This is a genomic window from Acidovorax sp. GW821-FHT10A04 (assembly GCF_059415825.1).
Window position 1 is genome coordinate 69,557 of sequence record NZ_JBWKNZ010000013.1, and the last position, 113,014, is coordinate 182,570.

98 protein-coding genes, 1 tRNA gene and 1 other RNA gene (1 of these 100 only partly in view) are annotated in these 113,014 nt (G+C 68.4%); 65 read left to right on the top strand and 35 right to left on the bottom strand.

Going from position 1 to position 113,014, the window contains the following annotated elements:
• Positions 1-366: 366 nt before the first annotated feature.
• Positions 367-451, bottom strand: a tRNA-Leu gene (locus AC07PF_RS24300).
• Positions 452-470: 19 nt separating this feature from the next.
• On the opposite strand from AC07PF_RS24300, the gene rnr reads away from it, so the two are divergent.
• Entirely contained in the window at positions 471-2,807 is a 2,337-nt protein-coding gene (gene rnr, locus AC07PF_RS24305) for a ribonuclease R (RefSeq protein ID WP_145698051.1), read from the top strand.
• A 53-nt stretch (positions 2,808-2,860) separates the two neighbouring features.
• On the opposite strand, the gene AC07PF_RS24310 is transcribed toward rnr, so the two are convergent.
• Positions 2,861-3,832 carry an alpha/beta fold hydrolase gene (locus tag AC07PF_RS24310; protein ID WP_494613572.1) on the bottom strand — a complete coding sequence of 324 codons (972 nt, stop codon included), beginning with the start codon at positions 3,830-3,832 and terminating at the stop codon, positions 2,861-2,863.
• A 79-nt stretch (positions 3,833-3,911) separates the two neighbouring features.
• On the opposite strand from AC07PF_RS24310, the gene AC07PF_RS24315 reads away from it, so the two are divergent.
• Positions 3,912-4,643 (top strand): helix-turn-helix transcriptional regulator, encoded by a 732-nt coding sequence (locus tag AC07PF_RS24315; RefSeq protein ID WP_494613573.1) that lies wholly within the window; start codon positions 3,912-3,914, stop codon positions 4,641-4,643.
• 21 nt (positions 4,644-4,664) lie between these two features.
• On the opposite strand, the gene AC07PF_RS24320 is transcribed toward AC07PF_RS24315, so the two are convergent.
• Positions 4,665-6,185: an NAD(P)H-hydrate dehydratase gene (locus tag AC07PF_RS24320; protein ID WP_494613574.1), complete on the bottom strand. Its 1,521-nt coding sequence runs from the start codon at positions 6,183-6,185 to the stop codon at positions 4,665-4,667.
• 228 nt (positions 6,186-6,413) lie between these two features.
• Between AC07PF_RS24320 and AC07PF_RS24325 the strand changes: the two genes are divergently transcribed.
• Positions 6,414-7,280, top strand: a complete 867-nt coding sequence (locus AC07PF_RS24325; protein WP_494613575.1) for a methylglyoxal synthase — start codon at positions 6,414-6,416, stop codon at positions 7,278-7,280.
• Positions 7,281-7,305: 25 nt separating this feature from the next.
• Here the strand turns inward: AC07PF_RS24325 and AC07PF_RS24330 are convergent, their stop codons facing one another.
• Positions 7,306-8,541: an FAD-dependent oxidoreductase gene (locus AC07PF_RS24330; protein WP_494613576.1), complete on the bottom strand. Its 1,236-nt coding sequence runs from the start codon at positions 8,539-8,541 to the stop codon at positions 7,306-7,308.
• 48 nt (positions 8,542-8,589) lie between these two features.
• Positions 8,590-9,924: an amidase gene (locus tag AC07PF_RS24335; RefSeq protein WP_494613577.1), complete on the bottom strand. Its 1,335-nt coding sequence runs from the start codon at positions 9,922-9,924 to the stop codon at positions 8,590-8,592.
• A gap of 167 nt (positions 9,925-10,091) precedes the next feature.
• Here AC07PF_RS24335 and rpsB point away from each other — a divergent pair, with 167 nt between their 5' ends.
• From rpsB to AC07PF_RS24415, 16 genes are all read left to right on the top strand, one after another.
• Positions 10,092-10,844 (top strand): 30S ribosomal protein S2, encoded by a 753-nt coding sequence (gene rpsB, locus AC07PF_RS24340; protein WP_007852278.1) that lies wholly within the window; start codon positions 10,092-10,094, stop codon positions 10,842-10,844.
• A gap of 104 nt (positions 10,845-10,948) precedes the next feature.
• A complete protein-coding gene (gene tsf / locus AC07PF_RS24345; RefSeq protein ID WP_007852280.1) occupies positions 10,949-11,878 on the top strand; it encodes a translation elongation factor Ts in 930 nt (309 codons plus the stop codon).
• Between the two features lie 62 nt (positions 11,879-11,940).
• On the top strand, positions 11,941-12,663 hold the full coding sequence (pyrH, locus tag AC07PF_RS24350; protein WP_007852283.1) for a UMP kinase: 723 nt from the start codon (positions 11,941-11,943) through the stop codon (positions 12,661-12,663).
• 60 nt (positions 12,664-12,723) lie between these two features.
• Entirely contained in the window at positions 12,724-13,284 is a 561-nt protein-coding gene (gene frr, locus AC07PF_RS24355; RefSeq protein ID WP_145698044.1) for a ribosome recycling factor, read from the top strand.
• A gap of 29 nt (positions 13,285-13,313) precedes the next feature.
• Positions 13,314-14,045 carry a polyprenyl diphosphate synthase gene (uppS, locus tag AC07PF_RS24360; RefSeq protein ID WP_007852292.1) on the top strand — a complete coding sequence of 244 codons (732 nt, stop codon included), beginning with the start codon at positions 13,314-13,316 and terminating at the stop codon, positions 14,043-14,045.
• An 8-nt stretch (positions 14,046-14,053) separates the two neighbouring features.
• Entirely contained in the window at positions 14,054-14,911 is an 858-nt protein-coding gene (locus AC07PF_RS24365; protein WP_494613578.1) for a phosphatidate cytidylyltransferase, read from the top strand.
• Positions 14,908-16,086 carry a 1-deoxy-D-xylulose-5-phosphate reductoisomerase gene (gene ispC / locus AC07PF_RS24370; RefSeq protein ID WP_007852295.1) on the top strand — a complete coding sequence of 393 codons (1,179 nt, stop codon included), beginning with the start codon at positions 14,908-14,910 and terminating at the stop codon, positions 16,084-16,086. The genes AC07PF_RS24365 and ispC overlap by 4 nt, the downstream gene beginning before the upstream one ends.
• Positions 16,087-16,148: 62 nt before the next feature.
• Positions 16,149-17,510, top strand: coding sequence for an RIP metalloprotease RseP (rseP, locus tag AC07PF_RS24375; RefSeq protein WP_494613579.1), 1,362 nt, complete (start codon positions 16,149-16,151; stop codon positions 17,508-17,510).
• Between the two features lie 45 nt (positions 17,511-17,555).
• Positions 17,556-19,853, top strand: coding sequence for an outer membrane protein assembly factor BamA (gene bamA / locus AC07PF_RS24380; RefSeq protein WP_145698041.1), 2,298 nt, complete (start codon positions 17,556-17,558; stop codon positions 19,851-19,853).
• Complete coding sequence (locus AC07PF_RS24385) at positions 19,853-20,374, top strand: OmpH/Skp family outer membrane protein (RefSeq protein WP_494613580.1); 522 nt, start codon at positions 19,853-19,855, stop codon at positions 20,372-20,374. Before bamA ends, AC07PF_RS24385 begins: the two co-directional genes overlap by 1 nt.
• A gap of 30 nt (positions 20,375-20,404) precedes the next feature.
• Complete coding sequence (gene lpxD, locus AC07PF_RS24390) at positions 20,405-21,385, top strand: UDP-3-O-(3-hydroxymyristoyl)glucosamine N-acyltransferase (RefSeq protein WP_007852302.1); 981 nt, start codon at positions 20,405-20,407, stop codon at positions 21,383-21,385.
• A gap of 16 nt (positions 21,386-21,401) precedes the next feature.
• Complete coding sequence (gene fabZ, locus AC07PF_RS24395; RefSeq protein WP_007852304.1) at positions 21,402-21,842, top strand: 3-hydroxyacyl-ACP dehydratase FabZ; 441 nt, start codon at positions 21,402-21,404, stop codon at positions 21,840-21,842.
• Positions 21,843-21,855: 13 nt separating this feature from the next.
• Entirely contained in the window at positions 21,856-22,653 is a 798-nt protein-coding gene (lpxA, locus tag AC07PF_RS24400; protein WP_494606227.1) for an acyl-ACP--UDP-N-acetylglucosamine O-acyltransferase, read from the top strand.
• Positions 22,654-22,675: 22 nt separating this feature from the next.
• Complete coding sequence (lpxB, locus tag AC07PF_RS24405; RefSeq protein WP_494613581.1) at positions 22,676-23,845, top strand: lipid-A-disaccharide synthase; 1,170 nt, start codon at positions 22,676-22,678, stop codon at positions 23,843-23,845.
• Complete coding sequence (gene rnhB, locus AC07PF_RS24410; protein ID WP_494606223.1) at positions 23,808-24,464, top strand: ribonuclease HII; 657 nt, start codon at positions 23,808-23,810, stop codon at positions 24,462-24,464. The genes lpxB and rnhB overlap by 38 nt, the downstream gene beginning before the upstream one ends.
• Positions 24,465-24,508: 44 nt before the next feature.
• On the top strand, positions 24,509-25,300 hold the full coding sequence (locus AC07PF_RS24415) for a TrmH family RNA methyltransferase (protein WP_494606221.1): 792 nt from the start codon (positions 24,509-24,511) through the stop codon (positions 25,298-25,300).
• A gap of 115 nt (positions 25,301-25,415) precedes the next feature.
• Here the strand turns inward: AC07PF_RS24415 and AC07PF_RS24420 are convergent, their stop codons facing one another.
• A complete protein-coding gene (locus tag AC07PF_RS24420; RefSeq protein WP_494613582.1) occupies positions 25,416-26,219 on the bottom strand; it encodes a hypothetical protein in 804 nt (267 codons plus the stop codon).
• A 464-nt stretch (positions 26,220-26,683) separates the two neighbouring features.
• Here AC07PF_RS24420 and carA point away from each other — a divergent pair, with 464 nt between their 5' ends.
• The 7 genes from carA (at position 26,684) to AC07PF_RS24455 (ending at position 34,574) form a co-directional block, all read left to right on the top strand.
• The gene (gene carA, locus AC07PF_RS24425) at positions 26,684-27,856 is read left to right on the top strand and encodes a glutamine-hydrolyzing carbamoyl-phosphate synthase small subunit (protein ID WP_494613583.1); all 1,173 of its coding nucleotides are present in this window, start codon (positions 26,684-26,686) and stop codon (positions 27,854-27,856) included.
• 20 nt (positions 27,857-27,876) lie between these two features.
• A complete protein-coding gene (locus AC07PF_RS24430; RefSeq protein WP_007852317.1) occupies positions 27,877-28,290 on the top strand; it encodes a hypothetical protein in 414 nt (137 codons plus the stop codon).
• A 10-nt stretch (positions 28,291-28,300) separates the two neighbouring features.
• Positions 28,301-31,549 (top strand): carbamoyl-phosphate synthase large subunit, encoded by a 3,249-nt coding sequence (gene carB / locus AC07PF_RS24435; RefSeq protein WP_007852319.1) that lies wholly within the window; start codon positions 28,301-28,303, stop codon positions 31,547-31,549.
• Between the two features lie 116 nt (positions 31,550-31,665).
• Positions 31,666-32,625, top strand: a complete 960-nt coding sequence (locus AC07PF_RS24440; RefSeq protein ID WP_494613584.1) for a helix-turn-helix domain-containing protein — start codon at positions 31,666-31,668, stop codon at positions 32,623-32,625.
• 126 nt (positions 32,626-32,751) lie between these two features.
• The gene (locus tag AC07PF_RS24445) at positions 32,752-33,480 is read left to right on the top strand and encodes an alpha/beta fold hydrolase (RefSeq protein ID WP_494606214.1); all 729 of its coding nucleotides are present in this window, start codon (positions 32,752-32,754) and stop codon (positions 33,478-33,480) included.
• A gap of 132 nt (positions 33,481-33,612) precedes the next feature.
• A complete protein-coding gene (gene greA / locus AC07PF_RS24450) occupies positions 33,613-34,089 on the top strand; it encodes a transcription elongation factor GreA (RefSeq protein ID WP_007852327.1) in 477 nt (158 codons plus the stop codon).
• Between the two features lie 20 nt (positions 34,090-34,109).
• Positions 34,110-34,574: a DUF4149 domain-containing protein gene (locus AC07PF_RS24455; protein WP_494613585.1), complete on the top strand. Its 465-nt coding sequence runs from the start codon at positions 34,110-34,112 to the stop codon at positions 34,572-34,574.
• On the opposite strand, the gene AC07PF_RS24460 is transcribed toward AC07PF_RS24455, so the two are convergent.
• Positions 34,575-35,345 (bottom strand): glycosyltransferase, encoded by a 771-nt coding sequence (locus tag AC07PF_RS24460; RefSeq protein WP_494613586.1) that lies wholly within the window; start codon positions 35,343-35,345, stop codon positions 34,575-34,577.
• 5 nt (positions 35,346-35,350) lie between these two features.
• Positions 35,351-35,827 carry a YhbY family RNA-binding protein gene (locus AC07PF_RS24465; RefSeq protein WP_007852340.1) on the bottom strand — a complete coding sequence of 159 codons (477 nt, stop codon included), beginning with the start codon at positions 35,825-35,827 and terminating at the stop codon, positions 35,351-35,353.
• Between the two features lie 33 nt (positions 35,828-35,860).
• On the opposite strand from AC07PF_RS24465, the gene AC07PF_RS24470 reads away from it, so the two are divergent.
• From AC07PF_RS24470 to AC07PF_RS24495, 6 genes are all read left to right on the top strand, one after another.
• Positions 35,861-36,523, top strand: a complete 663-nt coding sequence (locus AC07PF_RS24470) for an RlmE family RNA methyltransferase (RefSeq protein WP_494613587.1) — start codon at positions 35,861-35,863, stop codon at positions 36,521-36,523.
• Positions 36,524-36,729: 206 nt separating this feature from the next.
• A complete protein-coding gene (gene ftsH, locus AC07PF_RS24475) occupies positions 36,730-38,658 on the top strand; it encodes an ATP-dependent zinc metalloprotease FtsH (RefSeq protein ID WP_007852345.1) in 1,929 nt (642 codons plus the stop codon).
• A 169-nt stretch (positions 38,659-38,827) separates the two neighbouring features.
• Positions 38,828-39,667: a dihydropteroate synthase gene (gene folP, locus AC07PF_RS24480; protein ID WP_494613588.1), complete on the top strand. Its 840-nt coding sequence runs from the start codon at positions 38,828-38,830 to the stop codon at positions 39,665-39,667.
• Positions 39,668-39,734: 67 nt separating this feature from the next.
• On the top strand, positions 39,735-41,069 hold the full coding sequence (gene glmM, locus AC07PF_RS24485; protein ID WP_145698032.1) for a phosphoglucosamine mutase: 1,335 nt from the start codon (positions 39,735-39,737) through the stop codon (positions 41,067-41,069).
• A 4-nt stretch (positions 41,070-41,073) separates the two neighbouring features.
• On the top strand, positions 41,074-41,586 hold the full coding sequence (locus AC07PF_RS24490) for a GNAT family N-acetyltransferase (RefSeq protein WP_494613589.1): 513 nt from the start codon (positions 41,074-41,076) through the stop codon (positions 41,584-41,586).
• A gap of 212 nt (positions 41,587-41,798) precedes the next feature.
• The gene (locus AC07PF_RS24495) at positions 41,799-42,839 is read left to right on the top strand and encodes an amino acid ABC transporter substrate-binding protein (RefSeq protein WP_494613590.1); all 1,041 of its coding nucleotides are present in this window, start codon (positions 41,799-41,801) and stop codon (positions 42,837-42,839) included.
• A gap of 15 nt (positions 42,840-42,854) precedes the next feature.
• On the opposite strand, the gene AC07PF_RS24500 is transcribed toward AC07PF_RS24495, so the two are convergent.
• The 3 genes from AC07PF_RS24500 to AC07PF_RS24510 are packed head-to-tail and all read right to left on the bottom strand — an operon-like array spanning position 42,855 to position 46,713.
• Positions 42,855-43,985: a CaiB/BaiF CoA transferase family protein gene (locus AC07PF_RS24500; RefSeq protein WP_494613591.1), complete on the bottom strand. Its 1,131-nt coding sequence runs from the start codon at positions 43,983-43,985 to the stop codon at positions 42,855-42,857.
• A gap of 7 nt (positions 43,986-43,992) precedes the next feature.
• Entirely contained in the window at positions 43,993-44,967 is a 975-nt protein-coding gene (locus AC07PF_RS24505) for a Bug family tripartite tricarboxylate transporter substrate binding protein (protein ID WP_494613592.1), read from the bottom strand.
• Positions 44,968-45,003: 36 nt separating this feature from the next.
• Positions 45,004-46,713 carry an acyl-CoA dehydrogenase family protein gene (locus tag AC07PF_RS24510; RefSeq protein ID WP_494613593.1) on the bottom strand — a complete coding sequence of 570 codons (1,710 nt, stop codon included), beginning with the start codon at positions 46,711-46,713 and terminating at the stop codon, positions 45,004-45,006.
• 101 nt (positions 46,714-46,814) lie between these two features.
• Between AC07PF_RS24510 and AC07PF_RS24515 the strand changes: the two genes are divergently transcribed.
• Entirely contained in the window at positions 46,815-47,720 is a 906-nt protein-coding gene (locus tag AC07PF_RS24515) for a LysR family transcriptional regulator (protein WP_494613594.1), read from the top strand.
• A 12-nt stretch (positions 47,721-47,732) separates the two neighbouring features.
• Here the strand turns inward: AC07PF_RS24515 and AC07PF_RS24520 are convergent, their stop codons facing one another.
• The 3 genes from AC07PF_RS24520 to azu form a co-directional block, all read right to left on the bottom strand.
• On the bottom strand, positions 47,733-49,124 hold the full coding sequence (locus AC07PF_RS24520; protein WP_494613595.1) for a 3-deoxy-D-arabino-heptulosonate 7-phosphate synthase: 1,392 nt from the start codon (positions 49,122-49,124) through the stop codon (positions 47,733-47,735).
• Positions 49,124-49,393, bottom strand: a complete 270-nt coding sequence (locus AC07PF_RS24525; RefSeq protein ID WP_494606175.1) for a hypothetical protein — start codon at positions 49,391-49,393, stop codon at positions 49,124-49,126. The genes AC07PF_RS24520 and AC07PF_RS24525 overlap by 1 nt, the downstream gene beginning before the upstream one ends.
• A gap of 80 nt (positions 49,394-49,473) precedes the next feature.
• A complete protein-coding gene (azu, locus tag AC07PF_RS24530) occupies positions 49,474-49,938 on the bottom strand; it encodes an azurin (RefSeq protein WP_494606173.1) in 465 nt (154 codons plus the stop codon).
• Between the two features lie 195 nt (positions 49,939-50,133).
• Here azu and AC07PF_RS24535 point away from each other — a divergent pair, with 195 nt between their 5' ends.
• Complete coding sequence (locus AC07PF_RS24535) at positions 50,134-52,773, top strand: diguanylate cyclase domain-containing protein (protein ID WP_494613596.1); 2,640 nt, start codon at positions 50,134-50,136, stop codon at positions 52,771-52,773.
• 15 nt (positions 52,774-52,788) lie between these two features.
• Here AC07PF_RS24535 and AC07PF_RS24540 read toward each other — a convergent pair whose 3' ends face one another.
• A complete protein-coding gene (locus AC07PF_RS24540) occupies positions 52,789-55,017 on the bottom strand; it encodes an EAL domain-containing protein (protein WP_007847694.1) in 2,229 nt (742 codons plus the stop codon).
• A gap of 287 nt (positions 55,018-55,304) precedes the next feature.
• Between AC07PF_RS24540 and AC07PF_RS24545 the strand changes: the two genes are divergently transcribed.
• The 5 genes from AC07PF_RS24545 to AC07PF_RS24565 are packed head-to-tail and all read left to right on the top strand — an operon-like array spanning position 55,305 to position 60,800.
• Complete coding sequence (locus AC07PF_RS24545) at positions 55,305-56,132, top strand: GNAT family N-acetyltransferase (RefSeq protein ID WP_494613597.1); 828 nt, start codon at positions 55,305-55,307, stop codon at positions 56,130-56,132.
• Positions 56,132-57,010: a UDP-2,3-diacylglucosamine diphosphatase gene (locus tag AC07PF_RS24550; RefSeq protein WP_494613598.1), complete on the top strand. Its 879-nt coding sequence runs from the start codon at positions 56,132-56,134 to the stop codon at positions 57,008-57,010. Before AC07PF_RS24545 ends, AC07PF_RS24550 begins: the two co-directional genes overlap by 1 nt.
• Complete coding sequence (locus AC07PF_RS24555; RefSeq protein WP_007847687.1) at positions 57,007-58,098, top strand: glycosyltransferase family 4 protein; 1,092 nt, start codon at positions 57,007-57,009, stop codon at positions 58,096-58,098. Before AC07PF_RS24550 ends, AC07PF_RS24555 begins: the two co-directional genes overlap by 4 nt.
• A 39-nt stretch (positions 58,099-58,137) precedes the next feature.
• Complete coding sequence (gene ppk1, locus AC07PF_RS24560) at positions 58,138-60,336, top strand: polyphosphate kinase 1 (protein ID WP_494613599.1); 2,199 nt, start codon at positions 58,138-58,140, stop codon at positions 60,334-60,336.
• Positions 60,336-60,800 carry a SixA phosphatase family protein gene (locus AC07PF_RS24565; RefSeq protein ID WP_494613600.1) on the top strand — a complete coding sequence of 155 codons (465 nt, stop codon included), beginning with the start codon at positions 60,336-60,338 and terminating at the stop codon, positions 60,798-60,800. Before ppk1 ends, AC07PF_RS24565 begins: the two co-directional genes overlap by 1 nt.
• Before the next feature lie 53 nt (positions 60,801-60,853).
• Here AC07PF_RS24565 and AC07PF_RS24570 read toward each other — a convergent pair whose 3' ends face one another.
• From AC07PF_RS24570 to AC07PF_RS24585, 4 genes are all read right to left on the bottom strand, one after another.
• Entirely contained in the window at positions 60,854-61,381 is a 528-nt protein-coding gene (locus tag AC07PF_RS24570; protein WP_494613601.1) for a hypothetical protein, read from the bottom strand.
• Between the two features lie 52 nt (positions 61,382-61,433).
• Positions 61,434-62,912 (bottom strand): Ppx/GppA phosphatase family protein, encoded by a 1,479-nt coding sequence (locus AC07PF_RS24575; protein ID WP_494613602.1) that lies wholly within the window; start codon positions 62,910-62,912, stop codon positions 61,434-61,436.
• A 70-nt stretch (positions 62,913-62,982) separates the two neighbouring features.
• Positions 62,983-64,167: an ABC transporter substrate-binding protein gene (locus tag AC07PF_RS24580; protein ID WP_494613603.1), complete on the bottom strand. Its 1,185-nt coding sequence runs from the start codon at positions 64,165-64,167 to the stop codon at positions 62,983-62,985.
• 17 nt (positions 64,168-64,184) lie between these two features.
• Positions 64,185-64,676 carry a fasciclin domain-containing protein gene (locus AC07PF_RS24585; RefSeq protein WP_494613604.1) on the bottom strand — a complete coding sequence of 164 codons (492 nt, stop codon included), beginning with the start codon at positions 64,674-64,676 and terminating at the stop codon, positions 64,185-64,187.
• 194 nt (positions 64,677-64,870) lie between these two features.
• On the opposite strand from AC07PF_RS24585, the gene pstS reads away from it, so the two are divergent.
• From pstS to phoR, 7 genes are all read left to right on the top strand, one after another.
• Positions 64,871-65,911 carry a phosphate ABC transporter substrate-binding protein PstS gene (pstS, locus tag AC07PF_RS24590; RefSeq protein ID WP_007847680.1) on the top strand — a complete coding sequence of 347 codons (1,041 nt, stop codon included), beginning with the start codon at positions 64,871-64,873 and terminating at the stop codon, positions 65,909-65,911.
• Positions 65,912-66,040: 129 nt separating this feature from the next.
• Positions 66,041-67,003 carry a phosphate ABC transporter permease subunit PstC gene (gene pstC / locus AC07PF_RS24595; protein WP_238541777.1) on the top strand — a complete coding sequence of 321 codons (963 nt, stop codon included), beginning with the start codon at positions 66,041-66,043 and terminating at the stop codon, positions 67,001-67,003.
• Positions 67,000-67,896, top strand: a complete 897-nt coding sequence (gene pstA, locus AC07PF_RS24600) for a phosphate ABC transporter permease PstA (protein WP_494613605.1) — start codon at positions 67,000-67,002, stop codon at positions 67,894-67,896. The genes pstC and pstA overlap by 4 nt, the downstream gene beginning before the upstream one ends.
• 26 nt (positions 67,897-67,922) lie before the next feature.
• A complete protein-coding gene (pstB, locus tag AC07PF_RS24605; RefSeq protein ID WP_007847674.1) occupies positions 67,923-68,708 on the top strand; it encodes a phosphate ABC transporter ATP-binding protein PstB in 786 nt (261 codons plus the stop codon).
• A gap of 10 nt (positions 68,709-68,718) precedes the next feature.
• Positions 68,719-69,420: a phosphate signaling complex protein PhoU gene (gene phoU / locus AC07PF_RS24610; RefSeq protein ID WP_007847672.1), complete on the top strand. Its 702-nt coding sequence runs from the start codon at positions 68,719-68,721 to the stop codon at positions 69,418-69,420.
• 15 nt (positions 69,421-69,435) lie between these two features.
• Positions 69,436-70,152 (top strand): phosphate regulon transcriptional regulator PhoB, encoded by a 717-nt coding sequence (gene phoB / locus AC07PF_RS24615; RefSeq protein WP_007847669.1) that lies wholly within the window; start codon positions 69,436-69,438, stop codon positions 70,150-70,152.
• A 57-nt stretch (positions 70,153-70,209) separates the two neighbouring features.
• Entirely contained in the window at positions 70,210-71,562 is a 1,353-nt protein-coding gene (phoR, locus tag AC07PF_RS24620; RefSeq protein ID WP_145698019.1) for a phosphate regulon sensor histidine kinase PhoR, read from the top strand.
• Here the strand turns inward: phoR and AC07PF_RS24625 are convergent.
• The 4 genes from AC07PF_RS24625 to AC07PF_RS24640 all read right to left on the bottom strand — a co-directional run bounded on the left by AC07PF_RS24625 (position 71,519) and on the right by AC07PF_RS24640 (position 76,357).
• Complete coding sequence (locus AC07PF_RS24625) at positions 71,519-72,883, bottom strand: MATE family efflux transporter (RefSeq protein WP_494613606.1); 1,365 nt, start codon at positions 72,881-72,883, stop codon at positions 71,519-71,521. The two genes, phoR and AC07PF_RS24625, sit on opposite strands and share 44 nt — an antisense overlap.
• The gene (locus AC07PF_RS24630) at positions 72,883-74,592 is read right to left on the bottom strand and encodes a hypothetical protein (RefSeq protein WP_494613607.1); all 1,710 of its coding nucleotides are present in this window, start codon (positions 74,590-74,592) and stop codon (positions 72,883-72,885) included. Before AC07PF_RS24630 ends, AC07PF_RS24625 begins: the two co-directional genes overlap by 1 nt.
• 178 nt (positions 74,593-74,770) lie before the next feature.
• Positions 74,771-75,037: a type B 50S ribosomal protein L31 gene (locus AC07PF_RS24635; protein WP_007847661.1), complete on the bottom strand. Its 267-nt coding sequence runs from the start codon at positions 75,035-75,037 to the stop codon at positions 74,771-74,773.
• Between the two features lie 126 nt (positions 75,038-75,163).
• On the bottom strand, positions 75,164-76,357 hold the full coding sequence (locus AC07PF_RS24640) for a citrate/2-methylcitrate synthase (protein WP_494613608.1): 1,194 nt from the start codon (positions 76,355-76,357) through the stop codon (positions 75,164-75,166).
• A 96-nt stretch (positions 76,358-76,453) separates the two neighbouring features.
• On the opposite strand from AC07PF_RS24640, the gene AC07PF_RS24645 reads away from it, so the two are divergent.
• Complete coding sequence (locus AC07PF_RS24645; protein WP_494613609.1) at positions 76,454-77,842, top strand: CoA transferase; 1,389 nt, start codon at positions 76,454-76,456, stop codon at positions 77,840-77,842.
• A 72-nt stretch (positions 77,843-77,914) separates the two neighbouring features.
• Here the strand turns inward: AC07PF_RS24645 and rho are convergent, their stop codons facing one another.
• A complete protein-coding gene (rho, locus tag AC07PF_RS24650; protein ID WP_007847642.1) occupies positions 77,915-79,177 on the bottom strand; it encodes a transcription termination factor Rho in 1,263 nt (420 codons plus the stop codon).
• 261 nt (positions 79,178-79,438) lie between these two features.
• Complete coding sequence (trxA, locus tag AC07PF_RS24655; RefSeq protein WP_007847638.1) at positions 79,439-79,771, bottom strand: thioredoxin TrxA; 333 nt, start codon at positions 79,769-79,771, stop codon at positions 79,439-79,441.
• A 109-nt stretch (positions 79,772-79,880) separates the two neighbouring features.
• On the opposite strand from trxA, the gene AC07PF_RS24660 reads away from it, so the two are divergent.
• The 3 genes from AC07PF_RS24660 to AC07PF_RS24670 are packed head-to-tail and all read left to right on the top strand — an operon-like array spanning position 79,881 to position 87,339.
• Complete coding sequence (locus AC07PF_RS24660; RefSeq protein WP_494613610.1) at positions 79,881-82,427, top strand: PD-(D/E)XK nuclease family protein; 2,547 nt, start codon at positions 79,881-79,883, stop codon at positions 82,425-82,427.
• Entirely contained in the window at positions 82,424-85,936 is a 3,513-nt protein-coding gene (locus AC07PF_RS24665; RefSeq protein ID WP_494613611.1) for a UvrD-helicase domain-containing protein, read from the top strand. Before AC07PF_RS24660 ends, AC07PF_RS24665 begins: the two co-directional genes overlap by 4 nt.
• Before the next feature lie 38 nt (positions 85,937-85,974).
• Positions 85,975-87,339 (top strand): TIGR03862 family flavoprotein, encoded by a 1,365-nt coding sequence (locus AC07PF_RS24670; RefSeq protein WP_494613612.1) that lies wholly within the window; start codon positions 85,975-85,977, stop codon positions 87,337-87,339.
• Positions 87,340-87,379: 40 nt separating this feature from the next.
• Here the strand turns inward: AC07PF_RS24670 and AC07PF_RS24675 are convergent, their stop codons facing one another.
• From AC07PF_RS24675 to AC07PF_RS24685, 3 genes are all read right to left on the bottom strand, one after another.
• On the bottom strand, positions 87,380-88,123 hold the full coding sequence (locus tag AC07PF_RS24675; RefSeq protein ID WP_494613613.1) for a hypothetical protein: 744 nt from the start codon (positions 88,121-88,123) through the stop codon (positions 87,380-87,382).
• Between the two features lie 198 nt (positions 88,124-88,321).
• Positions 88,322-88,418, bottom strand: an RNA gene (gene ffs, locus AC07PF_RS24680) — signal recognition particle sRNA small type.
• An 80-nt stretch (positions 88,419-88,498) separates the two neighbouring features.
• Positions 88,499-88,912, bottom strand: coding sequence for a DUF4345 domain-containing protein (locus AC07PF_RS24685; RefSeq protein ID WP_494613614.1), 414 nt, complete (start codon positions 88,910-88,912; stop codon positions 88,499-88,501).
• A 70-nt stretch (positions 88,913-88,982) separates the two neighbouring features.
• Here AC07PF_RS24685 and AC07PF_RS24690 point away from each other — a divergent pair, with 70 nt between their 5' ends.
• Positions 88,983-89,582 (top strand): TetR-like C-terminal domain-containing protein, encoded by a 600-nt coding sequence (locus tag AC07PF_RS24690; protein ID WP_494613615.1) that lies wholly within the window; start codon positions 88,983-88,985, stop codon positions 89,580-89,582.
• On the opposite strand, the gene AC07PF_RS24695 is transcribed toward AC07PF_RS24690, so the two are convergent.
• Positions 89,569-91,134 carry a methyl-accepting chemotaxis protein gene (locus AC07PF_RS24695; RefSeq protein ID WP_494613616.1) on the bottom strand — a complete coding sequence of 522 codons (1,566 nt, stop codon included), beginning with the start codon at positions 91,132-91,134 and terminating at the stop codon, positions 89,569-89,571. The genes AC07PF_RS24690 and AC07PF_RS24695 overlap by 14 nt on opposite strands.
• 229 nt (positions 91,135-91,363) lie before the next feature.
• On the opposite strand from AC07PF_RS24695, the gene dnaX reads away from it, so the two are divergent.
• The 6 genes from dnaX (at position 91,364) to AC07PF_RS24725 (ending at position 96,711) form a co-directional block, all read left to right on the top strand.
• Positions 91,364-93,442, top strand: a complete 2,079-nt coding sequence (gene dnaX / locus AC07PF_RS24700) for a DNA polymerase III subunit gamma/tau (protein WP_494613617.1) — start codon at positions 91,364-91,366, stop codon at positions 93,440-93,442.
• 65 nt (positions 93,443-93,507) lie between these two features.
• The gene (locus tag AC07PF_RS24705) at positions 93,508-93,840 is read left to right on the top strand and encodes a YbaB/EbfC family nucleoid-associated protein (protein ID WP_007847962.1); all 333 of its coding nucleotides are present in this window, start codon (positions 93,508-93,510) and stop codon (positions 93,838-93,840) included.
• 222 nt (positions 93,841-94,062) lie between these two features.
• Positions 94,063-94,662, top strand: a complete 600-nt coding sequence (gene recR / locus AC07PF_RS24710; RefSeq protein WP_494613618.1) for a recombination mediator RecR — start codon at positions 94,063-94,065, stop codon at positions 94,660-94,662.
• A gap of 120 nt (positions 94,663-94,782) precedes the next feature.
• A complete protein-coding gene (locus tag AC07PF_RS24715) occupies positions 94,783-95,205 on the top strand; it encodes an MAPEG family protein (RefSeq protein WP_494606126.1) in 423 nt (140 codons plus the stop codon).
• A gap of 154 nt (positions 95,206-95,359) precedes the next feature.
• On the top strand, positions 95,360-96,412 hold the full coding sequence (locus AC07PF_RS24720) for an ABC transporter substrate-binding protein (RefSeq protein WP_494613619.1): 1,053 nt from the start codon (positions 95,360-95,362) through the stop codon (positions 96,410-96,412).
• 146 nt (positions 96,413-96,558) lie between these two features.
• Entirely contained in the window at positions 96,559-96,711 is a 153-nt protein-coding gene (locus tag AC07PF_RS24725; protein WP_145698004.1) for a DUF3096 domain-containing protein, read from the top strand.
• A gap of 152 nt (positions 96,712-96,863) precedes the next feature.
• On the opposite strand, the gene AC07PF_RS24730 is transcribed toward AC07PF_RS24725, so the two are convergent.
• Both AC07PF_RS24730 and gloB read right to left on the bottom strand, forming a co-directional pair.
• Positions 96,864-98,444 (bottom strand): transglycosylase SLT domain-containing protein, encoded by a 1,581-nt coding sequence (locus AC07PF_RS24730; protein ID WP_494613620.1) that lies wholly within the window; start codon positions 98,442-98,444, stop codon positions 96,864-96,866.
• Complete coding sequence (gene gloB, locus AC07PF_RS24735) at positions 98,441-99,217, bottom strand: hydroxyacylglutathione hydrolase (RefSeq protein WP_007847979.1); 777 nt, start codon at positions 99,215-99,217, stop codon at positions 98,441-98,443. The genes AC07PF_RS24730 and gloB overlap by 4 nt, the downstream gene beginning before the upstream one ends.
• Between gloB and AC07PF_RS24740 the strand changes: the two genes are divergently transcribed.
• From AC07PF_RS24740 to AC07PF_RS24755, 4 genes are all read left to right on the top strand, one after another.
• Positions 99,216-100,043 (top strand): class I SAM-dependent methyltransferase, encoded by an 828-nt coding sequence (locus AC07PF_RS24740; protein WP_145698002.1) that lies wholly within the window; start codon positions 99,216-99,218, stop codon positions 100,041-100,043. The two genes, gloB and AC07PF_RS24740, sit on opposite strands and share 2 nt — an antisense overlap.
• Positions 100,044-100,089: 46 nt before the next feature.
• Positions 100,090-100,539 (top strand): ribonuclease HI, encoded by a 450-nt coding sequence (rnhA, locus tag AC07PF_RS24745; RefSeq protein ID WP_035201835.1) that lies wholly within the window; start codon positions 100,090-100,092, stop codon positions 100,537-100,539.
• Positions 100,540-100,675: 136 nt separating this feature from the next.
• Positions 100,676-102,082: an efflux RND transporter periplasmic adaptor subunit gene (locus tag AC07PF_RS24750; protein ID WP_494613622.1), complete on the top strand. Its 1,407-nt coding sequence runs from the start codon at positions 100,676-100,678 to the stop codon at positions 102,080-102,082.
• 34 nt (positions 102,083-102,116) lie between these two features.
• Complete coding sequence (locus tag AC07PF_RS24755) at positions 102,117-105,266, top strand: efflux RND transporter permease subunit (protein WP_494613623.1); 3,150 nt, start codon at positions 102,117-102,119, stop codon at positions 105,264-105,266.
• Between the two features lie 15 nt (positions 105,267-105,281).
• On the opposite strand, the gene AC07PF_RS24760 is transcribed toward AC07PF_RS24755, so the two are convergent.
• Positions 105,282-106,697, bottom strand: a complete 1,416-nt coding sequence (locus tag AC07PF_RS24760; RefSeq protein WP_494613624.1) for a sigma-54 interaction domain-containing protein — start codon at positions 106,695-106,697, stop codon at positions 105,282-105,284.
• 156 nt (positions 106,698-106,853) lie between these two features.
• On the opposite strand from AC07PF_RS24760, the gene AC07PF_RS24765 reads away from it, so the two are divergent.
• On the top strand, positions 106,854-108,464 hold the full coding sequence (locus AC07PF_RS24765) for an AMP-binding protein (RefSeq protein ID WP_494613625.1): 1,611 nt from the start codon (positions 106,854-106,856) through the stop codon (positions 108,462-108,464).
• Positions 108,465-108,496: 32 nt separating this feature from the next.
• Complete coding sequence (locus AC07PF_RS24770; RefSeq protein WP_494613626.1) at positions 108,497-109,258, top strand: enoyl-CoA hydratase/isomerase family protein; 762 nt, start codon at positions 108,497-108,499, stop codon at positions 109,256-109,258.
• 29 nt (positions 109,259-109,287) lie between these two features.
• On the opposite strand, the gene AC07PF_RS24775 is transcribed toward AC07PF_RS24770, so the two are convergent.
• The 3 genes from AC07PF_RS24775 to AC07PF_RS24785 are packed head-to-tail and all read right to left on the bottom strand — an operon-like array spanning position 109,288 to position 111,388.
• Complete coding sequence (locus AC07PF_RS24775) at positions 109,288-109,929, bottom strand: glutathione S-transferase family protein (protein ID WP_494613627.1); 642 nt, start codon at positions 109,927-109,929, stop codon at positions 109,288-109,290.
• A gap of 35 nt (positions 109,930-109,964) precedes the next feature.
• Positions 109,965-110,873 carry a helix-turn-helix transcriptional regulator gene (locus AC07PF_RS24780; RefSeq protein ID WP_494613628.1) on the bottom strand — a complete coding sequence of 303 codons (909 nt, stop codon included), beginning with the start codon at positions 110,871-110,873 and terminating at the stop codon, positions 109,965-109,967.
• 11 nt (positions 110,874-110,884) lie between these two features.
• A complete protein-coding gene (locus AC07PF_RS24785; RefSeq protein WP_494613629.1) occupies positions 110,885-111,388 on the bottom strand; it encodes a YbhB/YbcL family Raf kinase inhibitor-like protein in 504 nt (167 codons plus the stop codon).
• Positions 111,389-111,560: 172 nt separating this feature from the next.
• On the opposite strand from AC07PF_RS24785, the gene AC07PF_RS24790 reads away from it, so the two are divergent.
• Entirely contained in the window at positions 111,561-112,043 is a 483-nt protein-coding gene (locus AC07PF_RS24790) for a VOC family protein (protein ID WP_494613630.1), read from the top strand.
• A 298-nt stretch (positions 112,044-112,341) separates the two neighbouring features.
• Positions 112,342-113,014, top strand: the 5' portion of a protein-coding gene (locus AC07PF_RS24795; RefSeq protein WP_494613631.1) for an MFS transporter. Its footprint extends 479 nt past the window's final position; only the first 673 of its 1,152 coding nucleotides appear in the window; it begins with the start codon at positions 112,342-112,344; its stop codon lies beyond the right edge, outside the window.

Genomic DNA, 113,014 nt, shown 5'->3' on the forward strand with positions numbered 1-113,014 from the left:
CAGGAGAGGACTCGAACCTCCACGATGTTACTCGCTAGTACCTGAAACTAGTGCGTCTACCAATTCCGCCACCTGGGCTTTCAGATCAGATTTGAATTATAGAACGTTTTTTGGGGCCGCCAGGAAAGTTGCCCATTTTTTTGAAAATAGTTGGTGGCTTGCGCTGTGTCGCGAGAGATTGCAGCGGGGTGCCGGAGGGTGTTTGCGCCGCACGTGAGCGTGAAGGGGTCACATGATTGTCGCGGTTCCGTTCCTTGTGCCACCTCGCGGCGAAGATGCCGCAAGGTGCAGAGCGGAAAATAAAAAAGCCGCTGTGGGTACAGCGGCTTCGATATTTTGAAAACCATCACCGGTTCTCGTTAAACTTGGTGCCCAGGAGAGGACTCGAACCTCCACGATGTTACTCGCTAGTACCTGAAACTAGTGCGTCTACCAATTCCGCCACCTGGGCATTTCAGGAAAGACTCAGATTGTATATCAAAAAATCCACCCCCGGCGCTACCGCTGCACATTTGTCGGACGAAATTGAAGGAAGCGTGCAGGGGCACCGTGATGGCCATGGTTTCGTCGTGCGTGATGACGGCGAAGGCGACATCTACATCCCCCCCAACGAGATGCGTGCCGTGCTGCACAAGGACCGCGTGCGCGTGCGCATCGTGCGCCAGGACCGCCGCGGCCGTCCCGAAGGCCGCGTGGTCGAGATCATCGAGCGCCCGCCCCAGCCCATCATCGGCCGCCTGCTGCAGGAAAGCGGCGTGTGGCTCGTCGCACCCGAAGACAAGCGCTATGGCCAGGATGTATTGATCCCCAAGGGCGCCACCGGCGCCGCCAAGCCCGGCCAGGTGGTGGTGGTCGAACTGACCGAACCGCCGGCCCTGTTCGGCCAGCCCGTGGGCCGCATCACCGAAGTGCTCGGCGAGGTCGACGACCCGGGCATGGAGATCGAGATCGCGGTGCGCAAGTACGGCGTGCCGCACGAGTTCTCGGCCGAGTGCCTGGCCCAGGCCAAGGAGCTGCCCGACAAGGTGCGCGCGCAGGACAAGAAGCGCCGCGTCGACCTGACCGACGTGCCCCTGGTCACCATCGACGGCGAGGACGCGCGCGACTTCGACGATGCCGTGTACTGCGAGCCTGCGCGCGTGGGCCGCGGCAAGGGCTGGCGTCTGTTGGTGGCCATCGCCGACGTGAGCAACTATGTGGAGACCGGCAGCGCCATCGACATCGATGCCTACGACCGCGCCACCAGCGTGTACTTCCCGCGTCGCGTGATCCCCATGCTGCCCGAGAAGCTGTCCAACGGCCTGTGCTCGCTCAACCCCGATGTCGAGCGCCTGTGCATGGTCTGCGACATGCTGGTCAACGCCAAGGGCGAGGTGCATGCCTACCAGTTCTACCCGGCCGTGATGCACAGCCATGCCCGCTTCACCTACACCGAGGTGGCGGCCATCCTGGCCAACACGCGTGGGCCCGAGGCCAGCAAGCGCAAGGAGCGGATCCCCGACCTGCTCAACCTGCACGACGTGTACCGTGCGCTGCTGGTGGCACGACGCCAGCGCGGCGCAGTGGACTTCGAGACCACCGAGACGCAGATCATCTGCGACGAGAACGGCCGCATCGAGAAGATCGTGCCGCGCACCCGCAACGATGCGCACAAGCTCATCGAGGAGGCCATGCTGGCCGCCAACGTCTGCAGCGCCGATTTCATCGCCCAGGGCGGCCAGCCCGGCCTGTTCCGCGTGCACGAAGGCCCCACGCCAGAGAAGCAGGAGATCCTGCGCAACTACCTCAAGGCCATGGCCGTGGGCATGACCATCGGCGACGATCCCAAGCCCTCGGAGTTCCAGGCCATCGCCGAGGCCACCAAGGACCGGCCCGACGCCCAGCAGATCCACACCATGCTGCTGCGCTCCATGCAGCAGGCCATCTACACGCCCGTCAACAGCGGCCACTTCGGCCTGGCATTCGAGGCGTATACCCACTTCACCAGCCCCATCCGGCGCTACCCCGACCTGCTGGTACACCGCGTGATCAAGGCCATCCTGGGCAAGACGCAGTACAAGCTGCCCTCGCTGCCCACGCCGGGCGAGGCCCATGCCAAGCTGGCCAAGCGCCTGGCCTCGCGCGTCGCCGCGCCTGGCATGAAGCCGCGCAAGGACGTGAAGCCCCCGAGCCGCGAGGTCCAGGCCTGGGAGGCCGCGGGCCTGCACTGCAGCGCCAACGAACGCCGCGCCGACGAGGCCAGCCGCGACGTGGAGGCCTGGCTCAAGTGCAAGTACATGCGCGAGCACCTGGGCGAGGAGTACAGCGGAGTGGTCAGCGCGGCGACGAGCTTCGGCATCTTCGTCACGCTCGATGCCATGTACGTCGAAGGCCTGGTGCACATCACCGAACTCGGTGGCGAGTACTACAAGTTCGACGAGGCGCGCCAGGAGCTGCGCGGCGAGCGCACCGGCATCCGCTACGCCATCGGCGCGCGGGTGCGGGTGCAGGTCAGCCGCGTGGACCTCGACGGCCGCAAGATCGACTTCCGCCTGGTGCGCGAGGGCGAGGAGCTCTTGGGCCGCGCGCTCAAGGACAAGGGCGTGTCTCAGGATGGCCCCGGTGGTTCCGGCAAGGGCCCGCGCAAGGGCGGCGGCGGTGGTGGCCGCTCCAAGCCGAAGGCGGCCGATCCCTCGGCCACCGAGATGGCATCGCTCACGCGCGAGCGTGCGGCGCGTTCACCGATCCAGGAACTCAAGGCCTCGGTGAAGAAGGCTGCCGCCAAGGGCAAGCCTGGCAGCAAGGGGCGCAAGCCGCGCCGTGGCTGAGCCAGGGGCACTCCGATGAACCGAACAGCCCGCGCCTGCGCGGGCTGTTTTTTTCAGGGCCGTGCGGCGCGCTGGTCCGGGCCCTGCGGCGCGGTCTGTTGCAGGAACGCGAGGTAGCGCTGCGCCGTGTCGGCCGGGGCTTCCATCATTGGCAGGTGGCCGATGCCCGGCAGGGGCTCGATGTGTGCCTGGGGCAGCAGCGCGGCCAGGGCCTGGGTGCCCGAGATGTCGAACACGCGGTCCTGCTCGCCCCACAGCGCCAGCGCAGGCTGCTGCAGCCCTGCCAGCCGCTGCCCCAGCAGGTAGCGGTCCTTGAGCTGGGCATCCCACAGCCGCGTGTTGGATGCCGCGTTGCGCGCCGCTGCCTGCTCGGTGGCGTGCAGGATGGGGTAGGGCAGGAAGGGGCGCTTTTCGAACACCAGCGCCATCATGGCCTCGAAGGTGGCGGCATCGGGGGCCACCAGCGGGCGCTGCCCGGCATCGATGAGCTGGTCCATGCGGCTGGGCCGGGGCGAGCGCAGCCCGTGCGGGGCACCGATGAATGCCACGCTGGCCACGCGCTCCGGGTGCTCGCGCGCCAGCAGTGCCGCGATGGTGCCGCCCATGGAGTTGCCAGCCAGGTGGGCCTTTTCGATGCCCCAGGCATCCATGAGTGCGACCAGCCGCGCGACGTGGGCCGCGTAGTCGTAGGGCAGGGCTTCGTCGCGCGTGCTCTCGCCAAAGCCGGGCAGGTCCGGCACGACCACGCGGTAGGTGGGTGTGAGCGGGCGTGCAAAATCCGCCCAGTGGTCCTTCTCGGCAAAAATGCCATGCAGCAGGATGACGGGGAGCCGGCCACCGGCCGGCGCAGCGCTGTCGAGGTAGTGCACCTCGTGCCCGGTGATGCGGGTCGTGTGGGCGGCCAGGCCCGACAGCTGGCGGTTGAGTTGCAGCAAGGGTTGTTGGAGCAGGGTCGGTGCAGCGTAGTAGAGCGCGGTGGTGGCCAGCACCAGTGCTGCCGCGGTAAAAAGGACAATGCGCTTCAAGAACAGGTCTCCGGTGGGTGGGGATCGATGAAGGCTACCGGGAGCATGGTTTGAAGACTTGCATGTTTGGGCTGCGCCAGTGCACAGCACGCTGACCCTGGGGGGCGACCGGGCCCTGTATGTGGGTGGCTTGCCGCCCACGGGTTGGCATGGCCATGCGGCGCCGGTGCTGTTGATCGGCCTGTCGGGCCGCTTCGCCCTGCATTTGGAGGGCGGGCGGGTGGAGCGCTGCCACAGCGCCCTGGTCGATGCCGGCGTGCAGCACCTGCTGGACCCCTGCGGCGAGCAGGTGGCGCTGATGTACCTGGAGCCCGACTCGCACGAGGCGCGCAGCCTGCGCCAGCCCTTTGCCGTGCACGGTGGCGTGATCCCGGACGTGGCCATCCCGGTGCGCTCGCGCAGCGCCATGGACGCCTACCTGCACCACTTCGATCTGCCGTCGCTGCTGCGGCTGCGCTGCGACCCCGGCAGGCCGCTCGATGTGCGCGTGCAGCGCAGCCTGCAGTGGCTGCGCCACCCAGGCGAGGCGCGGCTCGGGCGCGACGGCCTGGCATCGGGCGTGCAGTTGTCGGCATCGCACTTCAACCATTTGTTCCGGGCCGAGATGGGCGTCAGCCTGCGCAGCTACCGGGTGTGGTCGCAGGTGCGCCTGGCGATGGCGGGGCTGGCGACCAGCCCGCGCCTGACCGATGCCGCACTGCACGGTGCCTTCAGCGACTCGGCCCACTTCAGCCGCATGTTCCGCCAAACCTTCGGCATGACACCGTCGAGCGTGCTCAAGCCCCTGAAAGAAGTGCGGCTGGTGCCCTGAGCCCCGGCATCCCTTGCTTCTTCAGGGTGCGATGCGCCGGGCCAGTGCGCTGGCCGTGAGTGCTTGTCCGGCGGGCCACAGGTCCGCCGCCAGGCCATGGACGTAGACCGCCTCGCTGGCGGCGCGCAAGGCGCCGGCACCGGCGGCCAGGCGTGCACCCACCATGCCGGCCAGCACGTCGCCCGTGCCGGCGGTGGCCAGCCGGCCGTTGCCCGTGGGGTTGATGGCGGGCACGCGGTCGGCCGCGCTCACCACCGTGCCCGAGCCCTTGAGCACGGCCACGCAGTTGAACTGGGCGGCCAATTGCTGGGCGGCATCCAGCCGGTCGGCCTGCACCTCTGCAGTGGTCAGGCCCAGCAGGCGTGCGGCCTCCAGCGGGTGCGGGGTGAGCACGGTGGGCTGGCCGTGCTGGCCGCGCGCCACCACCAGGGCGTGCAGCGCGGCATCGCGCGCGATGAGGTTCAGGGCATCGGCATCGAGCACCAGGCGTGCCGCACGCGTGATCACCTCGCGCAGCACGCAGCCCACGGCCTCGCCGCCGCCGCAGCCGCACACCACGGTGAGCTGGTCCAGTTCCAGCGCGCCAAAGCGGCGCAGCATCAGCTCGGGCTGCTGCAGGTCCACCTCCAAATGGCCGGCATCCAGCAGGGCCACCAGCACACGGCCTGCGCCCTGGTGCAGGGCGGCCGATGCGGCCAGCAGGGCAGCACCCGCCATGCCCATGCCGCGCAGTGCCAGGCCTTCGCCGCCCACCACGGCCACGTCGCCATGGCTGCCCTTGTGGCTGGCATGCGCGCGCGGTGCGGGCAAGGGCGGGCCGGTGAGCCAGGCATTGGGGGGCTCGTGGCCGGGCGCCACGCCCAGGTCGTCGAGCCACACGCTGCCCGCCGCATCGCGCCCGGCGGCCGTGAACAGGCCGGGCTTGAGCGTGAGCAGGCTCAGCGTATGGCGTGGCGAGGGCGTGTGGTGCAGCAGGGCATCGGGCGCCAGGCCCGCGCCGAACTGGCCGGTGTCCGCACCGAGGCCCGAGGGCAGGTCCACCGACAGCACAGGTGCCGGGCTGGCCTGCAGTTGCCGCAGGCAGGCCAGCAGGCGTTCGTTGGGGGCGCGCGGTGCTGCGTTTGCTGCCGGGGTGGTGATGCCGATGCCCAGCAGGGCATCGATGCACAGGTCCGCGCCGGTCAGATCGGCGGGGGCTGCATCGGTCCATTCCACACCGGCGGCCAGGGCCCGTTCCCACGACTGGCGCGCGTCGGGCGGCGCGGTCTCGGACGTGCCCAGCCAGGTCACCACCACGCGGCGCCCGGCCAGGCGCAGGTGCATGGCGGCCTCCAGGCCGTCGCCGCCGTTGTTGCCCGCGCCGCAGGCGATCCACACCGTGCGCGCATGGGGTGCCAGGGCCTGCGCCAACCGGGCCACGGCCAGGCCGGCGCGCTGCATCAGCGTATGGGGCGGCAGGCCGGCGGCGGCTTCGCGCTCGATGCGGCGCGTGGCGGCGGTGTGGTGCAGGGCATGGGGGTGCCCGGGGGTGATGCGGTGCATGCGCGCATTGTGCGCCGTCAGGGCCGTGGGCGGGTCTGCCTGCGCCGGGGGCGGCCGGGCCCAATGTGTGGCATCGTACGCCTGCCGAGGCCATGGCCGCGCTGGAGGAGCTGGAGGAAACGGCCAGGCTCTGGCGGCTCTCGGGATTCGCCTGCACCCGTCTTGGGCGGGCGAACTGGCTGGTCTGCAAACTGCATTGGGAGCCCTTTGGTGACGACAACCCTTCCCTTGAGAACCTTTGGCCTGGCGGCACATCGCCTGCACCGCTCGACCGCCGATGGCGGCCTGGCCCGATGGGCCGTGGCGTCGCGGTCGGTGCTGCAGGAACTCCAGCTGGGCGTTGCCGCCGTGGGAGGATCGGCCGACGCCATCGAGCAACTGGCCCTGGCCGAGCACTTTCCGCGCCTCATGCGCCTGCCCTACGGGCGCGAAGGCGGCGTGATGCGCATGGTCTCGCGCATCGCGGGCGGCGTGCATGCCGAGCAGGAGCTGGCCGGTGCCATCTACCTGCTGGACCCGCTCGACCCCTCGTCCCTGTACCCCGAGGCGCAGGCCCTCAAGCGCCAGTGCATCTCGCATGGAAAGCCCCTGCTGCTGACCGTGGCGGCGGCCGCCGAATGGGTGGCCGTGGAGGCTGCGCTCCAGGCCGGAATCTCGCTGCGCCAGCGCCCGCCGGCCATGGTGCCCTTGATCGCGCAGCAGTCGCTGGCATTGATCGCCCACGACGCCCTCAAGTCGGCCATGGTGGACTTTGCGCACCGCCATTTCGACCTGCTCTCGCAAACGCAGGAGCGCTTTGCCACCGGCACCACGGGCGGGCGGCTCAACGAGATGGCCTGGTCACGCGGCTGGCCGCGCGAGCGGCCGTGGGTGCAGCCCCTGCGCAGCGGTCCGCTGGGCGGCGATGCGCAGATTGCCGAGCTGGTGCTCGACCAGCGCTGCGACAAGGTGCTGTTCTTCGAGGATGTGCATGTCGCGCGCCAGCACGAGGCGGACATCCAGCTGCTGGAGCGCGCGGTCTGCACCAAGAGCTTCGAGGCCGCCTGCTACCACACGCCGGCCATGGCCGATGCCTGGGCCCGCGCCTGGGCGTAGGCCGGCGCTGCCACCCCGGCGGGGCTCACCCGAAGCGCCGCATCCCCAGTCCGTCCAGGTCCACGGCGGGGCTGCGCTGGGCCACCAGGTCGGCAATCGCGCGCGCGCTGCCGCTGGCCAGGGCAAAGCCGCCCGTGCCGTGGCCGGTGTTGAGCCACAGGCCCGGCACGCCGCTGGCGCCGATCACGGGGGCACCGTCGGGCAGCATGGTGCGCGCACCGCGCCAGGCCTGCACGCCGGTGGACAGCTGTGCACCGCCCGGGAACCAGTCGTTGAGCGTGCGGTACAGGCGCGCCAGCGTGGGCGCGTGGTGCTCGGCGTCGGCGCTGCCCAGCTCCGCCCCGCCGGCCACGCGCACGCGCAGGCCCAGGCGGGTGATGCTGATCTGCTGCTGCACATCGACCACGCTGGCCTGCGGGGCGTGCGTGTCCTCGCGCAGCGGTGCGCTGATGGAGTAGCCATGCACGGCCGTCATCGGCAGCCGCAGGCCGAAGGCGGGCAGCAGGGTGGCCGAGGCCATGCCGGCACACAGCACCACGGCATCGAAGCGCTGCGGCGTGGCCTCGCCGGCGAGCACCACGCCCGTGGGGCTGGTGGACAGGCGCTCCACGCGCGTGCCAAAGGCAAACTGCACGCCACCGGCCTGCGTGCCCTGGCGCAGCAGCTGCGCAAACAGGCGGCAGTTGCCGGCGGCCGCGCCGGGCAGCGAGATGGCGCCGACCAGCGGCGTTTCAGGGCACAGGCCGGGCTCGAGCTTCTGGGCGGCGGCGGCATCGATCTCCTGCACGGCCACGCCTGCATCGCGCAGGCACTGCAAGGCCGGCTGCAGGGCGGTGCGGTCGTGCTCGGTGCGCAGCAGCAGCAGGCGGCCGGGGCTGGCCTCGAAGTCGAGTTCGTGCTCGGTGGCGATCTGCAGCGTGCGTTCCAGGCTGTACTGCGCCAGCCGCTCGAGGGCGGTGGCCGGGCCGGGGCCGCGCCTGGCCAGGCGTTTCCATTGCCACAGCCAGGAGACGTCGGCGCGGCCGAAGCCCGGGCCCAGGCGCACCGTGGACTGCGCCCCCAGCAGGCGTGGGGCGGGCGCCATGCCCGGCAGGGACCAGGGGGTGGGCAGCACGGGGGCCAGCAGGCCGGCGGGGGCGAAACTGGCGTCCTCGGCAGCGGCGTTGCGCTGCTCGAAGACGGTGACCTCATGGCCGTCGCGGGCCAGTTCGTAAGCAGTGGTGACGCCGATGATGCCGGCGCCCACGATGGCAATCTTCATGGGTGGGAGTATGGGTTGCGTTGGCCGGTTTCCGGCGAACGCCGGTCGCTATTTTTCTTGTAGTGCTTTTTCGATCTGCAGGCTGGCGTTGAGAACGCCGTCGTCGCGCATCGCTCCCTGCCAGACCATCAGGCCGACCGGGAGTTCCCCCTGCACGTGGCAGGGCAGCGACAGTGCGCAGCCGTCCAGCAGGTTCACCAGGCTGGTGTTGCGCAGCAGCAGGGTGTTGACGCGGAAGAACTCTTCGTCGCGCTCGCCGCCCGGTGCCACGCTGGCGATGGTGGGAGCCGTGATCGGCACGGTGGGCGAGAGCAGGGCGTCGTAGCCGTCGATGGCGGCGTGCATGCGCTCCTGCCAGGCGCGGCGCATGCCGACGAGGGCGATGTACTCCCATGCCACAAGCGTGGCGCCCTTTTCGATGCGGGCGCGCACCCGCGGGTCGTAGTGGTCGCCCTTGGCGGCCAGCAGTTCGCGGTGCCAGGCGTAGGCCTCGGGGGGCGAGAAGCCGTACGCGGGCTGCTGCGCCGCCTCGGGCAGGGCGATGGTGTCGATGCGCGCGCCGGCACTGCGCAGCGTGGCCAGGGTGCGCTCGAAGGCGCGGGCCACCGTGGCATCCATGCCGTCCAGGAACAGGGTGGTGGGCACGGCCAGCCGGTAACCGGCCAGCGGGGCGGGGCTGCGCGTGACGCGCGTGGCCGACAGCAGCTCGTGCACCAGGATGGCATCGCGCACGCTGCGTGTCATGGCGCAGGCGGTGTCGAGCGTGGTGGACAGGGGTACCGCGCCCGTGGTGGGCACCAGGCGCTGCGTGTTCTTGAAACCCACGATGCCGTTCAGGGCCGCCGGGATGCGGATCGAGCCGCCCGTGTCCGAGCCCAGGCCCACGAAGGCCGCGCCCGTGGCCACGGAGACCGCTGCCCCCGACGAGGAGCCGCCAGGCACGCGGGCTTCGCCGGGCAGGGCGCCGAAGCGCGCATCCCAGGCGGCGGGCGTACCGAAGTGGGGGTTCACCCCGACGCCGGAGAAGGCGAACTCGACCATGTTCGTGCGGCCGATGAGGCTGGCGCCGGCTGCCCGCAGCCGGGCAACTGCCGGGCTGTCCTGCTGTGCCGCGGGGCTGCCGGCGAGTGCGGTGGAGCCGGCCGTCGTGGCTTGGCCCGCGATGTCGAACAGGTCCTTGACCGAGACCGCCAGCCCGGCCAGGGGCTGGTCGATGGTGCCGGGTTGCACCACGGTGGTGCGCGCGGTGTCGAAATGGGTCTGCAGGAAGGTGTGGGTGTTGGCCGGTGCCTGTGCTGCGGCGATGCAGCGTTCGAGTTCGGTGGCCGGGGTGCTGGTGCCTGCCCGCAGCGCCGAGCGGGTGGCAAGAAGGTCGGGACGCATGGGTGTGCTAGAATCCTTGGGTTTTGCTGGGAGCAGTAGCGCTTTGCGCGTGGCTTGCATGCAAAACCAATCGCAAACCAGCCCTGTCAAGGTGTTGCAGCGGTCGTGGGAAACACGGCGTTGCAAATATTGGGGCTGATTTTAGACCTAACCTTTGGAGTATTTTTATGTCCGTTACCATGCGCGAAATGCTGGAAGCCGGTGTCCACTTCGGTCACCAAACCCGCTTCTGGAACCCCAAGATGGCCCCCTACATCTTCGGCCATCGCAACAAGATCCACATCATCAACCTGGAAAAGTCGCTGCCACTGTTCCAGGAAGCCCAGAAGTTCGCCAAGCAACTGGCTGCCAACCGCGGCACGATCCTGATGGTCGGCACGAAGCGCCAGGCCCGCGAAATCCTGTCCACCGAAGCGCAACGCGCTGGCGTGCCTTTCGTCGACCAGCGCTGGCTGGGCGGCATGCTGACGAACTTCAAGACCGTGAAGACCTCGATCAAGCGCCTGAAGGACATGAAGGCCCAGCTGGAAACCGGTCTGGACAGCCTGAGCAAGAAGGAGCAGCTCACGTTCACCCGTGAGATCGAGAAGCTCGAGAAGGACATCGGCGGCATCCAGGACATGGCTGCACTGCCCGACGCCATCTTCATCATCGACGTGGGCTTCCACAAGATCGCCGTGGCCGAAGCCAAGAAGCTCGGTATCCCGCTGATCGGCGTGGTCGACACGAACCACTCGCCTGAAGGCATCGACTACGTGATCCCCGGCAACGACGACTCGGCCAAGGCCGTGACGCTCTACGCCCGCGGCATCGCTGACGCGATCATCGAAGGCCGTGCCAACGCAGTGAACGAAGTCGTCAAGGCCGCCACCGGCGAAAGCAGCGACGAATTCGTGGAAGTGCAAGAAGCCGCCGCCTGATAGCCCGGCTGCGCGATCCGTCGCGAACAAAAGCGGGGCTCTGTTGGCCCCCTTTTTTTTAGCCCGAATCTGAACCCACTGAACTGAACACCGAAGGAACAAAGATGGCTGCAATTACCGCAAGCATGGTTGCCGAACTGCGCGGCAAGACCGACGCCCCGATGATGGAATGCAAGAAGGCCCTGACGGAAGCCGACGGCGACATGGCCAAGGCCGAAGAGCTGCTGCGCGTCAAGCTGGGCACCAAGGCCGGCAAGGCCGCCTCGCGCATCACCGCCGAAGGCGTGGTCGCCAGCTTCATCAGCGGCACCACCGGCGCCCTGGTCGAAGTGAACAGCGAAACCGACTTCGTGAGCAAGAACGACAGCTTCATCGCACTGGCCAACGCCGCTGCCGAACTGGTCGCCAAGCACAACCCCGCCGACGTGGCTGCCCTGGGCGCGCTGGCCTACGAGCAAGACAGCTTCGGCCCCACGCTGGAAGACGTGCGCAAGGGCCTGATCGGCAAGATCGGCGAGAACATGTCGTTCCGCCGCTTCAAGCAGTTCAGCGGCAGCAACAAGCTGGCCTCCTACCTGCACGGCACGCGCATCGGCGTGGTCGTCGAGTTCGAAGGCGACGAAACGGCTGCCAAGGACGTTGCCATGCACGTGGCCGCCATGAAGCCCGTGGCCCTGACCAGCGCCGACGTGCCTGCCGACCTGATCGAAAAAGAGCGCTCGGTGGCTGCTGCCAAGGCGGCTGAAGACAAGGCCAAGGCCGAAGCCGAAGGCAAGCCCGTGCAGTCCGACGAAATCGTCGCCAAGCGCATCGAAGGCGGCGTGCAGAAGTACCTCAAGGAAGTCTCGCTGTTCAACCAGGTCTTCGTGAAGGCTGCGGACGGCAAGCAGACCGTCGAGCAGATGCTCAAGGCCACCAACACCACCGTCAAGGGCTTCACCCTGTACGTGGTCGGCGAAGGCATCGAGAAGAAGGTCGACGACTTCGCAGCCGAAGTGGCCGCCCAGGTGGCTGCCGCCAAGGCCGCGGCCTGATCGCCGCCGACTCCCGCAACCACCCCACCAAAGCCCTGCACCACCTACCGGAGAAATTTCCCATGTCCAACGCCGCACCAGCCCACAAGCGCATCCTGCTCAAGCTGTCTGGTGAGGCGCTGATGGGTGACGACGCCTTCGGTATCAACCGCGCCACCATCGTGCGCATGGTGGAGGAGATCGCCGAAGTTACCCGCCTGGGCGTGCAGGTGGCGGTGGTGATCGGTGGGGGCAATATCTTCCGTGGCGTCGCGGGCGGCTCGGTCGGAATGGACCGGGCCACTGCCGACTACATGGGCATGCTGGCCACCGTGATGAACGCGCTGGCCCTGGCCGATGCGATGGACAAGCAGGGTTTGATCGCCCGCGTGATGTCCGCCATCGCCATCGAGCAGGTGGTCGAGCCCTACGTGCGCCCCAAGGCGCTGCAGTACCTCGAAGAGGGCAAGGTGGTGGTCTTCGCGGCCGGCACCGGCAACCCCTTCTTCACCACCGACACGGCTGCGGCCCTGCGCGGTGCCGAGATCGGTGCCGAGCTGGTACTCAAGGCCACCAAGGTGGACGGCGTTTATACTGCCGACCCCCAGAAGGATCCCACGGCCACGCGCTACACGAAGCTCAGCTTCGACGAGGCCATGTCCCGCAACCTGGGCATCATGGATGCGACCGCCTTCGCCCTGTGCCGCGACCAGAAGCTGCCGGTGCGGGTGTTCTCGATCATCAAGCACGGTGCGCTCAAGCGCGTGGTGATGGGCGAGGACGAAGGCACGCTGGTCTACGCCTGATGACGATGCACGGGCCGGCTGCGCGCTGGCCCGTCTCTGGTCCGCCCCGAGGAGAAAAACATGACGATTGCCGACATCAAGAAGAACGCAGAGACCAAGATGGACCAGTCCATCACGGCCTTCAAGAACAACCTGCAGAAGATCCGCACGGGTCGTGCCAACCCGTCGCTGCTCGACAGCGTGCAGGTCGAGTACTACGGCTCCTTCGTGCCCCTGTCGCAGGTGGCCAACGTGGCGCTGATCGACTCGCGCACCATCAGCGTCCAGCCCTGGGAAAAGGGCATGGGCGCCAAGATCGAAAAGGCCATCCGCGAAAGCGACCTGGGCCTGAATCCGGCCTCCATGGGCGACCTGATCCGCGTGCCCATGCCGCCGATGAGCGAAGAGCGCCGCAAGGAAATGACCAAGCTGGCCCGCACCGAGGGCGAGAGCGCCAAGATCGCCATCCGCAACCTGCGCCGCGACGCCAATGAAGCCGTCAAGAAGCTGGTCAAGGACAAGCTGGCGTCCGAAGACGACCAGAAGCGCGCCGAAGCCGATGTGCAGAAGTTCACCGACCGGCACATTGCCGAAGTCGATGCGCTGGTGGCGGCCAAGGAACAGGAAATCATGGCGGTTTGAGCCCCGGTTCACGGGCTCGATCGTTCTACATGTCTGTACCGCAGGTGGTGCCACACCACATCGCCATCGTCATGGATGGCAACGGCCGCTGGGCCACGCGCCGCTTCCTGCCGCGCCTGGCCGGCCACAAGCAAGGGGTTGATTCACTGCGCCGCTGCGCTCGCGCCTGCGTGCAGCGCGGCGTGGGTGTGCTCACCGTCTTTGCCTTCTCCTCAGAAAACTGGAACCGCCCGGCCGAAGAGGTCTCCGGCCTCATGGAGCTCCTGGCCATGGCGCTGGCGCGCGAGGTGCCCCAGCTCCTGAAGGACGGCGTGCGCCTGTACTTCGTGGGCGAGCGTGCGGGCCTGTCGGCCAAGGTGCGTGACGGCCTGGCCCAGGCCGAGGCCGCCACGGCGCACAACACGCGCCTGGTGCTCAACGTCTGTTTCAACTACGGCGGGCGCTGGGACATCGCCCAGGCGGCTGCGGCCCTGGCTGCCAAGGGTGAGCCGATCACCGAGGCCAGCCTGAATGCGGCCATGGGCATGGCCCATGTACCCGATCCGGACCTCGTGGTCCGCACCGGCGGGGAGATGCGCATCAGCAATTTCCTGCTCTGGCAGGTGGCCTATTCCGAGCTGTTCTTCAGCGACCGGCTGTGGCCGGATTTCGACGAATCCGCACTCGACGAAGCCATTGCGGCTTACAGTGCGCGGGAACGCCGTTTCGGCAAAACCTCTGAACAGCTCCTGTCCGCGCATCCCGATCCGATGCCGGGCTGAAAGGCCCCATGCTCAAACAGCGCGTCATCACTGCCCTCGTCCTGCTGGCCATCCTGCTGCCAGCACTGTTCTACGGCTCGCCCCTGCCGTTCACCGTGGTGGTGTTGGTGCTCATGGCCGCCGGTGCCTGGGAGTGGGGTCGCCTGTGCGGCTTTGGCCAGGCCGGTTCGCTGGCCGTGGGCGCCACCTGCGTGGCACTGTGCCTGGGCTCGTGGGCGCTGGGCTGGCTCGCGCAGCCGCTGACCGTGCTGTGGGTCGTGGGCGGCGCCCTGTGGGTGCTGGGCACAGCCTGGCTGCTGCGCGCCGGCGTGCCCGGCTGGCCGCGGATTCCCGCCGCCGTGCGCCTGGTGGCCGGCGTGCTGGCCCTGTGGCTGGCCTGGCTCGCCGTGGTGCAGGCGCGCCACGTGGGCATCAATTTCCTGCTGTCGGTGCTGGTCCTCGTGTGGGTCGCCGACATCTTTGCCTATTTTGCGGGCCGCGCTTTCGGCCTGCGCTTCACCAAGGGCAAGCTGGCCCCGTCCATCAGCCCCGGCAAGAGCTGGGAAGGCGTGTGGGGCGGTTTGGCCGGCGTGCTGGTGCTCTCGTTCGCCTGGGTGGCGGCCGATGCCCACTGGCAGGCCGAGGTGCTCAGTTTCTACAGCCGCATGGCCCTCCAGGGCTGGTGGCTGCTGGTGGTGGCGGCGCTGTTCATGACGGCGATGAGCGTCAGTGGTGACCTGGTGGAATCGCTCATCAAGCGCAGCGCCGGTGTCAAGGACAGCAGCAACCTGCTGCCCGGCCACGGCGGTGTGCTCGACCGCGTGGATGCCCTGCTGCCCACCCTTCCCCTGGCGATGATGCTCACGAGCCTGACGACCCCTCTATGAAACAACGGCTTACCGTCCTCGGTTCCACCGGCTCCATCGGGACCAGCACCCTGGATGTGGTGGCGCGCCACCCTGAACGCTACGAGGTCTTTGCGCTGAGCGCGGCCACCCAGGTGGACCTGATGCTGGCGCAGTGCGCGCAGTTCACGCCCCGCTTCGCCGTGATGGCCAGCGCGCCCCACGCGCGCCAGCTCGAGGAAAAACTGCGCCAGAGCGGCCTGGCCACGCACGTGCTGCACGAGGCCGACGCGCTGGAAACCATCGCCTCCCACCCCGATGTGGATGCCGTGATGGCCGCCATCGTCGGTGCCGCGGGCCTGGCGCCCTGCCTGGCGGCGGCCCGCACGGGCAAGCGCCTGCTGCTGGCCAACAAGGAGGCCCTGGTGGTGGGCGGCGGCCTGTTCATGCAGACGGTGCGCGAGGGCGGGGCGACGCTGCTGCCCATCGACAGCGAGCACTCGGCCATCTTTCAGTGCCTGCCCGAGGACCCCACCACCTGGCCCGATCGGGTGGACAGCATCCTGCTGACCGCCTCGGGCGGGCCCTTCCGCCAGCGCGATCCTGCCACGCTGTCGCAGATCACGCCCGAGCAGGCCTGCGCGCACCCCAATTTCTCGATGGGCCGCAAGATCTCGGTCGATTCGGCCACGATGATGAACAAGGCGCTCGAGGTGATCGAGGCGCGCTGGCTGTTCGACCTGGCGCCCGACCAGATCAAGGTGGTGATCCACCCGCAGCAGATCATCCATTCGATGGTGCAGTTCAAGGACTCATCCATCCTCGCGCAACTGGGCACGCCCGACATGCGCGTGCCGATTGCCGTGGGCCTGGCCTGGCCCGAGCGCATAGCCAGCGGCGCCAGCCGGCTCGATTTCTCGGCCCTGAGCGCGCTGGCCTTCGAGGACGCCGACGCCATCCGCTTCCCGGGCCTGCACCTGTCCTGGCAGGCGCTCAAGGCGGCCGAAGGCACGACGGCCGTGCTCAACGCCGCCAACGAGGTGGCGGTGGGGCAATTTTTGTCGGGCAGATTGCGTTTCGACCACATCCATGCGGTCAACCTTGCAACTTTGGATGCGGTTTCGCCCTCCAAGCCGGATTCCCTGGCAGCGCTGCTCGATCTGGACGCCCAGTCGCGCAGGGCGGCAGAGCAGGCCGCCGGCCTGCTGGCCGCCTGACCGGTCCATCCTTCCCACCCGATGGCCCCGGCTGCTGTCCCTGTTGACCCACGGAGCCTCCCATGCTGCTGACCCTTGTTGCCTTCATCGTTGCCCTGGGGCTCCTGATCGCCGTCCATGAGTACGGCCACTACCGTGTGGCCGTGGCCTGCGGCGTCAAGGTGCTGCGCTTTTCCGTGGGCTTCGGCAAGCCGCTGTTCACCTGGCGGCCCAAGGGCTCGCCGACCGAGTTCGTGCTCGGCGCCTTCCCGCTGGGCGGCTATGTGCGCATGCTCGACGAGCGCGAGGCGCCCGTGGCACCCGAAGAGCGCCACCTGGCCTTCAACACCCAGCCGCTGCGCTCGCGCGCTGCCATCGTGGTCGCCGGCCCGGTTGCCAACCTGCTGCTGGCGGTGCTGCTGTACTCCATCGTCAACTGGAACGGCGTCGAGGAGCCCAAGGCCGTGCTGGCCAGCCCCGTCGCGGGGTCGGTGGCCCACAGCGCCGGCCTGCGCGGCGGCGAACTGGTGCAGCGTGCTGCCCTGGGTTCGGACGAGCTCGAGCCCGTGCGCTCGTTCGAAGACCTGCGCTGGCTGCTGACCCGCGGCGCGCTGGAGGGTGAGTCCGTGCGCCTGGACGTGCAGCCGCAGACCGGCGCGCACCGCGAGATGGTGCTGGACATGTCCAAGATCGACGCCCGCGAGGCCGATGCCCAGCTGTTTCGCAAGATCGGCATCCTCGGCCCCTGGACGCGCCCGGTGTTGGGCGAGGTGATGGCCAAGGGCGCGGCGGAGCGCGCAGGCCTGCAGCAGGGCGACGTGGTGCTCAAGATCGGCGCCACCGAGGTTGTCGACGGCCAGCAGCTGCGTGAGCTGATCCGCCAGTCGATGCGGGGCACCGAGCCGCTGTCGCAGCCCTGGCTGGTCAACCGCGCCGGCAACTCGCTCACGCTGGATGTGTTGCCCGACGCCCAGCCCGAGCTCGGCGCCACGGTCGGCCGCATCGGCGCCTACGTGGGCGCAGCGCCCGAATTTGTAACCGTTGAATACGGCGTGATCGAGGGTTTCTGGACCGGCGTGGTCAAGACCTGGGATGTCTCGCTGCTGACCCTGAAGATGATGGGGCGCATGGTGATCGGCGAGGCCTCCCTCAAGAACCTCAGTGGCCCCTTGACGATTGCGGATTACGCCGGCCGTTCGGCGAGCCTGGGCCTCACGCAGTACCTGGTGTTCCTGGCGCTGATCAGCGTGAGCCTGGGGGTGCTGAACCTGCTGCCGCTGCCAGTTTTGGACGGTGGGCACCTGATGTATTATCTTTGGGAGGGCGTGACGGGCAAGCAAGTCTCGGACGCATGGCTGGAGCGGTTGCAGCGCGGTGGTGTCGCGGTGCTGCTCCTCATGATGTCCATTGCCCTGTTCAACGATATCACCCGGCTTTTTGGCTAACCATTTTTCCGCACCTGCCCGGCAGGTGCGGCTCCAGTTCCATTCATGAAAAATCCAATCAATCGCCTGGGCGTGCGTACCGCATCGGCCATTGCAGCCATGGTCTTTGTCGCCAACGCGGCGTGGGCACTGGAGCCTTTCAAGGTGCAGGACATCCGTGTGGAGGGCCTGCAGCGCGTGGAGCCCGGCACCATCTTCGCATCCATGCCCCTGCGCGTGGGCGATGACTACAACGATGAGAAGGGCGCTGCGGCCATCCGCGCGCTGTTCGGCCTGGGCCTGTTCAAGGACGTGCGCCTGGAAGCCTCGGGCAACGTGCTGGTGGTGGTGGTCGAAGAGCGCCCCACCATCGCCGACGTGGACTTCTCGGGCACCCGCGAGTTCGACAAGGATGCCCTCAAGAAGAGCATGCGCGAAGTCGGCCTGACCGAAGGCCGCCCCTACGACAAGGCGCTGACCGACCGCGCCGAGCAGGAGCTCAAGCGCCAGTACATCAACAAGAGCCTGTACGGCGCCGAGGTGGTGACCACGGTGACGCCGATCGAGCGCAACCGCGTGAACCTCACCTTCTCGGTGGTCGAGGGCGAACCCGCGCGCATCAACGAAGTGCGCATCGTCGGCAACAAGGCCTTCAGCGAATCCACGCTCAAGGGCCTGTTCGACCAGGACACGGGCGGCTGGCTCAGCTGGTACACCAAGTCCGACCGCTATTCGCGCGCCAAGCTCAATGCCGACCTGGAAACCCTGCGCACCTACTACCTGCAGCGCGGCTACCTGGAGTTCCGCGTGGAGTCGACGCAGGTCGCGATCTCGCCGGACAAGCAGGGCATCTCGATCACCGTGAACGTGTTCGAAGGCGAACGCTTCGTGGTCTCGGGTGTCAAGCTCGAAGGCAACTACCTGGAGCGCGAGGACGAATTCAAGTCGCTGATCACCATCCGCCCCGGCGAGCCCTACAACGCCGACCAGGTGACGGAGACGACCAAGGCCTTCTCCGAGTACTTCGGCCGCTTCGGCTTTGCCTTTGCGCGCGTGGAGGCCGTGCCTGAGATCGACCGCGAGAACAACCGCGTGGCCCTGGTGCTGCAGGTCGAGCCCTCGCGCCGTGCCTACGTGCGCCGCATCAACGTGAGTGGCAACAACCGCACGCGCGATGAAGTGATCCGCCGCGAGTTCCGCCAGTACGAGGCCTCCTGGTACGACGGCGAGCGCATCCGCCTGTCGCGCGACCGCGTCGACCGCCTGGGCTTCTTCACCGAAGTCAATGTCGAGACGCAGGAGGTGCCGGGCTCGCCCGACCAGGTGGACCTGGTGATCAACGTGGCCGAAAAGCCCACGGGCTCGCTGCAGATGGGCGTTGGATTCTCCAGCGCCGAAAAGGTGGCCCTGTCCTTCGGCATCAAGCAGGAGAACTTCTTCGGCTCCGGCAACTACCTGGGTGTGGACGTCAACACCAGCAAGTACCGCCGCACGCTGGTGTTCAGCACCACCAACCCGTATTTCACGGACGAAGGCATCTCGCGCACGGTGGACCTGTACTACCGCACCGACAAGCCTTACGAGGACCAGGGCGGCAACTACCAGTTGGTGACCACCGGTGGCTCGATGCGCTTTGGCGTGCCGTTCAGCGAGACGGACACGGTGTTCTTCGGTGGCGGCCTGGAGCAGACCACCATCAAGCCCGGCACCAACATCCCCGCCACCTACCTGGCCTATGCCGACAACTTCGGCTACAAGAGCACCTCGATCCCGCTGACCATCGGCTGGTCGCGCGACGATCGCGACAGCGCGCTGGCCCCCAATTCGGGCCGCTACCAGCGCGTGAATTCCGAGTGGTCGGTGGCCGGCGATGCCCGCTATGTGCGCGCCAACTACCAGTACCAGCAGTACGTGCCGCTGAACAAGCGCTTCACGCTGGCCTTCAACGGCGAACTGGGCATCGGCAAGGGCATGAACGGCCGGCCGTTCCCCGTGTTCAAGAACTACTACTCGGGCGGCCTGGGCTCGGTGCGCGGTTTCGACCAGGGCACCCTGGGTCCGCGCGACGTGACGGGCTCCTCCCTGGGCGGCCCGAAGAAGGTCACCCTCAATGCCGAGCTGATCGCACCCTTCCCGGGCGCGGGCAACGACCGTACGCTGCGCGTCTTCACCTTCATGGATGTAGGCAATGTGTATGGCGAGCATGAAAAAGTAACCGCCAGCGACATGCGAGCCTCCGTGGGGCTGGGCCTGAGCTGGATTTCCCCGCTGGGCCCGCTGCGCCTGGCCTTTGCACAACCGGTACGCAAGTTTGCTGGCGATAGAATCCAGAAACTGCAATTCCAGATTGGAACGTCTTTCTAATGAACTCCCTTTCCCGCCATTTCGCCCTGGTCATGTTGCTTGGCAGCTTTGCCATGGCGGTTCCCGCGCAAGCGCAAGAGTCCTTCAAGGCCGGTTTCATCAACACCGACCGCATCTTGCGCGAGGCCACCTCGGCCAAGGCGGCATCGGCCAAGCTCGAGCAGGAATTCACGCGCCGCGAGAAGGATCTCGTGGACATGGGCAATGCCCTGAAGACTGCTTCCGAGAAATTCGAGCGTGAAGCCCCCACGCTGGCCGAGAGCCAGCGCGCCATCCGCCAGCGCCAGCTGGTGGACCAGGACCGTGACTTCCAGCGCAAGCGCCGCGAAATCCAGGAAGACCTGAACGCCCGCCGCAACGAAGAGTACGCAGCCCTGCAAGAGCGCGCCAACCGGATCGTCAAGCAGGTCGCCGAGGCTGAGAAGTACGACGTGATCCTGCAGGAAGTCGCCTACATCAACCCCAAGCACGACATCACCGACAAGGTGATCAAGGCGCTCAATGCAGCGCCTGCCAAGTAAGCAGCCTTACCAGCGCTGGGCGGGTGGCGTGTGAGCTTGCGTCTCGGGCACATCGTCGATGCGCTGGGGGGCACGCTGGAGGGAGGGGCGGGTGATACCGTCATCTCCCGCATCGCGCCACTGGAGGTTGCGGGGCCGGGGGATCTCAGCTTCCTGAGCAACCCCCGCTACCAGCAGCAACTGGCCGCCTCCCGGGCGGCCTGTGTCATTGTGGCCCCGGCGATGCGCGAGGCTGCCGTGGCACGGGGCGCCTGCATCGTGGCGGACAACCCCTACGTCTACTTCGCCCGCGCCACCCAGCTGTGGCGCCAGCACACCGCGCCTGCGGGGCCGGGTGGGGTGCATGCCAGTGCCGTGGTCGATGCCTCGGCGCAGGTGCATCCCAGCGCCACCATCGGCCCCTTGTGCGTGGTCGAGCGCGGTGCGCACATCGGTGCCGGCACGGTGCTCAGGTCGCGCGTGACGGTGGGCGAGAACTGCCATGTCGGCGAGCGCTGCATCGTGCATTCCGGCGTGGTGATCGGTGCCGACGGGTTCGGTTTTGCGCCCGAGAAGGGCCAGTGGGTCAAGATCGAGCAACTGGGCGCCGTGCGCATCGGCAACGACGTGGAGATCGGGGCCAACACCTGTATCGACCGCGGTGCGCTGGACGATACCGTCATCGAGGACGGCGTGAAGCTCGACAACCTGATCCAGATCGGCCACAACGTGCGCATCGGCAAGCATGCGGCCATGGCCGGCTGCGTCGGCGTGGCGGGCAGTGCGACCATCGGCGCGCACTGCACGGTGGGCGGCGGTGCCATCGTGCTGGGCCACCTCACGCTGGCCGACAATGTGCACATCTCTGCGGCCACCGTGGTCACCCGCTCATTGACCCAGCCGGGCCAGTACACCGGCATGTTCCCCATCGACGACAATGCGCGGTGGGAAAAAAACGCTGCAACACTCAAACAACTGCACAGCTTGCGAGAGCGCATCAAGGCGCTGGAGCAAGCTCTCAAGGCAGCATGAACGGAAGAACAACTCGATGATGGATATTCACGCGATTCTCAAGCAACTGCCGCACCGCTACCCGTTCCTGCTGGTGGACAAGGTGATCGAGTTGGAGAGCAACAAGCACATCAAGGCGATCAAGAACGTCACCTTCAACGAGCCGTACTTCATGGGGCACTTTCCGGGCCGCCCGGTGATGCCCGGCGTGCTGATCCTCGAAGCCCTGGCCCAGGCCGCCGGGCTGTTGGCGTTTGATGCTATGGGCAAGGTGCCCGACGAGAACAACATCTACTACTTCGTCGGCATCGACGGTGCGCGCTTCAAGCGCCCCGTGGAGCCGGGCGACCAGCTGGTGATGACCATCACCATCGACCGCGTGCGCGGCGGCATCTGGAAGTTCAAGGGCCTGGCCTGCGTGGGCGAGGAAGTGGCCTGCGAGGCCGAACTCATGTGCACCATGCGCCAGGTGGGCTGATCCGCTTGCGCCGGTGTCGAACGTGAGCAACATCCATCCCACCGCCGTCGTTGCCGACGGCGCCCGCCTGGACCCTTCGGTGCAGGTGGGGCCCTTTGCCGTGATCGGCCCGAACGTGGTGATCGGTGCCGGCACCACGGTGGGGGCGCACTGCGTCATCGAAGGGCACACCGCCATCGGCCAGGACAACCGCATCTTCCAATTCGCCTCGCTGGGCGCCGCTCCGCAGGACAAGAAGTACGCCGGTGAAGCCACGCGCCTGGTGATCGGCGACCGCAACACCATCCGCGAGTTCTGCACCTTCAACACCGGCACGGTGCAGGACCGTGGCGAGACCACGGTGGGTGACGACAACTGGATCATGGCCTACGCGCACATCGCGCACGACTGCACCATCGGCCACCAGACCACCCTGGCCAACAACACCACGCTGGCCGGCCACGTGGAGGTGGGCGACTGGGCCACGGTGGGTGGCCTCACGGGCGTGCTGCAGCGCGTGCGCGTCGGCGCGCACACCATGGTCGGTTTCTCCAGCCACGTCAACAAGGACGTGCCGCCCTACATGGTGGTGGACGGCAGCCCGCTGGCCGTGCGTGGCGTGAACCTGGTGGGCCTGCGCCGGCGCGATTTCTCGGCCCAGCGCATCGCGGCCATCCGCGAGATGCACAAGCTGCTGTACCGCCAGGGCCTGACCCTGGACGAGGCCCGCAAGCTCATCCTGGCCCTGCCCGGGGAAATGCCCGAAGCCGCCACCGACGTGGCACTGATGGACGCTTTCCTCGAGGCTTCGGCCGCGGGCATTGCCCGCTGATCCCGGTCCGAGGGATTTCCGAATGACGGACAAGGCGCCCCGCGTGGCGATGGTCGCAGGCGAAGCCTCGGGTGACCTGCTGGCCGGCCTGCTGCTCGATGGCGTGCAGGCCCGCTGGCCGGCCACCATGGCGCACGGCATCGGCGGGCCGCAGATGGCCAGGCGCGGCTTCACGGCCTGGTGGCCCAGCGACAAACTGGCCGTGCACGGCTACAGCATGGAGGTGCTCCGCCGCCTGCGCGAACTGCTCGGCATTCGCAAGCAACTGCGCACGCGCCTGCTGGCCGACCGGCCCGACGTCTTCATCGGTGTGGACGCGCCCGACTTCAACCTGGGGCTCGAGGCCGACCTGCGCGCCGCCGGCATTCCCACGGTGCATTTCGTCTGCCCTTCCATCTGGGCCTGGCGTGCCGACCGTGTGGAGAAGATCCGCAAGAGCGCCGGCCATGTGCTGTGCATCTTCCCCTTCGAGCCCGAGCTGCTGGCGCGCCACGGCATTGCCGCCACCTACGTCGGCCATCCGCTGGCCAGCGTGATCCCCGAGGTGCCGGACCGCAGCGCCGCGCGTGCGCGCCTGGGCCTGGCCGATGCCGACGAGGTGCTGGCCATCCTGCCGGGCAGCCGTTCGGCCGAGGTGCAGTACATTGCGCCCGCGTTCTTCGCTGCGGCGGCGCTGCTGCGCAAGGCGCGCCCCAACCTGCGCATGGTGGTGCCAGCCGTTCCCGCGCTGCAGGCACGCATCGAGCAGGTGGCGCGCGAGCAGGGCGTGGCCGACATGCTGCAGATCGTCACCGGCCAGTCGCACACGGTGCTGGCGGCCTGCGACGTGACGCTGATCGCCAGCGGCACGGCCACGCTGGAGGCGGCGCTGTTCAAGCGCCCCATGGTCATCGGCTACCACATGCACCCCTTGAGCTGGTGGCTCATGAAGCGCAAGCAGCTGCAGCCCTGGGTCGGGCTGCCCAACATCCTGTGCGGCGAATTCGTCGTGCCCGAACTGATCCAGGATGCGGCCACGCCGCAGGCGCTGTGCGACGCCACGCTGCAATGGCTGGATGCAAAATCGCAGCATCCCGCTACCATCACGGCTTTGGAACAGCGTTTTTCCGCGCTGCATGCGAGCCTGCGGCGCGACACCTCCCAACTGGCTGCCGATGCGATCGAGAAAATCCTTGCCACCACTGCTGTCTGAACAGGTGAGCCTGGACTGGCACCCGCCCGGCCTGGTGGCCGGCGTGGACGAGGCCGGCCGCGGCCCGCTGGCCGGGCCCGTGGTGGCTGCCGCCGTCATCCTCGACGACATGCGCCCCATTGCCGGGCTCGACGATTCCAAGAAGCTCACGGCGCTGCGCCGCGAGGCCCTGTTCGATGAGATCCGTGCCAAGGCCCTGTGCTTTGCCATCGCCGAGGCCAGCGTCGAGGAGATCGACCAGCTGAACATCCTGCAGGCCACGCTGCTGGCCATGCGCCGCGCCGTGATGGGCCTGCGCTTGAAGCCCGTGCGCGTGCTGGTGGATGGCAACCAACTGCCCCGGCTCGACGTGCCGTCCGAGGCCATCGTCAAGGGCGACGCGCTGGTGAAATCCATCTCCGCCGCGTCCATCCTCGCCAAGGTCCACCGCGACCGCTGGTGCAACGAGGTGGATGCGCATTTCCCGCACTACGGCTTCTCGGCCCACAAGGGCTATGGCACCCTGGTGCACATGGAAGCCCTGCGCACCCATGGCGCCTGCATCCACCACCGGCGCTCGTTCGCGCCCGTGGCGCAGGTGCTGGTGTCGCCCCTTGCCTCCGAACACATCAGCGCCTGAGGCCTCTGGCCGCTCCTTTCCCTGCGCGGCAGCTTCGTCCTTCCATGACATCATCTTCCATCACAGCCATCCATTCGCGCGACAACGCCTGGGTCAAGGACCTGCGCCGCCTGGCGCAGGACAACGGTGCCTACCGCAAGCAGGGCCGTGTCTGGCTCGAGGGCGACCACCTGTGCCGCGCGGCGCTGGAGCGCGGCGTGGCGCCGGCCGTGGCGGTGTTCGCCGAATCGCTGTGGCCCACGGCCCAGCCCGAATGGGGCAAGGCCGCACCCAAGGTGGTGGTGCTGGCCGACACGCTGTTTGCCGACATCAGTGGCCTGGAGTCGCCCGCGAAGATGGGTTTCCTCCTCGACCTGCCTGATGGCAAGGCCCCCCGGGCCGGTGTGGCCGCCGTGGTGCTCGACCGTGTGCAGGACGCAGGCAATGTCGGCTCCATCCTGCGCAGTGCCTCGGCCTTCGGTTTTCGGCAGGTGCTGGCGCTCAAGGGCAGCGCCGCGCTGTGGTCGCCCAAGGTGCTGCGCGCCGGCATGGGCGCGCATTTCGCGCTCGACCTGATCGAAGGCCTGGCACCCGAAGACCTGGCGGGCCTGCAACTGCCCATGCTTGTCACCAGCTCGCACCAGGGCGACTACCTGCACCGCGCCGAGCTGCCCTGGCCCTGCGCCTGGGTCATGGGGCACGAAGGGCAGGGCGTGGGCACGGTGCTGCAGGAGCGAGCAAGCCACCACATCCGCATTGCCCAGCCCGGCGGGGAGGAGTCGCTCAACGTGGGCGCGGCCGCCGCCATCTGCCTGCACGCGAGTGCGGCGCAACGCGCCCTGTCGGCAGGGCGCTGATCCACCTACCCGTACGGATTTGGATTCGGGCGTATAGCTAGGCGGGAAGCCGCAGACAGTGCTGTAGCACGGCAAGGCGAACCAACGACGCTAGGCGCCCGAAGGCAAAGCCGTACTATTGGTTGCGCAGGAACTGCTGGACGAAGTCGCCCTGGTTGGGCGCATCCTGGTGCGTGGTGAACACCAGTTTCTGGCCCTCCACGCGCAGCTTCATCTCGGGGCCGAACTGGCACTGGACCTGGCCCAGCGTGGCGGCCTTGGCCTTGAAGCCGGCATTGCTCCCGCACATGCTGCCGATCTGCGAGGCGACTTCGCCGCAGAAGCTCTGGATGCTGAGCTTCTTGAGCTTGTCGTCGTCGACGGTCTTCCAGTCCACCGCCGTCTTCACCGGGCTGCCGCAGGCGCTGCTGGCCGAGGTATCGGTGTTGGCCAGCTCCGCCTGGGCAGAGGCCAGGTGCTTGTCGCGGTCGAAGCGGGCGAGCTTTTCCTGCACGCCGTCCTTTTGCTGGCGCGCATAGGCGGTCTTGAGTTCGGCAATGTTCAGGGCCTTGCTCTTCTTCTCGTCGAAGGCCAGGTCCACCGCACCCTGGCGGCCCGGCAGGTAGGTGACATAGCGCTCGCCGCCGCCATAGCGGTTGGCCTGCTTGTGCACCAGGCCCCAGTCGCGGCCATCGATCGTGGTCACATAGGCCTCGCTGCCGCTGCCGCGCTGCTCCTGCTTGCCCAGGAGGACTACCTTGTCGATGGGGTTGTTGACGCCGCTCACGCGCATCAGCGCGGCCTTGCCGTCGGTGGTCGGTGCCAGCACCACCTCCAGGCCCTGCGGGCCGGTGAAGACCTGCGGGTAGGCCGCCAGGTCCTGGGCGACGGCCAGGGTGGAAAACAGTGCGCACGCCAGTGCGATCGAAGTCTTGGTCATCCCGTCTCTCTCGGTGTGTCAAACGATGCGGGAAAGTCTAGCGGAGGGCCCCCGTCGGGCCTGCCTGCCGCGCCGGGAAGTTGTGTCGTTTCGTGAAAAGCTTCTCGGATCCCGAGACGGCGCCGTGGTCGCGCCATCGCCGCCGGGCGGCGCAGCGCTGCGGCCAACACCGGCGCAAGGACATGCAGCAGTTGTCGCCGCTTGTTACAATGAAATTTGCTATGCAAGTGATAGCGCGGTGCGCAGCCTGCGCGACCATGCAGCAGCGAGCCAGCGGCCGGCAAGTGGCGGCAAATGCAGGGCAAAATACCGGGTTAATCCTGCAAGATGGGCCTCTCAGGCTACAATTGGAGGCTTTCCCGCAAACACGTCGCCCGGCCGCACCCAAAGCAAACTTCCCACAAACAGCAGTCCCAGGACCTCTTCCTGCGACTCCGGGCGACCGTAACCATTCGGAGAACCCAGTGCTTTTGTCTCTCAAGGGAACCTTCCCGCCCGCCATCCTGGCGCTCGCAGACGGCACGGTCTTTATCGGCAATTCGATCGGTGCCACCGGCACCACCGTCGGCGAGGTGGTGTTCAACACCTCCATCGTCGGCTACCAGGAAATCCTTACCGACCCGAGCTACTGCCAGCAGATCGTCACCCTGACGTATCCGCACATCGGCAACTACGGCGTCAGCACCGAGGATATCGAAGCCGACAAGGTCCATGCCGCAGGCCTGATCATCAAGGATCTGCCGCTCCTGGCCAGCAACTTCCGTTCCACCGAAACGCTGTCGCAGTACCTGGTGCGCGAACGCACCGTGGCCATCGCCAACATCGACACCCGCAAGCTCACCCGCCTGCTGCGCGAAAAGGGTGCCCAGAACGGCGCCATCATCGGCCTGGCACAAGGCCAGAGCGTGACGCAGGCGCTGATCGACGAAGCCCTGGCGGCCGCCAAGGCCGCGCCCAACATGGCCGGGCTGGACCTGGCCAAGGTGGTGTCGACCAAGACCCGCTACGAGTGGACCGAGACCGAGTGGACGCTGGGCAAGGGCTACGGCCAGCTCGAGGCACCGCAGTTCCATGTGGTGGCCTACGACTACGGCGTGAAGAAGAACATCCTGCGCATGCTCGCGCAGCGCGGCTGCAAGGTCACCGTGGTGCCGGCCCAGACGCCTGCCGCCGACGTGCTGGCCATGAAGCCCGATGGCGTGTTCCTCTCCAACGGCCCTGGCGATCCACAGCCTTGCGACTACGCCATCGAATCCACACGCACCATCGTCGACAGCGGCGTGCCCACCTTCGGCATCTGCCTGGGCCACCAGATCATGGCCCTGGCCGCAGGCGCCAAGACCTTCAAGATGGTCAACAGCCACCACGGTGCCAACCACCCCGTGAAGGACCTGGATACCGGCCGCGTGAGCATCACCAGCCAGAACCACGGCTTTGCCGTGGAGATGGACTCGCTGCCTGCCAACCTGCGCGCCACGCACGTGAGCCTGTTCGACGGCACGCTGCAAGGCCTGGTGCACACGGACAAGCCGGCGTTCTGCTTCCAGGGCCACCCCGAGGCATCGCCCGGCCCGCACGACATCGCCTACCTGTTCGACCGCTTCACCGACGCGATGCGGGCCGCGCGCACCCAATAAGCCCCTGAAGGAACCGCGCCATGAAACTCTTCAGCTTCCCCCAGGCCTCGCTCGAGAAAGCCATCCACAAGCGTGTGCTGACCCTGCCGTCGCCGCACCGCGAGTGGTTCATCGAGCGCTGGGCGCAAAAGCCCTACAAGAAGTCCTTCATCGAGAACAAGGCCATGCCTCTGGTCACGCTGGTGGCCAAGGGCAAGACCTGGGACGACGAGACCTTCGCCGAAGCCATGGCCGAATGGGACGTGACCTTCTATGACGCGGAAACCGAAGTGCTGCTGCCCCTGGTGCAGGGCGATGGCCTGCTGCAGCTGATGCAGAAGAACCTGCCGCCCGAGCGCGCGCAGGCGCTCATCGCCAAGATCAACACGCGCCGCGACGCTGCAGCCGCCGCCACGCCCGCCAGTCCCCAGGCAGCCGAACCCACGATCGACTGATCGACGCAACATGCCAAAACGTACAGACATCAAAAGCATCCTCATCATCGGCGCTGGCCCGATCATCATCGGCCAGGCCTGCGAGTTCGACTACTCCGGCGTGCAGGCCTGCAAGGCCCTGCGCGAAGAGGGCTACAAGGTCATCCTGATCAACAGCAACCCCGCGACGATCATGACCGACCCGGCCACGGCCGACGTGACCTACATCGAGCCCATCACCTGGCAGACGGTCGAGAAGATCATCGCCAAGGAACGCCCCGACGCCATCCTGCCCACCATGGGCGGCCAGACCGCGCTCAACTGCGCGCTCGACCTGTGGCACCAGGGCGTGCTCGACAAGTACAAGGTTGAGCTGATCGGTGCCACGCCTGAGGCCATCGACAAGGCCGAAGACCGCCTGAAGTTCAAGGACGCGATGACCAAGATCGGCCTGGGCTCGGCGCGCTCGGGCATCGCCCACAGCATGGAAGAGGCCTGGGGCGTGCAAAAGCAGGTGGGCTTCCCCACCGTGATCCGCCCCAGCTTCACGCTCGGCGGCACGGGCGGCGGCATCGCCTACAACCCCGAAGAGTTCGAGACCATCTGCAAGCGCGGCCTGGAAGCCTCGCCCACCAACGAGCTGCTGATCGAAGAATCGCTGCTCGGCTGGAAGGAGTACGAGATGGAAGTGGTCCGCGACAAGGCGGATAACTGCATCATCATCTGCTCCATCGAGAACCTGGACCCGATGGGCGTGCACACCGGCGACTCGATCACCGTGGCCCCCGCGCAGACGCTGACCGACAAGGAATACCAGATCATGCGCAACGCCTCGCTGGCGGTGCTGCGCGAGATCGGCGTGGACACGGGCGGCTCCAACGTGCAGTTCTCGATCAATCCCAAGGACGGCCGCATGGTCGTGATCGAGATGAACCCGCGCGTCTCGCGCTCCTCGGCGCTGGCCTCCAAGGCCACGGGTTTCCCGATCGCCAAGGTCGCGGCCAAGCTGGCCGTGGGCTACACACTCGATGAGCTGCGCAACGAGATCACGGGCGGTATCACGCCGGCCTCGTTCGAGCCGTCCATCGACTACGTGGTCACCAAGATCCCGCGTTTCGCGTTCGAGAAGTTCCCCACGGCCGACAGCCGCCTGACCACGCAGATGAAGTCCGTGGGCGAGGTCATGGCCATGGGCCGTACCTTCCAGGAATCGTTCCAGAAGGCCCTGCGCGGCCTGGAAGTGGGCGTGGACGGCATGAACGAGAAGACCCAGGACCGCGAAGTGCTCGAAAAGGAGCTGGGCGAGCCCGGCCCCGAGCGCATCTGGTACGTGGGCGACGCCTTCGCCATGGGCCTGTCGGTCGACGAGGTGTTCGAGCTGACCAAGATCGACCGCTGGTTCCTGGTGCAGATCGAGCAGATCGTGAAGATCGAGCTCGATATCGACCAGCTTGCGGCCGAGAAGGGCGAGGGCGCACTGGCCGCGATCGATGCGACCACGCTGCGCACGCTCAAGCAAAAGGGCTTCTCCGACCGCCGCCTGGCCAAGCTGCTCAAGACCACCGAGAAGGCCGTGCGCGAAGCGCGCCGCGCGCTCAACGTGCGCCCGGTCTACAAGCGCGTGGACACCTGCGCCGCCGAGTTCGCCACCAACACCGCCTACCTGTACTCCACGTACGAGGAAGAGTGCGAGGCCGCACCGACGAACAACAAGAAGATCATGGTGCTCGGCGGCGGTCCCAACCGCATCGGCCAGGGCATCGAGTTCGACTACTGCTGCGTGCACGCAGCGCTGGCGATGCGCGAGGATGGCTACGAGACCATCATGGTCAACTGCAATCCCGAGACCGTCTCCACCGACTACGACACCTCCGACCGCCTGTACTTCGAGCCCGTGACGCTGGAAGACGTGCTGGAGATCGTGGACAAGGAAAAACCGGTCGGCGTGATCGTGCAGTACGGCGGCCAGACGCCCCTGAAGCTCGCCCTGGGCCTCGAAGCCGAGGGCGTGCCGATCATCGGCACCAGCCCCGACATGATCGATGCGGCCGAAGACCGCGAGCGCTTCCAGAAGCTGCTCGGTGACCTGGGCCTGCGCCAGCCGCCCAATGCCACGGCGCGCACCGAACCCGAGGCCCTGGAAAAGGCCGCCGCCCTGGGCTACCCCCTGGTGGTGCGCCCCAGCTACGTGCTGGGCGGCCGCGCGATGGAAATCGTGCACGAGCAGCGCGACCTGGAGCGCTACATGCGCGAGGCCGTCAAGGTGAGCAACGACTCGCCTGTGCTGCTGGACCGCTTCCTGAGCAACGCCATCGAGTGCGACGTGGACTGCGTGCGCGACTCCGCAGGCGTCACCTTCATCGGTGGCGTGATGGAGCACATCGAGCAGGCCGGCGTGCACAGCGGCGACTCTGCCTGCTCGCTGCCCCCGTACTACCTGTCGCAGCCGACCATTGACGAGATCAAGCGCCAGACCGCTGCCATGGCCGAAGGCCTGAGCGTGGTGGGCCTGATGAACGTGCAGTTCGCGATCCAGGAAGTCGACGGCAAGGACGTGATCTATGTGCTCGAAGTGAACCCGCGCGCCTCGCGCACGGTGCCTTTCGTGAGCAAGGCCACCGGCATCCAGTTGGCCAAGGTGGCCGCGCGCTGCATGGCCGGCCAGACGCTGGCCTCGCAGGGCATCACCAAGGAAGTGACACCACCGTATTTCAGCGTGAAGGAGGCCGTGTTCCCCTTCGTGAAGTTCCCCGGCGTGGACACCATCCTCGGCCCCGAGATGAAGTCCACCGGCGAAGTCATGGGCGTGGGCAAGACCTTCGGCGAAGCCTTCGTGAAAAGCCAGCTCGGCGCGGGCACCAAGCTGCCCACCTCGGGCAAGGTGTTCCTCACCGTGAAGAACGCCGACAAGCCGCGTGCCGTGGACATCGCTCGCCAGCTCGTGGCTATGGGCTTCGAGCTCGTGGCTACCAAGGGCACGGCCGCCGCCATCGATGCGGCCGGCGTGCCGGTGCAGGTCGTCAACAAGGTGACCGAGGGCCGCCCGCACATCGTGGACATGATCAAGAACAACGAGATCGTGATGGTCATCAACACCGTGGAAGAGCGCCGCAACGCGATCGCCGATTCGCGCGCCATCCGCACCTCGTCGCTGCTGGCCCGCGTGACCACCTTCACCACCATCTTCGGCGCCGAGGCGGCCGTGGAAGGCATGAAGTACATGGACAAGCTGGACGTGTACTCGGTGCAGGAACTGCACGCGCAGCTCGCGGCAGCCTGATCCCGCCGGCCAGCCGTGGCCGCCGAGCCCCGTGGAGCGCGCCTCCACGGGGCTTTTTCTTTGCCTGCGGGCTTGCCCTGTTGCCTGCCGTTGGGTCTTGCCGCTAGATTGGCGCCATGCCTGCCGCTACCGCACCTGCCCCGCAGCCCCTGCGCCGATGGTCGACCGAGGTGGTCGCGCCTGCGGCGCGGCTGGACTACTGGGTGGGCGCCATCTGCGAGGCTTTCCTGGAGATGGACTGCAGCTCGCGCGAGGCGACCACCTTCGATGGCGTGCTGCAGAGCCTGCCGGTGGCCAGCCTCTCGGTCAACCAGGTGCGGGCCTCCACCCAGGATGTGTACCGTACGCCCGCCGGCATTGCCTGCAGCCGGCAATTGCCGTTCTATCTGATCGCCCAGGCCGAATCCTCCTGGCATGTGCGCCAGGACGGGCAGGTGGCCCATTTGCGCCCGGGTGACGTGGCGCTGGTGGATTCGGCCCGGCCCTACGAACTGCATTTTCCCGAAGGCGTGGGCTGCGTCTCGCTGCAGCTGCCGCGTGCCTGGGTGGGGCAGTGGCTGGTCCAGGCCGAGGCGCGCGGGCCCCGCGTGGCCTGGCGCGACCAGGGCTGGGGCCAGAGCCTGGGCGCCCTGGCGGTGCAGCTCGCGCGTGATCCGGCCTCGGCCCAGGCCTTGCCGCCCGCCTTGCTGTCGGACCACCTGGGGGCCCTGCTGTCGGCCGCGCTGGAGCAGCCCGTGGTGCCTGCCGGTGCCGCCCAGGGCCTGCACGCCCATCTGTCTGCGCTCATGGCGGCCCGGATCGACCAGGGCGGCCTGTCGGCACAGGTGCTGGCCGATGAGACCGGGATCTCCTTGCGCACCCTGCACCGAGCGTTTGCGGCGCAGGGCAGCACCTTTGCGGGCACGCTGCGCCAGCTGCGCCTGGCACGTGCCGGCGATCTGCTGTGCCGCCCGCAGCTGGCCCATGTCTCCGTGGCCGAGATCGGGCGGCGCTGCGGCTTTGCCGATGCATCGCACTTCGCGCGTGCCTTCCAGCGCGCCATGGGCATGTCGCCGGCCGCGTGGCGGCGGCGCTGAAAGCCTTGGCACACACAGCACAGGGGCTTGGCACGCACAGGCCATCCAGGCAGCCGTCTTCCTCCTAAGGTACCGCCAGGGCAGGGCATGTCGCCCAGCCTGTCACAACCAACGAAGGAGACAACGATGGCGGATACCTATGTCCTGGTCCATGGCGCCTGGCACACTGGCGCCGAGATGGAGGCCACGGCCGGCCACCTGCGCGCGCGTGGCCATACCGTGCATTGCCCCACGCTGGCCGGCAACCGGCCGGGCGACGACCGCGCGGCCACGGGCCTGGCCGATGCGGTGGACTCGCTCGCGGCCTTCATCGAGGGCCAGGACCTGCGCGATGTGCGCCTGGTGGGCCACAGCTATGGCGGCATGGTCATCAGCCACATGCCGGCACGGCTGCCGGGGCGCATCCGCCGGCTGGTGTACTGGAACGCCTTTGTCCCGCAGGACGGCGAGTGCCTCAACGACCTGGTGCCGCCGCACTACCGCGCGCTGTTCGATGGCATCGCCGCGGCCAACGGCAACGCGGTGATGCTGCCGTACCCCATCTGGCGCGAGGCCTTCATCAACGATGCCGACGAGGCCCTGGCGAAAAGCAGCTACGCACTGCTCAACGCGCATCCCTACCGCACCTTCACCGAACCCGCGCGCCTGCCCGCGCCCCTGGCGGCGCTGGAGATCGGCAAGAGCTACCTCAATGCCCAGCAGGACGTGGCCTTGCCCCACAGCCTGCCCTGGCACCCGCGCCTGTCGGAGCGGCTGGGCCTGTTCCGCCTGGTGGAGTGCCAGGGCAGCCACGAGATCTGCTTCTCCGACCCGGCGCTGGCGGCGTCAAGCATCGAGCGCGCCGGTCGGGATTGAAAACATCGCCTCTTTTTGCGGGTTTCTAGGGTGCTTTGAAGCGCGCCCAACACGCGGCATAATCATGTCCATGACACCGCCCGGCCTGCGCCCGGCGGTGTCGTTTTTTTGACAACCCGAACGACGACGGACATGACCACCATTCCCATCACCAAGCGCGGCGCGGAGAAGCTGCGCGAAGAGTTGCACCGCTTGAAGACCGTGGACCGCCCCTGGGTGATCACGGCCATTTCCGACGCCCGCGCCCAGGGGGACCTGAGCGAGAACGCCGAGTACGAAGCTGCCAAGGACCGCCAGGGCTTCATCGAAGGCCGCATCCAGGAAGTGGAAGGCAAGCTGTCCGCCGCGCAGATCATCGATCCGACCGCGGTGGATGCGGGCGGCAAGGTGGTGTTCGGCGCCACGGTGGAGCTCGAGGACGAAGAGACCGGCGATACGGTGACCTACCAGATCGTGGGCGAGGACGAGGCCGACCTCAAGCAGGGCCTGATCAACGTTTCCAGCCCCATCGCGCGCGCGCTGATCGGCAAGGAAGAGGGCGATACCGCCGAAGTGCAGGCGCCCGGTGGCGTTCGCCGTTACGAAGTGGTGGCCGTCAGCTACGTCTGAGGCCAGGCCTTTTTGCTTTCATGACCGCTGCGCGCCTTCCGGCCCTGGCTGCCGCCCTGTGGTGGGGCAGTCTCACCACCGTGGGTTTCCTGGTGGTGCCCCTGCTGTTCGCCCACCTGCCCTCGGCTGCGATCGCCGGGCAGATGGCGGCCAAGCTGTTCGCGGCGCAGACCTGGGTCACGATCGCCTGCTGCATGTTGCTGCTGCTCATCTCCCGGCGCCGGCATGAAGAAGTCCAGGAGCCCTGGGCCAAGGCGGCGCTGGGTTTCGTGCTCGGGGGTCTGCTGCTCGCCCTGCTGGTTCAGTTCGGCGTGTCGCCGCGCATCGTGGCGCGGCAGGACCTGCGCCTGTGGCATTCCGTGGGCACGGGCATGTACGTGCTGCAGTGGATATGTGCGTTGGTGGTGCTGTGGCGCACCGTGCAGGTCCCGCCGGCCTCGGTCAATGGCGAAGCCGGGCCGGCAGCCGCCCAGCCCGGGGCCTGATCACTCGTGCCAGTGCTCCGCCACCCAGGTGGCGGGCCGGATGTAGCGAAAACGCCGGTTGCGCCGGCCGGCCAGCGCGTCGGGCGGGTTGCACTCGCCGTGGAAGATCACGATGCGTGCGTCTGGCGGCACGGAGGGTGTTTTCCAGTAGTTGCTGGGCCAGGCAGGGATGCCGTGGTACTTGAAGCTCGGACACCAAGCTGCGGGCCAGTAGGCGAGCTTGCCCTGGCGGTGCAGGAAATCCGACAGGTAGGCCTGCTCGTTGCGGAACTGCTCGCGGATCTCGGCGAAGTGGCCGCGGAAGTAATCGAGCACATCGGGGTGCGCGCCCAACTCGAAGCGGTAGACCGACGAATTGCCGGTGATGCGCCAGGGGCGCTTGTAATCGTGGATGATGAGGAATTCGCCCGGCTCGGTGAAGAAACCATCGAGCGAACCGGTGACCACCACGTCCACGTCCATGAACAGGGCCGTGCCCCTGAGCCCGTGCAGGTCGGCGCTGAAGGTGACGAGCTTGGTCCAGCCGCGTTCGGGGATGCCCGCGGGCAGGTCCAGTGGCGGGATGGGCAGGCACTGCACCTCGCTGCGGATGCCTGCGCTGTTGTCGGTGAGGCAGACGAAATGGAACGGGCCCGACAGGTGCCTGCGCACCATGGCATAGAGCCGGTTGACGTATTCGGGGCCGTATTTCGTGCCCCATTTCATGCAGATGACGTGGCGCTGGCCCCCGGGGGCCGCAGCGCTGCCAGCAGGCGTGGCGGCGACGACCATTCGGATCAGTCGGCCTGGCGTTTCTTGACGGATTTGAGCTTGGGCTTCTTGGCCCGCTTGATCTGGCCGCCAGGCGTCAGGCGCTGGTTGCCCAGCACGCGCAGCTGCTTGACCTCGGGGCGCTGGCCGGCGCGCTTGCTGTATTTCAGGACCTTCACGTCGCGCGGGCCAGGCATGCGGTCCTCGTCGATGGTGCGCTCCTTGGCAGGCTGAGGGCGCCACAGCACCAGGAGCTTGCCGATGTGCTGGATCGGGGCGGCGTTCAGGTCGGCCGTGAGCTGCTGGTACATCAGCTCGCGCGCGGCACGGTCGTCGCCGAAGACGCGCACCTTGATCAGCCCGTGGGCATTCAGGGCGGCGTCGATTTCCTTCTGGACGGCGGGGGTCAGGCCGTCGCCGCCCACGAGCACCACGGGGTCGAGATGGTGGGCGTTGGCGCGGTGTTCCCGGCGCTCGGCGGGGGTCAATTGAATTTGGGGCATGGGCCGTATTATCGAGGCTGAAAGAAAAACACAATGAAAGTTAAAACCCAAAGCAAGAAGGTCAACAAGGCGTGGCTCAACGACCACGTCAACGACACCTATGTCAAGTTGGCCCAGAAAGAGGGTTTTCGGGCCCGTGCGGCCTACAAACTCAAGGAAATCGACGAGCAGTTGCACCTGATCAAGCCCGGCAATACCGTGGTGGACCTGGGCTCCACCCCGGGCGCCTGGAGCCAGTACGTGCGCCGGCGCCTGTCGCCCAGCGGCGCGGCCACGGGGCAGCTCAATGGCAACATCATCGCGCTGGACATCCTTCCCATGGAGCCCATCGAGGGCGTGACCTTCCTGAACGGCGATTTCCGCGAGGAATCGGTGCTCGCCCAGCTGGAGGCGGCGCTGGAGGGCCGGGTGGTGGACGTCGTGGTCTCGGACATGGCGCCGAATCTCTCGGGCATTGAATCGGCCGACGCTGCCCGCATTTCCCATCTGGTGGAGCTGGCGGTGGATTTCGCGACGGCCCACCTCAAGCCCGACGGGGCGCTGGTGGTCAAGCTGTTCCATGGCAGCGGCTACAGCGACTTGGTCACGCTGTTCAAGCAGACTTTCAAGGTCGTGAAACCCGTCAAACCCAAGGCCTCGCGCGACAAATCGTCGGAAACCTTCCTCGTCGGCATGGGGCTCAAGAAAGCGGCTTGAAACGCCGAAAATCCAGAACAGTGGATGCATGTCGGGGGCAAAACGCGCGCGAATATGTGAAAAACCCCCGCAAATCCCGAGCGGTGCCCATGGCCGCTAGGGGGAATAGCCATGGCGCCTTGGCTTGAAAGACCTAAAATGGGCCACATATAGGCCGTGACGGCTTTGTGACCGTCGCCCTTTCTCCCTTGCAACTGGAGCCCCGCTTGAACAATCAGTGGTTTTCAAAAATTGCCGTATGGCTGGTCATTGCCATGGTGCTGTTCACGGTGTTCAAGCAGTTTGACACCCGTGGCGGCGCCAGCGCAGGACATATCGGGTACTCCGAATTCCTCGAGGAAGTTCGTAACAATCGTATCAAGAGCGCCACCATCCCGGAAGGGCTGAGCGGCGGCGAGATCGTGGCCGTCACCAACGACGACCGCAAGATCCGTACGAACGCCTCCGTGCTGGACCGTGGCCTCGTGGGCGACCTGATCAGCCACAACGTCAAGTTCGACGTGAAGCCCCGCGAGGAAGGCTCCCTGCTCATGACCCTGCTGGTCAGCTGGGGCCCCATGCTGCTGCTCATCGGCGTGTGGGTGTACTTCATGCGCCAGATGCAGGGCGGCGGCAAGGGTGGTGCCTTCAGCTTCGGCAAGAGCAAGGCGCGCATGCTCGACGAGAACAACAACCAGGTCACGTTCGCGGACGTGGCCGGCTGCGACGAGGCCAAGGAAGAAGTCAAGGAAGTCGTGGACTTCCTCAAGGACCCGCAGAAGTTCCAGAAGCTCGGCGGCCGCATTCCGCGCGGCCTGCTGTTGGTCGGCCCGCCCGGCACCGGCAAGACCTTGCTGGCCAAGTCCATCGCGGGCGAAGCCAAGGTGCCGTTCTTCAGCATCTCGGGTTCGGACTTCGTGGAAATGTTCGTCGGCGTGGGCGCGGCCCGTGTGCGCGACATGTTCGACAACGCCAAGAAGAACGCCCCCTGCATCATCTTCATCGATGAAATCGACGCCGTGGGCCGCCAGCGTGGCGCCGGCCTGGGTGGTGGCAACGACGAGCGCGAACAGACCTTGAACCAGATGCTGGTCGAGATGGACGGCTTTGAGACCAACCTCGGCGTGATCGTGGTGGCTGCCACCAACCGCCCCGACATCCTGGACGCCGCCCTGCTGCGCCCCGGCCGTTTCGACCGCCAGGTCTACGTGACGCTGCCCGACATCCGTGGCCGCGAGCAGATCCTGAACGTGCACATGCGCAAGATCCCGATCGGCCAGGACGTGGCTCCGGGCATCATCGCCCGCGGTACGCCCGGCATGAGCGGTGCCGACCTGGCCAACCTGTGCAACGAAGCGGCCCTGATGGCTGCTCGCCGCAACGCCCGCACCGTGGAGATGCAGGACTTCGAGAAGGCCAAGGACAAGATCCTCATGGGCCCCGAGCGCAAGAGCATGGTCATGCCCGAGGAAGAGCGCCGCAACACGGCCTACCACGAAGCCGGCCACGCCCTGATCGGCAAGCTGCTGCCCAAGTGCGACCCGGTGCACAAGGTCACCATCATCCCCCGTGGCCGTGCTCTGGGCGTGACGATGAGCCTGCCCGAGCAGGACCGCTACAGCTACGACCGCGAATACATGCTCAACCAGATCAGCATGCTGTTCGGTGGCCGCATCGCCGAAGAAGTGTTCATGAACCAGATGACCACTGGCGCCAGCAACGACTTCGAGCGTGCCACGCACATCGCGCGCGACATGGTCACCCGCTACGGCATGACCACGGCCCTGGGCCCCATGGTCTACGCCGAGAACGAGGGCGAAGTCTTCCTGGGCCGCTCGGTCACCAAGACCACGAACATGAGCGAGCAGACCATGGAAAAGGTCGACAGCGAAGTGCGCCGCATCATCGATGAACAGTACGACCTGGCGCGCCGCCTGATCGAAGAGAACAGCGACAAGATGCACGCCATGGCCAAGGCCCTGCTCGAATGGGAAACCATCGATATGGAACAGCTCAACGACATCATGGCCGGCAAGCCGCCCCGTCCCCCCAAGGACTGGACGCCACGCACGCCTTCGTCGGGTGGCGACACCCCGGGCGGCGGCACACCTGCCGTGGCCACCGAGGCTGCACCGGCAGCACCGTCGGCCGCCTGACAGGGCCAGGCGAGGCAGGCGAACCAGCGGTTCAACCGCACCAACGGGGCCCAGTGCCCCGTTTTTCGTGGCTGGGCCTGCTCTGCTCCCTTCTTCGCCCCATCCGCATCCACGTCCCTTCATTCCCCCTGCCGGTGCGCCCCTGGCGGTGCACCCCCCCCCTTTTTCCATGTTCTGGCAGACCTCCCGCTTCGCCATCGACCTTGCCCGGCCGCAGGTCATGGGCATCGTCAACGTCACGCCCGATTCCTTCTCGGATGGCGGGCAGCATGCCAGCACGGCGGCGGCGCTGCGGCATTGCGAACAGCTGGTGAAAGACGGCGCCCACATCCTCGATGTCGGCGGTGAATCCACACGCCCCGGCAGCCCGGCGGTGCCGCTGGCCGAGGAACTGGCCCGCGTGCTGCCGGTGGTGCAGGGCGCCGTGTCGCTGGGCGTGCCGGTCTCGGTGGACACCTACAAGCCCGGGGTGATGCAGGCCGTGCTCGACCTGGGGGCCGACATCGTCAACGACGTGTGGGCGCTGCGCCAGCCCGGCGCGGCGGCCGTGGTGGCCGGCCATCCCCTGTGCGGGGTTTGCCTGATGCACATGCACCGCGACCCGCAGACCATGCAGGTGGCGCCCATGGCGGGCGACGTGGTGCGCGAGGTGCTGTCGTTCCTGGCGCGGGCGGCCGACGGCCTGCAGGCCCTGGGCGTGGCCCGGGAGCGCATTGCGCTGGACCCTGGCATCGGCTTCGGCAAGACGGTGGAGCAGAACTTTGCCCTGCTGGCACGGCAGCAGGAGCTGGTGGCCACGGGCCATGCCGTGCTGGCCGGCTGGTCGCGCAAGTCGTCCCTGGGGGCGGTGACGGGGCTGGCCGTGGCCGGGGAGCGCATGCTGCCCAGCGTGGCGGCGGCACTGCTGGCCGTGGTAAACGGTGCGCGCATCGTGCGCGTGCACGACGTAGCCGAGACAGTGAGCGCCCTGGCCGTGTGGCAGGCGATGGAGCAGCAGGCACAGCCATGAAGGCCGTGCGCCGATGGCAGGCGCATGGCAAACCAAAAAAACGATAGAACCCGAGGAGATTCCACCCATGACACGCCAGTATTTCGGCACCGACGGCATCCGCGGTACCGTGGGCCAGGCCCCCATCACCCCCGACTTCGTGCTGCGCTTGGCCCATGCCGTGGGGCGCGTGCTGCGCCGCACCGAAGAGCGCCCCACCGTCCTGATCGGCAAGGACACGCGCATCTCGGGCTACATGCTCGAAAGCGCGCTGGAGTCCGGTTTCAACTCCGCCGGGGTGGACGTGGTGCTGCTCGGCCCGTTGCCCACGCCGGGCGTGGCCTACCTCACGCGCGCGCAGCGCGCCAGCCTGGGCGTGGTGATCAGCGCCAGCCACAACGCCTTCCCCGACAACGGCATCAAGTTCTTCAGCGCCCAGGGCACCAAGCTGCCCGACGCCTGGGAACTGGCGGTAGAGGCCGCCCTGGCAGAGGCCCCGGTGTGGGCCGACTCGGCCAGCCTGGGCAAGGCGCGCCGGCTCGACGACGCCGCGGGCCGCTACATCGAGTTCTGCAAGAGCACCTTCCCGCAGGACCTCACGCTCAAGGGCCTGAAGATCGTGGTGGACGGTGCCCATGGCGCCGCCTACCAGGTGGCACCCAAGGTGTTCCATGAACTGGGCGCCGAGGTGCTGTCCATCGGCTGCGCGCCCGACGGCCTGAACATCAACCACGAGGTGGGGGCCACCCACCCCGAGGCGCTGGTGCGCTCGGTGCGCGCCAACCGCGCCGACTACGGCATTGCACTGGACGGCGACGCCGACCGCCTGCAGATGGTGGATGCCTCGGGCCGCCTGTACAACGGCGACGAGCTGCTGTACCTGATGGCGGCCGACCGCCTGGGCCGCGGCGAGGAAGTGCCCGGCGTGGTCGGCACCCTCATGACCAACATGGCGGTGGAGGTGGCGCTGCAGCAGCGCGGCGTGCAGTTCGTGCGCGCCAAGGTGGGCGACCGCTACGTGCTCGAAGAGCTGGCACGCCACGGCTGGACGCTGGGCGGCGAGGGCTCGGGCCACCTGCTGGCGCTGGACCGCCACACCACGGGCGATGGACTGGTCAGCGCCCTGCAGGTGCTGCAGGCCTGTGTGCGCAGCGGCAAAAAGCTGCCCGATCTGCTCAGCGACGTCACCCTGTACCCCCAGGTACTGCTCAACGTGCGGCTGGCGCCAGGGCAGGACTGGAAGTCCAACCAGCTGCTGGCCCGCGAGACAGAGGCCGTGAAGCAGGAGCTGGGCACCACCGGCCGCGTGCTGATCCGTGCCAGCGGCACCGAGCCCCTGCTGCGCGTGATGGTCGAGGCGCGCGAAGCCCAACTGGCCAGCCGCAGCGCCCAGCGCCTGGTCGATGCCGCGCGTGCCGGTTGATGCCATGGCCGACGTAGCGATCGAGGTGCGCCGCGTGGACTATGCCCACCCCGGCGATGCCCGGGCCCTGGTGCAGTTGCTCGACGGCTATGCCCGGGATCCTGCCGGTGGCGGCCAGCCGCTGGCCGGGCAGGTGCTGCAGGGCCTGCCCGCTGCACTGCAGCAGCGCCCCCAGGCCTTCAGCGTGATCGCCTGGGCGCAGCAGGGCGCGGACACGGCGCCCGTGCCCGTGGGTCTCGTCAACTGCTTCGAGGGCTTTTCCACCTTTGCCTGCCAGCCCCTGGTCAACGTGCACGACGTGGTGGTGGCCCCGGGCTGGCGCGGCCAGCGCATCGCCCAGCGCATGCTGGCGCTCGTCGAGTCCATGGCGCGTGAGCGCGGGGCCTGCAAGCTCACGCTGGAGGTGCTTTCGGGCAACACCAGTGCCATGGCGCTGTACCTGCGCGAGGGCTTTGCGCCGTATGCACTCGACCCGGCCATGGGCCAGGCGCAGTTTCTGCAGAAGAAACTGGCCTGAGCTCCACCGGGCCGGCACGGCCCGGTCTTTGTAAGCAGCTGTTTGCTTGCGGCCACGGCGGCGCGATCCGTGTAGCCTGTGGGCTGCTTCCATCCTCGTAAATCCCGATGCAGGTGCACAGCCGGTATCGTCCAGAATCTCGCACCCACAAGGTGGCGGCCGGCGGTGCACACAAGGCACCGCGACTGCATTTTCCAAGGAGCACGCCTTTCATGACCCATTCCCCCCTGGGCGCCGCAGTCGCCCGCCTGCTCCTTGCCGCCACCTGTGCCGCAGCCCCCTGGTCGGCCCATGCCGGCAAGACGCTGGACAGCATCAAGGCCCGGGGCCTGGTGGTCTGCGGTGTCAACACGGCGCTGGCCGGCTTTTCGGTCGCCGACACCGGCGGCCGCTGGTCGGGCCTCGACGTGGACATCTGCCGCGCGGTGGCGGCGGCGGTGCTGGGCGATGGCGAAAAGGTCAAGTTCGTGCCGCTGAGCACCTCGCAGCGCTTCACGGCGCTGCAGTCGGGCGAGATCGACGTGCTCTCGCGCAACACCACCTTTTCGCTCACCCGCGATGCGTCCATGGGCCTGCACCAGACCGCCGTGACCTACTACGACGGGCAGGGCGTGATGGTGCTCAAGAAGAGCAACATCAAGAGCATGAAGCAGCTCAAGGGCCAGACGGTGTGCGTGCAGTCGGGCACCACCACCGAGAAGAACCTCGTCGACTATTCGAAGACCCACGACCTGGGCATCAAGCCCGCCGTGTTCGAGAAGGTCGAGGCCGCCACCGCGGCGTACTTTGCCGGGCGCTGCGTGGGCTACACCACCGACGCCTCGGGCCTGGCCTCGGTGCGCAACAAGGAGGCCAAGAACCCTGCCGAACATGCCGTGCTGCCCGAGCTGATCTCCAAGGAGCCGCTCGGCCCCATGGTGCGCCGCGGCGACGACGAATGGTTCGCCATCGTCAAGTGGGTGGTCTACGGCCTCATCGAGGCCGAGGAGTACGGCGTGACCCAGGCCTCGGTGGACCGCCAGAAGACCGGCAGCACCGACCCCGTGGTGCAGCGCCTGCTGGGCACCACCGAAGACACCGGCAAGCTGCTGGGCCTGGACCGCGACTGGCTGGCCCGCGCGGTCAAGACCACGGGCAACTACGGCGAGATCTTCGAGCGCAACGTGGGCCCCAAGTCCGCGCTGGGCCTGCAGCGCGGCCTGAACAACCAGTGGAACAAGAACGGGCTGATGTACGCCTTCCCGATCCGCTGAGAACCCCGGGGGCGATCAGCCCTCGAAGCTCGTGCCTGGCGTCAGCGGGGCATGGCGATAAGTGGCCGGCGTGCGGCTGAGCTTCACCGGCGCCCCGATGCCGCGGTAGCCGCCCGGCAGGTCCACCACCATCTGCCGGTGCGCGGTGTGCGGGTGCGCCAGCGCCGCATCGACGGACAGCACCGGCGCGGCGGGCACGCCTGCGGCCATCAGCGTGTCCACCAGCGCACTGCCGTCGAAATCCTTCATCGCGTCTTCCAGCACGGCCTTCAGCGCCACGCGGTTCACCGAACGGTCGCCGGCCCGGGCATAGCGGGGGTCGTCCGCCAGTGCCGGCACACCGATGCAGCGGCACAGGCTGGCGAACTGGCGGTCGTTGCCCACGGCGACGAACAGCGGCTGCGTTCGGGTGGCCAGGGTGTCGTAGGGGTAAATGTTGGGGTGCGCATTGCCCGTGCGCCGGGGCGTGTTGCCGTCCAGGAACCAGTTGGCCGCATGCGGGTGCAGCAGCGACAGGCCGCTGTCGTACAGCGCGGCTTCGACGAACTGCCCGCGGCCACTGCGCTGCCGCTCCTGCAGCGCCAGCAGCACGCCGATGACGGCGTTCAGGCCGGTCACCATGTCCACCACGGGCAGGCCCACGCGCAGCGGTCCTCCTTGCGCTTCGCCATTGATGCTCATGATGCCCGCCAGGGCCTGCACCGCCGCGTCGTAGCCGGGCAGGGCGCCGAGCGGACCATCGGACCCGAAGCCCGTGACGCGGCACCACACCAGGCGCGGGAAACGCTCTGAAAGCGTTTCGTAGCCGATGCCCCAGCGCTCCATCGTGCCGGACTTGAAGTTCTCGATCAGCACATCGGCCTCGGCCACCAGCGCCAGCAGCGCCTCGCGGCCCTCGGGACTGCCCAGGTCCAGGTGCATGCAGCGCTTGTTGCGGTTGAGCCCGTGGTAGTACGAGGCGACGCCGTCCTTGAAGGGCGGGCCCCAGGTCCGGGTGTCATCGCCCTGCGGGGGCTCCACCTTGAGCACGTCGGCGCCGTGGTCGCCCAGGATCTGGCCGCAGTAGGGGCCGCCGAGGATGCGCGAGATGTCCAGCACGCGCACGCCGGCCAGCGCGCCGCGGGGAAGGGAATCGGAGGGAGTCATGGGGGCCTCAGTCGAGTTGTGCGCCGGACTGCTTGACGACGCCGGCCCATTTGGCCATTTGCGCCTCGATGAACCGGCCCAGTTGCTCAGGCCTGGGCGAGGGGGCGGGCTCCAGTCCCTGGGAGGCGAGCAGTTGCTTGACCTTGGCGGTGTTCAGCACCTCGATGAAGGCCTTGTTGAGCTTGGCGATGCGCTCGGGCGGCGTGCCTGCAGGCGCCACGATGCCGAAGAAGACACTCACGTCGTAGCCCGGGACGCCCTGCTCGGCGACGGTCGGCACCTCGGGCAGCGCCTGCGAGCGTTCTGCCGTGGTGACCCCCAGGGCCCGCAGCTTGCCGCTCTTGACGTAGGGCTGCGCGGTGAGCACGTCGGTGAAGCTCATGGTCACCTGCCCGCCGAGCAGGTCGGTCAGCGCCGGGCCCGTGCCCTTGTAGGGGATGTGCTGCAGGTCCACGCCGGCCGAGGCATTGAACAGCACGCCCGCCAGGTGCGACGAGGCCCCGTTGCCCGACGAGGCATAGCTCAGTTTGCCCGGCGAGGCCTTGGCGTAGGCGATCAGCTCCTTCACGGTCCTGGCGGGCACCGCGGGGTTCACCACCAGGATGTTGGGCAGGTGGCCGACCTGGATCACCGGGGCAAAGCTCTTCACCGGGTCGTAGCCGATCTTGCGGTAGAGGCTGGCGTTGATGGCCAGCGGGCCCGAGGTGCCGAACAGCAGGGTCTGGCCATCGGCCGCCGCGCGTGCCACGTACTCCGCGCCGATGTTGCCACCCGCTCCGGCGCGGTTTTCCACCACCATCGGCTGGCCCAGCCGGTCCTTCATCTCGGCCGCGAGCGTGCGTGCCATGGCATCGGTGGGGCCGCCAGGCGGGAAGGGGATCACCAGCGTGATGGGACGGTCCGGGAAGGTGTCGGCGTGCGCCAGCGGCATCAGCGGCAGTGCAGCGGCGCTGGCGAGCACGAGGGTGGTGAGAAGTCGCATCGGTGTGTCTCCGTGTTGTCGTGGGAAAGCGGTCGATCAGGCCGGCACGGCGTTCGCGGCGCCGCCGGTCCATTCCAGCGGCAGGTGCGCCGGGGCCAGCGGGTCGCGCGGCAGCACGCGGTGCAGCAGCACCAGCTGCGCCCATTCGATGCGCTGCGCGGAACCACCGCGTGCGCCCTCCCAGGCCATGGCGATGGCGCTGGTGACGTGGTAGAGCGCCGAGGCGGCCTGGCGCGCGAGCACATCGCCGCCCTCGTCGGCCGCGAGCAGGGCCAGCGCTGCCGCGCGGGCGAGCGCACCGCGCAGCGCGGCCGCAAAGCCCGGCGCGATGGCAGCGTCGTCTAGCAGCGCCTCGCAATGGGCCTGCAGCACGGGCAGCGAGCCCTCACGCTTCACCGCGCGGACCACGTCCAGGGCCACGATGTTGCTGGTGCCCTCCCAGATCGAGCCCAGGTGCGCGTCGCGCACCAGGCGGGGATCGCTCCACTCCTCGATGTAGCCGCAGCCGCCGCGCACCTCCATGGCATCGCCGGTCACCTTGCGCGCATCGCGGCAGGCGCGGAACTTGATGAGCGGCGTCAGGATGCGCAGCAGGGGATAGGCAGCGGCCTCGCCCGCGTCGGAGCGTGTCAGCGCCTGGGCGGTCTGGAACACCATGCTGCGGGCCTGCTCGGCGGGCAGCACCAGCTTGTGCAACTGGCGCTGCATCAGCGGCATGTCCTGCAGGGGTTTGCCGAAGGCCCGGCGCTCGCGGGCGATGTGCTCGGCCTCGGCCACGGCGCGGCGCATCAGGCCGGCTGCGCGCACGCCGTTGGACAGGCGCGAGTTGTTCACCATGTCGGCCATCTGCACGAAACCCCGGCCCTGCTCGCCGACCAGGTAGGCCAGCGCCCCTTCGAGCCGGATCTCGCCACTGGCCATGGAGCGCGTGCCCAGCTTGTCCTTGAGCCGCAGGATGCGGTAGTGGTTGGGCACCCCGCCATCGAGCAGGCGGGGCAGCAGGAACAGCGAGACCCCCTTCAGGCCCGGGCTGCCGCCATCGCAGCGCGCCAGCACCATCGCGAAATCGGCATCGGGGTTGGAGCAGAACCACTTGTCGCCGGTGAGGCGCCATTGGCCCTGCCCATCGAGCCAGGCGCGCGTCTGCGTTGCCGCGATGTCCGAGCCGGCGGCTTGCTCCGTCATGAACATGGCGCCCTGGGCCACGCGGTCGAAGTCCAGGTGCTGCAGGCGCGGCAGGAAGCGCGCGACCAGCTCGGGGCTGCCGAATTTCTTCAGGGTGCGCGCCAGCGAGTCGGTCATCGACACCGGGCAGCACAGGCCGAACTCGGCCTGCACGAAGAGGTAGGTGAGCACGTACTTGACCAGCGGCGGCATGCGCCCCTTCCACCCCAGCGTCTCCTCGCGGTGCGACATCGCGGCCAGGCCGAACTCGCTGAAGGCCAGCCGCTCCATCTCCACGTAGGCCGGGTGCTTGTGGACCGTCTGCAGGTCGATGCCCGTGCGGGTGCGCAGCGACAGGGTGGGCGGGTTCCTGTCGGCGGTGCCGGCCAGTTCGTCCAGCACGCCACCGGCCAGCGCGCCCAGCCGCTCGAAATGCGGGCGCATGTGCGCCAGCAGGTCGGCCGGCAGGTAGAGCGCCAGCAGCCGGTGCAGTTCGGTGTCGCTGTCGTAGAGGCTGGCGCCATGGCGGTCGGGCACGGGGTGGTCGTGGACCGCGTCGGATGGCGAAGAACGGGTGGGCATGGCGTGTCTCCTTTGCCGCGATTCTTGGCCGGTGATCAATTCTTGTCTAATATTGATTAGGTCTTGTTCATTCCGATTTGAATATCGGTAAAGGGTTTGCGATGGAACTGCGCCATCTTCGGTACTTTGTTGTCCTGGCCGAGGAACTGCACTTCGGACGGGCCGCCCGGCGCCTGGCCATCTCCCAGCCGCCGCTGAGCGTGGCCATCCGCCAGCTAGAGGATTCGGTGGGCGCGCAGCTGTTCGAGCGCAGCAGCAAGGCCGTGCGCCTCACGCCGGCAGGGCAGGCGCTGCAGGCCTCGGCGCTGAGCCTGCTGCAGGCGGCCCAGGAGGCCGCCACCGAGGCGCGCCAGGTGGCCCAGGGGGCGGCCGGCCGGCTGCGCATCGGCTTCGTCGGCTCCATGCTCTACCGCGGCCTGCCGCAGGCGCTGGTGCGCTTCCAGGCCGCGCACCCGGCCGTGCGGGTCACTCTGACCGAGCTCAACTCCGCCGAGCAGATGGCCGAGCTGCTTCACGACCGGCTGGACATCGGCTTTGCCCACACGCACCGCGTGCCGGCCGAGCTCGACTGCCGCCTGCTGGTGTCCGAGCCTTTCGTGGCCTGCCTGCCCGCAGGTCATCGGCTGGCCAGGAAGCGCGCGGTGGCGGTGGGCCAGCTCAAGGACGAGCCGTTCGTGCTGTTCTCGCGCAGTGCGTCGCCCGACTACCACGCGCGAATCCTCTCGGTCTGTGCCGACGCAGGCTTCTACCCCGAGGTGCGCATGCAGGTGCGGCATTGGCTGGCCGTGGTGTCCCTGGTGTCCCAGGGCATGGGCGTGGCCCTGGTGCCCGATGCGATGCGGCACTGCGCCCTGCCGGGTGCGGTGTTCCGGCCGCTGGCTGGTTCGGGCCGGCAGTCCGAGGCCTATGGGGTCTGGCAGGCGGCCTCGCGCAACGTGCTGGTGCCGCGCCTGCTCGAGGAGCTGGCGGCACACCCCGATCGCGCGGACCGGGAGGCAATCGACTGACTGGCAGGTCGCTCAGCCTTGCACGGCCTGCGCCAGGTCGTCCACGTGCACCATCAGCTCCCGCACGCAGCGCAGCGTGGGGTACTGCTGCAGCACGGGTTCCCACTGCGGTGATTCCAGCAGGGCCTGCCAGACGGGCTCCAGGTCCTGCACATCGGCCGGCCGGCCCTCGGCCAGTGCGGTGGCGAACGCCAGGCTCTGGGCGGCGCCGAGCAGCTGCATGCGGCTTGCGGCGGCAAGCAGGTGGGGTGTTGGCGGGGCGGGGGCGTCGGTGCAGTAGAGCACCGTGGCCCGCAGATCCGTGTCCGGCCTGTCCAGGGCGCCCAGGGAGGCGCCGCGCAGCCGCACTTCGCCCTCTCGGCTGAGGAAGGTGTACGCCGTGCCCGCGTCGGCATGGCCAAGCAGGCGCAGGCCGCGCCGCAGGCGCGAAAAATCGCTCGCCACGGCATCCACCGAGGCCTTGGCCTCCAGCAGCAGGCAGACATCCCAGGCCGGTGGCTGGCCCGCAGTGCCGGGGGCCTGGTGCAGCAGCACGGCATCCCATTCGCTCTTGGCGCGCTCGGCGCTGGCGGGGATGGAGGGCGGCACCCGCAGCGAGGTCACCACGCGCCAGGCACCGTGCGTGCCCTCGGCCCGGTCCAGTCGCTGCGCCAGAGCCTCCAGGGCCCGGGCGGCCAGGGTTTCCATGGCGGCACCGCGCTGCTGCGCCATGTCGCCATAGGCGCTGGCTTCGGCCGTGCCCGGGCGGGGGCCCTGCCGGTCGCGCAGGCGCTGGTAGGCCTGTACCTGCGGGTCGTCCTGCAGCGCGCCGGCGCGCTGCAGGCGTGCCAGGGCGGGGCCTTCCAGCAGCCGGGCCAGGCTGCGCTGCAGCGCAGGCGCATCGGCGGTCTGCGCCATGGCAAGCAACTGCCGCAGCGTATCGCCCAGTGCGGCCCACTGCCCGGACTCCGCCTGGGCGTGCAGGCGCTCCAGGGCCTCGCGCAGTGCACCGGGGTCGCAGTGCTGGCGCCTGGCGGGGTGTGCCACGGCATTGGCGCCCGCGCGCAGCTGCCGGCGGTCCTGCTCGGCGTGGTTCTGCAGGTCGATGCATTCCTGCACCTGCGGGGCCTGGCGTGCGAGCACAGTGGCTTGGTAGGCCGCGTCCCCATCCTCCGTGCGCGTGGCCTCGCGGATCAGGTGGGCCAGGGCCTCCAGGAACGACTGCCGCGTGGCCGCATCGGGGCGCTGCGCGCCGGCCCGGGCCCGGCGCACCTGTTCGAGGGCCAGGGCCATGGCGGCCGTGGGGCCGGCCTGGGGTCCTGCCTCAGGCTCTGCAGGCAGCCGGTAGCGGCGTGCAGCCGTGCGCAGCACCTGGTCGAGCAGGGGCGGGCGCAGAGGCAGGGACGGTGCCCCCGTTTCGGACATCAACCCGTGCCGCCTGTGGGCTCGGGTCCGGCGCCACGGTGGGACTTGGTCCAGTCGTAGGGCGAACCATCGGGCAGGAGCCGGGCTTGCACCGTGCTCACCCCGGCACGCCCCACGCTCTCGCTGAGTTCGCTGGAAAGGCTCACATGGCGCTTGCCGGCCTTGCGCTTGTCTTCGCAGAACTGCAGGGCCGGCATCAGCTGGCCCGGGTCGAAGACCTGCATGGCGGGAGTGCCGGGTGCTTCCAGCCAGTAGACAACGATGCTCATGGGCGACTTTCTTCGGGTTCTGCCCCCGATTCTCGCCTGCCTGTCGCGCGTTGGCTGGATGAGCCCGGGTTGGGCGGGCCTTACCTGGCCAGCGTCAGCGTGCCCTTCATCAGGCTGGAATGGCCCGGGAAGGAGCAGAACCAGGCGTAGGCCTCTCCTGCCTTGAGCCTGGCCACGTCGAAGCCCACCGCGTCGGCCTCGCCCCCGCCGATGACCTTGGTGTGCGCGATCACGCGGGTATCCCCGGCCTTGACGTAGGCCTTGTCCACACCGGCCGCCATGCCATCGGCAGCCACGCCCTGGGCGTCGGCCGCCTTGGTCAGCACCCAGTTGTGGCCCATGGCCGTCTTGGGCAGCTTGCCCACGTGCTTGAGCTTCACGGTGAACTGCTTGCAGCTGGCAGGCACGGCGATGCTCTGCTTGTTGAACTGCATGGCATCGTTGCCTTCGATCTCCACGTCGCAGGTGGCGGCCAGCGCCGGACCGGCGAGCAGGGCGGTCAGCAGCAGGGCGGCGGAACTCTTCATCATCATCCTGGTCGTCATTGTCGATTTCTCCATCGGTAAAAAGGCGCTTGCATGCCCGGCGAGGGAGGCCGGGCCTGGCGATGAGTGGACCACCGCTGGCCGCTGGGCTCCTTGATGTGCATCAACGGCGCGTGCGCCCTCTTGCAGCGGCAATCCGGTGGGGACAGGGGAAGGCCCGGTATTTCGGGACCCCGGCTTGAGCTAGCATGGTCCATGGCCGAGAACTCCCCACCCATGCCCCTGCGCGCCGAGCAACCCGGCCGCCGGCTGGGGGCATTGCTGACGGGCGCCAATGCCCTGCTTGCGGCGCTGCTGTGTGGCCTGGTTCTGTGGGTGCTGTCCTCTTCGCGGCAGAACCACGAAGAGCGAGCCCGCACCACGGCGGAAAGCCTGGTGGCGATCACCGGTGCCAACGTGGGCTCCGAGCTGGGCCTGATCGATGCCGTGCTCAGGATGACGATGGATGACCTCCTGCGCAGCGGATTTGGCTCGCGTGTGGCGGGCGACGACATCCAGCGCCTGCTCGATGAGCGGCGCCACCTGCTCCGGGGCGCCGAAGGCTTTCGACTGGCGGATGAGAAGGGCGCCGTGCGGTGGGGCAATCAGGTGGGAGGGGCGATGGTACCGTCCATCGCTGGCCGGGAATTCTTCCAGCAGGCCAGCCAGTCCGTATCGGGCGATCCCATCGTTTCCCGACCCGTGGTCTCGCAGGTCTCAGGCAACTGGGTGATCGTCATCGCACGCCCCCTGCGCGTGAATGGTCAGTTCGCGGGGGTCCTGTACGCGACCATCCGGGTGGACCACTTTGCACAGATGTTCCACGGCTACGAGCTGGGTGAGCGCGACGCCATCACGCTCCGGACGCGGGATCTGCGTTTCGTGGCATGGATGTCGCCCGGGAACGAGGTCCATGTCGAGATTGGATCGACCCAGGTCTCCGATGAGCTGCGGGCTACCCTGGCGATCAAGCCTTCATCCGGCGTCTACACGGCCGCTTCTGCGACCGATGGAGTGGAGCGGACGGTCGCCTACCGTGAAGTGCAGGGCTGGCCGTTCATCGTCTTTGCAGGGCTCAACAACCAGCATTTCTTCCAGCCCCTGGCGCAGGAGGCACGCACGCTGTCGCTGATGGCGGGGCTCATGTGGCTGCTGAGCTGCGCTGCCGCCATCGTGGTCTACCGGCTGGGGCTGCGCGAACTGGGCACCCTGCGCGCCCTGGAGGCGCAGAGCCGGCGCACACAGATCCTTTTGCGCGTGGCCGGTGACGGCATCCACATCATCGACCGCCAGGGACACCTGGTCGAGATGAGCGATTCGTTCGCGCAGATGCACCGATCTTCCCGGGAGGCGCTGCAGGGCAGGCATGTGTCCAGCTGGGATGCCAACCAGAACGAAACGGCCATCCGCGGCTGGCTGTCCAAAGTGCGTGATGGTGATCGGCAGCGTGTGGAGGTTCAGCACCGGCGGGCGGACGGCGAGGTCATCGATGTCGACTTGCACTGGCATGCGGTGGACATCGACGGACGGTTGCTGATCTTCGGCTCAGCCCGGGACATCACCGACAGGAAGCGCCTCTTGCAGCGTGTCGAAGAGTCCGCGGCGCGCATGCAAGACCTCTACGACCATGCACCCTGCGGGTATTTTTCACTCGATGCCGATGGCGGTGTCGTACACATCAATGCCACCCTGCAGCAATGGCTGGGCAGCACGCCCCTGGACTCCCATACCCGCTTCAGCGAGCTGCTGCAGGGCGAGCACCGCCAGCGCTTCCATGACCACTTCCTCATGCTCACCCTGCAGGAGCGGGCGCCCGAGATCGAGGTCGAGCTGGCGCCGCCGGGCGCTGCGCGCCGCTTCGTGCGCATCAACTCCACGGCTGTGCGCGATGGACAGGACGGGCAGGGCAACTTCCTGATGAGCCGCACCGTGGCGGTCGATGTGACGGCGCAGCACGAGGCGCTGCGCCAGGTACAGGCACTGCTGCACGAGCAGTCGGCCATGCTCAACAGCGACCTGGTGGGCATGCTCAAACTCAGCGGCCGCACCATCACCTGGAAGAATGTCGCCATGGAGCGCATGCTGGGCTATGGGCCCGGCGAACTCGAGGGGACCGAGGTCCAGGCCCTGTATGCGCGCGGAGAGGACTACCGCAACGTGGAAGAGGCCGCCGCGCTGCGGCTGGGCCGGGGCCAGAACTACCGCACCGACGTGCGCCTGCAGCACAGGAGCGGCGAGGCCATCTGGGTGGACCTGAGCGGAGTGGGCCTGTCCGACAGCGAGACCTTCTGGATGGCGGTGGACATCTCGGCGGCCAAGCGGGCGCATGCGCAGATGACGCACGTAGCCTTCCACGATGCGCTCACGCAATTGCCCAACCGCCTGCTGCTGGTGGACCGCCTGCGCCAGGCCCTGGCGGCGGCGCAGCGGGCCGGCCACGGGGTGGCGGTGTGCTTCTCCGACCTGGATGGATTCAAGGCCGTGAACGACCAGTTCGGGCACGATGCGGGTGACCAGCTCCTGGTCGAGCTGGCCCGGCGCATCTCCGGCAGCATCCGTGCATCGGACACGGCGGCGCGCATCGGGGGAGACGAGTTCGTGCTGGTCCTCACGCCCGTGGCCGGGGACGAATGGCGTGCCGTGCTCGATCGCCTGATGCAGGCGGTTTGCCAGCCCGTGCACCTGCCGGCCTCCGGCGCGACCGTGCGCGTGGGCATGAGCATCGGTGTCGCGCTGTCGCAGGGGCGGCTCGACGCGCAGGAACTGCTGGCCGAGGCGGACGAGGCCATGCTGCAGGCCAAGCGGTCCGGAAAGCACCGCGTGCAGCTGGCGCAGGTGGTGCAACCGCTGTCTTGAGGCCTCGCGGGGGGACTACGCGGGCAGGTACTGGCGCAGAAAAAGTTCCAGTTCATCGGCCGGCAGCGGCCGGCTGAACAGGTAGCCCTGGGCCTCGTCGCAGCCCTGCTCGCGCAGGAAGGCCAACTGGCCTGGCGTTTCCACGCCCTCGGCGGTGGTGCGCATGCCCAGTGCCTGGGCCATGCGGATGATGGCGCTCACGATGGCGCGGTCGTTGCCGTCATCGCCCAGGTCGCGCACGAAGGACTGGTCGATCTTGAGCTTGAAGATCTGGAAGCGCTTGAGCTGGCTCAGCGACGAGTAGCCGGTGCCGAAGTCGTCCATGGACATGCGCACCCCGCGCGAGTGCAGGCTGTCCATGGTGGCCACGGCCGAGTGCGGATCGTCCACGGCCACGCCCTCGGTCAGCTCCAGCTCCAGGCAGTCGGGCGGCAGCTCGAAGATGGTCAGGATGCGGCTCACCAGCTCGGGCAACTGGGGCTGGCGGAACTGGATCGCCGAGAGGTTGACCGCCATGGTCAGCCCCGGAAAACCGTTGGCGTGCCAGTCCTTGAGCTGGGTGAGGGCGGTGCGCAGCACCCATTCGCCGATCTGCAGGATCTGGCCGCTGTCCTCCGCGATGGGGATGAACTCGGTGGGCGAGATGCTGCCCATCTGCGGGTGGTCCCAGCGCAGCAGGGCCTCCACGCTGTGCACCTGGCCGGTGGCCAGGTGGATCTGGGGCTGGTAGTGCAGGTACAGCTGGCCGCGCTCCAGCGCGCGGCGCAGCGCGTTCTCGACCTGCAGGGCGCGCACCGACTGGGCCTGCATCTCGGGCGTGAAGAAGCGGAAGGTGTTGCGCCCGTCGAGCTTGGCGCGGTACATGGCCACGTCGGCCGACTGGGTCAGCGTGTCGAAGTCGGCGCCGTCCTGCGGGAACAGGGCCACCCCCATGGACGGCGCCATGGTCAGCTCGTGGTGGTCGATCTGGTAGTGCTGGCGCGAGGCCTCCTGCAGCTTGCCGGCCACGCGCGCGGCCCCGTGGGCATTGGCGCCCGGCAGCAGCAGGATGAATTCGTCGCCCCCCAGGCGCGAGACGGTGTCCTTGTCGCGCACCACGGCGCGCAGGCGCTTGGCGATCTCCACCAGCAGGGCGTCGCCCACGCGGTGGCCCAGCGAGTCGTTGACATGCTTGAAATGGTCCAGGTCCAGGAAGATCAGCGCCAGCGGCGTATTGCCCTCCTGCGCCACGCGGATGGCCTCCTGGGCGCGCTCGGACAGCAGGGTGCGGTTGGGCAGTCCGGTGAGCGGGTCGTAGTGGGCCAGCCAGTAGATGCGGTCCTGGTCGGCCTTGCGGTCGCTGATCTCGCGGTGCAGGTTGTCCACCGTCTCGCGCAGCTCGCGCGTGCGGTCCTGCACCTGCTGCTCCAGTTGTTCATGCACGCGCGCCAGGGCCGCCTGGGCCTGCTTGCGCTCGGAGATGTCCATGGTGATCCAGATCGATCCCTGGTCCGGGTCGTCGGGATCGATGAACTTGGCGCGCACCTCGCAGGTGAGCGGCGTGCCGTCCCGGCGGCACATGACCACCTCGCCCTCGTAGGACTGGCCGGCGGCGAGCACGGGGTAGCAGCGGTGGCCCACCTCCTCCCAGTCCTCGTCGCTGGCATACCAGCGGCGCGAGGGACTGCCCGCCAGCTCACCGGGGCCGTAGCCCAGCATGTGCTCGAAATGGCGGTTGCAACGCGTCAGGTGCCGGTCGCGCAGGAACACGATGCCGACCATGGCCTGGTCGAATAGCACCTGCTTTTCGCGCACGGCGGCGCTCAGCAGGGCCTGGGCCTGCTTGTGCTCGTCGATGTCGTCGAGGATCCAGATCGAGCCTTCGCTCGTGTCCTGCGGGTTGATGAGCCGCCCGGTGAGGCTGCCCCAGAACAGCCGCCCGTTGCGCCGGCGCATCTGGCGCTCCACGCGATAGGCCTGGCCTCTGGCGAGCACCGGGTAGGCCTCGCGCCCCAGGGCGCGGAAGGCGTCGCGGTCGGGGTAGAAGGCCTCGCTGCTCAGGCCCGCCAGACGCTGCGCCGACTCGTAGCCGAAGATCTCCGCATAGCGCGGGTTGCAGCGCACCACCACCCGCTGGCGGATGAACACGATGCCCACGCCCGCGCTCTCGAGCAGCATCTGCTGCTCGCGCAGCGTGCGCTCCAAAGACGCGTCGGAAGAGTCCCCAGACGGCAGGCGTTCTGGGGCAATGGACAGCAAGGACATGGCGGCCGGACCCGGAGGGAGAGGCGCGATGCCCCAAAAAAAATGTACCAAAGTGTAGCAGTCCAGGCTTACAGCGGTAACCGCCTGGTAACCGGGCCCCTTTCCGCACAGGTGCCGGCACCCCCAGGGCGCAGTGGGCGTGGTGCATCCCGCTTGTCACGGCATTGACATCCTGCGGACACGCCGGCGTCACCTGCGGCTTCCAAACTCCATCGCATTGAAGCACACCACCCGGTGATCCGGGGCACCAGCGGCCATGGGGCCGCCTTGTACGAAGGAGTTGATCCATGAGCGATTTGCCCAACCCCACCCTGCCGCTGGCCCCCGCCGCCCCCTCCAGGGACGCAATTCAGCGCACCGAATCCGCGGTGGCCGGCATCCCGGTGCGTGGCGGTGTGGAGGTGGAGTGGGCACGGCACCTCGACGAGGTCCGCCAGGCACAGAAGCTCCGGTTCGACGTGTTTGCCGGGGAAATGGGCGCTCGATTGACGACCCCCGTGCCCGGCCACGATGTGGACCTGTTCGACGACTATTGCGAGCACCTGCTGGTGCGGGATGCGGCCAGCCGGCAGGTGATTGGCACCTACCGGGTCCTGACCCCCGCGCAGGCGCGCCGCGTGGGCAGCACCTACAGCGACACCGAATTCGACCTCACTCGCCTGCGCACCCTGCGCCCGCGCATGGTGGAACTGGGCCGCAGCTGCGTGCACCCCGAGCACCGCCACGGCGGCGTGATCATGGCGCTGTGGAGCGCGCTGGCCGACTTCATGGTGCGCAACCAGCTCGACACCATGATCGGCTGTGCCAGCATCCCCATGCTGCACAACGGCGTGATCAGCGGCGACGCGGCCGCCAGCATCTGGAACCAGGTGCGCCAGACGCACCTGGCCCCCATCGAATACCACGTGCTGCCCCGCCTGCCACTGCCCGTCGAGAAGCTCGACGGCTCCACCTTCGTGGAGCCGCCGGCCCTGATCAAGGGCTACCTGCGCCTGGGTGCGCGGGTGCTGGGTGCCCCGGCCTGGGACCCGGACTTCAATTCTGCAGACCTGCCCATGCTGATGCGCCTGGCAGACCTGCACCCCCGTTACCGCAAGCACTTCCTGGGGGCCTGATGCGCGCCGCGTTCGACGCGCTCGGCGACTGGACTGCACACGTGGGAGGTGGGCAGGACTCTGCCGCCGACGCCGACGACGCGCATCCACCGGGCCACCGCCACCTGCGCGCGGTGTTCATCTCCGACCTGCACCTGGGCACGCCCGGCTGTCAGGCCGAGGGCCTGCTCGACTTCCTCAAGCACCACCCGAGCGACCACCTGTACTTGGTGGGCGACATCGTGGACGGCTGGCAGCTGCGCCGCCGCTGGTTCTGGCCCCAGGCCCACAACGACGTGGTGCAAAAGCTGCTGCGCCGCGCGCGCAAGGGCTGCCGCGTGGTGTTCGTGCCCGGCAACCACGACGAGTTCGCCCGGGCCTTCGTCGGCCATTCGTTCGGCGGCATCGAGGTGGCCGAGGACACGGTGCACACCACGGCCGATGGCCGCACCCTGTGGGTGACCCACGGCGACTATTTCGATGGCGTGATCCAGTGCGCCAAGTGGCTCGCCTATGTGGGCGACAACCTCTACGAGTTCACGCTCAAGCTCAACCGGCACCTGAACACGCTGCGCGCGCGCATGGGGCTGCCGTACTGGTCGCTGTCGGCCTATCTCAAGGGCAAGGTGAAGACGGCGCTGAACTACGTGACGGACTTCGAGGTGGCCGTGGCTGCCGAGGCGCGCCGCCGCGGCCACGATGGGGTGGTCTGCGGCCACATCCACCGCGCCGAGATGCGCGAGATCGACGGCATCCTGTACTGCAACGATGGCGACTGGGTGGAAAGCCACACGGCGCTGGTCGAGCACATGGATGGCCGCCTGGAGCTGGTGCAGTGGCACACCGTGCCCGGGCACCAGACGAACACGCAAACCCGCAGCAGCGAGATGGCCGTATGAAAATCGCCTTGTTGTCCGACGCCTGGTCCCCCCAGATCAATGGCGTGGTCACCACCCTGGTGGAACTGGTGCGCCACATGGAGAGCGCCGGGCACCAGGTGCATGTGATCCAGCCGGGCCTGTTCAAGACGCGCCCCTGCCCGGGCTACCCGGGGATCGACCTGGCTGTCCGGCCGGGCCGGGAGATCCAGCGCATCCTGGACGAGCTGCAGCCCGACGCCATCCACCTGGCGACCGAGGGCCCCATCGGCTGGGCCGGGCGCCGCTACTGCCTGCGCAGGAAGCTGGCCTTCACCACGGCCTTCCACACCCGCTTTCCCGAGATCCTGAATGCCGCAGCGCACATCCCGCTGGGACTGGGGTACGCACTGTTCCGGCACTTCCACCGGCCTTCGTCGGGCGTGATGGTGCCCACGGTCGGCGTGCTCAAGATGCTCGAACGGCGGGGTTTCCGCAACCTGCGGCAGTGGACGCACGGGGTCGACACCACGGCCTTCAGCTACCAGGCCGAGGCCACGCCGCACCCCTTGGTGGGTGCCCTGGCCCATCCGGTGGCCCTCTATGTGGGGCGGGTGTCCTACGAGAAGAACATCGAGGCCTTTTTGCAGCTGGATATGCCGGGCAGCAAGGTGATCTGTGGCGTGGGCCCGCTCGAAGAGCGGCTCAAGGCCCGCTACCCGCAGGCGCGCTGGCTCGGGATCCTGGACCGCGCCACCCTGGCCGGGGTGTACGCGGCGGCCGACGTGTTCGTCTTTCCCAGCCGCTCGGAGACCTTCGGCCTGGTGATGCTGGAGGCCATGGCCTGCGGCACGCCCGTGGCCGCCTACTTCGAGGACGGCCCGATGGAAGTGCTGGGCGCCCATGCTGGCGGGCAGGCGCGCGGCGGCGTGCTGGACACGGACCTGATGACCGCCGCCCAGAGCGCGCTGGCCGTGCCGCGCCACGAGGCGCGCAACCGGGCGCTGGAGTTCACCTGGGCACATACCGCCCGGTTGTTCCAGCAATTCCTGGTTCCCGCCCGTCCACGCCGAGATGACGACGCGGTTTCTGTCACAAAAACTGTCACATCACTGTCATCTGGCCGTTAAATACTGCAGGCACCCGCTCCCCGTGGCTTTCGAGTGCCCATGCCTTCCTTCTCCTCCAGAAAACCTGTGATTTCGCAATGTGACAGCCCCGATGACCGCCAGGAAGCCGCTCTGCAGGCGGCGGCCGAGCCCGTGCCTGCGCCAGTGGTGGCTGCCGCCGTGCCGGGGGCGCCGATGTTCCTGGACCGGGACCACAGCATCCTGGGCTTTAACGAGCGCGTTTTCGACTGGGCCGTGCGCACCGACGTGCCGCTGCTGGAGCGCCTGCGCTACCTGTGCATCGTGTCGTCCAACCTCGACGAGTTCTTCGAGGTGCGCGCCGCCGCCCACCTGACCGCCGCCAAGAGCGGCGAGGGCAAGGGGGTCTATACAGAGGCCTCCTTCGTTGCGCTGGCGTCCAAGGCCCATGACCTGGTGGCGCGCCAGTACTCGCTGTACAACGACTCCCTGGTGCCCGAGTTCGCTCGGCACGGCATTCGCATCGTCTCGCACGGGGAGCGCTCGGCAGCCCAGCGCTCCTGGGTGCATGAGTATTTCATGCGCGAGGTGCGCCCGCTGCTGATCCCGGTGGGGCTCGACCCCGCCCACCCGTTCCCGCAGGTGGCCAACAAGTCGCTCAATTTCATCGTCCGCCTGCATGGCCACGATGCCTTCGGTCGCAAGAACGAGGTGGCCATCGTCAAGGTGCCGCGTGCGCTGCCGCGCCTGGTGCGCATGCCGCCGCGCCTGGCTGCCAAAGGCGAATCGCTGTTCGTGAGCCTCTCGAGCATCATCCGCGCGCACCTGGACGACCTGTTTCCCGGCCGCGAGGTCACGGAGTTCTCGCAGTTCCGCGTCACGCGCCACTCCGATCTGGCGCTCGACGAGGAGGATGTGCGCAACCTGCGCACCGCCCTGCGCCAGGGCCTGCAGCACCGCCACTATGGCCAGGCCGTGCGGCTGGAGGTCTCGGCCGGGTGCTCGCAGTTCCTCTCGCGCTTCCTGCTCGAGCAGTTCGACCTGCCCGAGCCGGCGCTGTACCGCGTGCACGGCCCGGTGAACCTGGTGCGCCTGACGCAGCTGGTGGACCTGGTGAACGACCCCGCGCTGCTGTTCCCGGCCTGGCGCTCGGCTTGGCCGCGCCAGCTGGTGCCGGGGGTCTCGATCATGGAGCAGCTGGGCAAGCGCGATGTGCTCATGCACCAGCCCTTCGAGAGCTTCGATGGGCTGCTGGCCTTTCTGCGCGAGGCGGTGAACGACCCCCAGGTGCTGGTCATCAAGCAGACCATCTACCGCACGGGCGCCGACTCCGAACTCATGGACCTGCTGACCGAGGCCGTGCGCCGCGGCAAGGAGGTCATGGCCGTGGTGGAGCTCAAGGCGCGCTTCGACGAAGAGGCCAACATCAACTGGGCCGAGGCGCTTGAATCCATCGGGGCGCAGGTGGTGTATGGCGTGGTGGGGCTCAAGACCCATGCCAAGATGCTGCTGGTGACGCGCCGTGAAGGCCGCCAGTTGCGCCGCTATGGGCACCTGTCGACCGGCAACTACAACGTGCGCACCGCGCGCCTGTACACCGACCTGAGCTACCTCACGGCCGACGAGGACACCACGGCCGACATGGATGGTGTGTTCAACCACCTGGCCAGCCAGAACCGGCCGCCCAAGCTGCGCAAGCTGCTGCTCGCGCCCTTCCACCTGCAGCGGCGCATGATCGAGAAGATCGAGCAGGTGGGCCTGGCCGCCAGCCGGGGCGAGGATGCGCGCATCGTCGCGAAGATGAATGCGCTGACCGACGAGGCGCTGATGCGTGCCCTGATCGTGGCCGGCCAGCGTGGCGCGCGCATCGACCTGATCGTGCGCGGCGCCTGCATGCTCGCGGCCCAGGTGCCGGGCGTGACCGACAACATCCGCGTGCGCTCGGTGATCGGGCGCTTCCTGGAGCACACGCGGGTTTTCTACTTTCGCGCCGGCAGCGAGGAAGACCTGTACCTGTCGAGTGCCGACTGGATGAACCGCAACATGATGCGCCGCGTGGAACTGGCCTGGCCCGTGACCGAGCCGCGCCTGCGCCGCCAGATCGTCGACGAGTGCCTGGTGGCCTACCTGCACGACGACCGTGACGCATGGACGCTCAACCCCGACGGCACCTATGCCCGGGCACCCCATCCCGAAGACGGGCAGGGTGCGCAGGCGGCGCTCATGGTGCGCTACGGACCGCCTGTGCCGGTGGCGCGGGTCGAGCAGCAAGGAACGTGATGATGGACTTGATCCTGTGGCGCCATGCCGAGGCCGAAGAAGCCCAGGACGGCTCGGACGACCTGACCCGCGCGCTCACGCCACGGGGCGAGAAACAGGCGGCGCGCATGGCCGCCTGGCTGGACCGCCAGTTGCCCGAGGGCCTGCGCGTGCTGGCCAGCCCATCCCGACGCACCGAGCAGACGGCCGATGCCCTGGGCCGCAAGTTCAAGATGCGCGCCGAGCTGCTGCCCGGCTGCACCACCGAGGACCTGCTGGAGCTGGCGCAGTGGCCACGGGCGCGCGGCGCCGTGCTGATCGTGGGCCACCAGCCGGTGCTGGGCCAGACCATTGCGCAGTTGCTGGGCATGCAGGCGCCCGAATGCGCGGTGCGCAAGGGCGCCGTGTGGTGGCTGCGCCAGCGCCAGCGCATGGACGAAAGCCAGACGGTGCTGATGGCTGTGCAGTCGCCAGAGTTCGTCTGACCCTGGCGGGAGCACCTTCAATCACCACCACGCAGCGGCCCGAGGGCCGCTTTTTACTTGCGGCCGTTCTTGGCGGCAGGTGCGTCGGCCTTCGGGCGGCCGGTCTTGATCGACGGCACGGCCTGCAGCGCGCTGCGCAAGGCGGTGTCGGACAGGCCGGCCAGCAGCTTGAGGCCGGCGCGCAGCAGCTCGCTCTTCTTGGCGGGCTGGGCCAGGGCGGCGGCGCGCTGCTTGAGCGTCTCGACCACGGCGTACTCGTCCTTGGGGATGGTGAAGCTGTCGCGCACCAGCTTGGGCTTCTTGGCCTTGGCTTCCTTGGCGGGGACTGGGGCGGCTGCGGGCTTGGGCTTGGCTGCAGCAGGTGCCGCGGCCTTGGGCTTGGCAGCGGCCTTGGCTGCCGGCTTGGCCGCTGGCGCGGGCTTGGCGGCAGGGGCCTTGGCCGCAGCTGCGTTGGGCGCCGGCTTTTTGGCGGCCTTGGCTGCAGGCTTGGCGGCTGCGGGGGCCTTCACGGCAGGGGCCGTGGCCGGGGTGGCCGCAGCGGTGGGGGTGGGGGTGCTGGTTGCGGGTGCAGTGCTGGTCATGGCAAAAGAGAGTAAAACGGTATAAACAGTTTATACCGTTTTTCTTTCTGCGTCACGGCAGCTCTGCCACCAGCTCCCATGGGGTCTTTTGCCAGGCCAGCATTTCCTCGCGCAGCAGGTGGGCCGATTGCGGGTAGCCCGTCGCCCAGCCCCGGCGTGCCGACAGCAGGAAGCGGTTGCCCTTGACCTGCAACTGCAGACCCTCGGTGTCCGGGTCGCGGCGCGCATGGCACAGGGCCACGGCCAGCCGCAGGCACAGCAGTTGCAGGGCGAATCCCGCGTCTTCGAGGTCCACATCGAGCTTGCGCACCTTGCCACGCTGGCCCAGCACCAGCTGGCCCAGGCGGTGCAGCTCGGGCATGGCAAAGCCGGCGGCGTCGGTGTGGTCCAGGATGTAGGCGCCGTGGCGGTGGTAGTCGCTGTGCGAGATGCGGCAGCCGATCTCGTGCAGGCGCGCCGCCCAGTCGAGCTTGCGCGAGGCGCGCTCGCTGCCGGACGGGGCGGCCTGGTCGAACAGCTGGCAGGCGATGCGCGCCACGCGCTCGGCATGCTCCACATCCACGCCAAAGCGCTGCATGAGGCCGTTGACGGTGGTGCTGCGCAGGTCGGTGCCCGGCTGCTCGCGGTCGAGCAGGTCGTACAACGCGCCCTGGCGCAGGGCGCCCTGCGCCACCTGCATCTGCTCGATGTGCAGCAGGTCGAACACGGCGCGCAGCACGCTGATGCCGCCGCCGATCACGGCGCGGCGCTCGTCCTTGAGGCCATCGAGGCGCACGCGGTCGGCGCTCTGCGCACGCAGCAGGCGCTCGTGCAGCCAGTCCAGGCCTTCGCGCGTGATCAGGCCCTCGGGCCCGCCAGCGGCGGTGAGGATGTCGCCGACCGCACCCGCCGTGCCCGAGGACCCGTAGGCCACATCCCAGCCGTCGGGCCGGAAGGTGGCCAGGGCCTCGTCGAGCACCGCCTTGGCGGCGATCTCGGCGGCCATGAAGGCCTGGGGCGTGAACAGGCCGCCGGCAAAGTAGCGCGATGACCAGGCCACGCTACCCACGCGAAAGGAGGCCACGGCGTGCGGCGTGAACTGCTGGCCCAGGATGAGTTCGGTGGAGCGCCCGCCGATGTCCACCACCAGCCGGCGCTCGTCGGACTGGGGCAGCAGGCGTGCCACGCCCTGGTAGATCAGCCGTGCTTCCTCGGGTCCCGAGACCACGTCGATCGGGTAGCCCAGCACCTGGCTGCCGCGGGCGATGAATTCCTCGCGGTTGCGCGCCTCGCGCAGGGTCTGGGTGGCCACGGCGCGCACCTGCGTGTGCGAAAAGCCGGCCAGGCGCTCGCCGAAGCGTGCCAGGCAGTCCCAGCCGCGCTGCATGGCCTCTGGGGTGAGGTTGCGGTCCTCGTCCAGGCCATTGCCCTGGCGCACGGTCTCCTTGAGGTATTCGACGCGCTGGACATGGCCGTGCTCGTAGCGGCCGATTTCAAGGCGAAAGCTGTTGGATCCCAGATCCACGGCTGCGAGCAGTGTTCCGTTGTGCATGGTGGTGCGCGGGGTGCGCTGTTTTCCTTTCGGCCCAGCATAGCACCCGGGCCGTCGTCTGGAGGCGAGTTCAGCCAATGATGCGTCCCGCCGTGGTGAGCATGGCCTGGGTCACGTAGGCGCTGGCGCGCTGGCGCCCCTGGTAGCTGACGGTATAGCCGCCGATGTTCAGCGTGGCGCGCTTTTGCAGCGCGGCCAGCATGCTGGCCCGGGTGATGGGGCCGTTGATGCCGCCCATGACCTCGGCGGTGTAGCGTGCGGCAATGTAGCCGGCCAGGCCCAGCGGAGAGGGCGGTTCGTCGTAGAGGCGGGCCAGCGCCTCGCGGTAGCTGCGCACCACGGGCAGGCTGGCGTTCACCATGGGAACGGCCTGCGTGACGATGACCGAGGCCTTGGCCGCGGTCGGACCCATCTGGGCCAGCACCTGCAGGTTCACATCGGCCAGGGCCACCACGTAGCACTGGCGGCCCTGGGGCAGCGCGAGCTGGTCCAGGAACGAAAAGAGCTCGGGCGTGCCGCCGATGAAGAGCACGATGGACTGGTCCACGCGCGCACCGGCACCGGTCTTGGCTGCAGTACCCTGCGGCGCAAGGGCCTGCACCTTGAGCGCCATCGATTGGGCGGCATGCGCCACCATGGCTTCGGACTGGCGCCGCACGGAAGCGCTGGCATAGGCCACCCCCACTGTCTGCACCCCCATGCTGGCCAGGTTCTTGATGGCATGGGTGATCTGGGCCTCGTGCCCGGCGAACACGTCGAACACGGTGTCGCTGGAACCCGTGGCGGTGGAAATGCCTGCCGTGTCGTGCAGCCAGGGCGCCACGAAGGGCAGGGCGGCATCGCCGGGCGCCTTGGCCTGCAGGGCGATGAGGCCGCTGGCCGCAGTGTTGCCCACGCAGCCCGACAGGGCGATGCAGGCGGCCTGGCGCTGCGCGGTCTGCCAGGCGGACTGCAGGCCCGCGGGCGTGCCGTCGGTCTCGAGCGTCAGGTGCTGCACGGGCCGGCCTTGGACGCCCCCCTTGGCATTGATCTCCTGCCAGGCCGTGCGCGAGCCGACGAGGAAGTCGCGGCTCACGTCCTGCTGGTCGGGGGACAGGTCGGCGATCTGCGCCACCACATGGGGGCGGTCGGCATCCGATTTTCTGGTGGATGGGTCGGTGCCCTGGCCCCAGGCCGGGCCTGCCAGGCCCATGGCCGCCACCCCTTGCAGCCAGTGGCGGCGCTGAACTCCGCAGGGAGGGGGTGAGCGTTCCATGTCGCGTGGCGGTGCGATTACTTCTTGGGAGGCATCAGCACGCGGTCGACCACGTGCACCACGCCGTTGGTGGCGACGATATCGGCCTTCTCCACCATGGCTTCTTCCACGGTGACGAAGGTGCCGGCGCGAGACAGGGCCACGTCGGAGCCGTTCAGGGTCTTGGTGTTGCCGGACTTGACGGCTGCGGCGGTCACATTGCCGGCCACGATGTGGTGGCTGAGCACGGCCTTGAGCTGGGCCGGGTTGGCCTGCAGGTCGGCCAGGGTCTTGGCGGGCACCGCCTTGAAGGCGTCGTCCGAGGGGGCGAACACGGTGTAGGGGCCGGCGGCCTTGAGGGTGTCGGCCAGGCCCGCCTGGGCTGCGAGCTTGTTGAAGGTGCTCAGCGAAGGCGTCTTTGCAATCGTGCTGTCCAGGGGGGAGGGGGCGGAACCGGTGCTGGCGCAGCCGGCCAGGGCGGCGACCGTAGCCAGGGCGAGGGCAGATTGCAGTGCGTAACGGCGGAACATGTGATTCTCCAGGTAGGTAGCCGATTCATCTCGGTGGCGGGAGACTAAGCAGGCACCGTGACAACTGGATGACAAACGTAAACGCCTGTACAGAGGAGCGGGATGTGTGACAACCGATCTGTGTGTCACGACAATGTCACATACGGGTCCTAGAGTCGCCTCATCCCAACTCATTTATCCCAAGAGGTATCTCCATGAAAATGTCCGCGATTCGGGTCCTTGTTGCTGGTGTGGTCGCTGCGGGTGCGTTCTCTCAGGCCATGGCACAGCAGGAAGCCACCGGCGCAGGCGCCAGTTTTCCGGCTCCTCTGTATTCCAAGTGGGCGGCTGACTACAACAAGGCCACGGGCGTCAAGATCAACTACCAGTCGGTGGGTTCGGGTGCCGGCATGCGCCAGATCGAAGCCAAGACGGTCGACTTCGGCGCTTCGGACGCGCCTCTGAAGGACGACGAACTGGCCAAGAAGGGCCTGGTGCAGTTCCCCACCGTGATCGGTGGCATCGTTCCCGTGGTGAACATCAAGGGCATTGCGCCCGGCCAGATGAAGCTGAGCGGCCAGGTCCTGGGTGACATCTACCTGGGCAAGATCACCAAGTGGAACGACGACGCCATCAAGGCGCTGAACCCCGGTGTGAACCTGCCTGACGCCGCCATCGCCCCCGTGCGCCGCGCCGACGGCTCCGGCACCACCTTCGGTTTCACCAACTACCTGAGCAAGGTGAACGCCGAGTGGAAGTCCAAGGTCGGCGAAGGCACGGCCGTGAACTGGCCCACCGGTGCGGGCGGCAAGGGCAACGAAGGCGTCGCCGCCTTCGTGGGCCGCCTGCCCAACTCCATCGGCTACGTCGAGTACGCCTACGTCAAGCAGAACAAGCTGACCTACACGCAGCTGCAGAACGCCGCCGGCAACTACGTCTCTCCTGACGATGCCACGTTCAAGGCCGCTGCTGCCGGTGCCGACTGGGCCAAGAGCTTCTACCAGATCCTCACCAACCAGCCCGGCAAGGATTCGTGGCCCATCACCTCCGCCACCTTCATCATGATGCAGAAGGCGCAGGACAAGCCTGTCCAGGCCACCACGGCCCTCAAGTTCTTCGACTGGGTCTACACCCAGGGCGACAAGACCGCCGCCGACCTGGACTATGTGCCCATGCCCGACAGCGTGAAGGCCATCATCCTGAAGTCCTGGGGTGATATCAAGGATACGTCCGGCAAGGCCGTAGCGTTCAAGTAATTTGACAGGGCCGGCGGTAAGCCGGCCCTTCAACTTCAAATCCATTGAATCAAGGCTACCAACGTGTCCACAACGATGCCGGTCCGCGACAATCCGTCCATTGCGACGGCCCCTTTGCGTACTGAGAAAATGCCCCCCTCCCCACACCGCCCCCTGATCTCCGGCGTGCTGGCCGACAAGCTGTTCGGCTTTTTTGCACGTGGCGCTGCCATCCTGACCCTGCTCCTGCTGCTGGGCATCCTGGCTTCGCTGGTGGTGGGGGCCTGGCCTTCCATCGCCAAATATGGCCTGGGCTTCCTCACCAGCAGTGTCTGGGACCCCGTGCAGAACGAGTACGGCGGCCTGGTGATGATCTACGGCACGCTGGCCACCTCCGCCATCGCGCTGCTGATCGCCGTGCCCGTGAGCTTCGGCATCGCGCTGTTCCTGACCGAGCTGTCGCCCTCCTGGCTCAAGCGCCCCCTGGGCACGGCCATCGAGCTGCTGGCTGCCGTGCCCTCCATCGTCTACGGCATGTGGGGGCTGATGGTGTTCGGCCCCATCCTCGCGACCTATGTGCAGCAGCCGCTGCAGTCCCTGTTCCAGGGCGTTCCCTACCTGGGTGCGTTCGTGTCGGGCCCTCCGGTGGGCATCGGCATCCTGTCGGCCGGCATCATCCTGGCCATCATGATCATCCCGTTCATCGCCTCGGTGATGCGCGACGTGTTCGAAGTCACCCCTGCCCTGCTCAAGGAGTCCGCCTACGGCCTGGGCTCCACGACCTGGGAAGTGGTGTGGAAGGTGGTCCTGCCCTACACCAAGACCGGTGTGCTGGGCGGCATCATGCTGGGCCTGGGCCGTGCGCTGGGCGAGACCATGGCCGTGACCTTCGTCATCGGCAACATGAACCAGCTGTCCTCCCTGTCGATGTTCGAGGCGGCCAACAGCATCACCTCGGCCCTGGCCAACGAATTCGCCGAAGCCGGCGAAGGCCTGCACCAGGCCTCGCTGATCTACCTGGGCCTGGTCCTGTTCTTCATCACCTTCGTCGTGCTGACCTGCTCCAAGATCCTGCTGTCCCGCCTGCAAAAGAATGAAGGAGCGCGCTCATGAGCAGCACCACCACCAGCACCGGGCAGCGCCTGATTTCGGCGGCCGAGCTCGACCAGCAGCGGCAGGCGCGCTACAACAGCCGCAAGCGCGTCAACCAGATCGCCCTGGTCCTGTCGCTCGCCGCCATGGCATTCGGCGTCTTCTGGCTGATCTGGATCCTCTGGGAAACCGTTCGCCTGGGCGTCGGTGGCCTGAGCGTCGCCCTGTTCACGCAGATGACGCCGCCACCCAATGAAGCAGGCGGCATCTCCAACGCCATCTTCGGTTCGTTCGTGATGGTGCTGCTGGCCACCTTTGTGGGCACGCCCATCGGCATCATGGCCGGCATCTACCTGGCCGAGTACGAGACCAAGAGCCTGCTGGCCTCGGTGACGCGCTTCGTCAACGACATCCTGCTGTCGGCACCCTCCATCGTGATCGGCCTGTTCGTGTATGCCGTGGTGGTGGCGCGCTTTCGCAGCTTCTCGGCCTATGCCGGCATCCTGGCGCTGGCGCTGATCGTGATCCCGGTGGTCATCCGCACCACCGAAAACATGCTGGTGCTGGTGCCGTCGAGCCTGCGCGAAGCGGCCTACGCCCTGGGTACGCCCAAATGGAAGGTCATCATCCTGGTGACGCTGCGCGCAGCCCGCGCTGGCGTGATCACCGGTGTGTTGCTGGCCGTGGCCCGAATCGCCGGCGAAACCGCTCCGCTGCTGTTCACCGCACTGAACAACCAGTTCTGGAACGGCGACCTGTCCAAGCCCATGGCCAGCCTGCCCGTGACCATCTTCAAGTTCGCCATGAGCCCGTACGAGAACTGGCAACAACTGGCCTGGGCCGGTGTGTTCCTCATCACCGTCGCCGTTCTCGGCCTGAACATCCTGGCGCGGGTCCTGACCCGCCACAAGTAAGCCCTAGCAGCAAGAAAGACACTCTCATGTCCGCTATTCTCAAGAACGACGTGCCCAACAAGTCCAAGATCACGGTGCGCGACCTGAACTTCTACTACGGCAAGTTCCATGCCCTCAAGGGCATCAACCTCGACATCCCCGAGAACAAGGTCACGGCCTTCATCGGCCCCTCGGGTTGCGGCAAGTCCACGCTTCTGCGCACCTTCAACCGCATGTTCGAGCTGTATCCCGAGCAGCGCGCCGAAGGCCAGATCGTGCTGGACGGCGAGAACCTGCTGACCAGCAAGCAGGATGTGGCCCTGGTGCGTGCCAAGGTCGGCATGGTGTTCCAGAAGCCCACCCCGTTCCCGATGTCGATCTATGACAACATCGCTTTCGGCGTGAAGCTGTTCGAGAGCCTGAGCGCCACCGACATGGACGACCGCGTGGAATGGGCGCTGCGCAAGGCAGCCCTGTGGAACGAAGTCAAGGACAAGCTCAACCAGACCGGCTCCGGCCTGTCCGGTGGCCAGCAGCAACGTTTGTGCATCGCCCGCGGCATTGCCATCAAGCCCGAAGTGCTGCTGCTCGACGAGCCTTGCTCGGCGCTGGACCCGATCTCGACCGCCAAGGTGGAAGAGCTGATCGCCGAACTCAAGAACGAGTACACCGTGGTCATCGTGACCCACAACATGCAGCAGGCCGCACGCTGCAGCGACTACACCGCCTACATGTACCTGGGCGACCTGGTCGAGTTCGGCGAGACGGAACAGATGTTCTTCAAGCCGCAGCGCAAGGAAACCGAAGACTACATTACCGGCCGTTTCGGCTAAGGAGACAGCAATGCCCGACAAGCACCTTTCGTCGCAGTTCGACTCCGAACTCAACAGCGTCTCCGCCCGCGTCATGGAAATGGGCGGCCTCGTGGAGTCGCAGATCCGCCAGGCGGTCTACGCCCTGTCGCAGTTCAGCATCGAGGCCGTGGAGCAGGTCGCCGCCATCGAAGTGCGCGTGAACGCCATGGAAGTGGAGATCGACCACGAGCTGTCCTCCATCATCGCGCGCCGCCAGCCCACCGCGCGCGACCTGCGCCTGCTGCTGGCCTTCTCGAAGGCCACGGCCAACCTCGAGCGCATGGGCGACGAGGCCAACAAGATGGCGCGCATGGTGCGTTCCATCATCGAGAGCGGCGCCGCCCGCTCGCTGCCATCGAGCGACCTGCGCGTGGCGGCCGAGCTGGCCTCGGGCCTGCTGCGCAAGGCGCTGGATGCCTTTGCCCGCCTGGACACCGCGATGGCCGTTTCCATCCTCAAGGAGGACGACCTGATCGACAAGGAGTTCGACGGTTTCGTGCGCAAGCTGGTCACCTACATGATGGAAGACCCGCGCACGATCTCCCCGAGCCTGGACCTGCTGTTCCTGGCCAAGGCCATCGAGCGCATCGGCGACCATTCGAAGAACGTGGCCGAACTCATCATCTACCTGGTCAAGGGCAAGGACGTGCGCCACACGGCCCTCGATGAGATCGAATCGGCCGTGCTGTAGGCCTGTGAACGCTGTATGAGAAAGCTACCCCGTGTTCTGATTGTCGAAGACGAACCTGCGATCGCCGAGCTGATCGCGGTCAACCTGCGGCACAACGGATTCCAGCCCTTCTGGGCCGAAGATGGCGATTCGGCCCAGCGCGAGCTCGATGCCGTGCTGCCCGACGTCATCCTGCTCGACTGGATGCTGCCCGGCCAGAGTGGCCTGTCACTGGCGCGCAAGTGGCGCGCCGATGCGCGCACCAAGGCCATCCCCATCCTCATGCTCACCGCACGCGGTGACGAGCCGGACAAGGTGGCAGGCCTGGACGCTGGCGCCGACGACTACATCACCAAGCCGTTTTCCACGCAGGAGCTGCTGGCGCGCATCCGCGCCGTGCTGCGCCGCCGTGCGCCCGAGCAGGTCAGCGACAGCGTGACCATTGCCGACCTGGTGCTCGATGCCGGCACCTACCGCGTGGCCTTCCAGGGCCAGCAGCTCAAGGTGGGCCCCACCGAGTTCAAGCTGCTGCACTACCTCATGAAGCATGCCGAGCGCGTGCACAGCCGCTCGCAACTGCTGGACAAGGTCTGGGGCGACCATGTCTTCATCGAAGAGCGTACAGTGGACGTGCACGTCAAGCGCCTGCGCGAAGCGCTGGGTGCCGCGTCGGTGATGGTGGAGACGGTGCGCGGCGCCGGCTACCGGCTCACGGCGCAATCGCAACCCCAGGCGCAGCAGCTGCAGGCCTGATGGTTCACGGGGCGCCTCACGGCGCCCCTGGTTTTCTGAGAAGGCTTTGCAACCTGCATGCTCTGGCGATTCACGTATTTTCTGCTCTGGCAAATCGCCGGCGGCGGGCTCGGTTGGTGGCAGGGCGGGCCTTGGGGCGCGGCCTTGGGAGCGGCAATAGCGGCCTGGGCATGGTTTGTGTGGGACCTGCTGCGCGGCGCGCGCGTGCTGCGCTGGCTGCGCACGGGCGAGCTGTCGCGCGCACCGGTCATGCGCGGCATGTGGGGCGAGGCGGCCGACCGGTCGCGGCGCCTGCTGCGCCTGCAGGCCCAGGAGGTGCAAAGCAGCCAGAACCGCCTGCAGGAGATACTGGCTGCGCTGCAGGCCACGCCCAACGGGGTGGTGCTGCTGGATGCAAAGGGCCACATCGAGTGGTGCAACCAGATGGCCGCCGCCCAGTTCGGCTTTGACGCGCAGCGCGACGTCATGCAGTCCATCGGCAACCTGGTGCGCGACCCCGAATTCACTGCCTATTACACGGCCCAGGATTTCACGCACGACGTGGTGCTAGAGGGGCGCAACAGCACGCCTTCGCGCCCGGTGCGCATCTCGGTGCACCTGCACCCCTATGGCGACGGGCGCACGCTGCTGCTGTCGCGCGATGTGACGGCGCTGGAGCAGGCCGAGGCCATGCGCCGCGACTTCGTGGCCAACGTCTCGCACGAGATCCGCACGCCACTCACGGTGCTCATGGGCTTCGTCGAGACACTGCAGACCCTGCCGCTGGCACAGGACGAGCGCGCCCGCTACCTGGGCATGATGTCGCAGCAGGCCGCACGCATGCAGAGCGTGGTGCAGGACCTGCTCACGCTGTCGCGCCTGGAGGGCAGTCCGCCACCCGGCATGGCCGAGTGGATGCCGGTGCAAGGCCTGGTGCAGCGCTGCGAGGAAGAGAGCCGTGCCCTGTCGGCCCTGCTGGCCCAGACCCAGCAGCGCCCCCACACGCTGCTGTTCCCGAGCAAGGCGGAGCTGCTGGCCCAGGGGGACATTGCCGGTGTGCCGGCCGAGCTGCAGAGCGCCCTGTCCAACATCATCAACAACGCCGTGCGCTACACGCCTGCGGGCGGCACGATCACGGTGGGCTGGGTGCGCAAGGAGGATGGCTCGGCCACCTTCTCGGTCAAGGACACGGGCCCGGGCATTGCGCCCGAGCACATTCCGCGGCTGACCGAGCGCTTCTACCGGGTGGACCGCAGCCGCTCGCGCGAGACCGGTGGCACGGGCCTGGGCCTGGCCATCGTCAAGCATGTGCTGCAGCGCCATGGCGCGACGCTTGCCATCCAGAGCACGCTGGGCAAGGGCTCGACCTTTTGTGTCACCTTTCCGGTCAACCGGCTGCGCTTGCCAGTGCCGCAGGCGCTGGCAGCCTGATCGCGCGCCAGAGCATGGCCGCGAACAGGGCGGCCGTCACGGCCAGGGCGGCCGCGCTGGCAGCCCAGAAGGTGGCCGGCGTGGCCACCGCGCCCCAGGGCCCCAGGCCCTGGTAGGCCAGCAGGTAGCCGCCGCCCAGGCCGGCGCCCCAGAGCAGGGTGCAGTACACCACCAGCGGCGCCACCGTGATGCGGTAGCAGCGCAGCACGAACACGCACAGGGTCTGCAGCGCGTCGGCCACATGGTAGGCGGCCACCCAGGCCAGCAGCCCGCCCGTGACCGCCACCACCTGTGCGTTCGATGAGTACAGCGCGCCCAGGTGGTTGCGCCCGAGGAACATCAGCGCCGCCAGGGCCAGGCCCATGGCGCAGGCCAGGCGCATGCCCAGCAGCGCCACCTGGTGCGCGCGCACCGGTTCGCCCGCGCCCAGCCAGTAGCTCACACGCGCGCTCGCGGCAATGGACAGCGACAGGGGCACCATGTACAGCACGGCCGCCAGGTTGGACGCTATCTGGTGCGCGGCCGAGGCCACCGTGCCCTGGCGCGCGATGAACAAGGCCATGAGGGTGAACGAGGTGACTTCCACCATCACCGCCAGGCCCGCCGGTACGCCCAGGCGTGCAAAGCCCGCGATGGTGGGCCAGTGCGGGCGCTCCAGCGGTTTCCAGAGGGCCAGCGGCTGGTACAGCGCCTGCGTGCGCAGCAACCATACTGCCAGCGCCAGCATGCTGCAGTTGACCACCAGCGTGGCCCAGGCGCAGCCCACGGCGCCCTGTGCGGGCAGGCCGGCGCCACCGAAGGTGAACCAGATGGACAGCGGCACCTTGATGAACAGCGAGCCCACCTGCAGCCAGGTGACCAGCTGGGGGCGGCCCAGCGCCTGGTTGAGCGTGCTGTAGATGCGGAACAGCAGGGCCGGCGGCAGCGCGAGCGCGAGCACGGCCAGGTAGTTCTCGACCTCGCTGCGCAGCGCATCGGGCACCTCGGTCCAGCGCAGCACGGCGCCGGGCGAGAGCAGCACGGCCATGCCCAGGATGCTGGCCACGGCGCACAGGTACAGCGACTGGCGCAGCGAGGCGCCCAGTTGCTGCTGCTGCCCCGCACCGCGCTGCTCGGCCCACACCGGCAGCAGGGCGCTGAGCACGCCGATCAGCGCCACGTAGACGCTGATGAAGATGGCCGAGCCCACCGACAGCGCGGCCAGCGAAGCCTCGCTGTAGCGGCCCGCCACGATGGTGTCGGCCACGCCGAAGGCCATCACGGCCAGTTGCCCGGCCAGCACCGTCACGGCATGGCGGGAAATGGTCGACAGCTCGCTCATCAGGGTTTGGTTTCGGTTTCGATGCGACGCAGCAGCACCAGGAAGTCGGTCTTGTCGGTGGGGCGTGCCACGGTAGCCACGCGTTCCCACTGCAGCCCATCCACGCTGGAGGCCGGTGCGGGCCAGGAGGCGATGTCCGAGACCAGCCACTCGCAGCCGGTCACCGCGAGGCTGGCCGGGTGCAGCGTGAGGCCGGCGTGGTACTGCAGCGCGGCCACCTGGGCGCGGCTCAGGCCCACGGTCTGCACGCAGCCGGGCTGTGGGCCCAGCACGGCCGTGATGGCGCGCATCTGCGGCACATAGCTGCGCGCGAAATCGAGCAGCGGCAGCCACAGGCTCATGAGCAGCAGCCAGCTCAGGGCGGCGCCGCTGGCAGGCAGCACCAGGCTCTTCCAGATCGGGGCGCGGTTGCGCGAGGCGCGCCACCACACCAGCGCGCACCAGCCCACCGAGGCGGCCAATGCCGCCACCAGGGCCAGCAGCGAGAACTGCGGCACGAAGCCCGGCGCGAGCTTGGCCACATTGGCCGCCGGCTTGGCGGGCATGCCGGTCTGCATGGCGATCCAGATGACCCAGATCGCCAGGGCCGAGACGCTGAAGAAGATCAGCGTGAACCAGTCGATCAGCGCGCCCATGCTGCGGCTGAGCGTGGGCAGCGCGAAGGCGGCCAGTGCCGCCAGTGCGGGCAGGCCCAGCAGCAGGGCGCGGTCGGCCGGCTGGGTGGTGATGGTGGCACCGATGGAGATGGCCGTGAACCACAGCGGCAGCAGCAGGTGGCGGTGCCACTGGCGGCTGGCGATCTGCTTGCGCCAGCGCCACAGCGTCCACAGCGCCAGGGGCCAGGCTGGCCAGCCAAACCAGATCAGCAGCCGGGCCAGGCTCGCCCATTCCTTGCCACCGCCCTCGGTGCTCACGATGCGCCAGCGCCACAGGTCGAGCTGCCAGGCCAGCACCGCCGCAGCCACGATGACCAGGGCCGTGGCCACCGCCCAGGCCCGGCACTGGCGCGCGTCCTTGTCGGGCAGGCGCAGCGCCAGCAGCACGCCGCTGGCACCCAGCAGCACCGTGAGCGCAGGGGCGCCCGCCAACGTGAGGCCGAAGGCGCCCACCAGCATGGCTCCCAGCGCCTTGGTGGCGTGGTAGGGCAGCACGGCAAAGGCAAAGAACAGGAAGGAGGTGCAACTGAGCTGCACCAGGTAGCTCGTCACCTCGTGCGAAAGCTGGGCCAGGCCCAGGCAGGCGATCAGCGCGAGCAGGGCTCCATCGGCAATGGCGCGCGCATAGTCGAGCGGGGTGGCCTCGCCGCCGAAGGCAAAGGCCACGGGCTGCGCACCCGGGCTGCGTGCCAGGTAGTACACGCCGTACCAGGTGGCCATGAAGGTGAGGGCCAGCAGCGCGGCAAAAGGGATGCGCACGGCCATTTCGGGCGACAGCCAGGCCGGCGCCCACTGGAGGGCCAGGGCCCCGATCCAGTAGGGCAGCAGGCCCTCGGTCTCGGGTGCCATGCCGCCCAGCAGCGGGTTGAGCCAGCTGGTGCGGCCCTGCGCCAGCTCCAGCATGTAGCCGTAGGCGGTGATGTCGGCGCTCTTCCATGGCGCGCGCCCCACGAAGCCGGGGATCACATAGGCAATGCACAGCAGCATCAGGGCCCAGCGCGGCAGTGGCCGCACGGCATTCTGGGTAACGATGGCTGGGGTCGGTGGATTCACGCGTCGGCTGGTGGCTTGAAGGAGCCGCCAAGAATAAGGGATAAGCGCCCGGGTTCCGTCAGCAGGCTGTGAAGGGCAGGGTAAGTCTGGTAACCCCGGTCACAGCGCAGGGGCGCGAACATGAAAAAAGGCAGCTCGGTTGCCCGGGCTGCCTTCTTGGCATACAGCGTGCGAAGGATTACTTGGCAGCGGTAGCGGTGGTCTTGCCGAAACGGTTGCGGAACTTCTCGACACGGCCGCCCATGTTGTCCACGGACTTTTGCGTGCCCGTGTAGAAGGGGTGCGATTCGCTGGAGGTATCGAGCTTGAACAGGGGCAGCTCACGGCCGTCGTCGGTCTTGCCCATTTCCTTGGTGTTCACGCACGAACGGGTCACGAACTTGAAACCGTTGGACAGGTCCACGAACAGAACTTCGCGGTAGTTGGGGTGAATGCCTTCTTTCATGATCAATCCTTGTCAAGTGCGGGAGCCGTGCTGGACCCGGAGCAACCTTTGCGCCGTGGAGCATCCAGCGTACTTTCCGCAGAAAAAGCCCTCCATTATAACCAGAGTCCAGCGATTTCCCCAAACTCAGGCGGGGCGTGGGCCGGTGTAGGCAGCCCTTGGGCGGATCAGGCCGGCGCTGCTGCGCTGCTCCAGTGCGTGCGCGATCCAGCCCAGGGAGCGTCCCAGCGCGAACAGCCCGTAGGCGGCACCCTGCGGCAGACCCAGGTGGCGGCGCACGGCCACCAGCGCGAAGTCCAGGGACGGGGGCTGGCCCACCAGGGCCTGGGCGTCGGCGACCCAGGGCGCCCAGACCGGGCGCGCGGGCAGGATGCGCGCCAGCAGCAGCCGGGCGCGCCCATCGCCTTGCGGGTACAGGTGGTGGCCAAAGCCGGGCAGGGCCTCGCCGCGGGCCAGCCGCTGGCGCAGGTTTGCGACGGGTGAGGACTGCTCCTGCCTGCCATCCAGTTCGTCCCACAGGGCCTCCACCCGGGCCGTGGCCCCGCCGTGGCGCGCGCCGGTCAGCGCCGCCAGCCCGCCCACCACGGCCGCGCGCAGGCTGGCACCGGTGGAGGCCACGCAGCGCGCCGTGAAGCCCGAGGCATTGAGTTCATGGTCGGCGCACAGCACCAGCGCCATGCGCACCAGGTCGGCCCCCTGGTGGTCGAGCTGCCAGGCCCGGGCGCACTGCAGGTGGATGGGCTCGGCACCGGGCGCCGTGCCCAGCAGGCAGGCGGCCAGCTGGCGCACCAGGGCGCCACAGCCCTCGGCCAGGCGCTCGGGCGTGGTCTGCCACTGGGCGGTGGGCGCGTCGTTGCTGGCGATGGTGAACAGCGGCAGCAGGGCCTCCTCTGGCCGGTGGCCGGCCAGATGCGACTGCACGGCAGCCAGCATGGGGGAGGCCTCGGGGGCACCGGCGCCAAAGGCGGCGGCTTGCGTGCACTGCCAGAGCCGGGCGGCCACGGCCTCCACGCTGCAGGACTGCGCCAGATCCTCAACAGGGACGCCGCGCAGGTACAGCTGGCCGTCCTCGATCAGCGTGATCGCCGATTCGAGCACCGGCAGCCCCCAGCTCAAAGTGGCCTTGGCCACCTCGCGCGGCTTGCGGCCGCGCTTGCGCTGGCCAGCCAGCATCTCCACGTCGGCCTGCGCATAGCGGCTTTCGCGTGGTGTGGGGCCGGGGTGGGCATGCAGCAGGCCGCGGCTCACATAGGCGTACAGCGTGGCGCGCGAGACACCCAGGCGCTCGGCGGTTTCGGCGGCGGTGAGGTAGCTAGACATGGGTGGATCAGAGAAAAGGCATGTTGAAAATATAAATCAATATTGACAATAAATGCTGCCAATCTATTCTGAGAAGCTTCTTTCAAGGAGGTTCTCATGCCCGCCCCACTGATTTCTGTTCCCCCAGGCGCCCTGGCGCTGGCTGGCCAGGCATGGACGGCACTGGGTGGCCCCGCATCGGCGCTGGACCACTTGTCGGTTGCAGGCCGGGGCGATCTGCCCTCGGTGTTTCCGGTCACGGACCTGGCCACCGCCTCGGTCGGCGTGGCGGGGCTGGCCGTGGCTGAGCTCCTGGCGCAGGCTGGTGGCGCGTGGCCTGCCGTGCAGGTGGACCGGCGCCTCGCGTCCTTCTGGTTCGGCATGTCGCTGCGTCCCCAGGGCTGGACCCTGCCGCCGGTCTGGGATGCCGTGGCCGGGGACTACCGCACGGCCGATGGCTGGGTGCGGCTGCACACGAATGCGCCGCACCACCGCGATGCAGCCCTGGCCGTGCTGGGGGTGGCGGCCGACCGGGAGGCCGTGGCACACGCCGTGGGACGCTGGAAGTCCGACGCGCTGGAGGCTGCCGTGGTGGCGCAGGGGGGTTGTGCAGCCGCCATGCGAAGCATCGAAGACTGGGGGCTCCACCCGCAGGGCCGGGCGGTGCAGGCGGAGCCCCTGGTGCACTGGGAGACCGCAGACCCGGTGGCCCAGCCCACCTGGCCCACCGATCCCGCGCGGCCCCTGCGCGGTGTGCGCGTGCTCGATCTCACGCGCATCCTGGCCGGCCCCACGGCCACGCGTTTTCTCGCGGGCCATGGCGCGGACGTGCTGCGCATCGATCCGCCCGGTTGGGACGAGCCCGTCACCGTGCCCGAGGTGGTGCTGGGCAAGCGCTGCGCGCGGCTGGACCTGCGGGTGCCTGCCGATAGCGCGGTGTTGGAAGGATTGCTGCGCCAGGCCGATGTGCTGGTGCATGGCCTGCGGCCCGGCGCGCTGGAGCAACTGGGGCTGGGTGCGCAGCGCAGGCGCGCGCTCAACCCGGGCCTGGTGGATGTGTCGCTCAGCGCCTACGGCGCCAGCGGTCCCTGGCAGGGCCGGCGTGGTTTCGACAGCCTGGTGCAGATGAGCACCGGTATCGCCGACGCTGGCATGCGCTGGGGTGGGCACGACCGGCCCACGCCGCTGCCGGTGCAGGCCATCGACCATGCCACGGGCTATCTGATGGCGGCCGCTGCCGTGCGCGGCCTGGTACGCCGCGTGGCCACCGGAGCGGGCAGCACGGCGCGGCTGTCGCTGGCGCGCACGGCACGCTGGCTGGTGTCCGCCGAGCGCGGCGCCGTGGAGCCGCTGGCGCCTGAGCAGCACGAGGATGTGGATGACGCGCTGGAGCCCACCTCCTGGGGGCCGGCCCGGCGGGTGCGCGCACCACTGCAAGTGCAGGGCGCCGCCATGCACTGGGACCGGCCGGCACTGGCCCTGGGTTCCGCGCAGGCGCGCTGGTAGGTGGTGCAGAAGGCACAACGCCCCGCAGGCCGTGAAACCTGCGAGGCGTTGTGCGAAGGTGCCAGGGAGTGCCTAGCCGCCGCGGCGCATCATGTCGAAGAAGTCGACGTTGGTTTTCGTCGCCTTCATGTTCTTGATCATGAGTTCCATGGACTCGATCTCGTCCATGTTGTACATGAACTGGCGCAGGATGCGGGTCTTCTGCAGGATCTCGGGCACCAGCAGCAGCTCTTCGCGGCGCGTGCCGCTCTTGTTGAGCTCGATGGCGGGGAACACGCGCTTTTCGTACAGGCGGCGGTTCAGGTGGATTTCGCAGTTGCCCGTGCCCTTGAATTCTTCAAAGATCACTTCGTCCATGCGGCTGCCGGTGTCGACCAGCGCGGTGGCGATGATGGTCAGCGAGCCACCTTCCTCGACCTTGCGGGCGGCGCCGAAGAAGCGCTTGGGGCGCTGCAGCGCAGCGGCGTCCACACCACCCGACAGCACCTTGCCGCTGGAGGGTACGACGTTGTTGTAGGCGCGGGCCAGGCGGGTGATGGAATCGAGCAGGATCACCACGTCCTTCTTGAGCTCGACCAGGCGCTTGGCGCGCTCGATCACCATCTCGGCCACGTGCACGTGGCGTGCGGCGGGCTCGTCGAAGGTGGAAGCGATGATCTCGCCCTTGACCGTGCGCTGCATTTCGGTCACTTCTTCAGGGCGCTCGTCCACCAGCAGCACCATCAGGTGCACGTCGGGGTTGTTGGCCGTGATGGCGTGGGCGATGTGCTGCATCATCACCGTCTTGCCGCTCTTGGGCGGGGCGACGATCAGCGCGCGCTGGCCGCGGCCGATGGGCGCGATGATGTCGATGATGCGGCCGGTGATGTTCTCTTCGCTCTTGACGTCGCGCTCCAGGCGCATCTGCTCCTTGGGGAACAGGGGCGTCAGGTTTTCGAACATCACCTTGTGCTTGTTCTGCTCTGGTGGGCCGTCGTTGACCTTGTCGAGCTTGGTCAGGGCAAAGTAGCGCTCGCCGTCTTTCGGAGTGCGCACTTCGCCTTCGATCATGTCGCCGGTGTGCAGGTTGAAGCGGCGCACCTGGCTGGGGGAGATGTAGATGTCGTCCGTGCTCGCGGTGAAGCTCGTGTCCGGGCTGCGCAGGAAGCCGAAACCGTCGGGCAGAATTTCCAGCACCCCATCCGCAAACACCTGCTCGCCCGCCTTGGCGCGCTTCTTGATGATGGCAAACATCAGCTCCTGTTTGCGCATCCGGCCCGTGTTTTCGATTTCGAGTTCTTCGGCTTGCTTCAGGACTTCAGACACGTGCAGTGCCTTGAGTTCGTTTAAGTGCATGGAATGACTCCTTGGCGGAGTAGGTAGGTGTCTCGGGGGAGGTGGGCTGTTCGCCGGTGGTCTGCTGATGGCAGTCACGGCGTGCCTGAGGATCTCTCGAACCGGCTGCCAATGCGTGCAAGCCGGTGATCTACTGGAATTATGACAGGAAAAAATCCGGGAAGGCCGGGCCGCTGCTTGCGGGCATGTGAAGAGATGCAAGCGGCGGTGAAGAACGGGGGCTGCGGCACCCCGGCCCGGGGAGCCGCAGCCAGCAAGGCCTCAGGCCAGTTGCTGGTCGACGAAGGCCGTCAACTGCTCCTTGCGCATGGAGCCGATCTTGGTGGCCGACAGCTGGCCGTCCTTGAAGAACATCAGCGTGGGAATGCCGCGGATGCCGAACTTGGCAGGCGTTTCGCGGTTCTCGTCGATGTTCAGCTTGGCGACCTGCAGCTTGCCTTCATAGGTCTTGGCCAGGTCGTCGAGGTGGGGGGCGATGTCCTTGCAGGGGCCGCACCATTCGGCCCAGTAGTCCACCAGCACGGGGGTGGTGGACTGCAGTACGTCGGCTTCAAAGCTGGCGTCGGTGAGGTGCTTGATGAGTTCGCTGGCCATGGCGTATTCCTTGTATCTGGGCGGGTTGGGACCGGGGTACGTATAAAGTTGGGTCATTGTGACAGAAACCAATCCCACGTTCACCGGTGTGGCCGGGCCCTCCGATGCTATGACTGTCATAGCTAAAACCGATCAGGCGGCCCCTTGTTGGGCCCGGGTGCTGGACGCCGTGTCGCGGCACCTCGCCGGGTGCGGTGCGCATGCGGCCCGCACCGTGGTGCTGGTGCCCTATGCGCAGCTCATGCCCTGGGGCCAGCGCCTGTGGGCGCGCCGGCAGCCGGACAGCTTCGTTCCGCGCTTCGAGACCACGCGCAACTGGGCCCACCAGTTGGCGGTCTTCGTGCCCGAGGGCCGCGACCTGGCCGGCGATGTGGCGCGCGATACGCTCACTGCGCGCACCCTGCTCGACCAGGCGGGCCTGTCGGCGCAGCGCGACGTGCTGGCCACGCCGCTGCAGCAGGCTGCGGCCCAACTGGCCCTGGCAGTGGCGGCCGTGCCGCCCGCGCAGCGCGATGCCTGGGGCGTGCAGGCGCGTGGCCTGCTGCCGGTGGCGGACGAGGGCAGCGCCCTGCGCTTCGAGGCCGTGGTGGCGCGCATTGCGCTCGAATGGGCACTGGCCTCGCGCTACGCCACCGACGTGCTGTTCGAGGCGGGCGTGCGCGCCGCCACCGACGCGCTGGTGGTGCTCGAAGGCTTCCAGGCCGAGCCCCTGGCCGCCGCGCTGCAGGCCCACTGGGGCGAGCGGGCCCTGGTGCTGCAGCTGTATGCCCCCGGCGAGGATGGGGGGGCGCAGGGGCAGGTCGCCCTGCATGCGGCCAGTGACGCCGAGGACGAGGCGCAGCGCGCCGCCGCCTGCGTGCTGGACCACCTGGCCGCAGGCCGCACACCCGTGGTGCTGGCCGCCACCGACCGGGCGCTGACCCGCCGCGTGCACGCCCACCTGGGCAGCAGCGGCGTGGACGTGCGCGATGAAAGCGGCTGGACGCTGTCGACCACGCGCGCGGCCGCACAGGTCATGGCCGCACTGAAGGCCTGCGCCTGGGATGCCGATGCCGACGCCGTGCTCGCCTGGCTCAAGCAGGTGCCCGCATGGCCGGCCGCCGCGCTCAACCCGCTGGAAAAAGCGCTGCGCCGGGCATCGCTCGCGCGCTGGGATGCGGTGGCCGCGCGCGACTGGAGCGCGCACCCGGCGCTGGCCGCCGGCGTGGCGCAGACCGAGGCCTGGCGTGCCGGCCTGCGCGCGGCGCGCCCGCTGGTGCAGTGGCTCGCGGCCCTGCGGGGGCTGCTCGAGGCCACGGGCCAGTGGGCCGTGCTCGAGGCCGACGAGGCCGGCGAGCGGGTGCTGGCCTTGCTGCGCCTGCCCGAAGGACTGCAGGCCGAGCTCGAAGCCTGGGAGGGCGTGGGCCGGCGCATGGCACTGGCCGAGTTCACGCGCTGGGCCGACGAGGTGCTGGAGGCTGCGCGTTTCGTGCCCCCGCCGCCGCCCGGCGCGCCGGTCGTGATCCTGCCGCTGCCGCAGCTGCTGGGGCGGACCTTTGCGGCGCTGGTGCTGCCGGGCTGCGACGAAAAGCGCCTGCAGCCTGCGCCCGAGCCGCCCGGTGAGTGGACGCAGGCCCAGCGCGAGGCCTGGGGCCTGCCCACCCGCGAATCGCTGGAGGCCGCACAGCGCCTGGCATGGCGCAGCGCGCTGCAGACCCCCGTGGTGGACGTGCTGTGGCGCACCGGCGACGAGGGGGGCGAGCCGCTGCTGGCCAGCGCCCTGGTGCTGGCGCTGCACCTCGATGGCACGGCGCATGCGGGCCAGGACCTGCGCCTTGCGCGCAGCGTGGCCGGCACGCCCACGGCCCGGCCGCTGCCCAGCGGCCAGGCCTTGCCGGTGCACAAGCTGTCCTCTACCGCGTATTCGGACCTGCGCCATTGCCCGTATCGCTTCTTCGCGCTGCGCCAGCTCGGCCTGCAAGAGGCGGAGGAGCTGGGCAGCGAGGTGGACAAGCGCGACTTCGGCAACTGGCTGCACGAGGTGCTGCAGCATTTCCACGAGGGCCTGCTCGATGCCCCGCTCGACGCCGGGCCTGCACGCCTGGGCCGGCTCGACGAGTCGGCCCAGGCGGTCACCGCGCGCCAGGGCCTCTCGGGCGGCGACTTCCTGCCCTTTGCCGCAGGCTGGCCCCAGGTGCGCGATGGCTACCTGCGCTGGCTGGCACGGCACGAGCAGCAGGGGGCGGTCTTTCGCCAGGCCGAATTGCGCACAACGCAGCCGCTGGGCGCGATGGAACTGGTGGGCACCATCGACCGCATCGACGCGGTGTCGGGTACCGGCGAAGTGACCACCCTGGTGATCGACTACAAGACCGAGACCGACTCCGTCACGCGCCAGCGCATCGGCGCCGGATCGGAGGACACGCAGCTGGCCTTCTATGCTGCGCTGCTGAGCCACGACACCCTGCGCGCCGCCTACGTGAACGTGGGCGAACGCGGCGAGACGCAGATGCACGAGCAGGAGGAGGTAGTGGCCCTGCGCGACCTGCTGGTCGAGGGCATACAGCACGACTTCGAGCGCATCGCCGCAGGCGACCCCATGCCCGCGCTGGGCGAAGGCATGGTCTGCGAATACTGTGCGGTGCGCGGCCTGTGCCGCAAGGACTTTTGGGCATGACGAATCCTGGAATGAAGGGCGCCGCCTACGAACACAACGGCCAGCCCATCTCGCGCGAGGGCTTCTATGCCATTGCCTGCGACCCGCAGCGCAGCGTGGCAGTCGAGGCCTGCGCGGGCGCGGGCAAGACCTGGATGCTGGTCTCGCGCATGCTGCGCGCGCTGCTCGACGGGGCCGCGCCGCACGAAATCCTGGCCATCACCTTCACCAAGAAGGCCGCCGGCGAAATGCGCCAGCGCCTGCAGGAATGGCTGGAGCAGTTTGCCGATGCGCCGCTGGACCGGCTCACGGGGGAGCTCGTGGCGCGTGGCATCCACCCCGAGCGGGCGCTGGAGCAGCGCGAGGCCCTGCGCGGCCTGTACCGCACGATGCTGGAGAGCGGCCGGCCGGTGCAGATCCGCACCTTCCACAGCTGGTTTGCCGCGCTGCTGGGCACGGCGCCGCTGGCGCTGCTGCAGGCCCGGGGCCTGCCAGCCAACTTCGACCTGTTGGAGGACGATGCCGAGGCCGTGCGCGAGGTCTGGCAGCCCTTTCTGCACGCGGTGGACAGCCACGCCGGCCTGCGCGCCGACTACGCCGCCGCCGTGTTCCGCCACGGCCGCTCGCAGACGCACAAGGCGCTCGCGGCGGCCCTGTCCAAGCGCGTGGAGTTCGACCTGGCCGACGAGGCCGGCGTGGTCGATGCCTCGGTGCCGCCGTTTTTCGAACACTGCCCCGAACTGGCCGGCCTCGCCAGCCCCGCCGAGGCGCTGCGGGGCGACCCCGTGCGCCGCCGCTGGCTCGACCGCGCCCAGGCCCTGGGCGCCGAGTCTGCCAAGACGCCGCAGAAGGCGGCCGATGCCATCGTCGACGCCTTCGCCTGCGACGACCTGGACCTGCGCCTGGACCTGCTGCGCAAGGCCCTGTTCGTGGCCAAGGAAGACCGGCTCTCCAAGAATCTCGAAAAGTTCGCCGCCGCGCAGGAGGCCGAGCCCGAGCTGCAGCGCCTGCTGCTGGCGCGCCTCCAGCACGATGCCTGGCAGCACCAGCAGCGCATGGCGCGGCTGGCGCGGTGCCTGGTCAGGGAGTTCGCCGCCGTCAAGAACGCGCACGGCTGGGTGGACATGAACGACGTGGAGCGCACGGCCCTGGTCATGCTGGCCGACCCGGTGCTCAGCGGCTGGGTGCAGGAGCGGCTCGATGCCCGCATCCGCCACCTGCTGGTCGACGAGTTCCAGGACACCAACCCGCTGCAGTGGCAGGCCCTGCACGCCTGGCTGTCGGGCTATGCGGGCTCGGGCGGCGGTGCCGGCGCGCCCAGCGTGTTCATCGTGGGCGACCCCAAGCAGAGCATCTACCGCTTTCGCCGGGCCGAGCCGCAGGTGTTCATCGCGGCGCAGGCCTTCGTGCGCAACGGCCTCTCGGGCGACCTGCTCAGTTGCGACCACACGCGCCGCAACGCCACCGGCGTGATCGCGGCCGTGAACGATGCCCTGGGAACGGCCCAGGCGCAGGGCGAGACCAGCGGCTTTCGCGAGCACACGACCGAATCGACCGACCCCGGCGAATTGCTGCGCCTGCCCGCGATCGGCCCGCTGGACGAAGAGGGACCGTCGGGCCGCAGTGGCCTGCTGGCCTGGCGCGACAGCCTGACCGAGCCGCGCCACGAGGCCGAGGAAACCCAGCGCATGCGCGAATGCGAGCAGGCCGCGCGCTGGGTGGCCCGGCAGATCGCGCAGGGCGTGCCACCCAAGGAGGTGCTGGTGCTGGCACGCAAGCGCGACCGCCTGGCCTCCATGCAGGACGCACTGCGTGCCCTGCACCTGCCCTGCGTGCAGCCCGAGAAGGCCGACCTGTTCGATGCACCCGAAGTGCAGGACATCGTGGCCCTGCTCGATGTCCTGGTCTCCACCGGGCACGACCTGTCGCTCGCGCGCGCGCTCCGCTCGCCGCTGTTCGGCCTGGGTGACGATGCCCTGGTGGCCCTGGCGCTGCTGCGCCGCCAGCCCGAGCACGCCAGCCTGAACTGGTTCGAACTGCTGCAGCGGCCAGAACTCATGGAGGGCACGCCAGCTGCCGCGGCCGGCCCCGTGCTTGCGCTGTACAAGGCCTGGGTAGATGCATTGCCGCCGCACGATGCGCTGCACGCCATCTATGCAGAGGGCGACGTGCTGGCGCGCTTTGCGGCGGCGGCGCCGGCCACCCAGCGCGCGGCGGTGCAGGCCAATCTGCGCGCCTTGCTGGCGGCGGCGCTGCAGCACGATGGCGGGCGCTACCTCACGCCCTATGCCTTCGTGCGTGCCATGAAGAAGGGCGGGGTGCGGGCGCCCGGTCGCGTGGATGCGCAGGCCATCCGCCTGCTCACCGTGCATGGCGCCAAGGGGCTGGAGGCCGAGTGCGTGCTGCTGCTCGACACCGACACCCGCCCGCAGAAGGCCGAGACCATGGGCGTGCTGGTGGACTGGCCCGGTGAGCAGGCGGTGCCCACAGGCTTCGTCTTCCTGGCCAGCGAATCGAGCCCGCCACCCAGCGCGGTCGATGCCCTGGCCGTGGAGCAGCAGGCGCGCCAGCGCGAGGAGCTCAACATGCTCTACGTGGCGATGACGCGGGCCAAGCACTGCCTGGCCCTGTCGTCCGTGCAGCCCACGAGCTCGGCGCCCGGCAGCTGGTGGAACCGCCTGGCGACGCTGGTGCAGGAGGCCGTGGTGCCCGGCGACGACGGCGCCGGGGGCCTGGTGGTGGAGGCCGACGCGCCAGAGGTCTTCGCCGTGGCCGGGTTGCCTGTGCTGCCCCCGGAGCTGGGCCAGGGTCGCAAGGGCGAGTCGGGTGCGGGCCTGGTCGAAGGGTTCGGGGGCTCGAACCGCCCCGACGGCCCGGCCGAGCGGCAGGCGCGCGAGTCCACGCCCGAATCCCGCCTGGGCGAGGCCATGCACCAGTTGCTGGAGCAGGCCGGCGTCGCGGGCATGGCGCTGGCCCAGCTGCGCAGCCACGGCTGGCAGCCCGCGCGCCTGGCCCGCCTGGCGCAGGACCACGAGATCACCGCCGCGGCCGCCGCGCGCGCCGCGCAACTCGCCCAGCGCATCCTGGCGGGCGAGGGCGCCTGGGCCTGGGATCCGGCCGAGATGGACAGTGCCATGAACGAGGCGCCCCTGAACCACCAGGGGCAGAGCCTGCGGCTCGACCGCCTGGTGCATCGGCCGATGGCGGGCCACGGTACCGGCCCTGCGCCGGGCTGGTGGGTGCTCGACTACAAGAGCGCCGCCCAGCCCGAGCGCCAGCCTGGGCTGATGGCCCAGCTGCAGCGCTACCGCGAGGCGGTGCGCGCGCTGATGCCCGGCGAGCCGGTGCATGCAGCCTTCCTGACCGGCGACGGGCGCATGGTCGTGGTGTCTGCGGATGCCGGTGCGGCGGGTGGGGGCGGCACCTTGGGGCATACTCTCGCCCCCGCAGCACCTGCACCGCCGGTGGCCGCCAAACCCCGCCGGGCGCCGCCCGCGGTGGATGATTCCCCCCAGGGTTCGTTGTTCTGACCCCTGCCGTTGTTCCGATTTCCGAAAGCCCCACCACCATGAATGCAAGCACCTCCACCGCCCAGGACGCGGCCGCCCCGGGCCTGGCCTGTGATGTCGCCATCGTGGGCGGCGGCCCGGCCGGCCTGATGGCCGCCGAGGTGCTCGCGCAGGCAGGCGTGGCCGTGCATGTGTTCGATGCCATGCCCTCGGTGGGCCGCAAGTTCCTGCTGGCCGGCAAGGGCGGGCTCAACCTCACGCACTCCGAGCCGCACGAGGCCTTTGCCACCCGCTTTGCCGGCCGCGAAAAGCAGGTCGAGCCGCTGATCACCGCCTTTGGCGGGCCCGCCGTCCGCGCATGGGCCCAGGGCCTGGGTGTGGAGACCTTCGTCGGCACCTCGGGCCGGGTCTTCCCGGCCGACATGAAGGCGGCGCCGCTGCTGCGCGCCTGGCTGCAGCGCCTGCGCAGCCAGGGCGTGCAGTTCCACATGCGCCACCGCTGGCTGGGCTGGGCCGATGCCGGCCAGGGCGGTGCGTTGCGCTTTGCCACGCCCGCTGGCGAGGTGGCCGTGGGCGCGCGCGCCACGCTGCTGGCCCTCGGCGGCGGCAGCTGGGCGCGCCTGGGCTCCGACGGCGCCTGGGTGCCGCTGCTGGAGGCGCGCGGCGTGGCCGTGGCGCCGCTGCGCCCGGCCAACAGCGGCTTCGACGTGGTGCGCGCCGATGCGCCCGCGGGCGAGACGCGGCGCGATTTCCTGCGCGAGCTGATCGGCCGCACGCCTGCGCCCGCCGTGGGCTGGACCCCGCATTTCACCGAGCGCTTTGGCGGCCAGCCGTTCAAGACGGTGGCCATCGGCTTTATCGACATCCAGGGGCGCAGCTTTCACCGCCGCGGCGAGTTCGTGGCCACCGCCACGGGCGTAGAGGGCAGCCTGGTCTACGCCGTCTCGCAGCTGCTGCGCGACGAGATCGAGGCCCATGGCCACGCCACCTTCCACCTCGACCTGCTGCCTGACCACACGCCCGAGCGCGTGCTGGTGGAAGTGCGCCACCCGCGCGGCTCGCGCTCGCTGTCCAGCCACTTGAAGAGCCGCCTGGGCCTGGACGGCATCAAGGCCGGCATCCTCTACGAGCACCTGGGCAAGGACGGCATGGCCGACCCCGTGGCCCTGGCCCATGCCATCAAGGCCCTGCCCGTGACGGTGGTGGCGGCGCGGCCGCTGGACGAAGCCATCAGCACGGCCGGTGGCGTCACCTTCGAGGCGCTGGACGCCCACCTCATGGCCACGGCCGCGCCAGGTGTGTTCTGCGCGGGCGAGATGCTCGATTGGGAAGCCCCGACCGGCGGCTACCTGCTCACCGCGAGCATGGCCAGCGGCAAGGTGGCGGGCGAGGGCGTGCTGCGCTGGCTGGGTCAGGCCCGCTAGGGGCTTGGTGGCCCCCCCAAACAGTGGCAACAGGCCCTGCTCAGAACCTGGAGCGGTAATACAGCATCGGGCCGCCCTTGCGGGCCCGCAGCACCAGGCGCGAGCCGCTCTGCAATTGCACCCCTACGGCACCGAACTCGGGTGTCAGGCCCCCGGTTTTCGCGGTGGCCCATTGCACTTCCAGGCGCGTGCCGTACGAGGGCTGCTGGGCCTGCCGGATCAGGCCCAGGGCATCGGGGGCCTGCGCTCCCTGTGGCGTGCGCGCCCAGGCAGAGATATCGAGCTGCCGCCCGCTTTCCAGCCGGGACCTCCAGCGCACGCCCAGGTCCAGGCTGGCGGGGGCGGCGGCTTCCGCAGCCAGCGGCATGGCGCCCGCTGCGGGCGCGCTCAGGCCCAGGGACAGGCCGAAGCGGGTCGGCGAATCCGGCGTGAGCCAGCGCGTAATGTCCATGTACTGGGTGCTGGGGGTGTTGCCGCCCGCGCCGCCCGCGAGGGCGGGGTTGCGTGCGGTGTAGTCGCCCAGGTCGGGCAACACGGCACTGTTGACCTCATACGCCGAAGACAGCCGTGCAGACTCTTCCTGCCAGCCGGCCATGGCCTCGTCGCCGAAAGAGGAGGTATCGGCTGCTGCCGCCAGCCCTGTGCCGAACAGCACCAGTCCCGCGCTGCACACAGGCCTGATCCAGGCCGATACAGCACGGCCCGTTGCCGCGGCCGAGTCATCGAAAAACGCCGTTGTGCTCTGGCGGACACTGGACACTTGCACGGTCATGGCGGTGGACATGGCAGCACCCGAAAAGGGGGTTAAGCGATGTCACAAAGTGTGCGCCTGTGTCGTGTTGCCGGAAAGTGCCGACCGCCGCAAAACTGTGTCGGACAGCACCGACACGGGCAAAAAAACAGCTGGAATGGGGTGGGGCAATGGTGCTGCGCGTGGCGCCTGCACATCCATGCGCTACGCGCGTCGCGGCAGCAGAAAGAAGTTGACGAGCCTTACCCCCGGCACTGACTCCACAGTTAGGGCTGCTTGGTTCCCCACCTGACCCGGTTGGCCGCTTTGCCATGCGGGGAGGCCCGTCGCTGGCTATTGTAGCGGGTGCGCACAAGGCCGCCGGCTTCGAGGGCCTGTTTATCCCTGCTGAAGGGACTTTTTTATGCCTCACGCGGGGCAAGGCGCTGTAGCAGGCGCGCACGCCGCCACCCGCCGCTGCCAGGCAATGAAGGCGGGGGCTCCCACCAACTCCAGCAGCGTGAAGCCGATGAACGGCACGGGCGGCAGGCCCAGCCAGGCCATCGACAGCGCCCGGCCCACGCCGCCCAGGAACACGGCGCCCCAGAGCACCGCGAACATGCGCCCCTCGCGCTCGATCTGTGGCACCAGCGACAGCATGGCCAGCCCGAGCGCGAGCCAGACACCCCCGAAAAATCGCAGGTTGCCGTCGAGCAGGGCATCGCGCGGCAGGCCGCTCGCGCGGTACAGCGGATCGTCGATTCCCATCATGGTCAGCACGCCGGTGACCACCGGGATGAGTGCCATCACGGCGGTGGCGGCTTGCAGCAGGCGTCGGGTCATGGATTTATCTTTACAGCGTCAAGATGGATGCATTGTCGATACCGATCTTGACTGTGTCAAGATTACCGCCATGACCGATATGCAAGCCTCCCGCGCGCCCTACCACCATGGCGATCTGCGTGCCGCCCTGCTGGCCGCCGCAGAGTCTTTGCTGGCCACGGGTGCCACGCTCAGCCTGCGCTCGGTGGCCAAGGCGGCGGGCGTGTCACACGCTGCCCCCTACCACCACTTCGCCAACCTGGAGGCCTTGCTGGCGGCGGTGGCTGCGCGGGGTTTTGACGACCTGGCGGCGGCCATGCGGGGGGCACAGCAGGGCGGCGACACGGCGGCCACCCTGGTCGGGCACTGCACCGCGTACGTGGCCTTTGCGCTGGCGCGCCCAGCCGTGTTCCGGCTCATGTTCAGCCCCTTGTTGCAGCGCAAGGCCGAGCACCCGGCCCTGCAGGCGGCGGCGGATGGCTCGTTCCAGGTGTTGCTGCAGGCGGCCCGGGCCCATGTGCCCGAGGGGGGCGATGCACTGGCCCTGGCGGGCTGGAGCCTGGCCCATGGCCTGGCCAGCCTGGCGATCGACGGGGCCCTGTCCACCGCGCCCGTGGCTGTGCCATCGGCGCACGAACTGGCTGCCGTGCTGGCGGCGCGGCTGTTGAAGGGCGGTTTCAGCCCAGCCTGAACACGCTGACCAATTGTTCCAGCTTGGCCGCCTGCACGTTCAGCGATTCGGCGGCCGAGGCCGCTTCCTCGACCAAGGCGGCGTTCTGCTGCGTGACCTGGTCCATGTTGGAGATGGCCACGTTCACCTGGTCGATGCCCGACGACTGCTCCTGGCTCGCGGAGGCGATCTCGCTGATGATCTGCGTGACCTGCTGCACGCTCTTCACCACCTCGGTCATGGTGCTGCCGGCTTCGTCGACCAGGCGCGTGCTTTCACCCACCTTGTTGACCGAGGCGTCGATCAGCTGCTTGATCTCCTTGGCCGCTTCGGCGCTGCGCTGGGCCAGGCCGCGCACTTCGCTGGCCACCACCGCAAAGCCACGGCCTTGCTCGCCCGCGCGCGCCGCTTCCACGGCGGCGTTGAGCGCCAGGATGTTGGTCTGGAAGGCGATGCCATCGATCACGCCGATGATGTCCACGATCTTCTTCGACGAGGTGTTCACCTCGCCCATGGTGCTCACCACCTGGTTGACCACGGTGCCGCCGCGCACCGCCACCTGGGAGGCCGTGTTCGCCAGCTGGCTGGCGTGGCGTGCGTTGTCGGCGTTCTGGCGCACGGTGCTGGTCAGCTCCTCCATGGACGCTGCCGTCTGCTGCAATGCGCTGGCCTGCTGTTCGGTGCGCGCCGAGAGGTCGTTGTTGCCCGCCGCGATCTCGGTCGATGCCGTTGCGATGGACTGCGTGCCCGAGCGCACTTCGCTCACGATGTTGGCGATGCTGGTGCGCATGGCCTGCATGCCATACAGCAGGCTGGACTGGTCGCCGGGCTTCAAGGCGATGTCCATCGACAGGTCGCCCTGCGCCATCTGCTCGGTGATGCGGGCCGCATAGTCGGGCTCGCCGCCCAGCTGGCGCAGGATGCCGCGCGAGATCAGCATGCTCACCCCCAGCAGCACGCCGGCCAGCACCAGCGCGCCCAGGCCGAACTTGACGATGCGCTCGTTGACGGTCGAATTCACCGTGTCCACGTACACGCCCGAGCCCACCACCCAGCCCCAGGGGGCAAAGCCCTTGACGTAGGAGGCCTTGAGCACCGGATCGGTGCTGCCGGGCTTGGGCCACAGGTAGAGCACGAAGCCCGCCTCGCGGGCCTTGACCACGTTCACGAACTCCACGAACAGGCGCATGCCCGTGGGGTCCTTGTTGTCCGAGAGGTCCTTGCCATCGAGCTCGGGGCGGATCGGGTGCATCACCATCACCGGCTGCATGTCGTTGATCCAGAAATACTCGTTGCCGCTGTAGCGCATGGCGCGCAGGCTGTCCTTGGCCATCTGCTGGGCCTGTGCCTCGGGCATCTTGCCGGCCTTGGCCTGCGCGTGGAAGTGGACGATCAGGCTGTGCGCCGATTCGACGTTCTGGCGCACGCTGCTCTTGCGCTCTTCCATGATGAGGCTGCGCTCCGAGCCGAGCAGGATCGCGGTGATGACCGCGATGCCGGCGAGCGCGCAGGCGATCAGCAGGCCCATGCGCCTGGCGATCCCCATGGGCCGCCGCTGGGAGGTATCCACCATATACAGCCACCTTCCGTCGTGCGTTGGTGGCAGGCTGCATGCGGGCATGCCTGCCACAGAGCGTGAATACGTTCCTGGCCCATGCTAGGCAGGGTGTTGCAGGATGTACAGAGGAACTGCCCGCAGTGTTTTCCCGGGTTGCCAGCGGCGGCTTTTGGGAGGTGAAAGCGGGTGCACGTGGCGGCGAGCGCTGCGCAGGGGCATCCGCAGACCCCCTTAGAATCAGGCCATGTCCTATCTCGTGCTCGCCCGCAAGTACCGCCCCCGCAATTTCACCGAAATGGTGGGGCAGGAGCACGTCGTGCAGGCGCTCACCAATGCGCTCACCCAGCAGCGCCTGCACCATGCCTACCTGTTCACGGGGACGCGGGGCGTGGGCAAGACCACGGTCTCGCGCATCCTGGCCAAGTCGCTCAACTGCCAGGGGCCCGACGGCACGGGCGGCATCACCGCCACGCCCTGCGGCGTGTGCCAGGCCTGCACCGATATCGACAGCGGCCGCTTCGTCGACTACACCGAGCTCGATGCCGCCTCCAACCGCGGCGTGGACGAGGTGCAGAGCCTGCTCGAGCAGGCGGTGTACAAGCCGGTGCAGGGGCGCTTCAAGGTCTTCATGATCGACGAAGTGCACATGCTCACCAACACGGCCTTCAACGCCATGCTCAAGACGCTGGAGGAGCCGCCCGAGTACCTGAAGTTCGTGCTCGCCACGACCGACCCGCAGAAGGTGCCGGTCACGGTGCTCAGCCGCTGCCTGCAGTTCAACCTGCGCCCCATGGCACCCGAGACGGTGCTCGGCCACCTGACCCAGGTGCTCGCGGCCGAAAACGTGCCTGCCGAGCCCCAGGCGCTGCGCCTGCTCTCGCGCGCGGCGCGCGGCTCCATGCGCGACGCCCTTTCGCTCACCGACCAGGCGATCGCCTTTGGCAGCGGCCAACTGCAGGAAGCCGGCGTGCGCCAGATGCTGGGGGCCGTGGACCGCTCCTATGTATTCCGCCTCATCGAGGCCCTGGCCCTGGGCGATGGCAAGACGGTGGTGGAAACCGCCGATGCGCTGCGCATGAACGGCCTGTCGGCCGCCTCCACGCTGGAGGAGATGAGCGCCGTGCTGCAGCGCATGGCCGTGTTCCAGGCCGTGCCGCAGATGGTGGGCGCGGTGGATGCCGACGACCCCGAGGCCGCCGAGACCGCACGCCTGTCGGCCGCCATGCCTGCCGACGAGACCCAGCTGCTGTACAGCCTGTGCCTGCACGGCCGCGGCGAGCTCGGCCTGGCGCCCGATGAATACGCGGCCCTGACCATGGTGCTGCTGCGCCTGCTGGCCTTCAAGCCCGCCGCCACGGACGGATCGGCAGAAAAAAAAACTCTGACGCGGCCTGAGCCGCCGGCCGTCACCGCCCCGGCGCCTGCCGCCGCGCGGGCTCCTGTTGCTTCTGCTGTTGCTTCGCCCGCGCCCGTCGTGGCCGTGGCGGCTCCTGTCGCTGCTGCCCCGGTGGTGGCGCCCCTGGCCCCGCCCGCCGCCGAGGTGGCCGCAGTGCCGGCACCGGTTGCCGCGGCGCAGTCCCCGGTGCCTGTGGCCGCGACGGCTCCTTCTTCTCCGGTGCCTGCCCCGGCCCCCGTGGCCGCTGCTGCACCCCAGGCCATGGCCCTGCCGGTGCGCACGCTCGATGATTTCGACCGGCAGCACGGTGGTGGTGGCGACGGTGACGAGGACGGGCGCGCAGGCGAGGCTGCAGACCCCCTGGATTCTTTTTCTTCCGCCGCATCATCCCCTCCATCCGCTGCGGCTGTGGCCGAGCGCCCGGCTGCCGATGTGATGTCCATCCCCGTGCGCAGCATGTCCGCCGAGCCTGGCGCACGCCTGCAGCCCACGGCGCATTCGCCTTCTGCGGCATCGCTGCCCGCTTCGGCCCGCTATACGCCGACCGAAGAGGGCGAGGTCTGGTACACCACCGTGCAGTCCCTGGTGGCCGCCGAAGCGATCACCGCCCTGGTGCGCGAACTGGCTCTGCAATCGCAGCTGGTGGCGCGCGACGGGGCCCACTGGCTGCTGCGCGTGGAGCGCGAGTCGCTCAACCAGCCGACGGCGCGCGAGCGCCTGCGCAGCGCGCTGGAGGCTGCCGGCCACGCCACCCAGATCACCGTCGAGGTGGGCGTGGTGATCGACAGCCCCGCCCGCCGCAACGCCGCCGCTGCCGCCGAGCGCCAGCGCGTGGCCGAAGAGATCGTGATGAATGACCCCTATGTGCAGACGCTGCTGCGCGACCATGGCGCGAAAATCGTGCCGGGCAGCATCAAGCCTGCGTGAGGCGCCTTCACCGGTACCGATAGATAGACAGACAGACAACAACCTCCAACCCAAGGACCACCACCATGTTCAACAAAGGACAACTCGCCGGCCTGATGAAGCAAGCCCAGGCCATGCAGGACAACCTGAAGAAGGCCCAGGACGAACTGGCCTTCATCGAAGTGGAAGGCGAATCCGGCGCCGGCCTCGTCAAGGTGCTCATGACCTGCAAGCACGACGTCAAGCGCATCACCATCGACCCCAGCCTGCTGGCCGAGGACAAGGACATGCTCGAAGACCTGGTGGCTGCTGCGTTCAACGCGGCGGTGCGCAAGGCGGAGGAGACTTCCAGCGAGAAGATGGGCAAGCTGACAGCCGGGATGCCAGGCCTCCCCGGCGGCATGAAACTTCCCTTTTGAGGGCTGGCTACCGAGCGGCCTTCATGCGTCGTTGGGCGGTGCTCGCAATCCTCACGTACAGGAAGTACGTTCCGGTTGCTGCGCTCCGTCCGCCTAGCCTGAAGACCGCTCGCTACGCCCTGGAGGGCGGGCTGTGAAGGCGGGGGCGGCGCTTCGTTCGCTTTGCTCACTGGCGCCTGGCAGAGTTCGTTTTTTTCAGGCACTTGCTGCTTACACTGGCCTATGGCTTCTTCTTCGTCCACCAACTCTCTTGACGTTCTGATCCAGGCGCTGCGGCGGCTGCCGGGGGTGGGGGTGAAGTCGGCTTCGCGCATGGCGTTCCATCTGTTGCAGCATGACCGCGAGGGGGCGCAGGCCTTGTCGCGGGCGCTGCAGGATGCTGCGGAATCGGTGCACCACTGCAGCCGCTGCCATACCTTCACCGAGGCCGAGGTGTGCAGCACCTGCCTGGACCCGGAGCGCGATGCCACGCGGCTGTGCGTGGTGGAGACGCCGGCGGACCAGTCGGCGCTGGAGCGCACCGGGGCCTTCAAGGGGTTGTATTTCGTGCTGATGGGGCGGCTCAGCCCGCTCGACGGCATCGGCCCCAAGGAGATCGGCCTGCACAAGCTCATGGACCGGGCCAGCAACGGCACGGTGCAGGAGGTGATCCTGGCGACCAATTTCAATGCCGAGGGCGAGGCGACGGCGCATGTGATCAGCGAAGCGCTCAAGGCCCGGGGCCTGCATGTCACGCGGCTGGCGCGCGGCGTGCCGGTGGGCAGCGAACTCGAGTACGTGGACCTGGGCACCATCGCCCATGCGCTGGTGGACCGGCGCTGATCGGCGGCGGCAGTGCAGCCCCAGCCTCCGGGGCCGCTTAGAATCGCTCCCCCACTACTACTATCAATTCAATAGCTTGCCAGTCAGGACTGGCAGGCAATACCAAGAAAGTCAATTCCAATGAACTCCCTGCACATGGCGCGCTTCACGGCGGCCTACTGGTGTGTGCTGGTGGCTGCATTGCTGCCCATGGTGTGCTCCTACATGGCCAAGAGCGGTGGGCTGGGCAAGTCCCGCAAGGAGGGCGGTTTCGACAACCGCGACCCGCGCGGCTGGCTGGCCCGGCAGACGGGCTGGCAGGCACGCGCCAATGCGGCGCAGACCAACAGTTTCGAGGCGCTGCCGTTCTTCATCGGTGCCGTGGTCATTGCGCACCAGCTCGGCGCCGGCCAGACGCTGCTGGACCTGGCGGCCCTGCTGTGGGTGTTCCTGCGCATTTTCTACATCATGATGTATGTGTCGGACATGCCGACCGTGCGCAGTGCGCTGTGGTCGGGCGCCTTCCTGGTGAACGTTGGCATCCTGTTTCTCGGATACCGCTGATCGGCAGGACGCGGGCCCTTGTGGGCCCCGGTTTTCGGCCCTTGCCACTGTCACCTACGTATTAGTCCTCAGGGGTAGTCCCTGATGCCCGATGGGGCATGCTGAGGCACGATTGTTGCAGTGCAACAATGGGCGCTCCGCCTTTCTTTTTTCCATGCCACCACCCCTGCTCAGCCGTCGCGCATTTGGCGCCGTATCCGCCCTCTCGGCGGCTGCGGTGTTTGCGCCTGCCGTGCTGTCGCAGCAGGCGGCCGCCCCGGGCCTGGGCCGCGTCACCGTGGCCGTGGGCGGGCAAAGCGTGCTCTACCACCTGCCGCTGGCGCTGGCCGACCTGCTCGGCTACTTCGAGAGCGAGGGGCTGCAGGTCGTGGTGTCCGACTTCGCCGGGGGTGCCATGGCGCTGCAGGCGGTGCTCACCGGCGTGGCCGACGTGGGGTCGGGGGCCTATGAGTACACCATCCGCCAGCAGGCGCGTGGCAACCACCTGCGCGCCATGGCCGTGCATGGCCGTGCGCCGCAGATCGCCATGGGGGTGTCGCGCAAGGCGCTGCCGCGCTATGGCGAAATCGGTGATCTGGCGGGGCGGCGCATCGGCGTCTCGGCCCTGGGTTCGTCCACGCACCTCATGGCCATCCACCTGCTGGCGCGCGCCGGCGTGCGCGAGCGCGACGTGGGCTTCATCGGCGTGGGCTCGGGTGCGCCGGCCGTCGCGGCCTTGCGCACGGGCCAGGTGCATGCCCTGTGCCATGCCGACCCCATCATGACGCTGCTCGAGCAGAAGATGGACATGACCATTGTCGGCGACATGCGCACCCTGAAGGGGTCGCACGAGATGTTCGGTGGCAACATGCCGGCGGGTTGCCTGTATGCACCGCAGGCCTTCGTGCAACGGCAGGCCGCCCAGGTGCAGGCGCTGACCAATGCCATCGTGCATGCGCTCAAATGGCTGCAGACGGCGGCACCGGCCGACCTGATAAAGGTGGTGCCGCCCCACTACCTGCTGGGCGACCGCGGGCTCTACCTGGCCGCGTTCAGCCGTGTGCGCGAGACCTTCTCGCCCAACGGCCTGATGCCCGACGACGGGCCCGCCACCGCGCTGCGCGTGCTGGGCCGCACCGGCCCGGAAGTGGCCGACGTGAAGGTGGACCTGGCGCGCACCTTCAGCAATGAGTGGGTGCGCAAGGCACGCCTGAAATACAACGTCTGAACCAGCGCAGCGCCCTGGACGGGCGGGGGACACCATTGTCCGAAAAATGCGCTTTCGGGTCGGGAAGATGGCTTACATTGGCCAGCGCTCCGGATGCGTAACCTCCGGATACCGATTACCACCCAGCCAACAAGGACTGCTCCACCATGTCATTCACCCTCAGCATCGGCCCGCTCGTCTCCCTGATCGCGGGCATCCTCATCCTCGTCATGCCGCGCCTGCTCAGCACCATCGTGGCGATCTACCTCATCGTCATGGGTGTACTGGGACTGATGGGCATGCATTCGTTGAAGTTGTAAGTGCGGAGCGACTGAGAAAACTCCCCTGGCGTCGTTGCCTCGTCTTGCCGTACTTTCAGTACTGTCTGCGACGAGGTGCCTAGCCAGGAAAGTCTTTCAGCCGCTCTTGAGGACAGGGTCTGTCTGCTTGTTGTGCGGCAGACCCGTGGGGTTCAGCGTTTCTTCACTTTAGACGGCGTGCCGCCGCGCTTGGCGGGGGCGGACGGCGGGGCCTTGGCCGCGCTTTGCTTGTTGCCGCGGGCCTGCACCACGTTGCGCACGTTCGATGAACGCACCTGGGTGGCGGCCGCGGCCACGGCGGCGCGCACCGGCAGGTAGACCACGACCTGCTGGCCCAGCTTGAAGGCGGCGCCGGCCTTCACGTCGTTCCAGTCGGCCACGCTGCTGGCGCTCAGGTTGTAGCGCTTGGCCACGCTGGCCACGGTTTCACCCTTGCGGGCGCGCACCGTGGTGCGGCGCGTGACGATCTCGGGGGCAAAGGCCAGCTGGCCGTTGTCGGCCAGGTGCGAGGACACGTCCTCGCGCGTGGTCACGGAGCGCGGCACCATCAGCGCCGAGCCGGCCTTGATCAGCATGCGCGGGGGGATGTTGTTCATGGCGCGCAGATCGGCCTCGCTCATGCCGGCGCGCTGGGCGGCGTCGGCCACCGTCATCGTGGTGGGCACGGACCACACGGTCCAGCTCGCGTACTGGCCTTCGCGGCGCGCTTCCAGGTTGCGCTGGAACACCTTGGCGTTGTCCCAGGGCAGCAGGATCTGCGGCGTGCCGGCCGCCAGGATCACGGGGCGCTTGTACGAGGGGTTCAGCGCGCGGAAATCGTCCTCGCGGATGCCCGAGAGGCTGGCCACCAGGGCCACGTCGATGTCGTGGGTGATGTCCACCGTCTGGAAGTAGGGGTGGTTCTCGATCAGCGGCAGCTCGGCCTTGAAGGCGTCGGGGTTGGCCACGATGTTCTTCACCGCCTGCAGCTTGGGCACGTACAGCCGGGTTTCGGCCGGCATGTTCAGGTCCGTGTAGCTGGTGCCCAGGCCCGCCTTCTGGTTGCGCGCAATGGCGCGGCCCACGCTGCCTTCGCCCCAGTTGTAGGCAGCCAGGGCCAGGTGCCAGTCGCCGAACATGCCGTGGAGCTTCTGCAGGTAATCGAGGGCCGCGCGGGTCGATGCCAGCACGTCGCGCCGGTCGTCGCGGAAGGCGTTCTGCTTGAGATCGAAATAGCTGCCCGTGGCCGGCATGAACTGCCACATGCCGGCCGCCTTGGCGCTCGACACGGCCTGCGGGTTGAACGCGCTCTCGATGTAGGGCAACAGCGCCAGCTCGGTCGGCATGCCGCGGCGCTCCAGCTCCTCTACGATGTGGAACAGGTACTTGCTCGAGCGCTCCGTCATGCGCTGGATGTAGTCGGGCCGCGTGGCATACCACTGCTCGCGGTCCTGCACCAGCTCGTGCTGCAGGTCGGGCATGGCGAAGCCGCGGCGTATGCGGTCCCACAGGTCGGCCGGGGCCGACAGCGAGGCCACGCCGCCGTTGTTGAAGGCGTTCACCGCCATGATGGGCTGCAGCGGTCCATTCGGGATGAACGGCGTGTGCGCGGGGCGTGCCGGGGTGTTGCTGGTGGGAGTGGGGGTGCCATCCGGCGTGCCGGCCGCCGTGTTGTTGGCGGTGTTGGTTCCGGTGGTGGCGCAGCCAGTCAGCCAGAGCATGCCCGCCAGGCATGCGATGTGCACAATTTTCATCGAAACTCGTTTTTCCATTGGCGCAGGGCAGCCAGCACTGCCACCGCGTCGTGTTGATCGGTCTGCTGGTGGAACCGCTGTGCCGCCTGGCGCACCTCGGACTCGCGCACGCGCAGGAAGGGGTTCACCGCGCGCTCCTGCGCAATGGTCGATGGCAGCGTGGGTACGTTGCGCGCCCGCTGCTCCTCGCACCAGCCGAGGTAGTGGACCAGATCCTGGTTGCCGGGTTCCACTGCCCGCGCGAATTTAAGGTTCGAGAGTGTGTATTCGTGCGCACAGCACACCCGCGTGTGGCCTGGCAGGGCGGCCAACTGGTCGAGCGAGCCGAGCATCTGGGCCGGCGTGCCCTCGAACAGGCGCCCGCAGCCGGCCGAAAACAGCGTATCGCCGCAGAACAGCACGGGCGCACCCCCGATGTCCGCGCAGTAGAAGGCGATGTGCCCGGCCGTATGGCCCGGCACGTCCAGCACCGTGAAGTGCAGGCCGGCCACGTCCACCGTGTCCCCGGCGGACAGGCGCACCAGGGGTTCGGGGATCTTCTCGCGTGCCGGGCCGTACACGGTGGCGCCCGTGGCCTCGCGCAGCACGTCCACCCCACCCACATGGTCGTTGTGGTGGTGCGTGACTAGAATGGCCTGCAATCGCAGTCCCTGGTCGTGCAAAGCCTTCTGTACCGGTGCGGGATCTCCCGGGTCCACGACAATGGCCTGGCGCGTGTCGTGCAGCATCCAGATGTAGTTGTCGGCAAAGGCGGGCAGCGGTAGCAGGTTCATGAGCGATCAAATTATAGGTTTGCACCATTGGTTCGATTCCCCGCCCGGCCGTTACCTGCTGGCCTGGGAGCAGGCGCGGCTGGATGAGGCGGTGGCCGACCTCTTCGGCTACCACGCCGTGCAGCTGGGCATGCCGCTGCTGGACGGCCTGCGTGCCAACCGCATGCCCAACCAGTGGCTGGTGCTGGGCCAGGAGGCGGCGGACGGCGAGGGCCTGCCGACGGACGCCGGCCTGCGCGCGGATGGTACTCCCCGCCAGGGCATTGCGCTGCTGGCCGAGCCGGTGGCCCTGCCGTTCGCGGAGGGCAGCCTCGACCTGGTGGTGCTGCCCCATACGCTGGAGCTGAGCATCGACCCCCACGCCGCGCTGCGCGAGGTGGCGCGCGTGCTGGTGCCCGAAGGGCGCGTGGTGATCAGCGGCCTCAATCCCATGAGCCTGTGGGGCCTGCGCCAGCGGCGTGCGCGGCTGTATGGCCGGCTGGGCCGCAGCACGCTGTACCTGCCCGACGTGGGCGAGTTCATTGGCTACCGCCGCCTGCGCGACTGGCTGCGATTGTTGAGCTTCGAGGTCGAATCCGCGCGGTTTGGCTGTTATTGTCCGGCGGTGCGCAGCAGCCAGTGGATAGAGCGCTTTGGCTGGCTGGACCCGCTGGGCGAGAAATGGTGGCCGATCTTCGGGGCCGGTTACTTCCTGGTGGCCGTCAAGCGCGTGCATGGCATGCGCCTGCTGGAGCCCGGCTGGCGCACCGCCCGCCAGCGCAACGCGGCCACCGTGCCCGTGGCGCACCGCACACCCTCGCCACCGGGCGCCACCCATCGGCGCTGATGGCGATGGACATGAAAGAAGAGAAGAAAGAGAACAGGAATCCAATTTGAACGAGGTCGTGATTTACACCGATGGCGCCTGCAAGGGCAACCCTGGCCCTGGCGGCTGGGGCGTGCTGCTGCGCGCAGGCACGTCGGAGAAGGAGTTGTTCGGCGGCGAGCTGGGCACCACCAACAACCGCATGGAACTGCTGGCCGTGATCGAGGCGCTGGCTGCCCTGAAGCGCCCCTGCGCCGTCACCCTGTACCTGGACAGCGAGTACGTGCGCAAGGGCATCACCGAGTGGATCCACGGCTGGAAGGCCCGTGGCTGGCGCACCGCCTCCAAGGCCCCGGTGAAGAACGTGGAGCTGTGGCAGCGCCTGGATGCGCTGGTCGCCAGCGGCGGGCACCGCATCGACTGGCGCTGGGTCAAGGGCCACTCGGGCGATCCCGGCAACGAGCGCGCCGACCAACTGGCCAACAAGGGCGTGGACAAGGCGCTGGGCCGGATCTGAAGCGCAAGGGGCGTGGATCTGTCTCCAATGCCCCACCCCGGTATCGCCGGAGGCTGCGGTTTTGGACACACACTGATACATTGATGGATTGTCCGCATCCGTGCGGCTCCACCGATTTCATTGCTGCTGCTGATCCATGGCGTCCAAAACCCGTTACATCGTTGTTGCTGTCGTCGGCATTGCTGCCGCATCGGGGGCCGCATGGTGGCTTCAGCGACCCGCTGCGCCGCCCAAGACGGACGCTGCATCCGCGCCCGCAGGGGGCAACTCCCCCTCGGCCGGTGCGCGGGGCCCGGGCGGGCAGGGTGGTGCAGGCCGGGTGGTGGCCGTAGAGGCCGTGCCCGTGCGCCAGATGGCGCTGCGCGACGATGCCGAGGCCGTGGGCAGCCTGCGCTCGCGCCGCAGCGTGGTGCTGCGCCCCGAAGTCAGCGGGCGCATCACGGCACTCAATTTCACCGATGGCCAGCGCGTGCGCCAGGGCCAGGTGCTGGTGCAGTTCGACGACCAGTTGCCCCGCGCCCAGGTGCAGCAGAGCCAGGCCGAACTGTCCATCGCCCAGGCCAACCACAAGCGCAACCAGGAGCTGGTGGCCCAGGGCTTCATCAGCCAGCGCTCGGTCGACGAGAGCGCGGCCAACCTCGAAGTGGCCCAGGCCAAGCTCGCGCTGGCGCAGGCCACCGCCTCGCGGCTGCGCATCCTGGCGCCGTTCGATGGCATTGCCGGCATCCGCGGCGTGAACGTGGGCGACTACCTCAAGGACGGTGCCGACATCGTCAACGTGGAAGACCTGGACGTGGTGTACGTAGACTTTCGCCTGCCCGAGCGCCTGCAGGCCAAGGTGCGCACCGGCCAGACGGCGCGCGTGGCCTTCGATGCGCTGCCCGGCGTGCGCTACGCCGCCGTCATCCAGGCCATCAACCCGCAGATCGATGCCGATGGCCGCGCGGTCGCCGTGCGCGGCTGCATCGACAACCGCCGCCTGCAGCTGCGCCCCGGCATGTTCGCGCGCGTGACCACGGTGTTCTCCGAGCGTGCCAACGCCCGCGTGGTGCCCGAGGAGGCCATCGTGCCCGAGGGCAACAATGCCTTCGTCTACAAGGTGATCGAGGGCAAGGAGCCCGGCACCCGCGTGAGCCAGCGCACCGCCGTGAAGCTGGGCGCACGTGCCCCCGGCCTGGTGGAGGTGGTGGACGGCCTGGCCGCCGATGACCTGGTCGTCACCGCCGGCCAGCAGCGCATCCAGCGCGACGGCACCGCCGTGCGCGTGGTGGTGCTGGGCCAGCCGGAGGCGGCTGGCAAGGCCAAGGGCGCTGGCGGGCCTGCGCGCGCGGCCTCGGGCGCTGCTTCGGGCACAGCCACCGCGGCCGATGTACCCGCCTCTGCCGCACCGGCTCCCGTGCCGGCCCCGGCGGCCCCTGCTGCGCCCGCCGCACCTGCGGTGGCCGTGCTGGCCGAGCCGCCGCCCGGCCCCAACCCCTGCCAGGTGGCGGGCACCGCCCCTGGCCGCCAGGCCCCTGCCGCAGCGCCACGCCAGCCCGGCTGAGCGAGCCGGCGACCCCCCTCCATGAGCCCCTGCCATGCAACTCGCTGAACTATCGATCCGCCGGCCGGTGTTTGCCACCGTGCTGTCGCTGCTGGTGCTGCTGATCGGCGCCGTGAGCTTCACGCGCCTGTCGGTGCGCGAATACCCCAAGATCGACGAGCCCGTGGTCACCGTCAGCGTGCGCTATGCGGGGGCTTCGGCCGAGGTGATCGAGTCGCAGGTCACCAAGCCGCTCGAAGACTCGATTGCCGGCATCGACGCGGTGGACGTGATCACCTCCATCAGCCGTGCCGAGCAAAGCCAGATCAGCGTGCGCTTTCGCCTGGAGAAGGACGCCGACAACGCCGCCGCCGAGGTGCGCGACCGCACCGCCCGCGTGCGCAACCGCCTGCCCGATGCGGTGGACGAGCCCGTCATCGCCAAGGTCGAGGCCGACGCCTCGCCCGTGATGTGGCTGGCCTTCAGCAGCGACACGCGCACCCCGCTGGAGATCAACGACCTGCTCAACCGCATCGTCAAGCCGCGCCTGCAGACCGTGACCGGCGTGGCCGACGTGCCCATCTACGGTGAGCGCCGCTACGCCATGCGCGTGTGGCTCGACCCCGAGCGCATGGCCGGCTACCGCCTGACCACGCAGGACGTGGAAGACGCGATCCGCCGCAACAACCTGGAGCTGCCCGCCGGCCGCATCGAGTCGCAGCAGCGCGAATTCAGCGTCACCTCGCAGACCGATCTGGCCAGCCCGGCGCAGTTCTCGAACGTGGTGATCCGCACCGTCAACGGCTTTCCGGTGCGCATCCGCGACGTGGCGCGGGTGGAGGAGGGCGCCGCCAGCGACCGCAGCCGCGTGCGCTTGAACGGGCGCGAGGCCATCTCGCTGGGCGTGATCCGCCAGGCCACGGCCAACCCGCTGGAGCTGTCGGCCGGCGTGCGCGCCATGCTGCCCACGCTCAAGGCCGACCTGCCGCCGGACATCGCGATCGACATCGCCAACGACAACTCGCTGTTCATCGACCGCTCGGTGAAGAGCGTCTACACCACCATTGCCGAAGCCGTGGTGCTGGTGGCGCTGGTGATCTTCGTCTTCTTGCGCACGGCGCGCGCCTCCATCATCCCCATCGTCACCATCCCGGTGAGCCTGGTGGGCAGCTTTGCGCTGATGTCGCTGGCCGGCTTCTCGATCAACACCCTCACCTTGCTGGCCCTGGTGCTCGCCATCGGCCTGGTGGTGGACGATGCCATCGTGATGCTGGAGAACATCTACCGGCACATCGAGGAGGGGCTCGATCCGTTCTCGGCCGCCATCAAGGGCGCGCGCGAAATCGGCTTTGCCATCGTCGCCATGACGCTGACCCTGGTGGCCGTGTATGCGCCGCTGGCCTTCACGCCGGGCCGCACGGGCCGGCTGTTCGTCGAGTTCGCGCTGGCGCTGGCCGGCGCCGTGGTGGTTTCGGGCTTCGTGGCGCTCACGCTGTCGCCCATGATGTGCTCGCTGCTGCTCAAGCACAACCCCAAGCCCAACTGGTTCGACCGCTCCATGGAACGCTGGCTCACGGCCCTGTCGGACGCCTATGGCCGCCTGCTGCGCTGGATCGTTACCGCGCGCTGGGGCGGCCGGGCGGGGGGCGTGCGCGGCGCGCTGTTCCAGGCGCGTTGGCTGGTGATCCTGGCCATGGTGGTCAGCGGCGCCGCGCTGGTGCTGGTCTACCCCGGCATGCGCCAGGAGCTCTCGCCGCTGGAGGACCGCGGCACCATCCTGGTCAACGTCACCGCGCCTGACGGCGCCACGCTGGACTACACCAACCGCTATGCGCTGGAGCTCGAAAAGGTGGGCCGCGACTACCCCGAGTTCGACCGCATCTTCGCCAACATCGGCAACCCCACGGTGGCGCAGGGCAGCGTGATCTACCGCACGGTGGACTGGGAGAACCGTTCGCGCAGCACGCTCCACATGGTGCGCGAGCTGCAGCCCAAGGTGGTCGGCCTGCCGGGGGTGAATGCCTTCTTGATCACGCCGCCGTCGCTGGGCCAGCCGTTCCGCGCGCGCCCACTCACCTACGTGATCCAGACCTCCGACAGCTACGAGAACCTCAACGCCGTGTCCAACGCCATGATGGCCGAGATCGCCAAGAACCCCGGCATCATCTCCCCCGAGGCCGACCTGCGCCTGAACAAGCCCGAGCTGCGCATCGCCGTCAACCGCGACCGCGCCGCCGACCTGGGCGTGAGCGTGGACGTGGTGGCCAAGGCCATCGAGACCATGCTGGGCGGGCGCACCGTCACGCGCTACAAGCGCGACTCCGAGCAGTACGACGTGATCGTGCAGACCCAGGCCAGCGGCCGCACCACGCCCGAGAACATCGACAGCATCTACGTGCGCGGCCGCAACGACGCGATGATCCCGCTCTCGAGCCTGGTCAACGTCAAGGAAAGCGTGAGCCCGCGCGAGCTCAACCACTTCGGCCAGCGCCGCTCGGTCACCATCACGGCCAACCTGTCGCCCGAGTACTCGCTGGGCGAGGCCCTGGGCTTCATGGACGCCACGGCCGCCAAGGTGCTCAAGCCCGGCTACACCACCGATTTGAACGGCACCTCGCGCGAGTTCCGCAGCTCGCAGGGGGCTCTGGGCATCGTCTTCCTGCTGGCGCTGGTGTTCATCTTCCTGGTGCTGGCGGCGCAGTTCGAGAGTTTCATCGACCCGCTGGTGATCATGGTCTCGGTGCCGCTGTCCATGATCGGCGCGCTGCTGGCGCTCAAGTGGAGCGGGGGCTCGCTCAACGTGTACTCGCAGATCGGCCTGATCACGCTGGTGGGGCTGATCACCAAGCACGGCATCCTGATCGTGGAGTTCACCAACCAGCTGCGCGAGCAGGGCCTGGAGATGGTGGACGCGCTCGTCAAGGCCTCGGCCCAGCGCCTGCGCCCCATCCTGATGACCACGGGCGCCATGGTGCTCGGCGCCATCCCGCTGGCCCTGGCCTCGGGCGCCGGTGCCGAAACGCGCTCGCAGATCGGCTGGGTGATCGTGGGCGGCATGTCGTTGGGCACGCTGCTCACCATCTTCGTCGTGCCCACCATGTACACCCTGTTCGCGCGCAAGGCCGTGCCCGGGGCCAACACCGCCGTGGCCGCGGAGGAACCCGCCGAGCCGCTGCACCCACCGCACGACTACGTGGCGAAATAGGCCGGTTCGGCCGTCCTAGGCCAGTGGCCGCTCCAGCGCGATGCCGTGCAGGCGCAGCTTGGCATACAGCGTGGGCTTGGCAATGCCCAGGGCCTGCGCCGCGCGTGTCACGTTGTAGCGGTGGGCCTTGAGCGCATGCATGATGGCCTCGCGCTCGGCCGCGCGCAGGCTGCGCACTTCGGTGCCAGGGGCTGAGTCCGCGGGGGCCTGTGCACCCGGTGGCGCCGGCACCAGGCCCAGCACGCCGGCATCGAGCGTGCCGCCCTCGCTCAGGTGCACCAGCCGCTCCATGGCGTTCTCCAGCTCGCGCACGTTGCCCGGCCAGGGGTGCTGCAGCAGCGCGGCCAGCACGGCGGGCGGCAGCGAATGCACCGGCTTGCCCAGCGCCGTACCGTAGCGCGCCAGGAAATGCGTGGCCAGCAGCGCCACGTCGGCCGGGCGCTCGCGCAGCGGCGGCAGGGTCAGTGCGATCACATGGCAGCGGTAATACAGGTCCTCGCGGAACTCCTTGCGCGCCACCATGGCGTGCAGGTCGCGGTTGCTGGCCGTGACCACGCGCGCATCCACGCGCACGGCGCGCGTGCTGCCCAGGCGCACCACCTCGCGCTCCTGCAAAACACGCAAGAGCTTGGCCTGCACATCGAGCGGCAGCTCCGACACCTCGTCCAGAAAGATGGTGCCGCCGCTCGCTGCCTCGAACTTGCCCGGCCGCCCCTCGCGCTGAGCACCCGTGAAGGCGCCCGGCGCATGGCCGAACAGCTCGCTCTCGATCAGATCGCGCGGCAGCGCCGCGCAGTTCACCGCGATGAAGGGGCCGTCGCGCCGCGCGCTGGCGTTGTGGATGGCCTGGGCCAGCACCTCCTTGCCCGTGCCGCTCTCGCCGCACAGCAGCACATTGGCCTGGCCCGCAGCCGCCTTGCGCGCAGCGGCGATGGTGGCGCGCAGCGCGGGGCTCTGCCCGACCATGGTGTCGAAGGTGTGCCGCGCCTGGCTGCCCGCCAGGCGGTCCGCCAGCCGGTGCACGCCGCTGATCTCGCGGAAGGTGTTCACCACCGACAGCACGCGCCCGTCGGCTGCCTTTACGGGCACCGCCGTGTCCAGCACATGCAGCTGAAAGCGCGGCGTGGCGATGATGCGCTCGCGGTCGGTATAGCCCTCGCCGGTCAGGAACACCTGCTCCACCATGGTGTCGAAGTCGAGCAGCGACCCCAGCGTGCGCCCCTGTGCCAAGTGACGCGGCAACCGCAGCTGGCGCGCCGCCTCGGCATTGAGGTGGCGCACCACGCCCCCGGGCTCCAGCACCATCAGGCCATAGGGCACATGGTTCACCAGGGTCTGCAGCTCCTCGATGAGCTGGCCCTGGCGCTCCAGCAGGTCATCGGGCTTGGCGGCTGTAGCAGGAGGCGGGGAGGGTGGTCGCTTGGTGGGCATGGTGTTGCAATATAAAACGTTCAATTATTGAACGTTCGTTGCAAATCATATGCCCCCACGTCGGATGCAGAGAGCGGGGTTCCCAGATAAAGCCGGCCTGCCGCATGTGGCACGGAGCTTGCCCTGAAAGCAGGGCCTTCCTATCCTGCAACACCCATGGCCAAAGTCCCTTCCACCGCCACCCACGACCCCTTCGCATCCTCGCTCGGTGCCGAGCTGCGCCGCGCGGCCGCCGAGGTACCCGAGCAGCCCTTCATCCGCATGGCGGCAGGCGAGTGGTCCTACCGCCAGATCGACGAGGAAAGCGACCGCCTGGCCGCCGGCCTGCATGCCCAGGGCGTGCGTGCGGGCCACCACGTCAGCCTCATGCTGCCCAATTGCATCGAGATGGCCGTGCTCTGGTTCGCGCTGGCCAAGCTGGGTGCGGTGGCCGCGCCGGTCAACACCTCGTTTCGCGGCATGGTGCTGGCCGACGCGGTCAACCTCGTGGAAAGCCGCCTGGCCGTGGTGCACGCCAGCTTGCACCCCCAGTGGGCCGACGTGCAGGCCCGGTTGGCCACGGCCACCCAGGTCTTCGTGGTGGGGGCCGATGCGGCCGATGCCGCAGGATGCTTACCCTACGCCCTGCTGCGCGACGTGGAGCCCACAGAGCGCACCCTGCCGCGCCCCGAAGTCGCTTGCGATGCACTGTGTCTGCTGCTCTACACCTCGGGCACCACGGGCCGCTCCAAGGCGGCCATGATCGCGCACCGCTTCGTGCTGGCCCAGGCGCGGCTGTTCATCGCGGGGCTGGAACTGCGGCCCGACGATGTGCTGTACTGCCCCTACCCGATGTTCCACCTGGACGCCACGGTGATGACCATCGTGCCAGCGCTGCTGCTGCGCGGCGTGGCCGCCATCGGCGAGCGCTTCAGCGTCTCGCGCTACTGGGACGAGGTGCGCGCGCTGCAGGCCACCGTGTTCGATTTCATGGGCGCCACGGTCACCATGCTGTGGAAGCAGGCGCCATCACCCCGCGACCGCGACCACCGCGCGCGCCTGGGCTGGGGCGTGCCCCTGCCCGCGTTCGCCCCGCAGTTCGAGGAGCGCTTCGGCTGCCGCCTGGTGGAGCTGTACGGCTCCACCGAGGCCGGCGGCGTGATGTACACGCCGCTGAACGAACCGCGGCGCATGGGTTCGTGCGGCAAGGTGGCCCCTGCTTTCCGTGCACGGCTGGCAGACCCGCAGGGCTTCGAAGTGCCCGTGGGCCAGCCCGGCGAACTGCTGCTGCGCCCCGAGCAGCCCGGCCTGCTCATGCAGGGCTACTACGGCATGCCCGAGGTCACGCTCGCCGCCTTCAAGGACCTGTGGTTCCACACCGGCGACCTGCTGCGCCAGGACGAAGAGGGGTACATGTACTTCGTCGGCCGCACCAAGGACATCGTGCGCCGTCGCGGCGAGAACATCTCTGCCGCCGAGGTCGAGATGGGCATCGAGACCCACCCCGACGTGCTCGAATGCGCCGTGTTCGGCGTGCCCAGCGACATGACCGAGGAAGAGGTCATGGCCTGCGTGGTGCTGCGCCCCGGCGCGAGCCTCAGCCCTGCTGACCTCGCGCAGCATTGCAGCCAGCACATGGCCCGCTTCATGGTGCCGCGCTACCTGCGCCTGCTGCCCGCGCTGCCCAAGACCCCCACCGACAAGGTCGAGAAATTCCGCCTGCAGGCCGAAGGCATTGCGCCGGGGACCTGGGACCGCGAAGCAGAGACGCTGCGCACCACCAACTGACCATCCAACGAACGAAGAAAGCGAGACCAACCATGAGCTTTGCCACCCACACGATGGACGGCGCCGTCAGCGTCGTCACCCTGCAGCGCCCCGAGCGACTCAATGCCATCAGCGGAACGCTGCTGGTGGACCTGCACACCGCCCTGCAGGCCGCGCAGAACGAGCCCGCCACGCGGGCCATCGTGTTCACTGGCGCAGGCCGCGCCTTCTGCGCAGGCGACGACCTCAAGGAGTTCGGCGAACAGTCCGAAAGCCCCGCCGCCATCGCCGAGCACTGCGAGCGCATCCAGCAGATCACGCGCGACATCATGTTCGGCCCCAAGCTCGTCATCGGCGCCGTGCACGGCTATGCCGTGGGCGGCGGCTTCGAGTGGGTACTCAACTGCGACATGGTGGTCGCCGCCGACACCCTGGTCTGCTTCTTCCCCGAGATGGCACTGGGCCACTTCGTCACCGGCGGCGTCACCCACCTGCTGCCCCAGGCCCTGGGCCACCAGCGCACGATGGAGCTCATCGTGCTGGGCGAACGCCAGAGCGCCGCGGACCTCCAGGCCCTGGGCCTGGTCAACCGCGTGGTGCCTGCCGACCAGATGCTGCCCACCGCAATGGCCCTGGCCGCGGAGGTTGCCACCCGCTCGGCCGGCGCCACCGCGCGGCTCAAGCGCGTGCTGACTTCAGGCCTGGGGCCGAAGATCGAAGAGGCGCTGGTGGCAGAGGGCAAGGCTGCGAATGCCTGCTTTGCAGACCCGGATACGGCGCTGCGGATCGGGGTGTTTGCGAAGGGGCGGTTGTGATGTCGAGCAAGCGCCGTTGAACCGCGCTGTCAGCCCAGCAACGGCACCAGATCCGGATCCCCCTTCGCCATCGCACGCTGGTACGCCGGCCGCGCCCCGATGCGCTGCAGGTACGCGCGGATGTTGGGGTAAGGCCCCAGATCCAGCGGCTGGAACAGCCGCATGGTGGTGAGCGAGAACACGCTCATCACATCGGCGGCCGTGAACTCCTGCCCTGCGAAGTAGGGCACCTCGCCCAGTCGGGCCTCCACCAGCGCCAGCACCCGGTCCAGGCGCAGCTGCGCGTTCTGCTGCACCGGGTGGTCGGCAGGCAGCTGGGTGCGGTTGACCACCATCATGCGGCCCATCACGGGCATCAGGTTGCCATTGGAGAAGTGGAACCAGTACAGGAACTGCGCGTAGTCCGCATGCTCCGGCCCGGGCTTGAGGCGGCCGCCGCCGTGCTTGACGATGATGTACTCGACGATGGCGGCCGACTCGGCCAGCAGCAGGCTGCCGTCTTCGATGAGCGGCGCGGCGCCCAGCGGGTGCAGGGCCTTGAGTTCGGGCGGCGACAGGCGCGTGACGGCATCGCGCTTGTAGTGCACCAGGTCGTATTGCAGGCCCAGCTCTTCGCAGAGCCAGACGATGCGTTCGGATTGGGAGTGGCCGAGGTGGTGGATTTTGAGCATGGGTGTTGGATGTTGTGGGGGAGGGGACGAATGGATCAACTGGCGCTGCGCTCGTGCCCGCGCACGGCCGTGGGGGCAAAGCCGAAGCGCTGGCGAAAGCGCACCGCGAAGCGCGAGGGCGATTCATAACCCACCGACAGCGCGATGGATGACACCGGCTGCGTGGTGGCCTGCAGCAGCGTGAGCGCGGTGGCCATGCGCGCGTCCACCAGCAGCTGGGTGAGCGATGCGCCCTCGGCCACCAGGCGGCGGCGCAGCGTGGCCTCGGACACGGCAAGCGCGCTGGCGATGCGGCCGGCAGTCCATTCGGTGTCGAGCCGGCCCGTGATGAGGGCACGCACCTTGGCGGACACATCGGCATGCGCTTGCGGCGCGCGCAGGGCCATGCCGTGCTGCTCCAGCAGCCAGTGAAGCACCTCCAGCACGCGCAGGCGCGCGATGGACTCCGGCAAGGCCGCATCGGGTGCCAAGGCCTGGGCGGCGCGCTCGAACGCGCTGGCCAATGGCGCCGCGACCCGGGGCACCAGGCGCACGCTGGCGCTGGCCGCGGCGCTACCTTGTTGCTGCTGCTCCACCTGCGCTGCGCGCGCCTGGTAGCCGGGGTCTTCGAGCAGCGCGGTGTCTAAGACCAGCCAGCGGGCCTCATAGTGCGCCACACCCTCAGGTACGGCATTGGTGAAGTCCACCGTCTGCTGCCCGTCGATCACGATGGCCTGCCCGGGCATGGCGCAGGCCGTGGCACCGCGCTCGGCGCGCACGGTCTTGGTGCCCTGGTCCACCAGGATCAGCGCGGGCTGGTCCATGCGCATGCGCAGGATTTCCAGCCCGCGCCCCTGCAGCACATGGGCCGCCATGCCCACGCCAGGCAGGGCGTAGATGCTGCGGGCTAGGGCTGCGCTGTCGGGTGGGGCGTGGCGTGTGCTGCGCATGGGGCTGTGGTTCATGCCGTGCGTGCTCAGCGTGCGCCCATGGCAGTGAAGCTGGCCTTGCCCACCGTGTGGGCCCCGGCCATGAAGGCCAGCAGCGCGGGCGTTGCCGTGGGCGGCAGGTCGAGCCGGGGTACATCGAGCGCGGTCACGGTGAGCACGTAGCGGTGCGTTTCGCCCGGCGGGGGCAGGGGCCCCCCATAGCCAGGCACGCCCATGTCGGTGTTGATCTCCACCGCGCCGGGAGGCAGTGCGCTGGTGCCTGCCAGCCCGGCACCGCGTGGCAGCGCACTGGCGGTGGCGGGGATATTGGCCACAGCCCAGTGCCACCAGCCCGAGCCGGTGGGGGCGTCGGGGTCGTACAGGGTGACGATGAAGCTCTGCGCGTTGGCCGGCGCGCCCTGCCATTCGATCTGCGGTGACAGGTTGTCGCCCGGGCCGCCCATGGCGCTGGCGAACTGCGCGCGGGCCACGCGGCCATCGGCCATGTCGGGGCTGTGTACGGTGAAAGGGGGTGCGGTGTTGAAAGGCATGTCGGTTCCCGGAGTTGGTGTGTGGAAAGTCTAGGTTCCAGGGGGCTTTCAAAGGGTGCGGCGCCAATCGCATTCTGTGCCAATCCGATCAAGCTCATGTCCTACAGACCGTGGGTTGCAGTCGCGCCTCGGACGCGACACACTGGCCGCTTTTCCCACACCGGAGACCTGCATGCCCGCCGCCAAGAACACCGTCTGCATCTGGTACGACAGCGAAGCCGAGGCCGCTGCCAACTTCTACGCCCAGACCTTTCCGGACAGCCAGGTGACGGCCGTGCACCCGGCACCATCCGACTTCCCGGGCGGCGGCAAGAAGGGCAATGTGCTGACGGTGGAATTCACCGTCGCCGGCATCCCCTGCATTGGCCTGAACGGCGGCCCACAGTTCAAGCACAGCGAGGCCTTCTCGTTCCAGATCGCCACCGACGACCAGGCCGAGACCGACCGCCTGTGGAACGCCATCGTCGGCAACGGCGGGCAGGAGAGCCAGTGTGGCTGGTGCAAGGACCGCTGGGGCATCAACTGGCAGATCACCCCGCGCGTGCTGACCAATGCCATGGCCCAGGGCGGGGAGGTGGCCAAGCGTGCGTTCCAGGCCATGATGCCGATGAGAAAGATCGATGTGGCGGCGATAGAAAAGGCCGTTCGCGGCTGAGCCTGGTCGTGTGAAGTTCTGTCGGCGCATCGGAGAAATTTTTTTCCCCGATGCGGTTGACGGGCAGCGAAACACCACGCCATAATCCGCCCCGCAGCCGCTTGCCGGCCTGTCGTAAGCGTTACCGTCATCCAACGCGTCCTTTGTCGAGAGGAGCCCAGTAAGGGCGTGTCTCGGCGTTTTAAAAGGCGCGCTCTCCATGACGTCACGCATTTCGCATTCTTCTTCTCCGTCTTCCTCTCCCTCCGTTTCTTCTTCCGTTCGCCCGCTCGGGTTGGCTGGTGCACCCGCGCCTGCCTTGTTTACAGCGCTTGCGCCGGTGGTGCTGGCGGTCTTCCTCGGGTTCTTGTCCATCAGCATCCCGCTCGGCGCGCTGGCGCTGGAGGTGCGCGACCACCTGGGCTTTGGCGCGGCCACGGTGGGCTGGGCCATCGGCCTGCAGTCGCTGGCCACCCTGCTCACGCGCCACCAGGCGGGCACCTTGTGCGACCAGCGCGGGCCGCGCTTCGCCGTGCTGCTGGGCCTGCCGCTCACGGCGTGCTCGGGGCTGGCCTATGTGCTGGCCAGTGTGCTGTCCCTGGGGGCTGCAACCAGCCTGGCCGTGCTGATCCTCGGCCGCCTGGTGGCGGGCCTCGGTGAAAGCCTGTTCCTCACCGGCCTCATGAGCTGGGGCATTGCGCGCGTGGGGCCGGCGCGCACGGGCTCGGTCATGTCCTGGGTGGGCATTGCCATCTATGCGGCGCTGGGCCTGGGCGCCCCGCTGGGGCTGGCGGTGCAGCCGGTGTTCGGTTTTGCGGGCGTGGGCGCACTGGTCTTGCTCACGCCGCTCCTGGCCTGGGCCATTGCGCTGCGGCTGCCGGCGGTGCCGGCCTCGGGTGGGCAGCAGCGCGTGCCGTTCCACCGCGTGCTGGGCCTGATCTGGCGGCCGGGCCTGGTGCTGGCGCTGGCCACCGTGCCCTATGCGGCCATGG

What these genes read in the sequence shown, in the direction of transcription:
- AC07PF_RS24760 (WP_494613624.1), bottom strand. Translation starts at nt 106,697, where the DNA reads ATGCCCACCAAGCGACCACCCTCCCCGCCTCCTGCTACAGCCGCCAAG.
- AC07PF_RS24320 (WP_494613574.1), bottom strand. Translation starts at nt 6,185, where the DNA reads ATGCACCGCATCACCCCCGGGCACCCCCATGCCCTGCACCACACCGCC.
- AC07PF_RS24330 (WP_494613576.1), bottom strand. Translation starts at nt 8,541, where the DNA reads ATGAAGATTGCCATCGTGGGCGCCGGCATCATCGGCGTCACCACTGCT.
- AC07PF_RS24725 (WP_145698004.1), top strand. Translation starts at nt 96,559, where the DNA reads ATGTCATTCACCCTCAGCATCGGCCCGCTCGTCTCCCTGATCGCGGGC.
- rpsB (WP_007852278.1), top strand. Translation starts at nt 10,092, where the DNA reads ATGTCCGTTACCATGCGCGAAATGCTGGAAGCCGGTGTCCACTTCGGT.
- greA (WP_007852327.1), top strand. Translation starts at nt 33,613, where the DNA reads ATGACCACCATTCCCATCACCAAGCGCGGCGCGGAGAAGCTGCGCGAA.
- folP (WP_494613588.1), top strand. Translation starts at nt 38,828, where the DNA reads ATGTTCTGGCAGACCTCCCGCTTCGCCATCGACCTTGCCCGGCCGCAG.
- AC07PF_RS24695 (WP_494613616.1), bottom strand. Translation starts at nt 91,134, where the DNA reads ATGGTGGATACCTCCCAGCGGCGGCCCATGGGGATCGCCAGGCGCATG.
- lpxB (WP_494613581.1), top strand. Translation starts at nt 22,676, where the DNA reads ATGACGGACAAGGCGCCCCGCGTGGCGATGGTCGCAGGCGAAGCCTCG.
- AC07PF_RS24690 (WP_494613615.1), top strand. Translation starts at nt 88,983, where the DNA reads ATGACCGATATGCAAGCCTCCCGCGCGCCCTACCACCATGGCGATCTG.
- AC07PF_RS24500 (WP_494613591.1), bottom strand. Translation starts at nt 43,985, where the DNA reads ATGACTCCCTCCGATTCCCTTCCCCGCGGCGCGCTGGCCGGCGTGCGC.
- AC07PF_RS24470 (WP_494613587.1), top strand. Translation starts at nt 35,861, where the DNA reads ATGAAAGTTAAAACCCAAAGCAAGAAGGTCAACAAGGCGTGGCTCAAC.
- bamA (WP_145698041.1), top strand. Translation starts at nt 17,556, where the DNA reads ATGAAAAATCCAATCAATCGCCTGGGCGTGCGTACCGCATCGGCCATT.
- ispC (WP_007852295.1), top strand. Translation starts at nt 14,908, where the DNA reads ATGAAACAACGGCTTACCGTCCTCGGTTCCACCGGCTCCATCGGGACC.
- AC07PF_RS24525 (WP_494606175.1), bottom strand. Translation starts at nt 49,393, where the DNA reads ATGAGCATCGTTGTCTACTGGCTGGAAGCACCCGGCACTCCCGCCATG.
- gloB (WP_007847979.1), bottom strand. Translation starts at nt 99,217, where the DNA reads ATGAACCTGCTACCGCTGCCCGCCTTTGCCGACAACTACATCTGGATG.
- AC07PF_RS24575 (WP_494613602.1), bottom strand. Translation starts at nt 62,912, where the DNA reads ATGCACAACGGAACACTGCTCGCAGCCGTGGATCTGGGATCCAACAGC.
- AC07PF_RS24785 (WP_494613629.1), bottom strand. Translation starts at nt 111,388, where the DNA reads ATGCCTTTCAACACCGCACCCCCTTTCACCGTACACAGCCCCGACATG.
- AC07PF_RS24730 (WP_494613620.1), bottom strand. Translation starts at nt 98,444, where the DNA reads ATGAAAATTGTGCACATCGCATGCCTGGCGGGCATGCTCTGGCTGACT.
- AC07PF_RS24635 (WP_007847661.1), bottom strand. Translation starts at nt 75,037, where the DNA reads ATGAAAGAAGGCATTCACCCCAACTACCGCGAAGTTCTGTTCGTGGAC.
- phoR (WP_145698019.1), top strand. Translation starts at nt 70,210, where the DNA reads ATGCTCTGGCGATTCACGTATTTTCTGCTCTGGCAAATCGCCGGCGGC.
- AC07PF_RS24585 (WP_494613604.1), bottom strand. Translation starts at nt 64,676, where the DNA reads ATGTTCCGCCGTTACGCACTGCAATCTGCCCTCGCCCTGGCTACGGTC.
- AC07PF_RS24765 (WP_494613625.1), top strand. Translation starts at nt 106,854, where the DNA reads ATGGCCAAAGTCCCTTCCACCGCCACCCACGACCCCTTCGCATCCTCG.
- AC07PF_RS24565 (WP_494613600.1), top strand. Translation starts at nt 60,336, where the DNA reads ATGATGGACTTGATCCTGTGGCGCCATGCCGAGGCCGAAGAAGCCCAG.
- AC07PF_RS24790 (WP_494613630.1), top strand. Translation starts at nt 111,561, where the DNA reads ATGCCCGCCGCCAAGAACACCGTCTGCATCTGGTACGACAGCGAAGCC.
- AC07PF_RS24445 (WP_494606214.1), top strand. Translation starts at nt 32,752, where the DNA reads ATGGCGGATACCTATGTCCTGGTCCATGGCGCCTGGCACACTGGCGCC.
- AC07PF_RS24720 (WP_494613619.1), top strand. Translation starts at nt 95,360, where the DNA reads ATGCCACCACCCCTGCTCAGCCGTCGCGCATTTGGCGCCGTATCCGCC.
- rho (WP_007847642.1), bottom strand. Translation starts at nt 79,177, where the DNA reads ATGCACTTAAACGAACTCAAGGCACTGCACGTGTCTGAAGTCCTGAAG.
- AC07PF_RS24460 (WP_494613586.1), bottom strand. Translation starts at nt 35,345, where the DNA reads ATGGTCGTCGCCGCCACGCCTGCTGGCAGCGCTGCGGCCCCCGGGGGC.
- pstS (WP_007847680.1), top strand. Translation starts at nt 64,871, where the DNA reads ATGAAAATGTCCGCGATTCGGGTCCTTGTTGCTGGTGTGGTCGCTGCG.
- dnaX (WP_494613617.1), top strand. Translation starts at nt 91,364, where the DNA reads ATGTCCTATCTCGTGCTCGCCCGCAAGTACCGCCCCCGCAATTTCACC.
- AC07PF_RS24715 (WP_494606126.1), top strand. Translation starts at nt 94,783, where the DNA reads ATGAACTCCCTGCACATGGCGCGCTTCACGGCGGCCTACTGGTGTGTG.
- AC07PF_RS24420 (WP_494613582.1), bottom strand. Translation starts at nt 26,219, where the DNA reads ATGACCAAGACTTCGATCGCACTGGCGTGCGCACTGTTTTCCACCCTG.
- AC07PF_RS24465 (WP_007852340.1), bottom strand. Translation starts at nt 35,827, where the DNA reads ATGCCCCAAATTCAATTGACCCCCGCCGAGCGCCGGGAACACCGCGCC.
- AC07PF_RS24740 (WP_145698002.1), top strand. Translation starts at nt 99,216, where the DNA reads ATGAGCGATCAAATTATAGGTTTGCACCATTGGTTCGATTCCCCGCCC.
- AC07PF_RS24490 (WP_494613589.1), top strand. Translation starts at nt 41,074, where the DNA reads ATGGCCGACGTAGCGATCGAGGTGCGCCGCGTGGACTATGCCCACCCC.
- AC07PF_RS24335 (WP_494613577.1), bottom strand. Translation starts at nt 9,924, where the DNA reads ATGCGTCCCGACCTTCTTGCCACCCGCTCGGCGCTGCGGGCAGGCACC.
- AC07PF_RS24665 (WP_494613611.1), top strand. Translation starts at nt 82,424, where the DNA reads ATGACGAATCCTGGAATGAAGGGCGCCGCCTACGAACACAACGGCCAG.
- frr (WP_145698044.1), top strand. Translation starts at nt 12,724, where the DNA reads ATGACGATTGCCGACATCAAGAAGAACGCAGAGACCAAGATGGACCAG.
- AC07PF_RS24520 (WP_494613595.1), bottom strand. Translation starts at nt 49,124, where the DNA reads ATGTCCGAAACGGGGGCACCGTCCCTGCCTCTGCGCCCGCCCCTGCTC.
- phoU (WP_007847672.1), top strand. Translation starts at nt 68,719, where the DNA reads ATGCCCGACAAGCACCTTTCGTCGCAGTTCGACTCCGAACTCAACAGC.
- fabZ (WP_007852304.1), top strand. Translation starts at nt 21,402, where the DNA reads ATGATGGATATTCACGCGATTCTCAAGCAACTGCCGCACCGCTACCCG.
- AC07PF_RS24415 (WP_494606221.1), top strand. Translation starts at nt 24,509, where the DNA reads ATGACATCATCTTCCATCACAGCCATCCATTCGCGCGACAACGCCTGG.
- carB (WP_007852319.1), top strand. Translation starts at nt 28,301, where the DNA reads ATGCCAAAACGTACAGACATCAAAAGCATCCTCATCATCGGCGCTGGC.
- glmM (WP_145698032.1), top strand. Translation starts at nt 39,735, where the DNA reads ATGACACGCCAGTATTTCGGCACCGACGGCATCCGCGGTACCGTGGGC.
- AC07PF_RS24780 (WP_494613628.1), bottom strand. Translation starts at nt 110,873, where the DNA reads ATGAACCACAGCCCCATGCGCAGCACACGCCACGCCCCACCCGACAGC.
- recR (WP_494613618.1), top strand. Translation starts at nt 94,063, where the DNA reads ATGGCTTCTTCTTCGTCCACCAACTCTCTTGACGTTCTGATCCAGGCG.
- pstC (WP_238541777.1), top strand. Translation starts at nt 66,041, where the DNA reads ATGCCCCCCTCCCCACACCGCCCCCTGATCTCCGGCGTGCTGGCCGAC.
- AC07PF_RS24540 (WP_007847694.1), bottom strand. Translation starts at nt 55,017, where the DNA reads ATGTCCTTGCTGTCCATTGCCCCAGAACGCCTGCCGTCTGGGGACTCT.
- AC07PF_RS24545 (WP_494613597.1), top strand. Translation starts at nt 55,305, where the DNA reads ATGAGCGATTTGCCCAACCCCACCCTGCCGCTGGCCCCCGCCGCCCCC.
- AC07PF_RS24495 (WP_494613590.1), top strand. Translation starts at nt 41,799, where the DNA reads ATGACCCATTCCCCCCTGGGCGCCGCAGTCGCCCGCCTGCTCCTTGCC.
- azu (WP_494606173.1), bottom strand. Translation starts at nt 49,938, where the DNA reads ATGACGACCAGGATGATGATGAAGAGTTCCGCCGCCCTGCTGCTGACC.
- pyrH (WP_007852283.1), top strand. Translation starts at nt 11,941, where the DNA reads ATGTCCAACGCCGCACCAGCCCACAAGCGCATCCTGCTCAAGCTGTCT.
- AC07PF_RS24675 (WP_494613613.1), bottom strand. Translation starts at nt 88,123, where the DNA reads ATGTCCACCGCCATGACCGTGCAAGTGTCCAGTGTCCGCCAGAGCACA.
- AC07PF_RS24580 (WP_494613603.1), bottom strand. Translation starts at nt 64,167, where the DNA reads ATGGAACGCTCACCCCCTCCCTGCGGAGTTCAGCGCCGCCACTGGCTG.
- uppS (WP_007852292.1), top strand. Translation starts at nt 13,314, where the DNA reads ATGTCTGTACCGCAGGTGGTGCCACACCACATCGCCATCGTCATGGAT.
- AC07PF_RS24660 (WP_494613610.1), top strand. Translation starts at nt 79,881, where the DNA reads ATGACTGTCATAGCTAAAACCGATCAGGCGGCCCCTTGTTGGGCCCGG.
- AC07PF_RS24625 (WP_494613606.1), bottom strand. Translation starts at nt 72,883, where the DNA reads ATGAGCGAGCTGTCGACCATTTCCCGCCATGCCGTGACGGTGCTGGCC.
- AC07PF_RS24770 (WP_494613626.1), top strand. Translation starts at nt 108,497, where the DNA reads ATGAGCTTTGCCACCCACACGATGGACGGCGCCGTCAGCGTCGTCACC.
- AC07PF_RS24775 (WP_494613627.1), bottom strand. Translation starts at nt 109,929, where the DNA reads ATGCTCAAAATCCACCACCTCGGCCACTCCCAATCCGAACGCATCGTC.
- AC07PF_RS24755 (WP_494613623.1), top strand. Translation starts at nt 102,117, where the DNA reads ATGCAACTCGCTGAACTATCGATCCGCCGGCCGGTGTTTGCCACCGTG.
- AC07PF_RS24750 (WP_494613622.1), top strand. Translation starts at nt 100,676, where the DNA reads ATGGCGTCCAAAACCCGTTACATCGTTGTTGCTGTCGTCGGCATTGCT.
- AC07PF_RS24510 (WP_494613593.1), bottom strand. Translation starts at nt 46,713, where the DNA reads ATGCCCACCCGTTCTTCGCCATCCGACGCGGTCCACGACCACCCCGTG.
- AC07PF_RS24385 (WP_494613580.1), top strand. Translation starts at nt 19,853, where the DNA reads ATGAACTCCCTTTCCCGCCATTTCGCCCTGGTCATGTTGCTTGGCAGC.
- trxA (WP_007847638.1), bottom strand. Translation starts at nt 79,771, where the DNA reads ATGGCCAGCGAACTCATCAAGCACCTCACCGACGCCAGCTTTGAAGCC.
- AC07PF_RS24685 (WP_494613614.1), bottom strand. Translation starts at nt 88,912, where the DNA reads ATGACCCGACGCCTGCTGCAAGCCGCCACCGCCGTGATGGCACTCATC.
- AC07PF_RS24550 (WP_494613598.1), top strand. Translation starts at nt 56,132, where the DNA reads ATGCGCGCCGCGTTCGACGCGCTCGGCGACTGGACTGCACACGTGGGA.
- phoB (WP_007847669.1), top strand. Translation starts at nt 69,436, where the DNA reads ATGAGAAAGCTACCCCGTGTTCTGATTGTCGAAGACGAACCTGCGATC.
- AC07PF_RS24570 (WP_494613601.1), bottom strand. Translation starts at nt 61,381, where the DNA reads ATGACCAGCACTGCACCCGCAACCAGCACCCCCACCCCCACCGCTGCG.
- AC07PF_RS24640 (WP_494613608.1), bottom strand. Translation starts at nt 76,357, where the DNA reads ATGTCTAGCTACCTCACCGCCGCCGAAACCGCCGAGCGCCTGGGTGTC.
- AC07PF_RS24365 (WP_494613578.1), top strand. Translation starts at nt 14,054, where the DNA reads ATGCTCAAACAGCGCGTCATCACTGCCCTCGTCCTGCTGGCCATCCTG.
- tsf (WP_007852280.1), top strand. Translation starts at nt 10,949, where the DNA reads ATGGCTGCAATTACCGCAAGCATGGTTGCCGAACTGCGCGGCAAGACC.
- AC07PF_RS24430 (WP_007852317.1), top strand. Translation starts at nt 27,877, where the DNA reads ATGAAACTCTTCAGCTTCCCCCAGGCCTCGCTCGAGAAAGCCATCCAC.
- ppk1 (WP_494613599.1), top strand. Translation starts at nt 58,138, where the DNA reads ATGCCTTCCTTCTCCTCCAGAAAACCTGTGATTTCGCAATGTGACAGC.
- AC07PF_RS24505 (WP_494613592.1), bottom strand. Translation starts at nt 44,967, where the DNA reads ATGCGACTTCTCACCACCCTCGTGCTCGCCAGCGCCGCTGCACTGCCG.
- AC07PF_RS24535 (WP_494613596.1), top strand. Translation starts at nt 50,134, where the DNA reads ATGGCCGAGAACTCCCCACCCATGCCCCTGCGCGCCGAGCAACCCGGC.
- AC07PF_RS24670 (WP_494613612.1), top strand. Translation starts at nt 85,975, where the DNA reads ATGAATGCAAGCACCTCCACCGCCCAGGACGCGGCCGCCCCGGGCCTG.
- AC07PF_RS24515 (WP_494613594.1), top strand. Translation starts at nt 46,815, where the DNA reads ATGGAACTGCGCCATCTTCGGTACTTTGTTGTCCTGGCCGAGGAACTG.
- rnhB (WP_494606223.1), top strand. Translation starts at nt 23,808, where the DNA reads ATGCGATCGAGAAAATCCTTGCCACCACTGCTGTCTGAACAGGTGAGC.
- AC07PF_RS24555 (WP_007847687.1), top strand. Translation starts at nt 57,007, where the DNA reads ATGAAAATCGCCTTGTTGTCCGACGCCTGGTCCCCCCAGATCAATGGC.
- AC07PF_RS24440 (WP_494613584.1), top strand. Translation starts at nt 31,666, where the DNA reads ATGCCTGCCGCTACCGCACCTGCCCCGCAGCCCCTGCGCCGATGGTCG.
- AC07PF_RS24645 (WP_494613609.1), top strand. Translation starts at nt 76,454, where the DNA reads ATGCCCGCCCCACTGATTTCTGTTCCCCCAGGCGCCCTGGCGCTGGCT.
- AC07PF_RS24455 (WP_494613585.1), top strand. Translation starts at nt 34,110, where the DNA reads ATGACCGCTGCGCGCCTTCCGGCCCTGGCTGCCGCCCTGTGGTGGGGC.
- rseP (WP_494613579.1), top strand. Translation starts at nt 16,149, where the DNA reads ATGCTGCTGACCCTTGTTGCCTTCATCGTTGCCCTGGGGCTCCTGATC.
- pstB (WP_007847674.1), top strand. Translation starts at nt 67,923, where the DNA reads ATGTCCGCTATTCTCAAGAACGACGTGCCCAACAAGTCCAAGATCACG.
- AC07PF_RS24705 (WP_007847962.1), top strand. Translation starts at nt 93,508, where the DNA reads ATGTTCAACAAAGGACAACTCGCCGGCCTGATGAAGCAAGCCCAGGCC.
- pstA (WP_494613605.1), top strand. Translation starts at nt 67,000, where the DNA reads ATGAGCAGCACCACCACCAGCACCGGGCAGCGCCTGATTTCGGCGGCC.